The organism is Burkholderia sp. F1 (assembly GCF_050813845.1).
In the GTDB taxonomy this organism is placed as follows: domain Bacteria; phylum Pseudomonadota; class Gammaproteobacteria; order Burkholderiales; family Burkholderiaceae; genus Burkholderia; species Burkholderia ubonensis.
In genome coordinates, this window is record NZ_CP172421.1 from 3324991 (window position 1) to 3435819 (window position 110829).

Sequence of the window (110829 nt, forward strand, 5' to 3'; positions counted from 1 at the left end):
CGCCGCTTCCGTCACCCGCTTCCGTTCCGTCCGATGACCCACCCGCAGCCCTTCATCGCCGTCATTCCCGCCCGGCTCGCGTCGACCCGGCTTCCGAACAAGCCGCTCGCCGACCTCGGCGGCAAGCCGATGGTCGTGCGCGTCGCCGAACGGGCGCGCGAAGCGGGCGCGCAGCAGGTGCTCGTCGCGTCCGACGCGCAGAGCGTGCTCGACGCCGCGCGCGAGCACGGCTTCGAAGCGGTGCTCACGCGCGCCGACCATCCGTCCGGCACCGACCGCCTCGCCGAAGTCGCGGCCGCGTTCGGATGGAGCGACGACACGGTCGTCGTCAACGTGCAGGGCGACGAGCCGCTGATCGATCCGGCGCTGGTCCGCGACGTAGCGTCGCACCTGGCCGCGCATCCGGCCTGCGCGATCGCGACCGCCGCGCACCCGATCCACGCGGCGGCCGACGTGTTCAACCCGAACATCGTGAAGGTCGCGCTCGACGCACAAAGCGTCGCGCTCTACTTCTCGCGCGCGCCGATCCCGTGGAGCCGCGATGCGTACCAGCCGCACTGGCCCGACGTCGCGGCGATGCCGGCGCCGGCGTTTCCGGTGTACCGGCACATCGGCCTCTACGCGTACCGCGCGCGTTTCCTGCGCACGTATCCGTCGCTCGCGCAGGCGCCGATCGAGCAGGCAGAACAGCTCGAACAGCTGCGCGCGATGTGGCATGGCGAGCGGATCGCCGTGATGATCACCGCGCACGCGCCCGAAGCCGGCATCGATACGCCGGCCGATCTCGAACGCGTGCAGGCCCTTTTTCGGCCGGATTCAAAATAACCCGTGGCATAATCGGACGGTTGTGCGAGCCGTCCGTGACCTGCGCGTCCTCGCTTGACCCCGCCCGCGGCCCTGCCGGCAGCCGCGCGTCGCCGAGCCGACGCGCCGCGTCAGACCGGTCCCGCCGCGCGCCAGGCAAGCCCCGCGCACGCTGTCGCCGACGCCTTTGAGCCTCGCCATACGAATCTACATACTTGGAGATATCACCATGCGTTTGATCCTGTTGGGCGCGCCCGGCGCGGGAAAGGGCACCCAGGCAAACTTCATCAAGGAAAAATTCGGCATCCCGCAGATCTCGACGGGCGACATGCTGCGCGCGGCCGTGAAGGCCGGCACCCCGCTCGGCATCGAAGCGAAGCGCTTCATGGATGAAGGCAAGCTCGTGACGGACGATCTGATCATCGGCCTCGTGAAGGAGCGCCTGAAGGAAGCGGACTGCGCGAACGGCTACCTGTTCGACGGTTTCCCGCGCACGATCGCGCAGGCCGACGCGATGAAGGAAGCCGGCGTCGCGATCGACTACGTGCTGGAAATCGACGTGCCGTTCTCGGAAATCGTCGAGCGCATGAGCGGGCGCCGCACGCACCCGGCGTCGGGCCGCACCTATCACGTCAAGTTCAACCCGCCGAAGGTCGAAGGGATCGACGACGTCACCGGCGAGCCGCTGATCCAGCGCGACGACGACAAGGAAGAGACGGTCAAGAAGCGTCTCGAAGTATACGAAGCGCAGACCAAGCCGCTCATCACCTACTACGGCGACTGGGCGACGCGCGGCGAGGAGAACGGCCTGAAGGCGCCGCAGTACCGGAAGATCTCCGGTCTCGGCACCGTCGACGAGATCCGCGACCGTGCGTTCGACGCGCTGAAGTAAGCACCGCGTCCCGCATCGCGAAGCCGCCTGACCCAGGCGGCTTTTTTTTCGCGCCGGCATGACCCGCACGATCGTTCGCTTTTATCCGGTCGACGGCGGCGCCCCGTACAATCGGCCGGATCGATCGTATCCGGCCGCCCGCAAGCACACGGGCCGGCCGGCGCTTACACCAGCAAGGAGACAGCCATGGAGATTCGCGGGAACGTCTTTCTGATCACGGGCGGCGCATCGGGCCTCGGCGCGGGCACCGCCCGGATGCTCGCGCACGAAGGCGGCAAGGTCGTGCTCGCCGACCTCAACCAGGACGCGGGCGAGGCGCTCGCGCAGGAACTGGGCGGCGTGTTCGTTCGGTGCGACGTGTCGCGCGAGGAAGACGCGCAGGCCGCGGTCGACGCCGCGACGCGCGCCGGCACGCTGCGCGGCCTCGTGAACTGCGCGGGCATCGCCCCCGCCGCGAAGACCGTCGGCAAGGACGGCGCGCACCCGCTCGACGTGTTCGCGAAGACGATCAACGTGAACCTCGTCGGCACGTTCAACATGATCCGCCTCGCCGCCGTCGCGATGTCGGCGAACGAGCCGAACGCGCTCGGCGAGCGCGGCGTGATCGTCAGCACCGCGTCGGTCGCCGCGTTCGACGGCCAGATCGGCCAGGCCGCGTATGCGGCGTCGAAGGCGGGCGTCGCCGGCATGACGCTGCCGATCGCGCGCGACCTGTCGCGCAACGCGATCCGCGTGATGACGATCGCGCCCGGCCTCTTCGAGACGCCGATGCTGCTCGGCATGCCGAAGGAGGTGCAGGATGCGCTCGGCGCGATGGTGCCGTTCCCGCCGCGGCTCGGCAAGCCGGCCGAATACGCGATGCTGGTCCGGCAGATCGTCGAGAATCCGATGCTCAACGGCGAGGTGATCCGCCTCGACGGCGCGATCCGGATGCAGCCGAAATAACGCGACACGCGGCCCACGCGCCAGAAAAAACGCCCGCCGCGCGCAATGCGCGTGGCGGGCGTTTCGCATCCGGCGCGGCGCGCGCTCAGTCTTCGTCGCCGCGCTGCATCCGCTGCCGCAGCTCGGTCAGCTGCGACTCGACGACGGTCGCGTCGTCGGCGTCGGGCCGCTCGTCGAGATAATGCTCGAGATCTTCGAGCGCCGGCCGCAGGTAGTCGAGGCGCGCATACGCGAAGCCGCGGTCGCGCACTTCGTCGGGCTGCCCCGGCAGCAGGATCACGAGCCGCTGCTGCACCGCGAGCAGCCGCTGCCAGCGTTCCGTCTGCAGATAGATCGTCTTCAGGTTGCGCAGCATCCGCGCGATGATCTCGCGGCTCGTCGCCGGCTGCAGCAGCGCGCGCAACGCGCTGTCGACCGCGCCCGCCGCGCGCGCGACGTACGGCTCCAGCATCTCGACCATCTCGGCCTCCGACAGCGAATGGCCGTTGGTCGGATCGATGATCAGGTCGCCGTCCGACAGCGTCACGCGCAGCAGGAAGTGACCCGGGAACGACACGCCCCGCGCCGGCACGCCGAGCTGCTCCGCGAGTTCGAGGTACAGCACCGACAGCGAGATCGGGATGCCGCGCCGCCGCTTCAGCACGATGTTCAGGTGGCTGTTGTCAGGGTCGTAGTAGTCGTTGTGATTGCACGCGAAGCCCAGTTCGCCGAAGAAGAACGCGTTCAGCGCAACGATGCGGTCCTTCAGGCCCGCGTCGTCGGGCAGCCGCCGACGCAGGCGCGCCGCGAGCGCGTCGAGCTCGGCAAGCGTGCCCTGCAGGTCGAGGTCGGGGTACGCGTCCTGCGCGAGCGACAGCGCCGCCTCGGTGACGGGCAGACTTTCGTCCTCCGCCACGAGCGTGCTGAAGTAATCGAGGACGCGGGTCATTGCGGTCGTCACTTGGCGCGCCTTCTGAAGTATGCGTATTTGAAGCCCATCACCCACAACATACCGAAATATAGTGCAGCGAACAGCACGAGGCACGCGGCCATCAGCGCGATGCGCTCGAGCGGCTGCGCGCGCAGCCCTGTCCAGTCGAAGCTGATCGCGAACCAGTGCATCGTGCCCGCGAGCACGAGCGACGCGCCGACGAGCTGCGCGAAGAAGCGCAGCCATCCCGCCGACGGCTGGTAGATGCCGCGCCGCCGCAGGCCGATGAACAGCAGCAGCGAGTTCAGGCACGCGCCGACGCCGATGCTCAGCGTAAGGCCCGCGTGGCCGATCAGCGGCACGAACACGTAGTTCGACAACTGCGTGACCACCAGCACGCCGACCGCGATCTTCACCGGCGTCTTGATGTCCTGCTTCGCGTAGAAGCCCGGCGCGAGGATCTTGATCAGGATGATGCCGACGAGACCGATCCCGTAGGTCGCGAGCGCGCGTGAGACCATCGTCACGGTGAACGCGTCGAACTTGCCGTAGTTGAACAGCGTCGCGGTGAGCGGCGCCGCGAAGAAGAACAGCGCGAGCGCGCTCGGCGCGGCGAGCAGGAACGTGACGCGCAGCCCCCAGTCGAGCAGCGCCGAATACTCGGTCGCGTCCGCGTCGACGTGCGCCTTCGACAGGCTCGGCAGCAGGATCGTGCCGAGCGCGACGCCGAGCAGCGCGGTCGGGAACTCCATCAGGCGGTCCGCATAGTTGATCCACGACACCGCGCCCTGCCCGAGCCGCGACGCGATGTTGGTGTTGATGATGAGGGACAGCTGCGCGACCGACACCGCGAAGGTGGCCGGCACCATCTTCGCGAGCACGCGCTTCACGCCGCGATGCCGCAGCGCGCGCAGCGGGTTGAGGCCGACCAGCGGCACCATGTCGATCTTCTTCAGGCCGGGCAGCTGGACCAGGAACTGCAGCACGCCGCCGGCGATGACCGCCCACGCGAGCGCGTAGACCGGCACCTTCAGGTGCGGCGCGACAAACACCGCCGCGACGATGAACGCGACGTTGAGCAGCACCGGCGCGAACGCGGGCAGCGAGAAGCTCTTGTACGTGTTCAGCACGCCGGACGCGAGCGTCGTCAGCGAGATGAACACGATGTACGGGAACATGATGCGCGTCATCGTGACGGCAAGCGGGAACGCCTGCCCGTCGGTGCGCAGCCCGGACGCGACCGCGTACACGACCCACGATGCGCCGACGATGCCGGCCACCGACAGCACGGCGAGCGCCCACGCGAGCACGGTGGACATCGCGTCGACGAGCGCCTTCGTCGCATCGTGCCCCTGCTGGTTCTTGAACTCGGCAAGAATCGGCACGAACGCCTGCGAGAACGCGCCTTCCGCGGACAGGCGGCGCAGCAGGTTCGGGATGCGGAACGCGACGTAGAACGCGTCGGTATATTGACTGGCGCCGAACGCACGGGCGATCAGCGTCTCACGGGCCAGTCCGGTCACGCGCGACAGCAGCGTGAAGCCGCTGACCGTCAGCAGGGCTCGGAATAGATTCATGGGGCGCTTATTATACGGACGTTGCGCGGCCCGGCGACGGCGCAGGCCGAAAAGGACGTCCGTTGCGCCCCTGCCCCGCGACAACCAACGCCAAACTTGCCACGCGCTTGATTTTGTTGCTATAATCGCCGGTTTCTGAGCCTGTTACATGCGCGGCACCTGCCGTTTTCGTGTCTCGGCCTCGGATAAAACCAACGTTTTTTATGCGCCCCTGGGCAATCGCTCTCAGGGGACGGATCGAAAAGCAGCGCTTGGCCGTCAGGCTCCAAGCTCTGGAAACAGGACAGGATAAGGAACCGTCATGGCTAACTCCGCACAAGCACGCAAGCGCGCCCGCCAGGCAGCGAAGGCAAACTCGCACAACTCGGCGCTGCGCTCGAAATTCCGTACCGCGATCAAGGCTGTTCGCAAGGCTGTCGACGCCGGCGACCAGGCAAAGGCTGCCGAGCTGTTCAAGGCTGCCGTGAAGACGATCGACACGATCGCCGACAAGAAGATCGTTCACAAGAACAAGGCCGCTCGCAGCAAGAGCCGCCTCGCCGCAGCCGTCAAGGGCCTGCAGGCAGCAGCGTAATCCGGCGCGCCCGCCTCGCGCGGGCGTTCCTGTTTCCTGCGATCGACAAAAAAGCCCGCATGCGCGGGCTTTTTTGTTGGGTTCGGTGTCCGCCGATGCGCGACGCGCGCGGAGGGACGCACCACCGGCCGGGCGCAGCATGCGCCCGCGCGCGGCACTTACTTCTTCTCGCTGTAGTCAGGCAGCTCGCACGCCTCGGTGACGACGAGGTGGTTGTCCTTCGCGAAGTTCAGCACGAAATCGAAGGCCATCGGCTCGACGTCGCGCAGACGGGAATCGAGAATCACGCATTTCGTGCCTCCCAGCATCGTCGGGCGCACGTACAGCGAATACTTCAGGCGCGCATTCGGACCGCTTGCACCTGGCCCGAAACATGCCATCACGCCAGCGAGGCGCTCCGACCAATCGCTCGGGCGAAACGTTTTCCCATCTTTCGTGATGCCCTGAATGAAGTACTCGGTCGGAGGGGTTTCAGCCATGTTGTTACCCAGGTGACGGCCCGGCGATGCGCAGGCGACGGCCTGGACACGCAAACACGAAGCAGGAAAAAGCCGGGATGCCCGCGCCGCATGCCCGAAGACAGGCCGTCGACACGATCCGCCCGGCACGCCGCACCGGATTTGTGCAGCGCACGGCTTGTGTCCGGCAGAGCGGGGGAATGCTTGCCTGCCGGGCTTGAGAAAACTTTTGAATTATACCGCAGCGCGCCATCGCGCGTCGTTTTGTGCCCCTTCTGCGGCGCCCGGACACGGCGTGCAACCATCGCGCCCCGGTTTTCGGCGCGGCTCGTCAAAGCACAGAAAATCCTTTATGCTGCTTTGAAGTTATCCACATCCGACGGCGGCGCCGTCCGGCCCAGGCGGCCGGGTAGAACCCGCCGCATTTCGTTTCATGACCGCCAAGACCATTCGTCACTACCTGCAGTTCAAGGATTTCTCGCTGGAAGACTACGAGTACGTGCTCGAACGCACGGGAATCCTGAAGCGCAAGTTCAAGAACTACGAGACCTATCACCCGCTGCACGACCGCACGCTCGCGATGATCTTCGAGAAGAGCTCGACGCGCACGCGCCTGTCGTTCGAGGCCGGCATCTTCCAGCTCGGCGGCCATGCCGTCTTCATGAGCACCCGCGACACGCAGCTCGGCCGCGGCGAGCCGGTCGAGGATTCCGCGCAGGTGATCTCGCGAATGGTCGACATCATCATGATCCGCACGTTCGAGCAGGAGATCATCCAGCGCTTCGCCGAAAATTCGCGCGTGCCGGTGATCAACGGCCTGACCAACGAATTCCATCCGTGCCAGGTGCTCGCCGATATCTTCACGTACTACGAGCACCGCGGGCCGATCGCCGGCAAGACGGTCGCGTGGGTCGGCGACGCGAACAACATGCTGTACACGTGGATCCAGGCCGCGCAGATCCTCGGCTTCAAGCTGCGCCTGTCGACGCCGCCGGGCTACACGCTCGACATGAAGCTGGTTGCGCCGGAAAGCGCGCCGTTCTACGAAGTCTTCGACGATCCGAACGAAGCCTGCAAGGGCGCCGATCTCGTGACGACCGACGTGTGGACGAGCATGGGCTTCGAGGCCGAGAACGAGGCGCGCAAGCAGGCGTTCGCCGACTGGTGCGTCGACGAGGAAATGATGGGGCACGCGAACCCCGACGCCCTCTTCATGCACTGCCTGCCCGCGCACCGCGGCGAGGAAGTGACGGCCGGCGTGATCGACGGCCCGCAGAGCGTGGTCTGGGACGAGGCGGAGAACCGCCTGCACGTGCAGAAAGCGCTGATGGAATTCCTGTTGCTCGGCCAGCTCAAGCACTGACGCGCGCGGCAGTGCCGCAACGGAAAAGCGAGAAAAGCGCCGGTCGCCCGCCCGGCGCTTTTTATTTGCCTGCCGCCGGCGCGTACGTGCGCCGCAGGTAATCGCGCAGACGCTCCATCGCGCGAACGGTCTGCGTCGGAAGCGACCGGCGGATCATCGGCGAGAACAGCCGCGCGAACCACGTCTTCGGCGCGATGTCGACCGTGTGCGTCAGCCGCGCGCCGCCTTCGCGGGCCTCGATGCGGAAGTCGACGTTCACGCGCATCGTCCGGTCTTCGTAGACGCAAGCCAGCCGCTCTCCCGGCTTGCGAACGATGATGCGTCCGTCCATCACGCCGGACCGGCCGCCGTCGCGGTACGCATAGCGCAATGCCTGCCCCTCGGCATTGGGGCCCGGCACCGACTTCTCGATACCGGTGCAACGCTCGAGCCACTGCGGCGTGACGGAAAAATCGTCGAGTGTCGCAAACACCTCGTCAGGCGTTTGCGGCACGACGATCGTATGCGCGAAATGCACGCTCATGCCGATCCCCCCATCAGCCCGGTGCCGGCTGCGTCGCGGCGAAGCTTGGCCGCTCGCGCATCACCGCCTGCGCACGCGTGACGTTCGGGTACTTCCGCAGCAATTCCGCCCCTTCGGGGAACATGCCGACGTAAGCCAGGATCGGCGCCAGAAACAGATCCGCCATCGACGGCACGCCGCCGACCAGGTAATCGCGACCGCCGTACGCCGCGTCGAACACCTGCAGATGCTGGTCGATTTCAGGCAGCGCCGCGTCGATCACCGCGCGATCGGGCTGACCGTTCTCGCCCTTCGGGAAGACGTACTGCAGCACATAGCGGCGCACCATCGCGTCGTACGCGTGGCAGTTGATCAGGCTGATCCACTGCTCGCCGCGTGCGTGCGCGGTCACGCCCCATTGCGGCAGCAGGCTCGGGCCGTCGAACGCTTCGTCGATATAGCCGAGGATCGCCCGGGTTTCGTAGAACTCGATCGGACCGTCGCTGAATGCCGGGATGCGTCCGAACGGGTTGTGCGCGAGCACTTCCGGCGAATGCGGCGGCAGCGATTCGAGCGTGTACGCAACGCCCTTCTCCGCGAGCGCCATCCGCACCGTGCGGACATACGTGCTGCGCGGATCGCCGAACACGCTCACCGTTCCCGCGCTGCCCTCCGGGTCCAGCAGGTCGCTGAGCCGGTTGAACACCGATTGCCACCCGCCCATGTGCGAATCGCGCTCCTGCGCGCTCGGAAAGCCGCTGTGAAGCATGTGCAGATGCGTGCCGCCGTCCTGGTCGGTGAACGTGACCTCGATCAGCGTCTTCAGGTCGGCCGGCATCGACCCGGCCTCCCACGCCCATGTGTACGCCAGAAAGTCGACGCGATCGACCTTCTGGTATTCGCCGCCCGCGATGTGCCGCGAACCGTCGCGCCCGCCCATCACGATGCGGTACTTGCCGCCGACCCGCGCGTCGGCGCTCGCTTCGATCACGCTCATCCCGCGCGGACAATGCCAGGACGCCAGCGCGGTTTCGTTCGTGAACGCATCGAAGACACGCTCGCGCGGCGCGCGGATGAACCGGCTCAGTTCGAGATGAAACGTTGCTGCCTGACTCATGACTTCTCCCGCCGAGGTGGAGCGGCATCGCCGGCCGTGCACGATTGTTCGACGAACGCCGTCAGTCGATCGAGGCTCTCTTCCCAATATTGCCGATAGGCTTCGAGCCACCCGTATGCATCGCGCATCCCGTCCGCGCGCAACCGGCAGATTCGCCAGCGCGCATTGACTTCCCTCTCGATCAGCCCCGCCTCCGACAGCACGCGAAGATGCTTCGAAATCGCCGGCGCCGACATGTCGAAGGGCCGGGCGAGCTCGCCGACCGGCGCCGCGCCGTCGGCCAGCCGGAGCAGGATCGCCCGCCGGGTCGGATCGGCCAGCGCAGCGAAGACCACGGAGAGAGGATCAGATGTCGATCGCATGATCTCATTTAACTTTATGGTTAAGTGTAAATCAAGGGGATTGCGTTGATCGATGGTCAAGCATTGTCAAGCGAAAGGGGGCGCATCACCGGCCGGCAGCCTTCGCGTCGTGCGGCGGAGCGGCCCGCCGGGCAAGCCGGCGAATCATCGGGGGTCGGAAAATCGACGCTTCAGGGTGCCGGATCACGACGAATCGGGGGTTGCCGAAACGCCGCGTCGACGCCGGGCCCCGCTTACAGGCACACCGGCTCCGCCTCCAGCTCGACGCCGAATTGCGCGCACACGTCGTGCTGAATCGCCCGCGCCAGCGCGAGCACCTCGGCGCCCGTCGCGCCGCCGCGATTGACGAGCACGAGCGCCTGCCGGTCGTGCACGGCCGCCGCGCCGAGCGCGCGCCCCTTCCAGCCGCAGCGGTCGATCAGCCAGCCGGCCGCGAGCTTCACCTGCCCGTCCGGCTGCGGATACGACACGATATCGGGCGCCTGCGCGCGCAGCGCGTCGAACTGCGCCGCGCCGATCACCGGATTCTTGAAGAAGCTGCCCGCATTGCCGAGCGCGAGCGGATCGGGCAGCTTCGCGCGACGGATCGCGACCACCGCGTCGAACACGTCGCGCGCCGTCGCCGCGTCCGGCGCGACGCCGCGCGCGTCGAGTTCGCGCGACACGTCCGCGTAGCCGAGCCGCGGCGTCCAGCGCTTCGGCAGCCGGAACGTCACCGACACGATCGCGAAGCGAGCGCGGCCTTCCCGCTTGAAGAAGCTGTCGCGATAGCCGAACGCACAGCGCGCGGCGTCGAAGCGCTCGCTGCGGCCGGTCGCGAGCTCGACGGCGACGAGCGAATCGAAATACGTCTTCATCTCGAGCCCGTACGCGCCGATGTTCTGGATCGGCGCGGCGCCCACCGTGCCGGGAATCAGCGCCAGGTTCTCGAGGCCGGCCATGCCCTGCTCGAGGGTCCACGCGACGAACCCGTGCCAGTTCTCGCCGCCGCCCGCCTCGACGACCCACGCGTCGTCGTCCTCGCGCACGACGCGGCGGCCGGCGATCTCGTCCAGCAGCACGAGGCCGTCGAAGTCGCGCGTGAACACGACGTTGCTGCCGCCGCCCAGCACCAGCAGCGGCAGGTTCGCGACGCGCGCGTCGCGATGCAGCGCCGCGAACTGGGCGGCGTGCGTCACGCGCGCGGCCAGCCGCGCGGTCACGTCGAACCCGAACGTGTTGTGCGCGGCGAGCGGATGGTCGGGAAGCAGCGACAGGGTGGAATCGGCTGGAAGCATCGGCAATCGCGGTCGGACGGCCCGGACTTGCCCGGACGGCGAGCGGCCGGCCTTGGGCAAACGAAGGGGCATCGGTAGAATGGCAAACAGTCCGCAATTATAGCGAGTGCCCGCGCGCAAGCCGGGCCCGCGCGTTTTACAGGGAGAATGCCATGCCATCGTTCGACGTCGTTAGCGAAGCGAACATGATCGAAGTGAAGAACGCCATCGAGCAGTCGAACAAGGAAATTTCGACGCGCTTCGATTTCAAGGGCTCCGACGCACGCGTCGAGCAGAAGGAACGCGAGCTGACGCTGTTCGCCGACGACGATTTCAAGCTCGGCCAGGTCAAGGACGTGCTGATCGGCAAGCTGGCCAAGCGCAACGTCGACGTGCGCTTCCTCGACTACGGCAAGATCGAGAAGATCGGCGGCGACAAGGTCAAGCAGATCGTGACGGTCAAGAAAGGCGTGACGGGCGATCTCGCGAAGAAGATCGTGCGGCTCGTCAAGGACAGCAAGATCAAGGTGCAGGCAAGCATCCAGGGCGACGCGGTGCGCGTGTCGGGCACGAAGCGCGACGACCTGCAGAGCGTGATCGCGATGCTGCGCAAGGACGTGACCGACACCCCGCTCGACTTCAACAACTTCCGCGACTGACCGGTCGCATCATGCCGCCGGGCAGCGCAATGCGCCCGGCGCGCTCCTCCGGCCTGCCTTCTCAGGCCTTCCCGCCGTCCTGCGCGTTGCCGTTCCCGGCCGCCTTCTTCTTGTCGCCGATCCGGCTTTCCTGCCCCGCCAGCAGCTTCGAGATGTTGCTGCGGTGACGCCACACGAGCAGCACGCTCATCGCGAGCACGGCCCACGCGACCGGGTTGTGGCGCGTGCCGAACAGGAACACGTCGAACACCGGCGCGAACACCGCCGCGACGAGCGCCGCGAGCGACGAGTAGCGGAAGAAGAACGCGACGATGAGCCAGGTCAGCGCGGTCGCGAGCCCGAGCACCGGGTGCACGGCGAGCAGCACGCCGGCCGCGGTCGCGACGCCCTTGCCGCCCTGGAAGCGGAAGAAAATCGGGTACAGGTGGCCGATGAACACGGCGATCGCCACCCACGCGATCGCGACATCGGGCAGGCCGAAGCGCCGCGCGAGCCAGACGGCGACCCAGCCCTTGAACGCATCGCCGACGAGCGTCAGGATTGCGGCCTTCTTGTTGCCGCTGCGCAGCACGTTGGTGGCGCCGGGGTTCTTTGAACCGTACGAACGGGGATCGGCCAGGCCCATCGTGGCGCTGACGACGACGGCGAACGACACCGAGCCGATCAGGTAGGCAACGACGGCGGCGAGCAGGATCTGCATGCGGATGACTCTTCTTTCAACGTATCGATGGACGGACGGCCGCGACGGCGGGCCGCAGCGGCGCTCATTCTACCGAAGCGGCGCAAGCTGCCATGAAGGTGAAACCCTCAGTCGACGCTCGCGCACTGCACGGGCTTCGCGTCGAGCAGCGTCGTCAGCACGGACGGCGCGACGCTGACCAGATAGCCGCGGCGGCCGCCGTTCAGGTAGATCGCCGGCAATTCGAGGATCGTCGACTCCACGTAGACCGGCATCGCCTTGCGGGTGCCGAACGGCGACGTGCCGCCGACCAGATAGCCCGAATGGCGGTTCGCGATTTCGGGCTTGCACGGCTCGACGCGCTTCGCGCCGATCTGCCGCGCCAGATTCTTGGTCGACACCGTGCGGTCGCCGTGCATCAGCACGATCAGCGGCTTCGCGTGCTCGTCTTCCATCACGAGCGTCTTCACGACGACGTGCTCGTCGACGCCGAGCTGGCGCGCGGATTCGCCGGTGCCGCCATGCTCGACGTAATCGTAGGGATGCTCGCCGAACGCGACGCCGTGGCGGCGCAGCAGCTGGGTCGCGGGCGTTTCGGACACGTGTCTGGATTTGCTCATGGCGGCATTTTAATGGGGAACGGCGGCCGGGGCGCGCCGCGCTTCTCGTCGACGGTATACTCGCGGCCCGCTTTTCCGTCACCCGGGCGGCAGCGGCGAACTCGACGCGACACCGTCCATCATCATTGCGCGCATCGCGAAGCGCTATTGACCGAATGGCCGATTGTGGCGCGCCCGCCGACATGGCACGATCGCTCGCACACCTCGCCTGCCACGCCCGCCCCCTCTTCAGGAGACGCCATGACCTCGCCCATCCCCCCGTCCGCGCCGCTCGACGTCGACGCGCTGCTGGCCGCCCTGCCCGGCCGCATCGCCGACGTCCCCGCGCACTGGGCCGCCCATGCGCCCGATCGCCCGGCGCTGATCGAGGACGCGCGCCGCCTGTCGTACCGCGAGCTGTCGCAGGCAATCGATGCGGCGGCCGCGCAGCTCGCCGCCCGCGGCGTGCGCGGCGGCGACCGCGTGATGATCGTCGCGGAGAACTGCGTCGCGCAGATCGTGCTGCTGTTCGCGGCGGCCCGCCTCGACGCGTGGGCGCTCATGTCGAACGCACGGCTGTCGGCCGTCGAGCTCGACGCGATCGCCGCGCATGCGCGCCCGAAGCTGATCGCGTTCGCCGAAGCCGCGTCGCCGGACGCGCGCGCGCATGCCGCGCGGCATCACGCGACACCCGCCTCCGCGCTCGCGAGCGACATCGGCGCATGGTCGTACCGCGTCGACGCGGACGCGCCCGGCGAGCCGGTGGCCGCGGACGGCGCCGCGCAATGCGCGGCGCTGATCTACACGACCGGCACCACCGGCACGCCGAAGGGCGTGATGCTGTCGCACCGCAACCTGCTGTACGTCGCGGCGACGTCGAGCGCGCTGCGGCGCGTGTCGCCCGAGGACATCGTCTATACGGTGCTGCCCGTGTCGCACGTGTACGGCCTCGCGTCGGTCTGCCTCGGCAGCCTGTACGCGGGCGCGACGCTGCGGCTCGCGCCGCGCTTTTCGCCCGAGGCCGTGCGCGTCGCGCTGGCCGACGAAGGGGTCACGATCTTCCAGGGCGTGCCCGCAATGCATGCGAAGCTGCTCGAGCATCTGCACACGCACGGCCATGCGTGGCACGCGCCGCGCCTGCGTTTCGCGTATTCGGGCGGCTCGCCGCTCGACACCGGCCTGAAGGCGCGCGTCGAGCGCGTGTACGGCGTGCCGCTGCACAACGGCTACGGGATGACCGAGAGCAGTCCCACGATCGCGCAGACGCCGCTCGATGCGCCGCGCGCCGACGGCTCGGTCGGCGTGCCGATTCCGGGCGTCGAGATGCGCATCGTCGCGCCGGACGGCCGCGACGTGCCGCAGGGCGAGGTCGGCGAGATCCACGTGCGCGGGCCGAACGTGATGCTCGGCTATTACCGCAATCCGGACGCGACGCGCGCAGCGGTCACGCCGGACGGCTGGCTGAAGACCGGCGATCTCGCGCGGCAGGACGCCGACGGCGCGGTGACGATCGCCGGGCGCAGCAAGGAACTGATCATCCGCTCGGGCTTCAACGTGTATCCGGTCGAGGTCGAGCAGGTGCTGAACGCGCACCCGGACGTCGTGCAGGCGGCCGTGGTCGGTCGCCCGGTCGAGGGCAACGAGGAAGTGCTCGCGTTCGTCGAGCTCGCGCCGGGCGCCACGGCGACCGAGGCCGCGCTGCACGACTGGTGCGCGGCGCGGCTCGCGCCGTACAAGCGGCCCGCGCACATCCGCGTGCTCGACGCGCTGCCGGCCGCGTCGACCGGCAAGGTGCTGAAGCACAAGCTGCGCGACATGATCTGATGCATGCGGCACGCGCCGCCCCGCGCTATCCGCGCGGGTGGTGCTGCGCGTGCAGCGTCCTCAGGCGCTCGCGCGCGACGTGCGTATAGATCTGCGTCGTCGAGATGTCGCTGTGGCCGAGCAGCATCTGCACGACGCGCAGGTCCGCGCCGTGATTCAGCAGGTGCGTCGCGAACGCGTGCCGCAGCGTGTGCGGCGACAGGTGCGCGCGCACGTCCGCCTGCCGCGCATGGCGCTTGATGATGTTCCAGAACTGCTGGCGCGTCATGCCGTCGCCGCGCGCGGTCACGAACAGCGCATCGGCCGCGCGCGCGCCGAGCAGCGCCGGCCGCGCGTGGCGCAGGTAACGCTCGATCCAGCCGTGCGCGACTTCGCCGAACGGCACGAGCCGCTCCTTCGAGCCCTTGCCCATCACGCGCACGACGCCTTCGTTGAGCCCGACCTCGACGGTCTTCAGCGTCACGAGCTCGCTCACGCGCAGCCCGCTCGCATACATCAGCTCGAGCATCGTGCGGTCGCGCAGGCCGAGCGGCGTGTCGACATCGGGCGCGCCGAGCAGCGCCTCGACCTGCGCTTCGGACAGCGTCGACGGAAACCGTGCGGCCTGCTTCGCGGACGTGATCCGCAGCGTCGGGTCCGCGCTCGCGCGATGCTCGCGCACGGCCCAGCCGTAATAGCGACGGAACACCGACAGGCGCCGGTTCGACGACGTCGCCTTGCCGTCGCTGCGCGCGGCGATATAGCCCGTCACCATCGTCTCGTCGGCGACGTCGAGCGACGCGTCGTGCGTCGCCGCGAGCCACTGCGCAAACAGCGCCAGATCGCGACGGTATGCGTCGAGCGTATTGCGCGCGAGGCCGTGCTCGAGCCACAGCGCGTCGCAGAACACGTCGATCGACGCGCGGCTCGCGAGCAGCGCGGGCGACGCGGCCGCGTCGTCGGCGGCCTCCAGGGAAAGCAGCGGTTCGCTCATCGGTACGGCACGCCCTCATGCGCGAGCAGCCAGCGCTTCACCCGGAGGTAGTAGCCGTCGTCGTCGTGATTCGCGAAGCCGCCGATGCCGCCCGACGCGACGACGCGATGGCACGGGATCACGAGCGGGAAATAGTTCGCGCCGCACGCCTGGCCGACCGCGCGCGGCGCGCTGCCGATCTGTTTCGCAACCTGTCCGTAAGTGAGCACGACGCCCGGCGGGATCTCGCGGATCGCGTCCCACACGCGGTGCTGGAACGCGGTGCCGACGTCGGCGAGCGGCAGGTCGAAGGTCGCCGACGCGCGCTCGAAATAGCGTTCGATCTGCTCGACCGCGCGCTTCGCGAGCGGTGTATCCGGATCGACCGATTTCACCGATTCGGGCAGATAGACGATCTCGCGCACCACGCCCGCATCCGTGCGGATGCCGACCTTGCCGAACGGTGCGTCGATTACTGCGTTGAACATTGCTGTCTCCGGTCCCATGCTTCGCACGCCCATCCCGTGCCAAGCCGAAAGAATTGCAGGCGGCGTACCGCCGGTCCCGCCGGCGCGCTCCGCCGGCATGCGCGGCCGCGGCCTGACACATATCGAACCGCCACTGTACGCCGCCTTCACGCCGCCCGCAGCGCCCACTCGACATGCTCGCGCACGAGCGGCGACGGATCGTCGGCACGCGCGCGCAGCGCGGCGACGATCGCATCGCGCGCGGCCGGCGCGAGCCGCTCCGGCGGCGCGCGCAACGCATTGCCGAGCCCGACCGCGAGATTGCGCAGCCAGCATTCGTGGCCGATGCGCCGGATCGCGCTGCCCTGCATCCGTGCGTCGAATTCGTCGGCACTCCAGCCGAACAGCTCGACGAGCGTCGCGCGGTCGAGCCCGTGACGCACGTCGAAATCGGCGACCGGCGCGGCCTGCGCGAACTTGTTCCACGGGCACACGAGCTGGCAGTCGTCGCAGCCGTACACGCGATTGCCGATCAGCGGCCGCAGCTGCTCGGGGATGCTGCCTTTCAGTTCGATCGTCAGGTACGAGATGCAGCGCCGCGCGTCGACGCGGTACGGCTCGACGATCGCGCCGGTCGGGCACGCGTCGATGCAGCGCGTGCAGCTGCCGCAATGCGCGCCCGGCGTCTCGGGCGCCGCGTCGGGCGCGGTCTGCGCATCGGTCGGCAGCGGGATGTCGACGTAGATCTCGCCGAGGAAGAACAGCGAGCCCGCGTCGCGCTGCAGCAGCAGCGTATGCTTGCCGCGCCAGCCGACGCCCGCCTTCTGCGCGAGCTCGACCTCGAGCACCGGCGCGGAATCGGTGAACACGCGGTAGCCGAACGCGCCGATCTCGCGCTCGATGCGCTCGGCGAGCGTCTGCAGGCGGTTGCGCAATACCTTGTGATAGTCGCGGCCGCGCGCGTAGATCGACACGACCGCGGCCTGCGGATCGTCGAGCCGGGCCTGCTCGCGCGCGCGCCAGTCGCGCGGCGCGGGCGCGCCGTGTGCGTCGTCCGCCGTGTCGCCCGCGAGCGTCTGCGCCGGCAGATAGGCGAGCCGGGCCGAGATCACGCGTCGCGTACCGGCCACAAGTTCGGCCGGCCGCGCGCGTTTCATCCCATGTTTCGCCATATAATCCATCTCGCCGTGGCAACCGGCTTCCAGCCAGGCGGCGAGCCCCGCTTCGGCATCCGAGAGATCGGTATCGCTGATGCCGATCGCCCCGAAACCCAATTCGCGCCCCCACGCCCTGATGCGCGCGGCGAGCGCAGTCAACGCCGCATCGTCGAGGACGCACGGCGCCGCGCGCTCGGCCTGGGTCGAGCGCGAATCGGATGCGGCGAGTTCCGGTAATCGGTTCATCGCACTATTTTACGAGAATGCCAGCCACGCACAGCCATACGCCCCACGCCTCCACGCTGCCCGCCCCGCTCGCAGAGCGCGTGTTCGCGCTCGCCGACGAGGCGGCGACCGAGGCCTTCGGCGCACGCTTCGCGCAGGTGCTCGACGCGGCGCGCGCCGAACTGACGCGCACGCACGCGTTCGACGGCCTGCAGATCCAGCTGGTCGGCGATCTCGGCGCAGGCAAGACCTCCCTCGTGCGCGCGATCCTGCGCGGCCTCGGCCATCGCGGCCGCGTGCGCAGCCCGACCTACACGCTCGTCGAGCCGTACGCGCTCGAACGCGACGATGGGGAACTCGAGGTCTATCACTTCGATCTGTACCGTTTCAACGACCCGGCCGAATGGTCCGACGCCGGCTTTCGCGAATATTTCAATTCCAGCGCGATCTGCCTCGTCGAATGGCCGCAACAGGCGGGCACGCTGCTCGGCGTGCCCGATCTGGTCTTCTCGCTCGACGTGGACGGCGACGGCCGCGCCCTCACCGTCCGGGCGTACAGCGCTTCAGGAAACGCATGTCTCGAAAGATGTTGATCAAACCGTTCCGCTCGATCGAATCGGCGGCCACCGCGACGCATAACTGGCGGCGCCGCCAGATCCTGTGCGCGGGCGCGTCGACGCTGGTGCTCGGCCTCGCGGTGCCGCGGCTCGCGCATGCCACATCGGTGCTCGGCGTGCGAGTGTGGCCCGCGCGCGATTACACGCGCGTGACGATCGAATCCGACCAGCCGCTGCAGAATACCCAACAGCTGCTGCAGGGGCCCGACCGCCTCGTCGTCGACCTGAACGGGCTCGATCTCGACCAGGCGCTGCGCGACCTCGTGTCGAAGATCGCGCCGAACGATCCGCAGATCCACTCGGTGCGCGTCGGCCAGTATCAGCCGCACGTCGTGCGGATGGTGTTCGACCTGAAGGGCTCGGTGAAGCCGCAGGTGTTCACGCTGCCGCCCGTCGGCACCTACAAGTACCGCCTGGTGTTCGACCTGTATCCGGCCGTCGCGCCCGATCCGCTGACCGACCTGATCGCGCAGACGGAGCGCAAGGAACAGCAGCTCAACGAAGCCACGCGTGCGCAGCAGGTGCAGCCGCCGACCACGCTGAGCGGCCCGACGCAGCCGCCCGCCGCAGGCAACGACAACAGCGATGCGTTCTTCCAGCGCTTCGCGCAGAACACGCCCGCCACGCCGCATGCGCCGCCGGCCGCGGCAGGCAGCGCGCCCGCGAAGCCCGCGGTCAAGCCGCCGCCCGTCATCGCGCGCAAGGACGACGAGGACGAAGGCGACGACACCTACAAGTTCATCGCGCCGAAATCCGGCAAGGGCGGCACCGTGCGCCTCCTGACGGTCGCGATCGACCCGGGCCACGGCGGCGAGGACCCGGGCGCGATCGGCGGCGGCGGCACCTACGAGAAGCACGTCGCGCTCGACATCGCGAAGAAGCTGCGCGCGAAGATCGACGCGGCGCCGAACATGCGCGCGATGATGACCCGCGACGCCGACTTCTTCGTGCCGCTCAACGTGCGCGTGCAGAAGGCGCGCCGCGTCGGCGCGGACCTGTTCGTGTCGATCCACGCGGACGCGTTCACGACGCCGTCCGCGCGCGGCTCGTCGGTGTTCGCGCTGTCGGACCACGGCGCGTCGAGCGCGGCGGCCCGCTGGCTCGCGAACAAGGAAAACGCGTCGGACCTGATCGGCGGGATCAACATCAAGACCCAGGACGCCGCGGTGAGCCGCGCGCTGTTCGACATGTCGACGACCGCGCAGATCCGCGATTCGCTGCGCTACGGCAACTACGTGCTGAAGGAAGTCGGCGGCATCAACAAGCTGCACAAGGGCTCGGTCGAGCAGGCCGGGTTCGCGGTGCTGAAGGCGCCCGACATCCCGTCGATCCTCGTCGAGACCGCGTTCATCAGCAACCCGGACGAGGAGCGCAGGCTCAACGACGACAGCTATCGCGACGAGATGGCCGACGCGATCTTCCGCGGCATCAAGCGCTATTTCGCGGCGAACCCGCCGCTCGCGAAGAACCGGATGGCCTGACGGCCCCCTCCCCGCTCTTCCCCCGCGCCGCCGGCCGCACGCGCTGCGTGCCGGCGCGCGCTTCGAGACGTCACGACACCGCGAACCGTCGCACCAGCTTCCCGCCGAACACGTTGACCGCGAGGCCGCCCATCACGAGCGCCGCGCCCGCGAGCTGCGCGCGCGTCAGGTGCTCGTCGAGCAACAGCGCCGCCGACGCGAGGCCGATGACCGGCACCAGCAGCGAGAACTGCGCGACCTGCGCGACCGGATAGCGCGACAGCAGCCGGCTCCACAATCCGTAGCCGAGCAGCGTCGCGACGAACGCGAGATAGACGACCGCGAAGATCGACGCCCCCGTCAGCGCACCGAGCGCGGCCGCGATCCGCTGCGGCCCTTCGAACCACAGCGACAGCAGGAAGAACGGCACCGGCGGCACGAGGCTCGCCCACACGACGAGCGACACGAGGTTGGCCTGCCCGACCTTCTTCGTCACGATGTTGCCGAACGCCCACATCGCGGCCGAACAGAGCGTCAGCAGGAAGCCGGCCAGCGTCATCGCGCGCCCGCCCTGCGCGGCGATCACGACGAGGCCCGTGGCGGCGATCGCGAGGCCGATCAGGTTCTGCACGCGCAGCCGCTCGCCGAGGAAGGCCATCGCGAACACCAGCGTGAAGAACGCCTGCGACTGCAGCACGAGCGAAGCGAGCCCGGCGGGCATCCCGACGTACATCGCGGTAAACAGGAACACGAACTGGCCGAGCTGGATTGTCGCGCCATACAGCACGAGCAGCCGCCACGAGATTTGCGGACGGCGCACGAAGAACACCGCCGGCACCGCCGCGAGCGTGAAGCGCAGCGCGCCGAGCAGCATCGGCGGCATCCCGTTCAGCCCGACCCGGATCACGACGAAGTTCACCCCCCACGCGAGGATCACGACCAGCGCCAGCAACAGATCCTTCGGGGTCATCATCCGGGTCTCCTTGATTTGTCGTATTGAAGACCGCCAGTTTAGCGGCGATCGGGAGCCCGCCGGAATCCCGCACGCGCGATGGGGATACAGCGCCAGCGCCGGTGCGGCGCGCACGCTGTCCGCGAGCAAGAACCGTACCTCGCCGCCCGGCCCGCGATGCGTCACGCGCACGCTGCCGGGCGCCAGTACAATGACCCGCATCCCCGCAGCGTCGACAGGATCCGCCATGACCGATTCCATCAAAGCCCTGCTGAAGCCGCACGTGCGCGACATCGGCAACCTGCAGGTACGCCGCACGCTGCCCGCGCTCGCCGCGCGCCTCGTCGGCCCGTTCATCTTCTTCGATCACATGGGACCCGCGACGCTGCCGCCCGGCACGGGTCTCGACGTGCGCCCGCATCCGCACATCGGGCTCGCGACCGTCACCTACCTGTTCGAGGGCGCGATCCTGCACCGCGACAGCCTCGGCTCGCTGCAGGAGATCGTGCCCGGCGACGTCAACTGGATGACCGCGGGACGCGGGATCGTCCATTCCGAGCGCACGCCCGACGCGCTGCGCGAGCGGGGCCACACCGTGCACGGGATCCAGACCTGGGTCGCGCTGCCGCTCGCGCACGAGACCGACGAACCGTCGTTCGAGCACCACGAGGCCGCGGCGCTGCCGAAGCTGAACGACGACGGCGTGTCGCTGACGGTGATTGCCGGCGACGCGTTCGGGCTGCGCTCGCCCGTCACGACGTTCTCGCGCACGCTGTACGTCGCCGCGGAATTCGCGGACGGCGGCCGCCTCGCGCTCGACGCGTCGCACGAGGAGCGCGCGATCTATCTCGTCGAAGGCGACCTCGCGATCGACGGCACGCCGCTCGAACCCGCACGGATGGCCGTGCTCGTGCCCGGCGCGACCGTCACGCTGACAAGCGGCGCCGGCGCGCGCGCGATGCTGCTCGGCGGCGACCGGCTCGACGGCGAGCGCTTCATCGACTGGAATTTCGTCGCGAGCAGCCGCGACGCGATCGAGCGCGCGAAGGAAGCCTGGACGCGGCAGGAAATGGGCAAGGTGCCCGGCGAAACCGAGTGGATCCCGCTGCCCGAGCGCAAGCCGCGTTGAAAAACGCGCGTGCCGCCCCCACCCTGACGACATCCGAACTCAAGAGGACGACATGGACACCACGCTTGCCACTTTCGAAAAAGACGTCATCGAGGCGTCGCTGGACACGCCCGTGCTGGTCGACTTCTGGGCGCCGTGGTGCGGCCCCTGCAAGACGCTCGGCCCGCTGCTGGAAAAGCTCGAAAGCGACTACGAGGGCCGCTGGAAGCTCGTGAAGGTCAACGTCGACGAAAACCAGGAACTCGCCGCGCACTTCCAGACGCGCAGCATTCCGCACGTGATCGCGTTCGCCGACGGGCGCCCGGTCGACCAGTTCGTCGGCGTGCTGCCCGAAGGGCAGCTGCGCGCGTTCCTCGACCGGCTGCTGCCGGCGCCCGAGGAAGCCGAGCGCCGCGCCGCGCAGTTCGCGGCGACGGAAGCGCGCTTCGACGATGCGCGCGCCCACCTCGAGGCCGCGCTCGCGCTGAACCCCGGCTTCGACGACGCGCGGCTCGACCTGATCGAGCTGCTGCTCGCAACCAACCACGTCGATGCGGCGCGCGCGGAAACCGAGCGCCTGTCGCCGCAGACCGTGCAGAACGGCGATCCGCGCCTGCAGGCGATCCAGACCCGTTTCGATGCACTCGCCGCGACCGCCGACCTGCCGCCGACCGACGCGCTCGAGGCGCGCATCGCCGAGAATCCGGCCGACCTCGACGCGCGTTTCGATCTCGCGCAGAGCCTGATCGCGCGACGCGCATACGAAGGCGCGCTGGAACAGCTGCTGGAAATCGTCGTGCGCGACCGCGCGTACGGCGACGACCTCGGCCGCAAGACGATGATCTCGGTGTTCGAGCTGGCGGGCGACCGCCCGGACCTCGTCGCCGCGTGGCGGCGCAAGCTGAGCATGGCGCTCCACTGAGCCGGGCCGACGGGCGGCCAGCGAGCGCCGCCCCGCCTCATCCATTCAAGCCGCGACCGCCCGCGCCGCGATCGCCCGCAGCGCATGCGCGGCCGCCGCGAAGCCGAAGCTCGCGGTCACGCACACGCTCGAGCCGAAGCCCGCGCAGTTGAGCCCCGCGACGTGCGCGGCCGTGGACGGCTCCGCGCCGTCCTCGAGGTCGCAGGCGGCGGCTTCCGGATAGATCAGCGGCTCGTCCGAATACACGGCGCTGACCTTGAAGCGCGCCTTCGGCCCGCGCGGGAAGCCGTGCTGCTTGCGCAGCTGCGCGCGCACCTTCGACAGCAGCGGATCCTGGATCGTCAGCGCGAGATCGTCGATGCGGATGCGGGTCGGGTCGAGCTGCCCGCCCGCGCCGCCGACCGTGACGAGCGGCTGCCCTTTCGCGACGCACCACGCGATCAGCGCGACCTTCGTGCGCACGCTGTCGATCGCGTCGATCACGTAGTCGAAGCCGCCGCCGAGCAGCGCGTCGAAATTGTCCGGCTCGGCGAAATCCTCGATCCGGTGCACGCGGCACGCGGGATCGATCAGCGCGATCCGCTCGGCCATCGCGTCGACCTTCGGCTTGCCGTAATTGCCGTCGAGCGCGTGGATCTGCCGGTTCGTGTTGCTTTCGGCGACGTTATCGAGATCAACGAGCGTCAGCGTGCCGACCGCGCTGCGCGCAAGCGCCTCGGCCGTCCACGAGCCGACCCCGCCGATGCCGATCACCGCGACGTGCGCGCGCTCGAACGCGGCGAGCGCGGGTGCGCCGTACAGCCGCGCAATGCCGCCGAAGCGCCGTGCGCGATCCACGTCAAACTGACTTGACGGGCTCGGGTTAAGATCAGAGGTTATCGGGGCGGCGTCGTGGGATGACATGGCGGCAAGGAAAACGTAAATCGTGCAGCCCCGTATTTTGCCTGAACCGCTCGCCGACACGCGCCACTGTGCACGCACGTTTCTTCCGCCTTCGCTATACTGGCCCCAGATTGAAGCGTTTGCATAACATGACGACACTCGCCGATCTCCGCATCAATTACTCGCGTGCTTCGCTCGACGAAGCCGACGCCGCCCCGAACCCCTTCGCGCAGTTCGATCGCTGGTTCAAGGAGGCGCTCGACGCCAAGCTCCCCGAGCCGAACACCATGACGCTCGCCACCGTCGGCGATAACGGCCGGCCATCCGCCCGGATCGTGCTGATCAAGGGCGTAGACGAACGCGGGTTCGTCTTCTTCACCAATTACGAAAGCCGCAAGGGCCGCGATCTCGCCGCGCACCCGTATGCCGCGCTGCTGTTCTACTGGATCGAGCTCGAGCGCCAGGTGCGCGTCGAAGGCCGCATCGAGAAGACCAGCGCCGAGGACAGCGACCGCTATTTCGCGTCGCGCCCGCTCGGTTCGCGCATCGGCGCGTGGGCGTCCGACCAGAGCGCCGTGATCGACAGCCGCGCGACGCTCGAAGCGCGCGAAAAGGCCGTCAGCGAGCGCTACGGCGACGACCCGCCGCGGCCGCCGCACTGGGGCGGCTACCGCCTCGTGCCCGAGTCGCTCGAATTCTGGCAGGGCCGCCCATCGCGGCTGCACGACCGGCTGCTGTATACGCGCGACGACGCCGCGCCGCACGGCTGGACGATTTCGCGCCTGTCGCCGTAAGCCGGCGCGGCGCGCACCGCCGATCGCATTTCGTATTTTTCGTATTGCATGCGGGCGCCCGCCTGGTCGGCGGGCGCCCGTCAAGAAACTTGGCTGTATTCGATTCAACGAACAACGGAGATTCCAAATGTTCTGGGAAAAGAAGCTGGCACAGTGGGCGGACGAAGTACGGGCGAAGGCGAACATTCCGGCGCGCCTCGTTTTGTGGAACGGCGATCAGCTCGATTTCGGCACGTTCGCCGCGCCGCAGGTCACGCTGAAGGTCAACAGCGCATCGGCGCTGCCGCTCTTGCTCGACCCGAGCCTCGACAACCTCGGCGAGGCGTACGTGAAGGGCAAGATCGACATCGAGGGCAAGCTCTCCGACATCATCAACATCAGCTACTCGCTCGCGCGCAGCACCGTGACGAATGCGAGCAAGCTCGCGCGCGTGAAGCGCTACTTCAGTCACACGAAGAACACCGACAAGAAGGCGATCCAGTATCACTACGACGTCTCGAACGAGTTCTACCGGCTGTGGCTCGACGAGAACATGGTCTACTCGTGCGCGTACTTCGAGAACGGCGACGAGGATCTCGCCACCGCGCAGATCAAGAAGATCGACCACATCCTCACGAAGATCCGGCTGCAGCCGGGCCAGCGCCTGCTCGACATCGGCTGCGGCTGGGGCGCGCTGGTGCTGCGGGCCGCGAGCAAGTTCGGCGCGCAGTGTCTCGGCGTGACGCTGTCGCAGAACCAGTTCGACCTCGCGACCGCGCGCGTGAAGGCCGCGGGGCTGCAGGACAGGATCGAGATCCGCCTGCAGGACTACCGCGAGGTCGACGGCCAGTTCGACCGCATCACGAGCGTCGGGATGTTCGAGCACGTCGGCCGCAAGAACCTGCCGCTCTACTTCACGCGGATCCGCGAGCTGCTCGCCGACGACGGCATCGCAATGAACCACGGCATCACGTCGACCGACGCGGAAAGCGGCGAGACGGCGCTCGGCGGCGGCGAGTTCATCGACCGCTACGTGTTCCCGGACGGCGAGCTGCCGCACATCAGCCTCGCGCTCGAAGCGGCGCAGCGCGGCGGGCTCGAGGCGATTGACGTCGAAAGCCTGCGGCGGCACTATGCGCGCACGCTCGACATCTGGACCGAGAACTTCGAGGCGAAGGCCGAGGAAGCCAGGAAGCTCGTCGACGACGAAAAATTCCGCATCTGGCGCGTGTATCTCGCCGGCTGCGCGTATGCGTTCGAGCACGACGACGTGTCGATCTTTCAAATCGTGTGCCGCAAGGCCGGGCAGAGCGCGAAGACGCTGCCGTGGTCGCGGCGCTACATGTACGAACACGCGCTGCCGCGCTAGGCGGCGCTTCACGCACGGCATGCATGGGTGACGGCAGCACGCGGCGCAACGCGCCGCCGGGACGGCGGCAACACGACGATTCGGACGGGACGCCCGCCGACGGACAGTTCGACCTGTTCGGCGCGGCGCCCGATGACGCGCGCGCCGTTCCCGCCGCGGACGACGACACCCGTGCGAACGCCGGCGATGACGTCAATGTGACGCCGGACGACAGCGGCAACGCGCCGCCGACGCCATCGCCTGCGCGCCGCCGCGCACCCGACGAAGCCCCCCCGCCCTCCACTGGCCTGCTGTGGGACGAACCCGCGCCGCCGCCCGCGCAGAAGAAAGGCAAGCGCCGGCGCGGCGTGCCGCCCGCGCCGATCGCGCCCGACGTGGCGGACGCCGCGGCCGGCCTGCCGCCGAACGTGCGGCTCGGCACGTCGTCGTGGTTTTTCCCCGGCTGGAACGGCATCGTCTACGACGGCGACTTCGCGCAGACCAGGCTGTCGCGCGAAGGGCTCGAAGCGTACGGCGCGCATCCGCTGCTCAGGAGCGTGAGCCTCGACCGGTCGTTCTACGGGCCGCTGTCCGTCGCCGACTACCTGCGCTACGCGCAGCAGGTGCCGGACGACTTCCGCTTCGTCGTCAAGGCGCCCGCATCGGTCACCGACGCGGTCGTGCGCGGCCGGCGCGGCGAGCCGTCCGGACCGAATCCGACCTTCCTCGACGCGACGCTCGCGACGAACGAATTCGTGCGGCCGTGCCTCGACGGGCTCGGCAGGAAGGCTGGCGTGCTGGTGTTCCAGTTCTCGCCGCTGCCGGATCGCCTGCTCGCCGACCCCGCCGCGCTGATCGACCGGCTGAGCGCATTCTTCGCGGCGCTGCCGCCGCTGCCGCCCGAGCCGGACGGCCCGCGCTACGCGATCGAGATCCGCGACGCGAGCCTGCTCACGCCGCGCTTCATCCGCGCGCTCGCGGCGCTCGGCGTGCGCTACTGCGTCGGCCTGCACGCGCGGATGCCCGACCCGCTGCGGCAGGCGGCCGCGCTCGCGCTGCTCGACGGCGACGCGCCAGGCCCGCTGATCGTGCGCTGGAGCCTGCACGGCGGGTTCAAGTACGAGCAGGCGAAAGCGAAATACGAGCCGTTCGACCGGCTCGTCGACGAGGACCCGCACACGCGCTCGGCGCTCGCCGAGCTGGCCGCGCGCTATGCGCTGGCCGGGCAACCCGTGATCATCACGATCAACAACAAGGCCGAAGGCTCCGCGCCGCTGTCGTGCATCGCGCTCGCGCGCGAGATCGCCGCCGCGTGCGCGCACTTGCGCAGCGAGGCGGCCTAGCTATGGAAGGACCTGTTCACGCACCGCGCGACGACTTCAGCCGGTGCGCGAACTTCTGGCGAAACTTCGCGAGCTTCGGCCCGATCACGACCGCGCAATAGCCCTGGCCGGGATTCTGCGCATAGTAGTTCTGGTGATAGTCCTCGGCCGGCCAGTAATTGCCGTCGAGCGGCACGACCTGCGTGACGATCGGCTGCGCGAACACCTGCTCGCGCTCGAGCTCGCGGATCACGTCGAGCGCGGTGTCGCGCTGCGCGTCCGAATGCGTGAACACTGCCGACCGGTATTGCGTGCCGGCGTCGTTGCCCTGCCGGTTGAGCTGGGTCGGATCGTGCGTCGCGAAGAAGATCTCGAGGATCTCGCGATAGCCGATGCGCGCCGGGTCGAACGTCACGTTGACGACCTCCGCGTGCCCGGTGTCGCCGTCGCACACGTCACGGTAGCCCGGATTGCGGGTATGGCCGCCCGCGTAGCCGGACTCGACCGCCGTCACGCCGTCGACGTCGAGAAACACCGCTTCCGTGCACCAGAAGCATCCACCGCCCAGCGTTGCCACTTCACTCATATCATTCACCGTAAAATCAAGTAGTTGCAGGAATTCCGGCGACCGAACATTCCCCCGCGACAGGCGAATTCGGGTAGAACTTGCCCATCAATTCGCCCATAGGATGACTGCCTTTCATGGCAACCCGCAAGGTAGGCCTGTCAGCCATTCCGTGCTCAACGCATATGATGCTCCCACAAGGAGAATGCATGCGTCGCAAGCCGAAAGCCAAGCGGGTCCTGACCGAGGACGGTCCGATCCGTATCGAGGTGCCTCGCGACCGCGACGGCAGCGCCGAACCGCTGCCGATTCCCAAACACATGAGGTCATGGCCGAAGCGACCACCTGGCAGGCCCGGCCACTCGAGCCCATGTATGCGCTGATGTTCTTTGACGCGCGGCGGGTCAAGATTCGCGAAGACGCCGTGGCGCGCAACCATGCGATCTACCTCGCGGTGGGCGTTCTGCCCGACGGTACGCGCGATATCCTGGGCTTGTCGATCGAAAGCGCCGAAGGCGCCAAGTTCCGGATGAAGGTGTTCGACGATCTCAGGACGCGTGGCGTCAACGACACCCTGATCGGCCTCAAGGGCATGCCCGAAGCACTGGCGGTCGTGTTTCCGGCAACCGCGCTGCAGACCTGCGTCCCGCAACGGCCTCGATTACGCGAGCCGGAAAGACCGCAGGGGGCTGGCTTCAGCGATTCGCCCGATTTACATCGCGCCCGACGCGGAAGCGGCTCAGGCAGAACTCGATGCATTTGACGACGGACCGTGGAGGCAGGAATTCCCGACGGTCAGCTCCGTGTCGCGCAACATCACTGCCGATTGGGGCCGTGCTGCGCACGATTGGAAGGCGGCTATGAACCCGTTCGCGATCCTCTACGAGGATCGCTTCGTTCGACCGTCCGTGTAATTTTCAACCCGCGTTGAATACGGAAATTCCGCCCCCAATAGAATCGAATTTAACTGCGACGTTTAATTATTGAGCAATAGCCCACTTGCCTTGATCTTTAACCATGCGAATGCTTTGAACATTACCCATGCCACCGCTCATATCGCATTGATAACCGCCAAGGTCAGACTTCTTGCAGTCGACAAGATGCAGCTTGTCAAGATTCTTCAACACCATTTCCGCCATAGGTGCAGTAAAGGGATTCGACTGCAATTGAGAGGCTTGAGCCTTCATGGCACCCCTCAAATCATCATCCCCAGGAGCACCACTACAGGCCGTGAGAACGAATGGCACCAGGGCCAGTAGATACTTGGACTGCTTGAACTTCATGCTTACCCCGTAGTTCATCGTGTTGGTGTGGTCAGTCGGCCCTAGGGCCTGCGGCCCATATTACCCTAATTTTGCGATGATTATGCTGCAGGCAGTGCATATGACAATCTCAAATGAGAATCGAGAATCGGTTTGGATGCCAATCGTCTTGTTAGCAAGGCTGGCTGTTGTGCCGTTCATCAATCGTTGATGCTCTAATTGCCGTCTGAAAGAGTTGCCGGCGACCTCACCATCGACACCCTGAACTTGTCCCGGACACATCGGACACCCCAGAAACAACCACCCTCGGGAATCGCGGTTTCAAGCATTTCGTTCCCCCCTCAAATCAAATAGCCGTTGAGTACGGGCGCCCGCGCATCGCGGCGAACCCGTCGCCGTCGATTCTCGACTACACTAGCCCACACTCGGCCAGGAAGAACGATCATCCCTTCCGCCGTGATCGCTCCATGCTCCACCCTGATGCATCATCGTTCGCCGCGGCAGCGTTCCGGATGCCTCAGCGAACACCCCTCGCATCACCGGCTCGATCGAGCCCTGGCCGGCCGGCGGCAACGTCGCGCCGCAACCGGCCAAGCGTCGACGCTTCACCCGGTACACGTCATCGTTTTCGCTTCTGGATGGAAGGCGCCGCCCGTCTCGCACGCGAGCGTCGCGGCTGCCGGCAGCTCCGTTCGGTCGCGGCGGCAACCCCGTCCGGCCGTTTCGCATGACAACCGCGCCCGTCGTCGGCAATCCCGCGTCGGGCGCTCCAATACCATAACGAGGGCACTACCATGACCATGCGGCCTGACCCGACGTTTCACGCGTCGCCGGAACTCGCGATGCGCGCGCCGGCTGAATCCTTCGCGTACACGCTGCTGCTGAGCCCCGACTTTTCGCAGCCGGACGCGCTCGCCGTGATCGACGTGAAGCCCGGCTCGGAGACCTACGGCCAGATCGTGCATACGGTGACGATGCCGACCAGCGGCGACGAATTCCATCACTTCGGCTGGAATGCGTGCTCGTCGGCGCTGTCGCCGCTCACCGGCCACGCGTTTCTCCAGCGCCGCTTCCTGATCATTCCGGGCCTGCGCTCGTCGCGCATCTACGTCGTGGACACGCATCCGCACCCGACCCAGGCGCGCATCCACAAGATCATCGAGCCCGACGAAGTGTTCAGCAAGACCGGCTACTCGCGGCCGCACACGGTCCATTGCGGCCCCGAGGGGATCTACGTCAGCACGCTTGGCGGCGCCGGCAAGGACGGCATGGACGGACAGCCGGGCATCTTCATCATGGACTGCGAGACCTTCGACGTCGTCGGCCGCTGGGAAATCGACCGGGGCACGCAGGACAAGCATTACGACTTCTGGTGGAACCTGCCGCGCGACTACATGGTGTCGAGCGAATGGGCGCTGCCGCCGCAATTCGAGAACGGCATCGTCCCCGAGGAACTGCTGGCGAATCGCTACGGGCACCGGCTGCATTTCTGGGACCTGCGCGCGCGGCGCAACGTGCAGACCATCGACCTCGGCGCGCAGCACCAGATGGCGCTGGAAGTACGGCCCGCGCACGACCCCGCGCGCGAATACGGCTTCCTCGGCGTCGTGATCGACACGACGAACCTCGAAGGCTCGATCTGGACCTGGTGGCGCGAAGACGGCCGGTTCCACATCGAGAAGACCGCGACGATCCCGGCCGAGCCCGCGCCCGCGGACCAGCTGCCGCCGCTGCTGAAACCGTTCGGCGCGGTGCCGCCGCTCGTGACCGACATCGACCTGTCGCTCGACGACCGCTTCCTCTACGTGTCCTGCTGGGGCACCGGCGAAATGCGCCAGTACGACGTCACCGACCCGCGCAAGCCGAAGCTCGCGGGATCGGTGCATATCGGCGGCATCGTGCGGCGCACGCCGCATCCGAACGGCAAGACGTTCGCGGGCGGCCCGCAGATGGTCGAGATCAGCCGCGACGGCAAGCGGGTCTACTGGACCAACTCGCTCTATTCGACGTGGGACGACCAGTTCTACCCCGACGGCGTGCCCGGCGCGCAGGTGATGGCGCACGCCGGGCCCGACGGCGGCCTGAAGCTCGTCGACGACTACTGGGTGGCGTTTCCGGACGGCTACCGCGCGCACCAGATCCGGCTCGAAGGCGGCGACTGCTCGACCGATTCGTTTTGCTATCCGTCGGTCAGATCTTGAGCGGCCACGTCACGGCCCAGGTCGGTCTCTGGTCCGCGGTGCTGGCAAGCGGCCTCTATCACGGGTTCAATCCCGCGATGGGATGGCCGCTGGCCGTGTCGAACGGACTGATGGCGCGCAACGGCCGCGCGCTGCTCGCGGCGCTCGGCTATCTCGCGCTCGGGCACGCGCTGTCGGTGTTCACGATGATGCTGCCGTTCGCGGCGCTCGCCGCGCTCGTCGCGTGGCAGGCGCCGATCCGGATCGGCGCGAGCGTGCTCGTGATCGCCTGCGGCGCCTTCCTGCTGCTCCGGCCACGCCACCCGCGGATCCTCGCGCGCATCCCGCCGTCGCGGCTCGGGCTCTGGTCGTTCGCGGTGGCGATCGCGCACGGCGCGGGGCTGATGCTGGTGCCGATCTATCTCGGGCTCTGCGGGATCGACATCGACCCGGGGCACCGGGCGGCGACGGCGCTCGTCAACGCGAACCTCGGGATGGCGCTCGTCGTCGCAACCGCGCACGCCGCCGCGATGCTCGCCGCCGGCGGGCTGCTCGCGTGGCTCGTCTACCGCTACCTCGGGCTGAAGTTCGTATCGCGGAGCTGGTTCAACCTCGATGCGCTCTGGGCATCGAGCCTGATCCTGATCGGCGCGCTGTCGCTCGGGCTCGGCGCGGCGGGCTAGGGTTCGTCCACGCGGATGACGGGATTGCGGCGGCAGCAATGCGCGCTGCGTCCCGCCGCGGGCGATTCCGCTAAAATCGCGCCATGCGCTCCATTTCCAGACTGACCGCCTTGTCGCCCTTCGCCCCGCCCTTCGCCCGTATCACCCGCCGCGCGCCACGCTCGCGCGCCCCGTTCCGGATGGCCGCCCGATGAGCCGCGCAACGCCGCCGAATTTCGACGCTGCCGCGTTCAGGCAGGCGCTCGGCCAGTTTGCGACCGGCGTGACCGTGATCACGACGCGCGCGCCGTCCGGGCAACTGATCGGCATCACCGCGAGCTCGTTCAACTCGGTGTCGCTCGACCCGCCGCTCGTGCTGTGGAGCCTCGCGCACAAGTCGGCGTCGATGCCGGTGTTCCGCAGCAACAGCCACTACGTCGTCAACGTGCTCGCGGCGTCGCAGCTCGACCTGTGCAAGCGCTTCTCGACCTACAAGGGCGACCGCTTCGAGGGCATCGCGCACGCGGCCGGCAACTCGGGGATGCCGGTGCTCGACGGCGCGATCGCGTGGTTCGAGTGCCACAACCGCAGCCGCTACGACGAAGGCGACCACGTGATCTTCGTCGGCGAGGTCGAGCGCTGCGGCGTGCATCCGGATGCCGCCGAAACCGCGCCGCTCGTGTTCCACGGCGGCGGCTTCCACGGCCTCACACGGCTTTGATCGCGCCGGTGCGCGCCAGCACGACCGGCGCGCCCGCCTCGTCCTTCAGCGTCTGCAGCACGATGTTCGAACGGATGTCCATCACGCCCGGCGCCTTGTACAGCCGGTTCAGCACGAAATCCGAATAGTGCTTGAGGTTGTGCGCGAGCACCCGCAGCAGGTAATGGCTCTCGCCCGTCACGACGAACGCGCCGACGACCTCCGGCCATTCACGCAGCTCCTCGGCGAACCGTTCGTGCCACTGCGTCTGCTCGTTGCGCATCGACACCTGCACGAACGCCTCCAGCTCGAAGCCGAGCTTCTCCCGGCTCAGGCAGGCGCGGTAATGCTCGATCACGCCCTGGTCCTCCAGCAGGCGCATGCGCCGCAGGCAGGCCGATGGCGACAATGAAATCCGTTCGGCAAGATCCAGGTTGCTGATTCTGCCTTCCTCCTGCAGGACCGCGAGAATCCGGCAGTCGGTGGCGTCGAGCGTGATCGCGTGCATTTTTGGTCTCCGTTTTCTCTCTGATTCGAATTATCTGCCAATCTGGCGGTTTGTCCATGCCTATTTCGCAAGCACTTTTTGCGAGCGTCCGCCTATCATGCGAAGCATCATTTCGCTGCTTCGTCATGCCATGGACACCCTCTGGGACATCTCGCCGCCGGTCGACCCCGCCACCCCCGTGTGGCCGGGCGACACGCCGGTCACCGTCGAACGCGTCTGGCGGATGGAGGCGGGCTCGCCCGTCAACGTCGCGCGCCTGACGCTGTCGCCGCATACCGGCGCGCACACGGACGCGCCGCTCCACTACGACGCCGACGGCGCGCCGATCGGCGCGGTGCCGCTCGACGCCTACCTCGGCCCGTGCCGCGTGATCCACTGCGTCGGCGCATCCCCCGTCGTCACGCCGGCCGACGTCGCGGCCGCGCTCGACGCCGTGCCGCCGCGCGTGCTGCTGCGCACCTATGCGCATGCGCCCGTCGCGCAATGGGATGCGGATTTCTGCGCGGTCGCGCCCGACACCATCGACCTGCTCGCCGAACACGGCGTGAAGCTGATCGGCATCGATACGCCGTCGCTCGATCCGCAGGAATCGAAGACGATGGATGCGCATCGCCGTATCCGCGCGCACCGGATGGCGATCCTGGAAGGCATCGTGCTCGACGCCGTGCCGGCCGGCGACTATGAACTGATCGCGCTGCCGCTCAAGCTCGCGACGCTCGACGCGAGCCCCGTGCGCGCCGTGCTGCGCGCGCTGCCCGGCCGCACCGACTGAACCCTCGACCACCACCCCGACCATCATGATCAAGACCCGTGAAGATGCGCTCGCGCTCGACCGCGACGACCCGCTCGCCCCGCTGCGCGACCAGTTCGCGCTGCCCGACGGCGTGATCTACCTCGACGGCAACTCGCTCGGCGCGCAGCCCCGCGCGTCGGCCGCCCGCGCGCAGCAGGTGATCGGCGCCGAATGGGGCGACGGCCTGATCCGCAGCTGGAACACCGCCGGCTGGTTCGCGCTGCCGCGCCGCCTCGGCGACAAGCTCGCGACGCTGATCGGCGGCGCGCCGGACGAGACCGTCGTCACCGACACGATCTCGATCAACCTGTTCAAGCTGCTGTCCGCGATGCTGCGCTACCAGGCCGAACGCACGCCCGGGCGCCGCGTGATCGTATCGGAGCGCTCGAACTTCCCGACCGACCTGTACATCGCGCAGGGGCTGATCGCGCAGCTCGGCGGCGACTACGAACTGCGCCTGATCGACGATCCGGCCGACCTGCCCGACGCGCTCGGCGAGGACACCGCGGTCGCGATGATCACGCACGTGAACTACCGCACCGGCTATATGCACGACATGCCGGCCGTCACGCAGCTCGTGCACGATGCGGGCGCGCTGATGCTGTGGGATCTCGCGCATTCGGCGGGCGCGGTGCCGGTCGACCTGAACGGCGCGCGCGCGGACGGCGCGGTCGGCTGCACGTACAAGTACCTGAACGGCGGCCCCGGCTCGCCCGCGTTCGTGTGGGTGCCGAAGCGCCATCACGCGCATTTCTCGCAGCCGCTGTCCGGCTGGTGGGGCCACCGCGCGCCGTTCGCGATGCAGCCCGAGTTCGCGCCCGATCCCGGCATCGCGCGCTTCCTGTGCGGCACGCAGCCGATCGTGTCGATGTCGATGGTCGAATGCGGGCTCGACGTGTTCCTGCAGACCGACATGCACGCGATCCGCCGCAAGTCGCTCGCGCTGACCGACGCGTTCGTCGCGCTCGTCGAGGCGCGCTGCGAGGGGCATTCGCTGAAGCTCGTCACGCCGCGCAGCCATCACCAGCGCGGCTCGCAGGCGAGCTTCGAGCATCCGCACGGCTACGAGGTGATGCAGGCGCTGATCGCGCGCGGCGTGATCGGCGACTACCGCGAGCCGCACGTGCTGCGCTTCGGCTTCACGCCGCTCTATACGCGCTTCGCCGACGTGTGGGACGCCGTCGAGACGCTGCGCGACATCCTCGACACCGGCGCATGGAAAGCGCCCGAGTTCGCCACGCGCGGCGCGGTGACCTGATCCTGATCGGCCGGCCGGCGCGTGCGCTGCGCACGCGCCGAGCCGCGCAGCACGGGCCGAGCGCCCTGCCCCCATTCAATCCTGGAGAAAGTCGTGAATTCTGGTCATATGCAGGCGCCCGGCAGCGACGCGCCGGCGGGCTGCCCGTTCTCGGGCGCGCGTACCGCAGACCCCGCACACCCTGCGCACGAAGCGCCGCACGTGCCGGGCGGAGCCGGCGAGCAAGCCGGCTGGCACAACGCGCAGCTCGATTTCTCGAAGTCGATGAGCTACGGCGACTACCTGTCGCTGAACCAGATCCTCGAGGCGCAGCACCCGCTGTCGCCGGATCACAACGAGATGCTGTTCATCATCCAGCATCAGACGAGCGAGCTGTGGATGAAGCTCGCGCTGTTCGAGCTGCGCGCGGCGCTCGACGCGGTCCATCGCGACGCGCTGCCGCCCGCGTTCAAGATGCTCGCGCGCGTGTCGCGCATTTTCGAGCAGCTCGTGCAGGCGTGGAACGTGCTCGCGACGATGACGCCGTCCGAGTATTCGGCGATGCGGCCGTATCTCGGCCAGTCGTCGGGCTTCCAGTCGTACCAGTACCGCCAGCTCGAATTCCTGCTCGGCAACAAGAACCCGCAGATGCTGCAGCCGCATGCGCATCGGCCGGACATCCTCGGACAGGTGCGCGCGACGCTCGAGGCGCCGTCGTTCTACGACGAGGTCGTGCGCCTGCTCGCGCGGCGCGGCTTCCCCATCGCGCCATCGCGGCTCGAGCGCGACTGGACCCAGCCGACGCAGCACGACGACACCGTCGAGGCCGCGTGGCTCGAGGTGTACCGGAATCCCCAGCAGCACTGGGAGCTGTACGAGATGGCCGAAGAGCTGGTCGATCTCGAGGACGCGTTCCGCCAGTGGCGCTTCCGGCACGTGACGACCGTCGAGCGCATCATCGGCTTCAAGCAGGGCACGGGCGGCACGAGCGGCGCGCCGTATCTGCGCAAGATGCTCGACGTCGTGCTGTTCCCCGAGCTCTGGCACGTGCGCACGACGCTGTAACTCCCCCCGCTCGCCCGCGCGCCGTCATGACCGTCGTGACGGCGTGCGGGCCGGCTCACCCGCCGCCACGGCATCCTGCCCGGCCCCGCCGTCAAGCTGCTCGAACAGCTCGTCGCGCTGACCCGCGAAGCCGCCTGAGCGCGCGCCGCCGCAGCGCACCATCGAAAAGCCGCGAACTCGCCTTGACTTTCGCTCGCCCGAATACGATCATTCGCTCACACAACGAGCAAATGATCCGGCATCGCCATGCGCGGCCGCCGGAAGGAGACTACGGATGAGCGAGTCGTCGCCCGCCCGCGCGCCCGTGCTGCTGCACATCGGCGCCGGATCGTTCCACCGCGCGCACCAGGCGTGGTACCTGCATCGCGTCAACGCGGCCGTGCCGGCCGCCGAGCGCTGGTCGCTGGTCGTCGGCAACATCCGCAACGACATGCGCGCGACCATGGACGCGCTGGCCGTACAGCACGGCGCGTACACGCTCGAGACGGTCACGCCGCAAGGCGAGCGCGCCTACGAGACGATCCGCGCGATCACGCGCGTGCTGCCGTGGTCGATCGATCTCGCCGCGCTGATCGACGCCGGCGCGGCCCCCGCGTGCCGGATCGTGTCGTTCACCGTCACCGAAGGCGGCTACTACCTCGACGAGCACAACCGGCTCGACCTCGCGAACCCCGATCTCGCGGCCGACCTGCAGGGCGCGCGCACGACGCTGTACGGCGCGCTCGCCGCGCTGCTCGCCGAGCGGATGAAGCGCGGCGCGGGCCCGCTCACGCTGCAGAGCTGCGACAACCTGCGCAGCAACGGCGCGCGCTTTCGCGCGGGAATGCGCGAATTCCTCGAACGGCGCGGCGCGCGCGACCTGCTCGACTGGTTCGACGCGCACGTCGCTTGTCCGAGCGCGATGGTCGACCGGATCACGCCGCGCCCGACCGCCGACGTGCGCGAGCGCGTGCGCGCGGCGACCGGCGTCGACGACGCGTGCGCGGTGATGGGCGAATCGTTCATCCAGTGGGTGATCGAGGACCGCTTCGCGGCCGGCCGGCCGCAATGGGAGCTGGCGGGCGCCGAGCTCGTCGACGACGTGCATCCGTACGAGGAAGCGAAGATCCGCCTGCTCAACGCGACACACAGCTGCATCGCCTGGGCTGGCACGCTGGCGGGCCATACGTACATCCACGAAGGCACGCACGACGCGGCGATCCGCCGCTTCGCGCACGACTACGCGACGCACGACGTGATCCCGTGCCTCACTCCGAGCCCGCTCGATCTCGCGCGCTATCGCGACGTCGTGCTCGAGCGCTTCGGCAACCCGTACGTGCTCGACACCAACCAGCGGGTCGCCGCGGACGGCTTCTCGAAGCTGCCCGGCTTCATCGCGCCGACGCTCGCCGAATGCGTCGCGCGCGGCGCGGCGCCGGTCGCGACCGCGGTGCTGCCCGCGCTGTTCCTGCGCTTCCTCGACCGCTGGGCGCGCGGCGCGCTGCCGTATGCATACCAGGACGGCGTGATGGACGAAGGCGCCGCGCGCGCGATCGTATCGGCTGACGACCCGGTCGCCGCACTGTGCGCGCAGCGCCAGCTGTGGGGGGCGCTCGCCGGCAACGCCGCGCTCGTCGACGCGGTGCGCGCCGGCCTCGCGCGCGTCGACTCGTGGCTCGCGCAGCGCTGAGCGCGCCGGCGTCCGGCCGCGCGTCGGGTCTGCCGGCATTGGCACGCCCGCACCCGCGCGGCTAAAGTAGCGGCTCCTCCCTGACGGAACGGATCGCACATGTATCTCGGCATCGACCTCGGCACCTCGGAAGTGAAGGTGCTGCTGCTCGCCCCGGACGGCACGGTCGTCGGCACCGCGGGCGCGCCGTTCAGCGTGTCGCGGCCGCGCCCGCGCTGGGCCGAACAGCATCCGGACGACTGGTGGCGCGGCACGCGCGCCGCGCTCGCCGCGTTGCGCGAGCGTCATCCGCACGCGTTCGCGCAGGTGCGCGGCATCGGGCTGTCGGGCCAGATGCACGGCGCGGTGCTGCTCGACCGCGCCGATCGCGTGCTGCGTCCCGCGATCCTGTGGAACGACATGCGCAGCGCCGACGAATGCGCGCTGCTCACCGAACGCGCGCCGGACCTGCATGCGCTCACCGGCAATCTCGCGATGCCCGGCTTCACCGCGCCGAAGCTGCTGTGGGTCGCGAAGCACGAACCCGACCTGTTCGCGGCGACGGCCTGCGTGCTGATGCCGAAGGACTACCTGCGGTTCCAGCTGACGGGTGCGAAGGTGTCCGATCCGTCCGACGCCGCAGGCACGCTGTGGCTCGACGTCGCGCGCCGCGACTGGTCCGACGCGCTGCTCGCCGCGTGCGGGATGACGCGCGCGCAGATGCCGCGGATCGTCGAAGGCAACGCGCCGTCGGGCACCTTGCGCGCCGACGTCGCACGCGAGCTGGGGCTGTCGGAAGCCGTCGTGGTCGCGGGCGGCGGCGGCGACAACGCGACGAGCGCGCTCGGCATCGGCGCGATCCACGCGGGCGACGGCTTCGTGTCGCTCGGCACGTCCGGCGTGCTGAGCGTCGTCGGCGACCGCTTCATGCCGAACCCGGCGTCCGCGGTGCACGCGTTCTGCCACGCGATTCCGGACCGCTGGCAGCTGATGAGCGTCGTGCTGTCGGCGGCGAGCTGCCTGCGCTGGGTCTGCAAGCTGACCGGCACCGACGAGCCGACGCTGCTCGCGGAAGTCGAGGCGCTCGACGCCGGCACGGTGGCCACCGCGCCGCTGTTCCTGCCCTACCTGTCCGGCGAGCGCACGCCGCACAACGATCCGTACGCGCAGGGCGTGTTCTTCGGGATGACCCATGCGACCGAACGCGCGCATCTCGGCTACGCGGTGCTCGAAGGCGTGACGCTCGGCCTTGCCGACGGCTTCGACGCGCTGCATGCGGCCGGCGTCGAGACCGGCGCGCTGTCGCTGATCGGCGGCGGCGCACGCAGCGCGTTCTGGGCGCAGTTGATCGCCGACGCGCTGAACGTGCGCACCCGCCAGCACGGCGGCGGCGAGACGGGTGCTGCGCTCGGCGCGGCGCGACTCGGCTGGCTCGCGGTCGGCGGCGATCCGCACGCGGTGCTGGGCAAGCCGCCGGTGCGCGCCGAATACGCGCCCGACGCCGCGCGCCATGCGGCGCTGCGCGAGCGCCTTGCCGCGTTCCGCGCGCTGTACCGGCACGTGCGCCCGCTCTACGAGCCGTCGCGCGCGCGGCTCGCCTGACTGACCGACGCGCGGGCCGGCCGCGGCGGCGAGTGCGGTACAGTGCGTACCCATGCGCCGCCGGTCGGCCCGCCAGGATCCGAATTCAATCGCTATCGTGCCCAAGTCCTCAGAAAAACTCGATCTCGCCACCCGCGCCGCGTGGCTCTACTACGTCGCGGGCGACACGCAGAACGAAATCGCCGAGAAGCTCCAGGTGTCGCGCCCGGTCGCGCAGCGCCTCGTCGCGTTCGCGGTCGAGAAGAACCTGATCCGCGTGCGCGTCGATCACCAGCTCGCCGACTGTCTCGAGCTCGGCACGCAATTGTCGAAACGCTACGGCCTGTCGATGTGCGAAGTCGTGCCGGTCGACGACGACGCGCCCGAGGCGATCGACCGCAAGCTCGCGGTCGCCGGCGCGCAGGTGATGGAGCGCTACCTGAACGAGACGCGGCCGATGGTGATCGCGGTCAGCAGCGGCCGCACGCTGAAGGCCGCGGTCGCGCAGATCGCGCAGATCGACCGGCCGCAGCACCGGCTCGTGTCGATGGTCGGCGCGATCGCCGCCGACGGCTCGTCGAACCGCTATGACGTCGCGCAGGACATCTCCGAGAAGACGGGCGGCAAGCACTTCCTGCTGCCCGCGCCGCTGTTCGCGGACAGCGGCGCCGAACGCGCGCAGTGGTGCAATCACCGGCTGTACCGGATCGTCGAGGCGCTGTCGGGCGAAGCCGACGTCGCGCTGGTCGGCATCGGCAACATCGGCACGCACTGCCCGCTTTACGAGGACGGCTTCATCACCGAACAGGAGCGCGACGAGATGATCGCGCTCGGCGCAGTCGCCGAACTGCTCGGCGTGCCGATCGACGCGCAGGGCCGCCGGATCGCCGCGTCGACGAGCGCGCGCGTGACGAGCGTGTCGCTCGACACGCCGCCGAAGCGCCCGACGATCGCGTTCGCGGGCGGACCGAAGAAGCGCGACGCGGTGATCGCCGCGCTGCGCGGCGGCTGGCTGTCGGGGCTCGTCACCGACGAGACCTGCGCGCGGGCAGCGCTGGAAGCCCTGGCGTCCTGACACTGCGGCGCAGACTCGCGCCGAACCTGCCGCCCCGCTTGCGCCGGCCTCCCCGCCGGAAAACCGTAGCGATTCAGGCCGCCTCAGGTCGTCACGCGGCCTTCGCGTGCGGGCTCAGGCGCCGGAATGCACGCCCTTCGCCGTCGAACAGATGGCAGTGGTCGGCTTCCGCCCGCACGCGCAGCGCCTCGCCCGTGCGATACGTGTCGAGCGGCGGAATTCGCGCGATCAGCCCGTCCGGCGCGACCGCCGATTCCGCGTACAGGTACGCGGCATCGCCAAGCGACTCGACGGCCATCGTCCGTGCGGCGACGCCGTCGGCCCCCGCCCCGACCTTCAGGTGCTCGGGCCGGACGCCGACCGTCACCGCCGCGCCGCGCTGCAGCCCGGCCGCATCGACCGACACGCGCTGCGTCTCGCCGCTGTCGAAGCGCACCAGCACGCCGAGCGCATCGACCGCTTCGACCGTGCCGCGCAGGAAGTTCATCTTCGGCGAGCCGATGAAGCCCGCGACGAACTGGTTCGCCGGCGCGTGGTAGAGCGCGTTCGGCGTGCCGACCTGCTGCACGCTGCCGGCCGACAGCACGACGATCTTGTCCGCGAGCGTCATCGCCTCGACCTGGTCGTGCGTCACATAGATCATCGTCGTCTTCAGCTCGTCGTGCAGCCGCGCGAACTCGAGCCGCATCTTCACGCGCAGCGCCGCGTCGAGGTTCGACAGCGGCTCGTCGAACAGGAACACCTTGGGCTTCCTCGTGATCGCGCGGCCGATCGCGACGCGCTGCCGCTGGCCGCCCGACAGCTGCTTCGGCTTGCGGTCGAGCAGATGGTCGATGTGCAGGATCTTCGCGGCCTGCCTCACCGCCTGGTCGATCTCGGGCTTCTTCGCGCCGGCGAGCTTCAGGCCGAACGCCATGTTGTCGTACAGCGTCATGTGCGGATACAGCGCATACGACTGGAACACCATCGCGATGCCGCGCTTCGCGCTCGGCACGTCGTTGACCTTCGCGCCGTCGATCAGCAGGTCGCCGCTCGAGATGTCCTCGAGCCCCGCGATCATCCGCATCAACGTGGATTTGCCGCAGCCGCTCGGCCCGACGAATACGACGAACTCGCCGTCGGCGATGTCGAGGTTCACGTTGCGCAGCACTTCGTTGTCCTCGTAGCGCTTCGCGATGTTGCGCAGGAGCACGCTTGCCATGATATGTCTCCGTTCGATGTTCGATTCGTGATGCGCCGCCCGCGGGCGGCGCGTTGCTCAATGCGGCAGCACCGCGCCCGTCGCCTGCCAGCGCGCGACGTAGCCGGGCAGCTCGTGCATGTCGTCGAATACGTGGCGCGCGCCGATGCCGCGCAGCGCATCGACCTGCGCGGGCGACGCATGCCCCGCGCCGACGAAGCCGAGCACGGTCATGCCGGCCGCGGCCGCCGCGGTGATGCCGGTCGCGCTGTCCTCGACGACGAGGCATTGCGCGGGCGCGACGCCAAGCGCATGCGCGGCCGCGAGATACACGTCGGGCGCGGGCTTCGGGCGCGCGACGGCGTCCGCGCAGAACAGCCGCTCGCCGAAGAAGCGCTTGAGGCCCGTGCGCGCGAGCGCGGCCTCGACGTACGCGCGGTAGCTGTTGCTCGCGCACGCGATCGGCAGCGTGATCGCGTCGAGGGCTGCTGCGATGCCGTCGACGGCCGGCGCGTTCACCGCCGCGGCTTCGACCGCGCGCCGGATCGCGCCGACGTCCGCGTCGCCCAGCGTGCGGCCGAGCGCGTCGCCCGCGCCGGCGAGCACGCGCTCGATCCGCAGCCCGAGCAGCGGCATCACCGCGGGCCGCGCGTCGACGCCGGGCCAGCGCGCTTCGAGCTCGCGCACCAGCATGTCGGCGGCCACCGCTTCGCTGTCGATCAGCACGCCGTCGCAATCGCAGATCAGCACGCCTTCGTTGCGCGTTCCGTTCATTTGACCGCCCCGAACGTGAGCCCGCGCACGAGCTGCTTCTGCGACAGCCAGCCGACGATCAGGATCGGCGCGACCGCGAGCAGCGACGCGGCGGACAGCTTCGCCCAGAACAGCCCTTCCGGGCTCGAATACGACGCGATGAACACCGTCAGCGGCGCCGCGTTCGAGCTCGACAGGTTGATGCTCCAGAACGCCTCGTTCCACGACAGGATCACGAGCAGGAGCGCGGTCGACGCGAGCCCCGGCAGCGCCATCGGCAGCAGCAGGTAGACGATCTCCTGCCACGTCGACGCGCCGTCGATGCGCCCCGCCTCGAGGATGTCCTTCGGGATCTCGTTGAAGTAGGTGAACGTCATCCATACCGCGATCGGCAGGTTGATCAGCGTGTAGACGATCACGAGCCCCGACACGCTGTCGAGCAGGCCCGCGTTCTTCCACAGCAGGTAGATCGGCACGAGCACGCCGACCGACGGCATCATCTTCGTCGACAGCATCCACAGCAGCACCTTCTGCGTGCGGCGGTTCGGGAAGAACGCCATCGCGTACGCGGCCGGCACCGCGAACAGCAGGCAGATCGCCGTCACGCCGGCCGAGATCAGCACCGAATTCCACGCGAACGAAAAGTAGTCGCTGCGCGCGAACACCTCGCGGAAGCTGTCGAGCGTCGGGATGAAGAACAGCGTCGACGCGTACGCCTGCTGCTCGGTCTTGAACGCCGTGAGCGCCATCCAGAAGATCGGGAAGAACAGCGCGAGCGCGATCAGCCATGCCAGCAGGCCCGGCACCGCGCGGCGCACGCGGCCGAACGCGGCGGATACAGTGGACACGCGGCGGCCGGCATCGAGAGTCAGGTCGCTCATTGTTCGTACTCCCCTTTCAGGTTGCGTGCGAGCATCCGCACGAGGAAGAACGACACGACGTTCGCGACCACGACGGCGATGATCCCGCCCGCGGACGCGAGGCCGACGTCGAACTGCTGCAGGCCGAGCGCATAGATCAGGTACGACAGGTTGGTCGTCGCGTTGCCGGGGCCGCCGCCCGTCGTCGTGTAGATCTCCGCGAAGATCGACAGCAGGAAGATCGTCTCCATCATCACGACGACCGCGATCGCCCGCTTCAGGTGCGGCAGCGTGATGTAGAAGAACATCGCGACCGGGCCGGCGCCGTCGATGCGCGCCGCTTCCTTCTGCTCCTGGTCGAGCGACTGGATCGCGGTGAACAGGATCAGGAACGCGAACGGCAGCCACTGCCACGCGACGATGATGATCACCGCGGTCAGCGGGTAGTCGGCGAACCAGTCGACCGGCGTCATGCCGAGCGCGCGCATCGCGTTCGCGACGAGCCCGTAGACCGGATGCAGGATCATGTTCTTCCAGATCAGCGCGGACACGGTCGGCATCACGAAGAACGGCGCGATCGCGAAGAGGCGCGCGATGCCCTGCCCGTAGAACTTGCGGTCGAACAGCACCGCCATCAGCACGCCGCCGGCCACGGTGATCGCGAGCACCGCGCCGATCAGCACGAGCGTGTGCCAGATCGCCGGCAGGAACGCCGGATCGGTCGCGAGGAAGCGGTAGTTGTCGAATCCGGCGAAGCCCTTCACGTCCGGATTGAGCAGGTTGTAGCGCGAGAACGAGTACCACACCGTCATCGCGAGCGGGATCGACATCCACAGCACCAGCACCGCGACGGACGGCGACACGAGCCAGCTCGCGCCGCGCCGCGGCCGGTCCGGTGCGGGCGGACGCGGCGCGGCGTCGAGCGGGTGCGCGTGGGTCAGGGGAAGACGTAAGTGACGCATGATCGGGACCACCTCCGATTGAAACGCGGGCGCGCAGCGCTCGCCCGCCTTGCCGCTTCACGACGGCAGTGCGTCCGCAGACGCACGGCGCGCCGCGTGACTTCTCCGTGTTACTTCTGGTACCCGGCCTGCCGCACCGCGCGGTCGGCCGCGGCCTGCCCGGCCGCGAGCGCCTGGTCGACCGTCATCTGCCCGGCCACCGCGCCCGCGATGCTCTGCCCGACCACGGTGCCGAACGACTGGAACTCCGGAATGCCGACGTACTGCACGCCCGTGTACGGCACCTTCTGCGCGGACGGATCGTTCGGGTCGGCCGTCTCGATCGCCTTCAGCACGAAGTCGGAGAACGGCGCGGCGGCCTTGTATTCGGCGCGCTGATACGTCGACGTGCGCGTGCCCGGCGGCACCGACGCCCACCCTTCATCCTTCGCGACCAGCTCCACGTACTGCTTCGACGTCGCCCACGCGATGAACTTCTTCGCGGCGTCCTGCTGCTTCGACGTCTTCGGGATCGCGAGCGCCCACGCCCACAGCCAGTGCGAGCCCTTCGGCGTCGCCTCGACCGGCGCTGCCGCATAGCCGATCCGGTCCGAGACCTGCGACTGCTGCTTGTTGTAGAGGATCCCCGCCGCGACGGTCGCGTCGATCCACATCGCGCACTTGCCGGACGCGGTCAGCGTCAGGTTCTCGTTGAAGCCGTTCGAGCTCGCGCCGGGCGGGCCGTTCTTCTTCAGCAGGTTCACGTAGAAATTGACGGCCTTCTTCCATTCCGGCGACGCGAGCTGCGCGTTCCACTTGTCGTCGAACCAGCGGCCGCCGAACGTGTTCACGACCGTCGACAGATACGCCATGTTCTCGCCCCAGCCCGCCTTGCCGCGCAGGCAGATGCCGTAGATGCCCTTCGACTTGTCGGTCAGCTTGTCCGCGAACCCGGCGATCTGGTCGTAGGTCGGCTGGTCGGGCATCTTGAGGCCCTTCGCCGCGAACAGGTCCTTGCGGTAGAACGTCATCGAGCTCTCGACGTAGAACGGCAGCGCGTAGAGCTGGCCGTTGTACGACAGGCTGTCGCGCGCGGTCTTCACGACGTCGTTCAGGTCGTAGTCGGCCGGCAGGCCGGCCACCGGCGCGAGCCAGCCGCGCTTGCCCCACTGCGGCGTCTCGTAGGTGCCGATCATCACCACGTCGAACTGGCCGCTGCCGGTCGTGATGTCGGTCGTCGCGCGCTGGCGCAGCACGTTTTCCTCGAGGATCACCCAGTTCAGCTTGACGTCGGGATTGGCCTTCTCGAACGCCGGCGCAAGCTTCTTCAGCTCGATCATGTCGGGGTTGTTCAGCGTCGCGATCGTCAGCGTTCCCGCAAGCGCGGCGCCGGCGGCCGTCGCGAGCGCCGCGCCGGCGAGCACGCGGGCGGCAAGCGTCTTTCGTTGCATGGCATGTCTCCAGTGTCTTGTGTGTTGTCGATATCGATGAAACGGCGCGCAACCGGCCGGTCAGGCCGCCGCGCGCGGGTCGGACCGCGTCAGCTCATCCAGTTGCCGCCGTCGACGTTCAGCGTCTGGGCGGTGACGTAGTCGGCATCGGCCGACGCAAGGAACAGCGCGGCGCCCGTCAGGTCGGCGGGCAGGCCCATCCGGCCGAGCGGCACCGCTTCGCCGACGAGCCGCTTCTTCTCGCCGAGCGGCCGGTTCTCGTAGCGTGCGAAGAGGGCATCGACCTGCTCCCACATCGGCGTGTCGACGACGCCCGGCGCGATCCCGTTCACGTTGATCCGGTGCGGCGCGAGCGCGAGCGCGGCCGACTGCGTATAGCTGATCACCGCCGCCTTGGTCGCGCAATAGTGCGATACGAGCGCCTCGCCGCGCCGGCCGGCCTGCGACGACATGTTGATGATCCTGCCGCCGCGCCCCTGCTCGACCATCCGCTGCGCGACGGCCTGCATCAGGAAGAACAGCCCCTTCACGTTGACGGCGAACAGGCGGTCGAACACGTCCCACGATTCGTCGAGGAGCGGGCGCATGTCGAACAGCGCCGCGTTGTTGAACAGGATGTCGACGCCGCCGAACCGCTCGACCGCGGTGGCGACGATGCGCGCGATGTCGTCGCGGCGGGTGACGTCGGCGGCCACGGCGACCGCGCGGCCCGGGCTCGCCTCGATGAGCCGCGCGAGCGACCCGCCGGCCGGTTTCACGTCGACGAGCACGCAGCGCGCGCCCTCTTCCAGATAGCGTTGCGCAACCGCTTCGCCGATGCCGCTCGCGGCACCCGTCAGGATCGCGACCTTGTCCTGCAATCTCACTGGCTGTCTCCGTTTCGTTCTGCTTGTGCGATGGGTCGCGAGGTGAGCAAACGCTCGCGACTCGAATAATTGCTCTGATTGCGATCAAATGATCGGATACGGAACCGGGGCTGTCAAGGCGGATCGGGGCGTTTTCGATGATGCGGTGCGGCAGAACGGCGCCGTGCCGATGGCCGCAGTCGCAGGCGGGTCAACGGCGAGCGGGACAGGTTGCGGCGCGGGCGGACGCGCCGCGGGGCGGGCGATGGGGCCGGCTTTGGCGCGGGCGGGAAGAAACGGGACGGATGGCCGCATGCGCGGGATGACGATACGTTATATCATCGCGATATTCCCGTTCCATTGCCCGCATTGCGCCATGGCTACTTCATCGTCAACGGCGTCCATCGCCGACCGGCTGTCCCGCGCCGACGCGTTCGCCGCCGACCACGGGCTCGCGTGGACGCCGCTGCGCCGGCAGGTCTACGAACGCGTGCTCGCCGCGCAGCGCCCGATCGGCGCGTACGACCTGCTCGCCGAGCTCGAGCCGCAGCGCGGCCGGGTGCCGCCCACGACCGTGTATCGCGCGCTGGATTTCCTCGTCGAGCACGGCTTCATCCACCGGATCGAATCGAAGAACGCCTTCTTCGCGTGCTGCGAGATCGGCGTGCCGCACGAGGGCCAGTTCCTGATCTGCGAATCGTGCGGCGAGACCGTCGAGATTCCGGGCGGCGACCTCGCGAAGCAGCTGTCCGCGAGCCCGCCCGCGCACGGTTTCGAGGTGCATCACCAGGTCGTCGAGCTGAGCGGCCTGTGCGGACACTGCAAGACCCGGCCGGCGCAGCGCTGACGCCGAACGCGCGGCCGACGCGCTACCTTTCCGAACGAGGAGTTTCATGTCCATTGCCCTGATGCGCGCCCCGCTGCGCGCCATCTCGCGCCCCGCCCGCTGGCTCGCCGCCGGCCTCGCCGCGCTGTCGCTCGCGGCGCCCGCGCTCGCGCAGGCCGCGGCCGTCAACGTGGTCGCCGCCGAGAATTTCTACGGCGACGTCGCGTCGCAGATCGGCGGCCGCCACGTCGCGGTGACGAGCATCCTCAGCAATCCCGACCAGGATCCGCACCTGTTCGAGGCGAGCCCGAAGACCGCGCGCGCGCTGCAGCAGGCGCAGCTCGTGATCTACAACGGCGCCGACTACGATCCGTGGATGGGCAAGCTGCTCGGCGCATCGAAGCAGGCGAAGCGCGCGACGATCGTCGTCGCCGATCTCGTCGGCAAGAAGGCCGGCGACAACCCGCACCTGTGGTACGACCCGGCGACGATGCCGGCCGCCGCGCGCGCGATCGCGGCCGAGCTCGGCCGCGCGGACCCGGCGAACAAGGCCGACTACGACGCGAACCTGCAGAAGTTCGTCGCGTCGCTGAAGCCCGTGGACGACAAGGTCGCCGCGCTGCGCGCGCAGTACAAGGGCGTGCCCGTGACGGCCACCGAGCCCGTGTTCGGCTACCTGTCCGACGCGATCGGCCTCGACATGCGCAACCAGCGCTTCCAGCTCGCGGCGATGAACAACACCGAGGCGAGCGCGCAGGACGTCGCCGCGTTCGAGCGCGACCTGCGCAAGCAGCAGGTGCGCGTGCTCATCTACAACAGCCAGGCCGAAGCGCCGATGACGAAGCGGCTGCTGAAGATCGCGCGCGACGGCGGCGTGCCGACCGTCAGCGTCACCGAGACGCAGCCGGCCGGCAAGACCTTCCAGCAATGGATGGCCGGCCAGCTCGACGCGCTCGGCAAGGCCCTTTCCACCCGCAAGCCATGACCCGCACTCCCCACGCACTCGAACTCGATCGCGTCACGCTCGAACTGGGCGGACGCACGATCCTGCGCGACGTCAGCCTCTCGATCGAGCCCGGCGAATTCGTCGGCGTGCTCGGGCCGAACGGCGCCGGCAAGACGACGCTGATGCGCGCGGTGCTCGGCCTCGTGCCGGTCGCGGGCGGCTCGCTCCTCGTCGGCGGCGAGCCGGTCGCGCGCGGCAATCCGTCGATCGGCTACATGCCGCAGATCCGCAGCGGCCTCGCGAACCGCCGGATGCGCGGCTACGATTTCGTCGCGATGGCGGCCGACGGGCACCGCTGGGGCCTGCCGCATGCGAGCGCCGCGACGCGGCACGACGTCGACCGCGTGCTCGACCTGGTCGGCGGCCGCACGCTCGCGCGCCGGCCGCTGTCGGAGCTGTCAGGCGGCGAACGGCAGCGCCTGCTGCTCGCGCAGTGCCTGCTCGGCAGCCCGAGGCTGCTGCTGCTCGACGAGCCGCTGATCAGCCTCGACCCGAACCACCAGCGCGGCGTCGTCGAACTCGTGCGCCGCGTGCAGCGCGAGCTCGGCATCACGGTGCTGTTCTCCGCGCACGAACTGAACCCGCTCCTCAACGCGCTCGACCGCGTGCTGTATCTCGGCAACGGCGTCGCGGCGCTCGGCACCGTCGACGAGGTGATCTCGAAACCCGTGCTGTCGCGGCTGTACGGATCGCCGATCGACGTGATGCGCGTGAACGGCAAGATCTTCGTGATGTCCGGCGACGTGGAAGTCGAGAAGCACGACCACGAGCACGAAGGCGACGACGACGGCCACGCGCACGGCGGCCACGGCCATTCCCACCACGGACACGCGCACCCTCACGCGAGCGGGCAATCACACGATGTTTGAATACGACTTCATGATCAACGCCTTCGCGGCGTCGGGAATCGTCGCGGTGCTCGCGGGCATCGTCGGCTACTTCCTGGTGCTGCGCGGGCAGACCTTCGCCGGCCACGCGCTGTCGCACGTCGGCTTCACCGGCGCGACGGGCGCGGTGCTGCTCGGCATCTCGCCGATCTGGGGAATGGTCGGCTTCACGCTCGCGGCCGGCATCGGCATGGGCGCGCTCGGCGAGCGGCTCGCGGGGCGCGACGTCGCGATCGGCGTGATCCTGTCGGGCGCGCTCGGCTTCGGCCTGCTGTTCCTGCATTTCTATACGTCGTTCGCGACGCAGGTGACGGCGCTCTTGTTCGGCAACGTGCTCGCGGTCAGCCACGACACGCTCGCGGTGCTCGCGGGCATCGGCGCGGTGAGCCTCGCCGCGCTCGCGCTGATCGCGCGGCCGCTCTTGTTCGCATCGCTGCAGCCCGAACTCGCCGAGGCGAAGGGCGTGTCGCTGCGCGCGGTGTCGGTGCTGTTCCTCGCGGTGTGCGCGCTCGCGGTCGCCGCGGCGACGCAGATCGTCGGCGTGCTGCTCGTGTTCACGCTGCTGGTCGGCCCGGCCGCCGCCGCGCAGAACGTGTCGACGCGGCTGTCGACGGGCGTCGTGCTCGCCGCGCTGTTCGCACTGTTCGAGGCATGGCTCGGCATCGTGCTCGCGTACTACACCGACTGGCCGACGAGTTTCTGGATCACCGCGCTGTCGGCGCTCGTGTATGGCGCAAGCCTGTTGCGGCGGCACGCGTGACGCACGCGGCGGCGTGACCGCACGCATCATGAAAAACGCCGGCATGCCTTCGAAGGCACGCCGGCGTTTTTTCATTGCGCGACCCGCGCGACGCGGGTCGCATGGTCATCGCCCCAGCACCCGCGCGTGATGCGCAATGTGATCGGCGATGAACGTCGAGATGAAGTAATACCCGTGGTCGTAACCCGCGTGCCGCCGCAGCGTCAGCGGCTGTCCTGCCGCCGCGCACGCCGCTTCGAACACGTCGGGGTTCAGCTGGTTCGCGAGGAACTGGTCGGCGAGCCCCTGATCGACCAGGATGCCGTCCGCGAACTTCCGCGCGTCCGCGCGCGCGACGAGTTCGCTCGCGTCGTAGCGCTTCCACGCTTCGCGGTCGGCGCCCAGATAGCCCGAGAACGCCTTCTCGCCCCACGGGCAGCGCGACGGCGCGGCGATCGGCGCGAACGCCGACACCGAGCGGTACACGTCCGGATTGCGCAGCGCGAGCACGAGCGCGCCGTGCCCGCCCATCGAGTGACCGAAGATGCCGAGCCGCGCGCCGTCGATCGGCAGCTCGGCGCTCACCGTCTCGCGCAGCGCGTCGACGACGTACGAATACATCCGGTAATGCGTCGACCACGGCGCTTCGGTCGCATCGACGTAGAAGCCCGCGCCAACGCCGAAGTCCCACGCGTCGGTCTCGCCCGGCACGCCCGCGCCGCGCGGGCTCGTATCGGGCGCGACGAGCGCGAGGCCGTGTTGCGCCGCGTACTGCTGCGCGCCGGCCTTGATCGCGAACGTCTCCTCGGTGCAGGTCAGCCCCGCGAGGTAGAACACCGCCGGCACGCGCCCGTGCGCGGCCTGCGGCGGCAGGTACACCGAGAACTTCATCGGCAGGCCGATCGCCGTCGATTCATGACGATAGAAGCGCTGCTCGCCGCCGTGGCACGCGTGCGACGAAACGAGTTCGAGCATGTCGTTACCTCGCGATCAGTACAGCACGACCGAGCGGATCGACTCGCCCTTCTTCATCAGGTCGAAGCCGTCGTTGATCTTCTCGAGCGGCAGCGTGTGCGTGATCAGGTCGTCGATGTTGATCTTCCCTTCCATGTACCAGTCGACGATCTTCGGCACATCGGTGCGGCCGCGCGCGCCGCCGAACGCCGAGCCCTTCCACTCGCGGCCCGTCACCAGCTGGAACGGCCGCGTGCTGATTTCCTCGCCGGCCGCAGCTACCCCGATGATGAACGACTGGCCCCAGCCCTTGTGCGTGCATTCCAGCGCCTGGCGCATCAGCTTCACGTTGCCCACGCATTCGAACGAGTAGTCCGCGCCGCCGTCGGTCAGCTGCACGATGTGGTCGACGACGTTCTCGACCTCGTTCGGGTTGATGAAGTGCGTCATCCCGAACTTCTTCGCGAGCTCGACGCGCTTCGGGTTGATGTCGACGCCGATGATCTTGTCCGCGCCGACCATCTTCGCGCCCTGGATCACGTTCAGGCCGATCCCGCCGAGACCGAACACGACCACGTTCGCGCCCGCCTCGACCTTCGCCGAGTACACCACCGCGCCGACGCCCGTCGTCACGCCGCAGCCGATGTAGCAGATCTTGTCGAACGGCGCGTCCTCGCGCACCTTCGCGACCGCGATCTCCGGCACCACGATGTAGTTCGAGAACGTCGACGTGCCCATGTAGTGGAACAGCGGCTTGCCGTCGAGCGAGAAGCGCGATGTCGCGTCCGGCATCAGGCCCTTGCCCTGCGTCGCGCGGATCTTCTGGCACAGGTTGGTCTTGCGCGACAGGCAGAACTTGCACTCGCGGCATTCCGGCGTGTAGAGCGGAATCACGTGGTCGCCCTTCCTCACCGTGCCGACGCCGGGGCCGACGTCGACCACCACGCCCGCGCCTTCGTGACCGAGAATCGCCGGGAAGAGCCCTTCCGGATCCGCACCCGACAGCGTGTAGTAGTCGGTGTGACAGATCCCCGTCGCCTTCACCTCGATCAGCACCTCGCCCGCGCGCGGCCCTTCCAGGTCGACTTCCTCGATCGTCAGCGGCGCACCCGCCTTCCACGCAATCGCGGCTTTCGTCTTCATCGTGTGACTCCTGTCAGTAAACATGGCCGTGCCGCGTCGCGCGCGGCACGGCAAGTGAAATCGTGCTCGCCATGATGGCCGATCGACGCACGCGCCGCGTGCGGGAAACAGCCGTCGTATTGCCCGAATGCGTCATCGTTGACGCAAAACGACAAGTGCCCGAGTTTAAACGTCCATCGTGAACCATGCAGCGGTCCGCGCATACAGGTCGACGAAGCGCGCGTGCCGCGTCGCGAGCGCGCGGTCGCCGCACGGCGCCGCCACCGGCGACGCGGCGGGCGCGAGCGCGCGCAACGCGTCCTCGCGCCAGTGGCCGATCGCCACGCCGGCCAGCAGCGCGGCGCCGCGCGTCGCGGCGTTCGGGCAGTCGACCGCGTCGAGCGACGCGCCGAGCGCGTCGGCCAGCAGCTGGCGCCAGCGCGGATCGACCGAGCCGCCGCCGGCCAGGCGCAGCGATGCGACCGCACGGTACTCCGCACCTTCCGCACCTTCCGCACGAATCGCATCGAGCCCCACGCGCAGCGCGAACGCGACGCCTTCGAACGCCGCCCTCATCATCGCGCCGCGCGTATCGCCGAGCCCGAGGCCGAGCCAGCCGCCGCGCGCGTCCGGATTCATCCACGGCGAGCGCTCGCCGGTCAGGTACGGCAGGAAGGAGAGCCGCTCGGACGCCGGCTGCGCGAACGCATCGTCGTAGGCGGCCGGCCAGCTCGCGTAGCCGAGCCAGCCGCGCACGGCTTCGAGCGCGAGCCCGACGTTCTGCATCGCCGCCATCGTGTAGTACCCGCCGCCCGTGGCCGCGCGATAGCGGTGCAGCCCGCGTCGCGCGGCGGGCAGCCGGTCCGCGAGCACGACGATCTGCCCGCCGCTGCCGGTCGTCAGCAGCGCGTCGCCGTCGGCGACGAGGCCGCTGCCCAGCGCCGCGCACGCGGTGTCGGCCGCGCCGGTCGCGAGCGGCACGCCGGCCGGCAAGCCGAGCGCCGCGGCCGCCTGCGCGGCGAGCACGCCGCACGGCGCCGTCGACGCACGCACCGGCGCAAACAGCGCGCGCGGCAGGCCGAGCGCGTCGAGCCGCGCGGCATCCCATGCGCCGTCGGGCGTCGCGAGCGCAGTCGCGCACGCATCGCTCGGATCGGCCGCGACGTCGCCGCCGAGCGCGATGCGCAGCCAGTCCTTCGGCTGCACGGCCCAGCGCGCGGCGCGCAGCGCCGCCGGCTCGCCGGCAGCCATCCAGCGCAGCAGCGGGCCCGCCATCCCCGGCGCGACCGGGTTCGGCGCGTCCGGCCAGTCCGCCGCGCCGGCGAGCCGCGCGGCGCGCGTATCGGGCCACAGCAGCGCGGGCCGCACCGCGCGGCCGGCCGCGTCGATCAGCACGACGCCGTGCATCTGCCCCGAAAAACCGATCGCGGCGACCTGCGCCCGTTCATCGGCTGGCAGCCGCGCGGCCGCGCGCACGAGCGCATCCCACCACGCATCCGGCGCGATTTCCGCCCAGCCGGGCTGCGGCGACGACAGTGCATAAGGTTCGCTCGCGACCGCGCGTTCGACGCCGTCCGGGTCGAGCGTGACGAGTTTCACCGAGCCGGTGCCGAGATCGATTCCGAGCAAGCGCATGACGAAGCGACGATTTGAATGGACAGGACTCGATGATAGCGGGATCGCAATATCCGCCCTATTTTTCCGCGATCGTAAATTGCCAATCCGATCGATCTCGCCGCGTGCATTAAAACGCCCGTTCGCGGGTTAACCCGGTTCATTTTTTCACACCCCGAAATGACCACTATTCCCGAATCGCGATACACACCATAAAGCACCCCATATTTGACATGGGGGTTCGCATTATTTTGGAGGGCTATAAAACCGGGAAACCTCACTCCTGCGGCAGATTCCCGATGCGCGACGCCCCGCTTCATGCCGAATCGGCATATCGAACCAGCAAAGAACGGAATAGAACCCAGTGCTCTTGTTGCGGCGATCCGTTCCGCATAACTTCGTACCACCCCGAATACAAGATCATGGAGTGAGACAGATGCAATCGAACACGGTCCATCCGTGCGATGAAGTGTTGCCGACCGGCAAGCTCGTAACGCTCGGACTGCAGCACGTTCTCGTCATGTACGCCGGCGCGGTCGCCGTGCCGCTAATCGTCGGCGGCGCGCTCAAGCTGCCGAAAGACCAGATCGCGTTCCTGATCAGCGCCGATCTGTTTTCGTGCGGTATCGCGACGCTGATCCAGACGCTGGGCCTGTGGATCTTCGGCATCCGCCTGCCCGTGATCATGGGGTGCACGTTCGCGGCGGTCGGCCCGATGATCGCGATCGGCACGAACCCCGGCCTCGGCATCCTCGACATCTTCGGCTCGACGATCGCGGCCGGCGTCATCGGCATCGTGCTCGCGCCGACGATCGGCAAGCTGCTGCGGTTCTTTCCGCCCGTCGTCGTCGGCACGGTGATCTCGGTGATCGGCCTGTCGCTGATGGAAGTCGGCATCAACTGGGCCGCGGGCGGCGTCGGCAATCCGGAATACGGCAGCCCCGTCTACCTCGGCCTGTCGCTGCTCGTGCTCACGCTGATCCTGCTGATCAACAAGTTCGGCCGCGGCTTCATCGCGAACATCTCGGTGCTGCTCGGCATCGTCGCGGGCTTCGCGATCGCGTTCGCGCTCGGCCGCGTGAACACCGAAGGCGTGTCGATCGCGCCGTGGGTCGGCATCGTGATGCCGTTCCATTTCGGCTGGCCGCACTTCGACCCACTGTCGATCGCGACGATGGTCACGGTGATGTTCGTCACGTTCATCGAATCGACCGGGATGTTCCTCGCGGTCGGCGACATGGTCGATCGTCCGGTCGACCAGGAGCGCCTCGTGCGCGGCCTGCGCGTCGACGGCCTCGGCACGCTGATCGGCGGCATCTTCAACTCGTTCCCGCATACGTCGTTCTCGCAGAACGTCGGCCTGATCGGCGTGACGGGCGTGAAGAGCCGCTACGTCTGCGCGACGGGCGGCGTGATCCTGGTGATGCTCGGCCTGTTCCCGAAGATGGCTCAGGTCGTTGCGTCGGTGCCGCCGTTCGTGCTCGGCGGCGCGGGGATCGTGATGTTCGGGATGGTCGCGGCGAACGGCGTGAAGGTGCTGTCGAAGGTCGATTTCGTGAACAACCACCACAACCTGTTCATCGTCGCGGTGAGCATCGGCATGGGGCTCGTGCCGGTCGTGTCGCCGCACTTCTTCTCGAAGCTGCCGGCAGCGCTCGCGCCGATCCTGCACAGCGGCATCCTGCTCGCGTCGGTGACGGCCGTGATCCTGAACATCGTGTTCAACGGCGTGAAGGGCGAGAAGGAAGCGAAGTGCGACATCCGCCGCGCCGGTCACGATTTCGACGGGCGGCCGGTCGACCTGCACTGACCGCCCGATCGCGCCGCGACGCGGCGCTGCTTCCGGACCGGAAAACGCCACGGCATTGTCGTGGCGTTTTTTGTTTGCGTCATCCGCTTGCGGGCGGCGGCGCAGCGATCGCATTGAACGCCGGGTGCGTGCCGGCGCGACAGCACGCGCACCACTTTGCACGTGCAAAGCCCCCGCCCAAAAAGAAACGCCACGGACTTTCGTCCGTGGCGTTGTCGCTTGCGGGGCCTTGCGCGCGTGTCGTGTGTCGCGTCACGCACGCAACGCCCGCCGGCTCGACGTTGGCGGTTGCCCGCCATGCATTGCGATGACCGGCAGTGCTCAGCCGTTCTTCGCAGCCGCCGACGCCGGCGCAGGCACGGCTGCCTTGTCGTAGTCGACCGGCTGGTCGGCCGGACGCGGCGTCTCGCCGGCCCGCTGGATCCAGCCGCCGCCCAGCGCGCGGTACAGGTCGACGAGGCTGGTCCAGCGCGCGAGCCGTGCGCTGATCAGCGTCTGCTGCGCGTTGTACAGGTCGGTCTGCGCGGTCAGCACCGACAGGTAGCTGTCCACGCCGTTCTTGTAGCGCAGGTCCGACAGGTCGTAGCGACGCTGCTGCGCATGCTCGTTGCGCTGCAACGCGGCGATCTGCTGGTCGTACGTGCCGCGCGCGGCCAGGCCATCCGACACATCCCGGAATGCCGACTGGATCGCCTTCTCGTAGTTCGCGATCTCGATGCGCTTCTGCACGTGCGCGAGATCGAGATTGGCGAGATTCGCGCCGCCCTCGAAGATCGGCATCGTGATCTGCGGCGCGAACGACCACGCCGCGGTGCCCGCCTTGAACAGCCCGCCGAGCGTCGGGCTCGCGGTGCCGAACGCGCCCGTCAGCGAGATCTTCGGGAAGAACGCCGCGCGCGCCGCGCCGATGTTCGCGTTCGCCGCGAGCAGGTTCTGCTCCGCTTCCATGATGTCCGGACGGCGCGTCAGCAGGTCCGACGGCAGCCCGGCCGGGATGTCGGTCAGGAAGTTCTGCGCGTCGAGCGGCATGCCCGGCGGCAGGTCGTCCGGCAACGGCTGGCCGATCAGCAGCACCAGCGCGTTCACCGCCTGCGCGCGTGCACGCGCCTGCGCCTGCTGGTTCGCGAGCGCCGTCTCGACCACGGTCTGCGCCTGGCGCAGGTCGAGCTCCGAGCCGGTGCCGTTGTCGAACTTCAGCTTCGTCAGGTCGTACGACGCCTGCGCGGATTTCAGCGTGTTTTCCGTAACCTTCAGCAGGTCGTCGGTCGACAGTACCGTCAGGTACTGGTCCGCGACCTGCGCGACGAGGGTGATCTCCGTCGCCTTGCGCGCCTGCGCGGTCGCGAAGTACTTCGCGAGCGCCTGGTCCTTCAGGCTCTGGATCCGGCCGAACAGGTCGAGCTCCCATGACGCCTGCAGCCCGACGTTGTAGGTCGTCGAGATGTTGCGTCCCGGGATCGCCGTCAGCGCGTTCGGCGTACGCGTGCGGTTGCCGGTGCCGACCGCATCGAGCGACGGCATCAGGTCCGCACGCGTGATCTGGTACTGCGCGCGCGCGGCCGCGACGTTCAGCACCGCGACCCGCAGGTCGCGGTTGTTCGTCAACGCGATCTCGATCAGCCGCTGCAGGCGCGGATCGACGAAGAACTCGCGCCAGCCGATGTCGGTCGCCGCCTGGCCGTTCGCGCTGCGCGCGCCGGCCTTCACGGCCGGCTGCGTCGCATAGACGCCGCTCGACGGGAACGCCTGCGCGACGGGCGCATCGGGCCGCTTGTAGTGCGGCGCCATCGTGCAGCCCGTGGCGAAGAGCGCGACCGCGATTGCAGTCAAAGCATGTTTTTGCATCATCACTGCCCCTTCTTCTCGTCGTCGCCGTGGTCGCCCTTCTCCGCCTGGTGCATGTGATCCTGCGCAAGACGCAGCGCCTCGTCGACGTCTTCCTTCTCGCCGCTGAAGATCGCGCGGATCTTCACGAAGAACATCGGGATCATGAAGATCGCGAGGAACGTCGCGGTGATCATCCCGCCGATCACGCCCGTGCCGATCGCGTGCTGGCTCGCCGAGCCCGCGCCGTTGCTGATCGCGAGCGGCATCACGCCGAGAATGAACGCGAGCGACGTCATCAGGATCGGACGCAGCCGCAGGCGCGCCGCTTCCAGCGCGGCCTCGATCGGCCCCATCTTCTCCGTCACCTGCAGTTCGCGCGCGAACTCGACGATCAGGATCGCGTTCTTCGCGGACAGGCCCACCGTGGTCAGCAGGCCGACCTGGAAGAACACGTCGTTCTCGAGGCCGCGCAGCGTCGCCGCGAGCAGCGCGCCGATCACGCCGAGCGGCACGACCATGATCACCGAGAACGGGATCGACCAGCTTTCATACAGCGCCGCGAGACACAGGAACACGACGAGGATCGAGATCGCGTACAGGATCGGCGCCTGGGAACCCGACTGGATTTCCTGGTACGACAGCCCCGTCCACGAGTAGCCGACGCCTTCCGGCAGCTTCTTCGCGAGCGCTTCCATCGCCGCCATCGCCTGGCCGGTCGACTTGCCCGGTGCGGCCTGGCCCTGGATTTCCATGGCCGAGATGCCGTTGTAGCGCTCGAGCTTCGGCGAACCGTAGGTCCAGTGACCGGTCGCGAACGCGCTGAACGGCACCATCCCGCCCGAGCCGTTGCGCACGTACCAGATGTTCAGGTCTTCCGGCGTCATCCGGAACGGCGCATCGGACTGCACGTAGACCTTCTTGATCCGGCCGTCGGTGTCGAGGAAGTTGTTCACGTACTGCGACGCCCACGCGATCGAGAACGTCTGGTCGATCGCCTGCGCAGTGACGCCGAGCGCGTTCGCCTTCTCGCGGTCGATGTTCACCTTGTACTGCGGCGTATCGTTCAGGCCGTTCGGTCGCACGCCCTGCAGCGTCGGATCCTTCGAAGCCATCATCAGCAGCTGGTTGCGCGCCGCCATCAGCGCGTCGTGGCCCACGCCCGCGTTGTCCGTCAGCTCGAAGTCGAAGCCGGCGGCGGTGCCGAGTTCCGGAATCGACGGCGGGTTGAACGGAATCACCAGCGCATCCTTGTACTTCGCGTAGCGCCCGAACATCCGGCCGATCAGCGCCTGGACCTTCTGGTTCGCGTGCTGACGCTGCGCGTAGTCCTTCAGCCTGACGAACACGAGACCCGAGTTCTGGCCGCGGCCCGCGAAGCTGAAGCCGTTGACCGTGAACGCGGACTCGACGATTTCCTTCTCGTCGTTCAGCAGGTAGTCGGAAATGTTCGCAAGCGTCTTCGCGGTCGTTTCCTGCGTCGAGCCGGACGGCGTCTGCACGATCACGAACATCAGGCCCTGGTCTTCGTCCGGCAGGAACGACTTCGGCAGGCGCACGAACAGCAGGCCGACCGCGACGATCACGACCAGATAGATGATGAGCCAGCGGCCCGAGCGCTTGATCACGTGGTGCACGCCGACGTGGTACTTGTCGCGGCTCTGGTTGAACGTGCGGTTGAACCAGCCGAAGAAGCCCTTCTTCTCTTCGTGGTGACCCTGCGGGATCGGCTTGAGGATCGTCGCGCACAGCGCCGGCGTCAGGATCAGCGCGACGAGCACCGACAGCACCATCGCCGACACGATCGTCAGCGAGAACTGACGATAGATCGCGCCGACCGAGCCGCCCGAGAACGCCACCGGCACGAACACCGCCGACAGCACGAGCGCGACGCCCACCAGCGCGCCGGTGATCTGGCCCATCGCCTTGCGGGTCGCCTCCTTCGGCGACAGCCCCTCTTCCGCCATCACCCGCTCGACGTTCTCCACCACCACGATCGCATCGTCGACCAGCAGGCCGATCGCGAGCACGAGGCCGAACATCGACAGCGTGTTGATCGAGAAGCCCACCAGCGACATGATCGCGAACGTGCCGAGCAGCACCACCGGCACCGCGATCGTCGGGATGATCGTCGCCCGCAGGTTCTGCAGGAACAGGTACATCACGAGGAACACCAGCACGATGCCTTCGAGCAGCGTCTTGACCACTTCCTCGATCGACAGCTTCACGAACGGCGTCGTGTCATACGGATACGCCACCGACAGGCCGTGCGGGAAGTACTTCGACAGCGTTTCCACCTGCTGGCGCACCGCCTTCGCGGTCGCGAGCGCGTTCGCGTTGGTCGCGAGCTGGATGCCCAGCGCCGCGCTCGGCTTGCCGTTGAACTTGGTGTCGAAGTTGTAGTTTTCCGCGCCGAGCGCGACGTGCCCGACATCCTTCAGGCGAACCTGCGAACCGTCCTGGTTGACCTTCAGCAGGATGTTGCCGAACTCCTCCGGCGTGCGCAGCAGCGTCGCCTCGGTGATCGTCGCCTGCAGCACGGTGCCCGGCTTCGCCGGCGTGCCGCCGAGCTGGCCGCCCGCGACCTGCACGTTCTGCGCGCTGATCGCGCTGGTCACGTCGACCGGCGTGAGGCCGTAGTTGGTCAGGCGGGTCGGATCGAGCCAGATCCGCATCGCGTACTGCGAGCCGAACAGCGTGACGGTGCCGACGCCGTTGAGCCGGCTGATCGGGTCCTTCACGTGCGACGCGACGTAGTTCGCGAGGTCGTAGCGGTTCATGCTGCCGTCTTCGGACGTGAAGGCGAGCACCAGCAGGAAGCTGCTGCTCGACTTCGTCACCGACAGGCCGAGCTGCTGCACGACCTGCGGCAGGATCGGCGTCGCGAGCGACAGCTTGTTCTGCACCTGGACCTGCGCGATGTCGGCGTTGGTGCCCGGCGCGAACGTCAGCGTGATCGTCGCCGTGCCCGAGTCGTCACTCGTCGACGACATGTACAGGAAGTTGTCGAGACCGCTCATCTGCTGCTCGATCACCTGCGTCACCGTGTCTTCCACCGTCTTCGCGGAAGCGCCCGGGTAGTTCGCGCTGATCTGGATCGATGGCGGCGCGATCGTCGGATACTGCGCGATCGGCAGCGTGAAGATCGCCGCGACGCCGGCCAGCATCAGGATGATGGCGATCACCCATGCAAAGATCGGGCGATCGATAAAAAACTTTGCCATGAAACAGGCTCCCTGTTAATGAGCACTCGACGCGGCGGCGGCGCTCGCCGGGGCAGCGCCCGACGCTGCGGCAGCCGACGCTGCGGCAGGCGACGAACCCGACGACGGCGCGGCGGCCGGCGCTGCAGCCCCTGCAGCGGCGCCCGATGCGCCGTCCTGCGCCTGCGCGAGCTGGGCCGCGACGGTCTTCACGGTCGCGCCCGGACGCACCTTGTCGATGCCCTGCACGATCACGCGGTCGCCCCCCTGCAGGCCGCCTTCGACGATCCAGTTCTGGCCCCGCATGCCGGTCGTCGTCAGCGGACGCGGCGCGACCTTGTTGTCCGCGCCGACCACCAGCGCGACCGCCTGACCCTTCTGGTCATGCGTGACGCCGATCTGCGGCACCAGGAACGCGTTCTCGTTCACCCCTTCCTCGATGCGCGCGCGCACGAACATCCCCGGCAGCAGCACCTTGTTCGGGTTCGGGAAGATCGCGCGGATCGTCACCGAGCCCGTCGCCTGATCCACCGTCACGTCCGAGAACTGCAGCCTGCCCGGCTCCGAGTACGTCTTGCCGTCCTCCAGGATCAGCGACACCTTCGCCGCGCCCGGGCCGCTCGTCTTGATCCGGCCGCTCTGCACGTCCTGGCGCAGCTTCAGCCCTTCCAGGCTCGACTGCGTCAGGTCCACGTACACCGGATCGAGCTGCTGCACGGTCGACATCAGCGTCGCCTGGCTCGCCTGCACGTACGCGCCCGGCGTGACCTGCGAGATGCCGACGCGGCCGGTGATCGGCGACACCACGTCCGTATAGCCGAGGTTGATCTGCGCGGTGTCCACCGCCGCCTTGCCGGCCGCCACGTCCGCCGCCGCCTGCCCTTGCGCGGCGACCGCGTTGTCGTAGTCCTGCTTGCTGATCGCGTTCGCGCCGACCAGCACCTTGTAGCGCGCGACCAGTGCGTTCTGCGTCGCGAGGTTCGCCTGCGCCTTCGCGAGCGATGCCTTCGCGCTGTTCAGCTGTGCGATATACGGTGCGGGGTCGATCTTGTAGAGGCGCTGGCCGGCCTTGACGTCGGTGCCTTCGGTGAATTCACGGCGCAGCACGATGCCGTCGACCCGCGCGCGCACTTGCGCGACGAGGAACGCGTTGGTGCGGCCCGGCAGTTCGGTGAAGACCGGTACGGTTTCCGGCTGGACGGTGACGACGCCGACTTCCGGCGTTTGCGGCGGCGGTGCCGATTCTTTTTTCCCGCACGCGGCCAGGAAAACGGCGGCCGTCGCGACAGTGATTAAGCGGTATGGAACCCGTTCGACGCGCATGGAGCGACCTCTGTGTGTAACCAATGGAATGAGTGCCGCGCCCGGCCCGGACGCAACACGGATGCGCCTTGCGGCGCGGATCGAACACCTGAATTACTGGACTGCTGGATACAGCAAGCGGCACGGAACCACGGTGCCGACGAAGACGCCCCGAACTGCGGGCAGGTAGTGCTTTGGCGGGGATCAGCAGTGTGGGATATTAACTGATTGCCCCTTTGGCCATTCGATCGTAGGGTGGTATTGTATATACATTCACGAATGTATGTAAAAAGGCCCTGCGCCGCCGCGACCGCCGGTATTACAAACCGTTACGAGCCGCTAGGATAGCCCGTTTGCACGGGTACGGCGAGGGATGCGAACCTTATTGTTTCGCCCACCGATCGATCCTCTCAGGCCTGAATATGGTCAGACGCACCAAGGAGGAAGCCCTTGCCACCCGCAACGGCATCCTCGACGCCGCCGAACACGTGTTCTTCGAGAAAGGCGTGTCGCACACGTCGCTCGCGGACATCGCGCAACACGCCGGCGTGACCCGCGGCGCCATCTACTGGCATTTCGCGAACAAGAGCGAGCTGTTCGACGCGATGTTCGATCGCGTGCTGCTGCCGATCGACGAACTGAAGAAGATGCCGGCCGACGCGCCCGGCAGCAATCCGCTCGAGAAGGTCCGCAAGATCCTGATCTGGTGCCTGCTCGGCGTCCAGCGCGATTCGCAGCTGCGCCGGGTGTTCAGCATCCTGTTCATGAAGTGCGAGTACGTGGCGGACCTGGAGCCGCTGCTGCAGCGCAATCGCGCCGGCATGAGCGACGCGCTGCACGCGATCGACGCCGATCTCGCGATGGCCGTGCGGCTGAAGATGCTGCCCGAACGGCTCGACACGTGGCGCGCGACGCTGATGCTGCATACGCTCGTCAGCGGCTTCGTGCGCGACATGCTGATGCTGCCCGACGAGATCGACGCGGAGCAGCACGCGGAAAAGCTCGTCGACGGCTGCTTCGACATGCTGCGCTACAGCCCGGCGATGCTGAAGGACGATTGACGCGCCGTGCCCGCCGGCGCACGCGGCGGCAGGGTCAGGCGGCCTGCGTGCGGCGCGCGCGGGCCCGCCGGTTCGACGCGGACACCGACTCGCGCGCCGGCATCGCGCCGCCCGCCAGCCCGGCGATCCATGCGTCGGTCGACATCACCGCCGCGAAGTTCGACTGGAACACCACCGTATACGCGCGGTGGATCTCCTCGGCGCTCGCCGCGCCGGCCGCGTTCTCGTACGGCACCGCGCCCGTCGCATCCTCCAGATACTCGACGTTCAGCCCCGCATGCGCCGCGTGATACACGGTCGACGCATTGCAATTGTGCGTCATGTAGCCGGCCACCGCGAGCGTGTCGATGCCGTGCGCGTCGAGCCACGCGGCGAGATCGGTGCCCGCGAACGCGCTCGCGAGCGACTTCTCGATCCGGTGCGCGTACGGCCGCGACGCAACCACCGGATGCAGTTCGACGCCGTCGCTGCCGGGCGCGAAGATCGGCGCGCCGGCCGGCGCGACGTGCTGGACGACGATCACCGGCACGCCGGCCGCGTGCGCGGCATCGATCGCGCGGCCAAGGTTCGCGAGCGATGTGTCGACGGGCGGGTATTCGATCGGCAGGTCGCCCGTCACGTATTCGTTCTGGACGTCGATCACGATGAGGGCGCGGCGACTGGCGGGCTTTGAAGCGGGCTTCGACATGACTTTCTCCTGGTTCGGACGCGCCGCCCGCCCCGCAACGGGAGCAGTCGGCAGCGCGATGCGACGCATTGTCGAACCGCGGCGCCGGCCCCGACAGCGGCCCGATTGACATTCTTCGATAGAATCGGGCCATCCGCATTCCGGAGCCCGCCATGCCCGCCGTCCCCGCCGTCCCTTCTCCCACCGTCGTCGCCGCGATCGCGTTCGACGGCATCAGTCCGTTCCACCTGTCGGTCCCGTCCGTCGTGTTCGGCAAGGAGCGCGACGCGGCCGACACGCCCGCGTTCGACTTCCGCGTGTGCTCGGCGGACCGGGGCCCGCTCGCGACGACGGGCGGCTTCACGATCTCGGCCCCGCTCGGGCTCGACGCGCTCGGCGACGCGCAGATCGTCATCGTGCCGAGCTGGCGTGACCCGGCCGAAACGCCGCCGGCGGTGCTGCTCGATGCGGTGCGCGCCGCCGCCGACCGCGGCGCGCTGCTGGTCGGGCTGTGCCTCGGCGCGTACGTGCTCGCGGCAGCCGGCCTGCTCGACGATCGCCCGGCGACCACGCACTGGGCCTGGGCGGACGACTTCGCACGGCGCTTCCCGCGCGTGCGGCTCGACCCCGACGTGCTGTACGTCGACGACGGCAACCTGATGACGTCGGCCGGCACCGCCGCGGGGCTCGACTGCTGCCTGCACGTGGTGCGCCGCCGCTTCGGCGCCGACGCGGCGAACCGGATCGCGCGACGCCTCGTGATTCCGCCGCACCGCCAGGGCGGGCAGGCGCAATACGTGCCGCAGCCCGTCGCCGCGCACCCGCGCGACGCGCGGCTCGCGGGCCTGCTCGACTGGGTGCGCGCGCAACTCGACGCGCCGCACAGCGTCGATTCGCTCGCGGCGCGCGTGCTGATGAGCCGCCGCACGTTCACCCGGCACTTCCGCCAGGCGACCGGCACGACCGTGATCGCATGGCTGCAGGCCGAACGGCTCGCGCGCGCGCAGCATCTGCTGGAAACCACCGGACAATCGATCGACGCGATCGCGCAGGCGGCCGGCTACGGGTCGAGCGTGTCGCTGCGCCAGCATTTCGCGAGCGCGCTCGGCACGTCGCCGTCGGCCTATCGGCGGGAATTTCGGGGGACGGCGGCGGACGCGCCAAGGTGACGGCCGCCGCATGCGCGGCGGCCAGCGGGATGCGGCCTGCGCAGGGTTGCGCTCAGCCGTTGAACCAGCGCGCCGCGTAGAGCAGCAGCGCGACGAACACGATCATCGCCGCCCACGCCCAGGCCGGCACCGGAGAGGATTCGCGATGATGGACCGCGCTGGCCGCCCGGCCGGTCAGCGCGCCGCCGAGGTGCTGCAGCGGCGGACGTTTCGCCGTCCCCGCCAGCGACGCGGGCCGCAGGAACACATGCTGGCGCCGATGCGGGGTGGTACGCGCGCGGTTCGGCGCAAGCCCGTGCTTCGCCTGCACGACCGCGCAGAACTCGCTGAAGAAGTCGTCGGCCCATTCGTGCAGCGCGTTCTCGATCTGCCGCGTCGGCAGCTCGGCGAGCGGCCCGGTCGCGGTCGCCCACAGCACGTATTCGACGCGGGTCGCGTTCGCGTCATCCGCCTCCGGCAACAGCACGATTTCGATCTGGCCGCGCAGCGCGCCGATGCCGTCGGCGCGCGCCTTGAAGTTCAGGGTCCGGCGCGGCTGCCCCTCCGCATCGCCCTGCTCGCTCGCGACATGCGCGCGCACGCCGTAGCGCGCGCGTAGCGGGCCAAGCGGCACGGTAAGCGTCAGCGCATACTCGCCGCGCGTCAGCTCGACGAACGATTCACAATGGTCAAAACTCGCGCGCAGCAGCGCGATGTCCTCCAGTGCGTCCCGGACGACCGACGGCGCAAGCGGAACACGTAATGCGTCGTTCAGTTCCATGATGTCTCCCCGATGAACACTTGCCGCTCAGGACGTCTCGACGAGACTGCCGACCCGCGCGACATCGAAGGCGACATAGCGCGCTAGCGCCAACGCCGCCGACTTCGGTTCCTCGTAACTCCATGCGGCGTTTTCGATCACGCCGTCTTCCGTCTGCAAATCGAAATAGCTCGCGTGCCCCTTCAGCCCGCAGACGGTCGTCAGGCGCGACCGCACGAGCCGGCTCATGTTGACGTCGGCGCGGGGCAGGTAATAAACGTCCGGCAGCCCCGACTCGCGCACGGTCAGCGCGCCGAGCGTATCCGCGTACGTAATCCCCTGATGAATCACGCGCACGCGATGGCGGTTCGGCACGATTTCGAGACGAGGGTCGGCTGCAGTGGTCATCGATCTCCTCCTACTGACGACCCGGCAGGCGGGCCGGGGGCGCACCAAGAAGCACAAAAGCCACGGCGCGAAGGCCGTGGCTTTCATTATCGGCGAAAGTCGCACGAATTGCGCGACTGTCGCCCAAACCGGACGTTGCCGGCTATTTCGCGGACCAGGTGAACGCCTGCTTCGCGCCGCCCTTCGCGGTCACCGTGACGCTGTGCGTCTCGTCCTTGCCCTGGTACGACGCCTGCACCGTGTAGCGGCCCGGCGGCAGCTTGACGAGCATGTACGGCCCGCGCGCATCGGTCTTCAGCACCTCGGCGCCTTTCGCGTCGGCAATCCGCACCTGGACGTCGGCAACGAACTCGCCGCCCGCGCCCGTGAAGCGCAGCGCGAGCGGCCACGCGGCTTCGTTGTGCTGGAACGCCGTCGATTCGTCCTGCCCGACGCCGCCGGACACGAAGGTGACGTCGCCCTGGTGACGCGCGGCGGGCAAGCCGTCCGACTGCGCGTACGCGCCGGTTGCGCCGGCCGCGACGCCGACGGCCAGCGCCGCGGCGATCGCGAATCGGGACACGCTGCGTGGATGTTGCATGGCACTCTCCTCTGGATCGGAACGGAGGCCTGCTCGCGCCGTTCAGCTCAGGTCGACCGGCACGAAGATCTGCGCATTGTCGCGCTGGATCAGCAGTGCGAGGCTGTTGCCGGCGCCCTTGACCGCGTCGCGCAGCTGTTCGGGGCTCGTCACCGGCCGGCCGTTCACCGCGAGGATCACGTCGCCCGGCTGGATGCCCGCGCTCGCGGCGGGGCCGCCCGCCTGCTGGACGAGCAGCCCGTGCGACAGCTGCGTCGCGCTGCGCTCCTGCGGCGACAGCGGCCGCACCGCGACGCCGAGCCGGCCCTGTTCGACCGGACCGCCGTCGTTCGACGCGACCTTGGCGTCGGCCATCGAGCCGAGCGTCACGCTGACCGTCTTCTTCGCCTTGTCGCGCCAGATCTGCAGGTCGGCCCTGGAACCGGGCTTGAAGCTCGCGATCTGCGCGGGCAGCGTCGTCGAATCGGCCACCGGCATGCCGTTGACCGACAGGATCACGTCGCCCGGCTGCAGGCCCGCCTTCGCGGCCGGGCCGCTCGGGTCGACCGAGCTGACGAGCGCGCCGTCCGGCTTCGGCAGTCCGAACGAGCTGGCCAGCGTCTGGTTCAGCCCCTGCACCGCGACGCCGAGGCGGCCGCGGCTCACGTGGCCCGTCTTCACGAGCTCGTCCTTCACCTTGATCGCCTCGTTGATCGGAATCGCGAACGACAGGCCCTGGAAGCCGCCCGTCTGCGAATAGATCATCGAGTTGATGCCGATCACCTCGCCCTTCAGGTTGAACAGCGGGCCGCCCGAGTTGCCGGGGTTGACCGGCACGTCGGTCTGGATGAACGGCGTGTAGTTCTCGTCGGGCAGCGCGCGCGACTTCGCGCTGATGATGCCGGAGGTCACGGTGTTGTCGAAGCCGTACGGCGAGCCGATCGCGACCACCCACTGGCCGACCTTGCTCTGCGCCGGATCGCCGATCTTCACGATCGGCAGCCCGCTCGCGTCGATCTTCAGCACCGCGACGTCGGACTGCTTGTCCGCGCCGACGACCTTCGCCTTGTACTCGCGCTTGTCGGTCAGCTTCACGGTGACGACGTTCGCGCCGTCGATCACGTGCGCATTCGTCAGGATATAGCCGTCCGGGCTGATGATGAACCCGGAGCCGAGGCTCGCGCTCGGCTGGTCGTCCGGCTGCGCGTCGCCGCCCATGCCGGGCATCTGGCCGTAGAAGTGCTTGAAGAACTGGTAGAACGGGTCGCTCGGGTCGATCGGCAGCTGCGGCTGCTGCATGCGCCGCGCGGCCTGCTTCACGACGTGCTTCGCGCTGATGTTCACGACCGCCGGGCCGTAGGTCTCCACGAGCCCGGAGAAATCGGGAATGCCGGTCTTCGCGGCCGCTTCGGCCGGCATCAGCGCGGCCGCCTGCGCGGGCGTGATGATCTGCGGATCGGCACGCCGGGTGCCCGCGACGTAGCCGGCGGACAGCGCGGCCGCCACCGCGACGGCGACAGCGCCGCGCGCAAGGAATCGGGTGTTCATCGTAGGACCTCCTCTTTTGTTACAACGCAGCGTAACGACCCTGACTTAAAGGAGGCTTAATCAGCCTTGAGCGGGGCTTAACCCGGCCCGGCTCCCCCTCACACCGGCTCGGACTGGCGCGGCGCCTCGGCCGGCATCTCGGCGTTGCGAAACACGACGCTGACGAGCAGGCCGCCCGCCGCCGCGTCGCCGAGCGTCACCGTCGCGCCCTGCTGCGCCGCGACGCGCTTGACGATCGCGAGGCCGAGCCCGCTGCCCGACACGTCGGTGCGGGCCCGCGCGGAGCTGTCGCGGTAGAAGCGGTCGAACACGCGCTCGCGCTCGTCGGCCGGGATGCCCGGGCCGCTGTCGCCGATCTGCACGCACGCGCGGCCGGCCGCGTCGCGCATCAGCGACACGTCGATGCGGCCGCCGTCGGGCGTGTACTTGACCGCGTTGTCGAGCAGGTTGCCGAACATCACGCGCAGCGCGGCGACGTCGGCGACGACCCGCGCGGGCTGCGACTCCTCGAAACCCAGGTCGATGCCGCGCCGCTGCGCGAGCGGCGCGTGCGCGGCCGCGCATTCGGCGAGCAGCGCCTGCAGGTCGACCGCCTCGCGCACCGTCCCGCCGTCCGGTTCCGCGCGGGCGAGCGCGAGCAGCTGCTCGGCAAGGCGCGTCGCGCGCGTGACGCCGTCCTGCAGGTCGGCGAGCGCCTCGCGGCGCGACGCGTCGTCCTTCGCACGCCCGACGAGCTGGGCCTGGATCTGCACGGCCGCGAGCGGCGTGCGCAGCTCGTGCGCGGCGTCGGCCACGAACGCCTTCTGCGTGTCGAGCGCCGCCGACAGCCGCGCGAGCAGCCCGTTCAGCGCGTGCACGAGCGGCTGCACCTCGAGCGGCAGCGGCGCATCGGGCAGCGGATCGAGCGCCTCGGGCCGGCGCGCCTCGACCGCGCGCGTCACGCGGCGCAGCGGCGCGAGCCCGCGCCCGACGATCATCCACACGGCCGCGCCGAGGAACGGCAGCAGCACGATCAGCGGCCACAGCGTGCGCAGCGCGACGTTCGCCGCGAGCCGGTTGCGCACCGACACCGGCTGCGCGAGCTGCACGACGTTGTCGCCGACGATCGCGCCGTACACCCGCCATTCGCCGCGGTCGGTGCGCTCGGTCGAGAAGCCGAGCTCGGCGCGCGGCGCGATCGGCGCGCGCGGATGCGAGAAGTACATCAGCACGCCGTTGCGGTTCCAGATCTGGATCACGATGCCTTCGTCGCCGTTGGTGCGCGAGCCGAACACCTGCGAGAACGGCTCCGACGGCAGCGCCGCGGCGATCTCCTGCAGCTGGTAGTCGAACAGCTCGTTCGCCTCCGCGAGCGCCTGCCGATAGATCAGCCAGCCGGCGAGGCCCACGCCGGCGACGACGATCGCCAGCAGCCAGATCAGCAATTGATGACGGATCGACCTCACGCGTCAGCTTTCCTTGACGACCATGTAGCCGAGCCCGCGCACGTTGCGGATCAGGTCCGAGCCGAGCTTCTTGCGCAGCGCGTGGATATAGACCTCGACGGTGTTGCTGCCGATCTCCTCGCCCCAGCCGTACATCTTCTCTTCGAGCTGGCTCTTCGACAGCACCGCGCCCGGCCGCGCGAGCAGCGCCTCGAGCAGCGCGAACTCGCGCGCCGACAGCGCGACGGGCGCGCCGTCGAGCGTCACCTGGTGCGAAGCGGGATCGAGCGTCAGCGCGCCGTGGCGGATCAGCGACTCGCTGCGCCCCGCCTGGCGGCGGATCAGCGCGCGCATCCGCGCGCCCAGCTCGTCGAGATCGAACGGCTTGACCAGGTAGTCGTCGGCGCCCGCGTCGAGCCCCTTCACGCGATCGGCGACCGCGTCGCGCGCGGTGACGATCAGCACCGGCAGCGCCAGCCCGCGCGCGCGCAGCGTGCGCAGCACGTCGATGCCGTCGCGCTTTGGCAGGCCCAGATCGAGCAGCAGCAGGTCGTACGTCTCGCCGCCGAGCGCGGTGAGCGCCGCGTCGCCGTCCTGCACCCAGTCGACCGCGAAGCCGTCCGAGCGCAGCGCCTTGCGCACGCCCTCGGCGATCATCCGGTCGTCTTCGACAAGCAATATCCGCATCTGGGTCGGCATCCGTGGGACGAGTGAATCATGCCGACCATTGTAGCGCCGCGGATTGCGCGCGCGGCATCGCGCACCACACCGCGGCGGTTTCATCGGATCCGACCCAACTTGTCTCTACAATGGGCGCTTTGGCGCCGCGCGCGCCGCGCTCACGCACCCGCTTTCCCGTATTCGTCCATGCCGATTTCCGTCCTCGCCGCCCGGTTCGCGCCCCGCGCCCGCCTCTGCCTGCGCGCCGCCGCCGTCCTCGCCGCCTGCACCGCCCTGTCCTTCGCGCCGCCCGCGCAAGCCCGCAAGAAGCCGCACAAGCCGCCCGTCGTGTCCGCCGCCGCGCGCGCGGCCGGCCTGCCGCCGTCCGTGCTGGTCGCGCTGCAGCGCGCGAAGGTGCCCGCGTCGGCAATCAGCGTCGTCGTCGAGCGGGTCGGCGATCCGGAGCCGCTCGTCGCGTGGAACGCGAGCCGCCCGATGCTGCCGGCATCGACGATGAAGCTCGTCACGACCTTCTCGGGCCTGTCGATCCTCGGCCCCGACTTCCGCTGGCGCACGTCCGCCTATGCGGACGGCCCGCTCGACCTGGACGGCACGCTGCAGGGCAACCTGTACATCAAGGGCACCGGCGATCCGAAGCTCGTGCCGGAGGAGCTGATCGACCTCGTCGACAAGATCCGCAAGGCCGGCATCAAGCGCGTGAGCGGCGGCCTCGTGCTCGACAAGACCTATTTCGCGGCGTCGACGCGCGACCTGCCGGCGTTCGACGAGGACGCGAGCGCGCCGTACAACGTCGGCCCCGATCCGCTGCTGTACGCGTTCAAGGCCGTCTCGTTCACGCTGACGCCGGGCGACGACGGCAAGGTCGCGATCGACGTGCTGCCGCCGCTCGCGAACCTGTCGATCGACAACCAGCTCTACGAAGGCAACGGCTCGTGCGGCGCGGCAGCGGCCGCGGCGCGCCCGACGCTGACGGCGGGCGACGGCATGCTGACCGCGTCGTTCGCGGGCGACTATCCGCTGCGCTGCGGCGCGCGCACGACCAACCTCGCGATCCTCGACCACTCGACGTTCTTCGCGCGCGGCTTCCTCGCGCTGTGGCAGCAGGACGGCGGCACCATCGCGGGCCCCGTGAGCGAGGGCAAGGTGCCGTCGACCGCGCGGCCCGTCGCCGTGCACCACGGCCCGGTGCTCGGCAGCGTCGTCTACGACATCAACAAGTTCAGCAACAACGTGATGGCGCGCAACCTGTTCCTGACGATCGGCGCGGAAAGCGGCAAGCCGCCCGCGACGCCCGAGCAGTCGAGCCGCGTGATCCACGCGTTCCTGCAGAAAAGCGGCATCGCGATGCCGGAGCTCGTGCTCGACAACGGCTCGGGCCTGTCGCGCGACGAGCACGTGAGCGCGCAGTCGCTCGCCGCGCTGCTGCAGGCCGCGAACGCGAGCCCGGTCGCGCAGGCGTTCATCGATTCGCTGCCGATCGCCGGCATCGACGGCACGATGAAGAACCGGCTCACGAACGCGGGCGTGCTCGGCAACGCGCACATCAAGACCGGCACGCTGCGCGACGTGCGCGCGATCGCCGGCTACGTCGCGGGCGCGGACGGCCAGAGCTACGTCGTCGTCAGCTTCATCAACGACGATCACGCGGAAGCCGCGCGCGCCGCGCACGACAGCCTGCTCGAATGGATCTACGCGGGCGCGCACTGACGGCCGTGCCGGCGGCGGCCGGCACGCGGCCGCCCGGGCTACCCGCGCCGACAAAACGGGGCCGCACCGCGCAGCCCCGCACGGCGCGGCTTCGGTAGAAACCCTGCCCTCTGAGGGAACCCTCTACGCTGCCCTCTCGCCTAGCGCGACCCGATTGCGTAGGCTGTCGCCTGACCAATATTCACAATCGGGCGACTGCCCGGCCACGAGACTTGCAGGGGAAAGAAGGAGGAGACACGCCCATGCGATTCGACGTCGAATTGCTTCTGCTCGCGCTGGCGCCCGTCTTCCTGCTCTGCATCGGCTGGGAAGCCTGGCACTTCGCCCGCACCCGTCCGCAGGCCGCCATCTACGGCTGGCGCGACACGCTGTGCAACGCCGCGCTCGCGCTGATGCACCAGGGCGCGGACAAGGTCGCATGGCTGTTCGTGATTCCCGTGTACGCGTACTGCTACCAGCACTACCGCCTGTTCACGTGGCAGGACGGCTGGCTGTCGTTCGCCGTGCTGTTCGTCGCTCAGGACCTCCTCTACTACGTGTTCCATCGCGCGAGCCACCGCGTGCGCTGGCTGTGGGCCGCGCACGTCGTGCACCACTCGTCCGAGCGGATGAATTTCTCGACCGCGATGCGCCAGAGCCTGATGTATCCGGTCGCCGGCATGTGGGCGTTCTGGCTGCCGCTCGCGCTGCTCGGCTTTCCGCCGCAGCAGATCGTCGGCATCGTGCTGATCAACCTCGCGTTCCAGTTCTTCGTGCATACGCAGGCGTTCGGCAAGCTCGGCTGGATCGAATACGTATTCAACACGCCGTCGATCCATCGCGCGCACCATGCGCGCAACCCGCGCTACATCGACCGCAACTATGCGGGCGTGCTCGTGATCTGGGATCGGCTGTTCGGCAGCTTCGTCGAGGAGACGCCGGCCGACCCGCCCCAATACGGAATCGTCGAGCGGCTCGGCTCGAACAATCCGCTCGTCGCGACGTTCCACGAGTGGAGCTCGATGGCCGCCGATGCGTGGCGCGTGCCCGGATGGCGCAACAAGCTGCGCGCGGTTTTCGGGCCGCCCGAATGGGCGAGCGCTTATCATGCGCGGATGGCCGGCGCCGCCGCCGACGATCCGCGCACGGCGCCGCCTGCGGGCGCGAATCGCTAGAGAACAACTTTCAGCCAACGGCCGCCGCGCCCCGGACCTGAGCGGGCATGCGGCAGATGCGAAACATCAGGCCATATCTACGAGGAGATCGATCGATGCAACCACAACGAACCGCACCGTCCCGCGCACGGCACCGCCTGCTGCGCACCGCCCAGGTTGCGATCGCAGGCGCCGCGTTCGCGCTGCTCGCCGCATGCGGTGGCGGCGACGACAATAACAACGCGTCCGCCACGCCGCCGTCCGGCGTGAAGATGCAGATCGTGTCGTTCGGCGACAGCCTGTCCGACGCCGGCACCTATTCGCAGATCCTGCTCGGCTTCGGCGGCGGGCGCTTCACGACCAACCCGGGGCAGGTCTGGCCGCAGCTCGTCGCGACCTACTACGGCGACACGCTGCAGCCCGCCAACCAGGGCGGCTTCGGCATCCCGCTGCAGGCGACGGGCGGCCTCGGCTACGCGCAGGGCGGCGCGCGCGTCACGCAGCAGCCGGGCGTTGGCCACGCGGACGCGAGCGTGCCGAACTCCGACTACGCGCAGGCGACGACGATGCCGATCGCCGACCAGGTCAAGCAGTACCTGTCGCAGCACGGCAGCTTCAACGCGGGCCAGATCGTGCTGCTCAACGGCGGCGCGAACGACATCTTCTATCAGGCACAGGTCGCGCAGGCGCAGGGCAACACGCCGGCCGCGCAGCTCGCGGCGGCACGGGCGGTCGGGCTCGCCGCGCTGCAGTACGCAGGCATCGTCCAGCAGATCGTCGCGGCGGGCGGCACGCACGTGTTCGTGTCGAACATGCCGGACATCGGCGGCACGCCAATGGCAGTGGCGGGCGGCACGCAGGCGGCGTTCACGCAGCTGTCGGGGGTGTTCAACCAGACGCTCGTCGCGGAGCTGCAGAGGCTCAAGGTCGACACGACCAAGTACGTGCTGCTCGACATTTTCACGTGGCAGAACGGCATCACGGCCAATTTCCAGGCGAACGGCTTCACGGTGTCGAACACCGGCACCGCGTGCAACCTGCAGGCGATGATCAACGCGGCGAAGGCGTTCGGCGCGCCGATGCCGACCGCATTCGGCTCGTCGCTGTTCTGCTCGCCGCAGACCTACACGACCGCGAACGCGGACCAGACCTATATGTTCGCCGACACGGTCCACCCGTCGACGCACATGGGTCAGCTGATCGCACAGTTCGTCGAGAAGCAGATCGCGGCGACCGGCGTCGGCAAGTAAGCACCGCGTCCGGTCCGCGCAGCTGCTGCGGACCGGACGGCGGATGCTTCGCGCCTGCGAACGCGAACACAAGCGAAAACGCCCGACCGGGTTCACCGGTCGGGCGTTTGTTTTTCCGATCCCGACGCGTCGCACAATGCGTGCTCGTCGGCAAGCGACCTACGGCGTCGGCACGTGCCTCGCTGCCGCGATCACCCCTGCGCTTCGAACGCGGCCGCCGCGCGGCCGAGCCGGTCGTTGACCGCGATCCATTCGACGGTGTCGGGCAGCTTCTCGACGAGGATCCGCGCGACGTCCGCCCGGTCGAGCGCGCGCAGCATTCCGTAGAGCGCGTGCGCATACGCCTGCGGATCTTCCGGCGCGGCGATGAAATGCACGTCGGCGGCCTGCGCCCAGCGGCCCGCGCGCGATGCGCGAGCGACCAGCGCGACCCGTTCGCCGGCCGCGTGCGCGGCGGCGAGCAGCGGCTCCAGTTGATCGAACGGCAGCAGCGCGAGCGGCGTGCGCGGCGCGTAATGCGCCTTCAGCGTGCCGGACGCGCGCGGCGCGGTCGCGTCGCTGCCGTCCGGCAGCCGCGGCGCGCGGCCGAGCACGTCGGCGATCTGCTGCGGCGTCACGTGGCCCGGGCGCAGCAGCGCCGGGAAGCCGCGCGACAGGTCGAGGATCGTCGATTCGATGCCGACTTCCGACGGCCCGCCGTCGAGCACGTGCACCGTGTCGCCGAACTCGTCGCGCACATGCTGCGCGGTTGTCGGGCTCACGTGCCCGAAGCGGTTCGCTGACGGCGCAGCCACCCCGCCGTGCCCGCCGCGCAGCGCGCTGAACACATCCAGCAACGCCTGCGCGACCGGGTGCGACGGGCAACGCAGGCCGACCGAGTCCTGCCCGCCGCTCACGGCGTCCGGAATGCGCGGATGGCGCTTCAGGATCAGCGTCAGCGGGCCGGGCCAGAACGCGTCGATCAGCTTCTGCGCATCGTCGGGCAGGTCTTCGACCCAGTAGCCCGGATCGCCGCCCGGCGGCAGGTGCACGATCACCGGATGATTCGCCGGCCGGCCCTTCGCCGCGTAGATGCGCGCGACGGCCTCGGGATTGGCCGCGTCGCCGCCGAGCCCGTAAACGGTTTCGGTCGGAAACGCGACGAGCTGGCCCGCATCGAGCAGCGCGGCGGCCGCGTCGATCTGCGCGCGCGTCACGGACTTCGGAAGATCGCTGGACATCGGCACGGCGCTCAGTCGAGCGGCACGCGCAGCAGCTGCGCGCACGCGGTGGCCGCGCCGAGCGCTTCGTCGCGCGTAGCGGCCGTGAAGTTCACGTGGCCCATCTTGCGGCCGACGCGCGCCTCTTCCTTGCCGTACAGGTGCAGATGCGCGGCCGGCATCGCGGCGACCTGGTCCCACGGCGGCGTGACGGACGCGCCCGCGGCGCCGTCCGGGAACCACACGTCGCCGAGGATGTTCAGCATCGCGGCCGGCGAATGCTGGCGCGGATTGCCGAGCGGCATGCGCGTCATCGCGCGCACCTGCTGCTCGAACTGGCTCGTCGCACATGCATCGACCGTGTAGTGGCCGGAATTGTGCGGACGCGGCGCCATCTCGTTCGCGACGAACGAGCCGTCTTCGAGCACGAAGAATTCGACGCACAGCACGCCGACGTAGCCGAGCGTGTCGGCGATCCGCACTGCAGCCTGCTGCGCCTTCTCGACGAGTGCGGCATCGGCGGCCGGCGCCGGCACGACCGTCAGCGACAGGATGCCGGCGTGGTGCGTGTTCTGCGCGAGCGGGAACGCGGCCGAGCGGCCGTCGGCGCCGCGCGCGATCAGCGCCGACACCTCGTACTTCAGCGGCAGGCGCTTCTCCAGCACGCACGGCACGCCGCCGAGCGCCGCGTGCGCGTCACGCGCTTCCTGCGCGCTGCTCACCCGCACCTGCCCCTTGCCGTCGTAGCCGAGCCGCGCGGTCTTCAGGATGCCCGGCAGCACCGCGTCGAGCGCCGCATCGTCGAGCGCGGCGAGCGCCGCGGCCGATTCGATCACGACATGCGCCGCGACCGGCACGCCGGACGCCTCGATGAACCGCTTCTCCGCGATCCGGTCCTGCGCGACCGCGACGCAGCGGCCGGCCGGCGCGACGAACGTCGTGCGCGCGAGGAAATCGAGGCTCGCGGCCGGGACGTTCTCGAACTCGGTCGACACCGCGTCGCACAGCGCCGCCAGTTCGGCGAGCGCGGCTTCGTCGTCGTACGCCGCGCGCAGGTGGCGGTCGGCGACCGCGCCGGCGGGGCTCGTCGGATCGGGATCGAGCACGGCGACCCGGTAGCCCATCGCTTGTGCGGCGAAGCAGAACATGCGGCCGAGCTGGCCGCCGCCGACCATGCCCAGCCAGGCGCCGGGCAGGATCGGGGAAGTGGATTGAGGAGTGGTCATGTCAGTGGTCGGTCACGGCGGGCAGCGCGCCCGCCGCAGTGAGGACAATCCGGGTTCGACTGCCCGGTTGCCGGGCAGCCCTGGTCCGGGCGGCCCGTTGCATTCATTCCAGCGGCGGCAGCACCATCGCGTGCGCGGCCTCGTTCTGGCGCACGCGGAACGCGGCGAGCCGGTTCGCGTAGTCGACCGACGTGCCGGACAGGATCGACACCGCGAACAGCGCCGCGTTCGCCGCGCCGGCCTCGCCGATCGCGAACGTCGCGACCGGCACGCCCTTCGGCATCTGCACGATCGAGTGCAGCGAATCGACGCCCTTCAGGTACTTGCTCGCGACCGGCACGCCGAGCACCGGCACCGTCGTCTTCGCGGCGAGCATGCCCGGCAGGTGCGCCGCGCCGCCCGCGCCGGCGATGATCGCGCGCAGGCCGCGCTCGCGCGCCTTCTCCGCATAATCGAACATCTCGTCGGGCATCCGGTGCGCGGACACGACCTTCGCCTCGTACGGCACGCCGAACTCCTGCAGGATGGCCACCGCATGCTTCATCACGTCCCAGTCGGAACTCGAACCCATCAGCACGCCGACGAGCGGCGCGCTGTGCGTGTGGGCAGTCTGGACTTCACTCATCGCGCGTTCCTTTCGTCGAAGCTCAGGCGAGCCGCTCGCCGGTGATGCGCTCGAGCGCTTCCTGGTACTTCGCGGCCGTCTTCTCGACGACGTCGGCCGGCAGCGCCGGTGCGGGCGCCGTCTTGCCCCACGGCTGCGCCTCGAGCCAGTCGCGCACGAACTGCTTGTCGAACGACGGCGGGTTCGTGCCGACCTGGTACTGGTCGGCCGGCCAGAAGCGCGACGAATCGGCCGTCAGCACTTCATCCATCAGGTACAGCTTGCCGTGGTTGTCGAGGCCGAATTCGAACTTCGTGTCGGCGATGATGATGCCGCGCGTCGCCGCGTAGTCAGCCGCTTCCTTGTACAGCTTGATCGAGATGTCGCGGATCGTCGCGGCCAGCTCGGTGCCGATGCGGCGCTCGGTTTCCTCGAACGTGATGTTCTCGTCATGCTCGCCCATCTCGGCCTTCGCGGCCGGCGTGAAGATCGGCTCGGGCAGCTTCTGCGCGTTCTGCAGGCCTTCCGGCAGCTTGACGCCGCACACGGCGCCGCTCTCCTGGTATTCCTTCCAGCCGCTGCCGGCCAGGTAGCCGCGCACGACGGCCTCGATGAGGATCGGCTCGAGGCGCTTGACGACCACGCCGCGGCCCTTGACCTGCTCGACCTCGTCGGCCGCGACGACCGCTTCCGGCGCGTCGCCCGTCAGGTGGTTCGGGACGATGTGCGCGAGCTTGTCGAACCAGAAGTTCGCCATCTGGTTCAGCACGCGGCCCTTGTTCGGAATCGGCTCGCCCATGATCACGTCGAATGCCGACAGGCGGTCGGTCGTGACGATCAGGAGCTTGTCGTTGCCTACCGCGTAGTTGTCGCGGACCTTGCCGCGACCGAGGAGCGGCAGCGAGCGGAGCGTGGATTCGTAGAGGGTAGACATCGTCTTTTCGCAGATAAGGAGCCAAACAAAAAGGGAAACGCCGTTCCCCGCGGCTGGCGGGAACGGCGGCCTTGCGATTCTTCGGCGCGCCCGGGCACGCGGCCCGGACGGCGCCGGCCGGCCCGGGTTCGGCCGGCGGGACGGTCACGGCCGGCGGACATCCGCCGGCCGGCAGCCCCGGATCGTACTACAGTCTCAGCGCACGACCTGCGCGAGCTCGCCCGCCTTGTACTTCTCGGCGATCTTGTCGAGCGACACCGGCTTGATCTTCGCGGCCTGGCCTTCGCAGCCGAACGCGAGGTAGCGGTCGACGCAGACCTTCTTCGCCGCTTCGCGCGCCGGCTTCAGGTAGTCGCGCGGATCGAACTTGCCCGGGTTCTCGAACAGGTAGCGGCGGATCGCGCCGGTGATCGCGAGACGCAGGTCGGTGTCGATGTTGATCTTGCGCACGCCGTGCTTGATGCCTTCCTGGATTTCCTCGACCGGCACGCCGTAGGTTTCCTTCATGTCGCCGCCGAACTGGCGGATCTCTTCCAGCAGCTCCTGCGGCACCGACGACGAACCGTGCATCACGAGGTGCGTGTTCGGGATGCGCGCGTGGATTTCCTTGATGCGCTGGATCGACAGGATGTCGCCCGTCGGCTTCTTCGAGAACTTGTACGCGCCGTGCGACGTGCCGATCGCGATCGCGAGCGCGTCACACTGCGTGAGCTTCACGAAGTCGGCAGCCTGCTCCGGATCGGTCAGCAGCTGCTCGCGCGTCATCGTGCCCTCGGCGCCGTGGCCGTCTTCCTTGTCGCCCTTCATCGTCTCGAGCGAGCCGAGCACGCCGAGTTCCGCCTCGACCGTCACGCCGATCGAGTGCGCCATCTCGACGACCTTGCGCGACACGTCGACGTTGTACTCGTACGATGCGACCGTCTTGCCGTCCCCCTCGAGCGAACCGTCCATCATCACGCTGGTGAAGCCGCTGCGGATCGCCGCCATGCAGACCGCCGGCGACTGGCCGTGGTCCTGGTGCATCACGACCGGGATGTGCGGATACGACTCGACCGCCGCTTCGATCAGGTGGCGCAGGAACGGCTCGCCCGCATACTTACGCGCGCCGGCCGATGCCTGCATGATCACGGGTGCGCCCACCTGGTCCGCCGCCGCCATGATCGCCTGCACCTGCTCCAGGTTGTTCACGTTGAAGGCCGGCAGGCCGTAGCCGTGCTCTGCCGCGTGGTCCAGCAATTGACGCATTGATACGAGAGGCATTGTGGAACTCCTTGAATGAAAACCGGTGCGCCCTGAGCGCCGGCGCGGCCTGGCCAGGGTTACCCCGGGCGGACGGGCGCGGCTGAGCGTCGAATAGCCGCATTTTATCGCGAAGCGCCTCCGAATCCGACCGGTTGGCGGCCTTCGCTCGCAATTTGTTACCTTCGCACGGCACAATGCGGGCAAAAATCAGAAAAAAAGCCGCGCGGGGCATCAGACCCCGCGCGGCTTTTCGCAATAAAACAGTGTCGGATCGAGTCCGGCGGTCAGTAGTGCTCGCCGACCCGGACGATCTTCAGCGTGTTGGTGCCGCCCGCCTGCCCCATCGGCTCGCCGACGGTCAGCACGACCATGTCGCCGCGCGCGACGAGCCCGCGCTGGACGATCAGCTCGATCGCCTGCTGGAGCGCCGCGTCGCGATCGCTGTTGAAGTCGACGTGCAGCGGCGTGACGTTGCGGTACAGCGCCATCGTGCGCTCGCTGCCGACCCGCGGCGTCAGCGCGAAGATCGGCACGTGCGTGTAGTGGCGCGACATCCACAGCGCGGTCGCGCCCGATTCCGTCAGCGCGACGATCGCCTTCGCGCCCAGGTGGTATGCGGTGAACAGCGCGCCCATCGCGATCGACTGGTCGATCCGCGTGAACGTGCGGTCGAGGAAATCCTTGTCCAGCTCGACGTGCTCGGACTTCTCGGCCTCGACGCAGACGGCCGCCATCGTCTCGATCGTCACGACCGGGAACTTGCCCGCGGCCGTCTCGGCCGACAGCATCACGGCGTCGGTGCCGTCGAGCACCGCGTTCGCGACGTCCGACACCTCGGCGCGGGTCGGCACCGGCGCGTGGATCATCGATTCCATCATCTGCGTCGCGGTGATCACGAGCTTGTTCGACTCGCGCGCCATCCGGATCATGCGCTTCTGCAGCGCCGGCACGGCCGCGTTGCCGACTTCGACGGCCAGGTCGCCGCGCGCGACCATGATGCCGTCGGACGCGTCGAGGATGCTCTGCAGCGCCGGAATCGCTTCCGCGCGCTCGATCTTCGCGATCATCTTCGGCTTGATGCCGTACGGCGCGCCCGCGATGTTCGCGAGCTGGCGCGCCATTTCCATGTCGGTCGCGTTCTTCGGGAACGACACCGCGACGAGGTCCGCGCCGAGCGACATCGCGGTGCGGATGTCCTCCATGTCCTTCGCGGTCAGCGCCGGCGCCGACAGCCCGCCGCCCTGCCGGTTGATCCCCTTGTTGTTCGACAGCTCGCCGCCCACCTTGACGATCGTGTGGATCTCGTCGCCGAGCACGCGCTCGACGGTCAGCACGATCAGGCCGTCGTTCAGCAGCAGCACGTCGCCGGGCTTCAGGTCGCGCGGCAGCTCCTTGTAGTCGAGGCCGACCCGGCCGTCGTTGCCCAGCTCGCAGCCCGCATCGAGGACGAACGGCTGGCCCGGCTCGAGCGTCGTCTTGCCGTTCTCGAACTTGCCGACGCGGATCTTCGGCCCCTGGAGGTCCGCCATGATCGCGATCTCGCGGCCGACCTTGCGGGCGGCCTCGCGCACCATCTCGGCGCGCTGGCGGTGATCATCGGCGGTGCCGTGCGAAAAATTGAGCCGCACGACGTCGAGGCCCGCCTGCATCATCTGCAGCAGAATCTCCGGCGAACTGGAAGCCGGGCCGATCGTGGCGACTATCTTGGTGGCGCGCTGCATGAAACTCCTCATCTGGATCAAGGTGGATGCGCTGGGTGAAACGCTGCGAGAGCCGGACGCGGCAGGCCCAGCGGCCGCCGCTCCGGAGGGCGCGCCGGTGCTTGCGCCCGGCGTCGCTTTATTCTGAATCTCGTGTTGCAGCACGGCTGCGTCGCCGGCAGCCGCCGGTGCGCGCGGGGCGGTGTTCGCCCGCGCGGGCGCGCGTTTGCGCTTGCCCGCGCCGGCCGTCGGCTCCGCCTTCGCGGAGCGCGCGGCCTTCGTCCCCCCTGCGCGCGCCGCCACGCTCAGGCCGCCCGCGTTTCGAGCACTTCCACCGCCGGCAGCTTCTTCCCCTCGAGGAACTCGAGGAAAGCGCCGCCGCCCGTCGAGATGTAGCTGACCTGGTCGTGGATGCCGTACTTCGCAATGGCCGCGAGCGTGTCGCCGCCGCCCGCGATCGAGAACGCGGACGATTTGGCGATGGCGTCGGCAAGCGTCTTCGTGCCGTTGCCGAACTGATCGAATTCGAACACGCCGACCGGACCGTTCCAGACGATCGTGCCGGCCTTCTCGAGCTGGCTCGCGAGCGCCTTCGCCGTTTCCGGCCCGATGTCGAGGATCATGTCGTCGGCTTCGATGTCGGCGACCTTCTTCACGGTCGCGGCGGCCGTCGGCGAGAATTCCTTCGCGGTCACGACGTCGGTCGGGATCGGCACCGACGCGCCGCGCTTGCGCGCTTCGTCGATGATCGCCTTCGCCTCGTCGAGAAGGTCGGCTTCCGCGAGCGACTTGCCGATCGACAGGCCGGCCGCGAGCATGAACGTGTTCGCGATGCCGCCGCCGACGATCAGCTGGTCGACCTTCTCCGCGAGCGACTTGAGGATCGTCAGCTTGGTCGACACCTTCGAGCCGGCGACGATCGCCACCAGCGGGCGCGCCGGGTTGCCGAGCGCCTTGCCGAGCGCGTCGAGTTCAGCGGCGAGCAGCGGGCCCGCGCACGCGACCGGCGCGTACTTCGCGATGCCGTGCGTCGTCGCTTCCGCGCGGTGCGCGGTGCCGAACGCGTCGTTCACGTACACGTCGCAGAGCTTCGCCATCTTCTGCGCGAGCTCGTCGGAGTTCTTCTTCTCGCCCTTGTTCACGCGGCAATTCTCGAGCAGCACGACCTGGCCCGGCGCGACGTTCACGCCGTTCTCGACCCAGTTCGCGACGAGCGGCACGTCGCGGCCGAGCAGCTCGGCGAGACGCTTCGCGACCGGCGCGAGCGAATCTTCCGGCTTGAACTCGCCTTCGGTCGGGCGGCCGAGGTGGGACGTGACCATCACCGCCGCGCCCGCGTCGAGCGCAGCCTGGATGGCCGGCACGGACGCGCGCACGCGGGTGTCTTCGGTGATGTTGCCGTGGTCGTCCTGCGGGACGTTCAGGTCGGCGCGGATGAACACGCGTTTGCCGGCGAGCTGGCCGGCGGCGATCAGGTCGGTAAGACGCTTGACTTGGCTCATGTTGGACAAATTGAAGTAGTGGATGGGGAAAGGGGGTCGTACGCAACACGTGCGCGGGCTGCCGCTGGGGGCGCCGGATGCGGCCGTGGCTGGCGGATCCGCATGACGCGCACGGGTAAAGAATCTGGAACGGGCATTCTAGCCGATCCGTTCGGACGGCTGCCCGCATGGCGGCGAATTCCGCCTATTTGGGACAAACCGGAATGTTGCGATGCAGCAAAACCCATGCCGGCGCATCAGGCGACCAGGCGCAGGCCGGTAAACACGAGCATCCCGACGACGATCGTGCCGAGCATGCTGCGCCGCCACAGGTACCAGCCGAAGCCGGCGAGCGCCGCATAGAACTGATGATTGGCGAGTGCGAACGACAGCCCGGCCGGGGTTTCGAGCACGTCGGGCAGCACGACGGCCGCGAGCGCCGCCGCGGGCGCGTAGCGCAGCGCGCGCTGCGCGCGCTCGGGCAGCACGGTGCGCTCGCCGCCGATCAGGAACAGCGCGCGGGTAACGGCCGTGACGAGCGTCATGCCGATGATGACGAGCCAGATGTGCACGGCGCTCATTCGACCTCCTTCTGCTGCACGGTTTCAGTGCGGATGCGGCGCCAGTCGGCCCGCTCGACGAAGAAGTCGGCGGTGCAGCCGGCCGCGAGCGCGGCCAGCACCGCGAGCGGCAGCGCGAGCCGGTACGGCAGGTCGAACGCAACCAGCGACACGACGCCGGCGACCGCGACGGCGGCCAGCGTCGAGCGGTTCGCGACCGCCGACACCATGATCGGGATCAGCGCGAGCGTGCCCGCGAGCTCGAGCCCCCAGCTCGCGGGAAAGAAGCTCGCGAGCAGGATCCCGGCGATCGACGACACCTGCCACGACAGCCAGCTCGACAGCGCCATCCCCCAGAAATACGCCTCCTTGCCCGGTACGTGGCCGGTCGCGAAGCCCTGTTTCTGGAACAGCAGGTAGATCACGTCGCCGTTGAAATAGCCGATCGCGAGGCGCCGCCACAACGGCAGGTAGGAAAAATGGGGGGCAAGCCCGGCGCTGAAGATCACGAAGCGCGTGTTGACCATCGCGGCGGTGAGCAGCACGGTCCAGAGCGGCAGCTTCGCGAGGAGGAGCGGCAGCACCGCGAGCTGCGACGAGCCCGCGTAGACGAGCAACGACATCGCGGTCGCCTGCCCGAGCGTCATCACCGACTTGCTCATCGCGATGCCCGTGACGAGCCCCCAGGACAGGATGGCCATCAGCGTGGGCGAATAGTCGCGCGCGCCCTGGATCAGCGCGAAGCGGTCGGTGGCGGACAATCGAGCAAGCATGGGGAGGCGCCGCGGCGGGCGGTTTGCGAGAGGCGTCGGCGTCTCCTGCCGGCGCAGCCCGTCGTCGTTGGAATCGGTACCGGACGATTATAGCCTCGCCCCTTCGCCAACCGACCGGGCCGACGCCAAATGACGCTAAAATGTGCGTCTTTCCCGCTCAACGCAGCACACAACCGCTTCCGACAGGAGAATCCTATGTCAATGGCCGACCGCGACGGCAAGATCTGGATGGACGGCAAGCTGATCGACTGGCGCGATGCCAAGATCCACGTCCTGACCCACACGCTGCACTACGGCATGGGCGTCTTCGAAGGCGTGCGCGCGTACAAGACGGCCGACGGCAGCACCGCGATCTTCCGCCTGCACGAGCACACGAAGCGCCTGCTGAACTCCGCGAAGATCTTCCAGATGGACGTGCCGTTCGACCAGGAAACCCTCGAAGGCGCGCAGCGCGAGGTCGTGCGCGAGAACAAGCTGGAGTCGTGCTACCTGCGCCCGATCATCTGGGTCGGCTCGGAAAAGCTCGGCGTGTCCGCGAAGGGCAACACGATCCACGTCGCGATCGCCGCGTGGCCGTGGGGCGCGTACCTCGGCGAGGAAGGCCTCGCGAAGGGCATCCGCGTGAAGACGTCGTCGTTCACCCGCCACCACGTCAACGTGTCGATGGTGCGCGCGAAGGCGTCGGGCTGGTACGTGAACTCGATCCTCGCGAACCAGGAAGCGACCGCCGACGGCTACGACGAGGCGCTGCTGCTCGACGTCGACGGCTACGTGTCGGAAGGCTCGGGCGAGAACTTCTTCCTCGTGAACCGCGGCAAGCTGTTCACGCCGGACCTGTCGTCGTGCCTCGACGGCATCACGCGCGACACGATCATCACGCTCGCGAAGGACGCCGGCATCGAGGTGATCGAGAAGCGCATCACGCGCGACGAGGTCTACACGGCCGACGAGGCGTTCTTCACCGGCACCGCCGCCGAAGTCACGCCGATCCGCGAGCTGGACAACCGCACGATCGGCAGCGGCGCGCGCGGCCCGATCACGGAAAAGCTGCAATCGGCATTTTTCGATATCGTGTCGGGCAAGGACGCGAAGTACGCGCACTGGCTGACGAAGGTCTGAGCGCGCGCCGCACGCGAATGCCCCACAAAAGAGTGAACAAGAGAAAGACTCATGAGTGAAATCAAGGAAATGCCGCTGGTCGAGCTGACGGCCAAGGATCTTCCCGCCTACTGCCCGAACCCGGCGATGGCCCGCTGGAGCGCGCACCCGCGCGTCTTCATCGACGTGTCGCACGGCGAGGCGCGCTGCCCGTACTGCGGCACGCGCTACAAGCTGCGCGACGGCGAGGTCGTCAAGGGCCACTGAGCCCGGACTGATGCGCTGCACGGCGGCGCGACCGGATGACCGGCGCGCCGCCCTTTCCCATTCTGGCAACCCGAACACGGCGCCCAGGCGCCGTGTTTCATTACGACATCGGAAATCGACCTGATGCGTCGAGCGCTGGTTATCGCACCGAACTGGATCGGTGACGCATTGATGGCGCAGCCGCTCTTTGCGCTGCTGAAGAAACTCCATCCCCGCATCGCGATCGATGCCGTCGCACCCTCATGGGTCGCGCCGGTGCTGGAGCGCATGCCGGAGATCCACGATGTCTACGCGACCGATCTCGCGCACGGCAAGCTGCAGCTGCTGCGCCGCTGGCAGCTCGCGAGCGACCTGCGCGACAACGGCTACGACGCGGCCTACGTGCTGCCGAACTCGCTGAAATCCGCGGTGATCCCGTGGCTCGCGAACATCCCGCTGCGGATCGGCTATACGGGCGAGCACCGCTACGGCCTCTTGAACGTGCGGCACGCGAACCCGAACAAGGCGCACGGCGAGCGGCCGCCGATGACGGGCCACTACGCGGCGCTCGCGTACGCGCCGGGCGCGAAGCTGCCCGAGTCGATGAAAACCCTGCCCCCGCCGCGCCTCGAAGCCGACCTGAATGAAACGGCGCGCGTGTCCGCACGTTTCAATCTCGATACACGGATGCCGCTCGTCGTGTTCTGCCCCGGTGCGGAATACGGCCCGGCCAAGCGCTGGCCGCCCGAGCACTTCGCATCGCTCGCGAAGATCGTCCACCAGTCGTTCCCGTACACGCAGATCATCGCGCTCGGCTCGCAGAAGGACGCCGCGGCCGCGCAGGCGATCGCCGAGCACGCGCCGCACGTGCGCAACCTGTGCGGGCAGACGTCGCTGTCCGAGGCGTGCGCGCTGATCGCCCGCGCGAACGCGGTCGTCACCAACGATTCCGGGCTGATGCACGTCGCCGCGGCGCTGCGCCGGCCGCTCGTCGCGCTGTACGGCTCGACGGATCCGCGTCATACCCCTCCGCTGTCCGAGCTGGCGAAGGTACAATGGTTGCATCTCGAATGCAGTCCCTGCTTCGAGCGCGAGTGCCCGCTCGGCCACCTGAAGTGCCTGCGTGAACTCGGCCCGGAACAGGTATTCGGCGATCTGCGCGGCATGCTCGTCGGGCAACGCTGACCTACACCGGCAGCGTCGCGAGGCGCGCGCCGGGCAATCCGATTCACCGGTGCGCGGCGGCCTCCTGGCCGCCGTGCTGAATACGGCGCGCGATGCGCGCGAGAGAACAACCCGATGCCACGTTTTGCCCGCCTCTTCGAAGCCGCCGCCGATACGCTCAACGCCTACTACCAAGCCATCGCCGATGCCAACCTCGACGCGCTGATGGCCCTGTGGATCGACGAGGATTTCGCCAGCTGCATCTGGGCGGACGGCGCGCATCTGCACGGCCTCGACCAGATCCGCAGCGGGCTCGGCGCCCGGCTGTCCACGCAGCCGGTGACGATCGAGCCGCTCGACATCCGCGTGTACGACAGCCTCGGCACCGTCGTCTACACGATCGCCGAAGCGCATCAGCAGGCCGACCTCACTGCCGAGCCCGACATGGTGTTCGCCACCTACGTGATGATTCACGAGCGTGGCGAATGGCGCATCGCGCACATCCATGCGAGCCCGATTCCCGAACAGGCGGCCGGGCAGTTCGCCGCCAAGATCCGCCACGGGCAAGGCCCGCTGCATTGACGAATTGACCAAGACGCGGGGCGATCATGAGTACGGCTTCTCCGCCCACATCGCTTGACGGGGGCAACACCCCGGACGACGACACACTGCGCTATCGCGCGCCACGCTGGCTGCCGAACAGCCATGCGCAAACCATCGTGCCGGCGCTGTTCGCGCGACGACCGGTCGTTGCCTACCGGCGGGAGCGATGGGAAACGCCCGATCACGACTTCATCGATCTTGACTGGATCGCCCATCTCGACAGCGCGGCGCCGGCGCCCGACGCGCCGCTGTTCGTGCTGTTCCACGGCCTCGAAGGCAGCTCCGGCTCGCACTACGCGCTCGCGCTGATGGCCGCCGCGCGCGCGAAGGGCTGGCACGGCGTCGTTCCGCACTTTCGCAGCTGCAGCGGCGAGATGAACCGCCGGCCGCGCTTCTACCACCTCGCGGACAGCGCCGAGGTCGACTGGATCCTCAGGCGCCTCGCCGCGCAGCATCGCGGGCCGATCGTCGCCGCCGGCGTGTCGCTCGGCGGCAACGTGCTGCTGCGCTGGCTCGGCGAGCACCGCAGCGACACGTCGATCGTGCGGGCCGCCGCCGCGATCTCGACGCCGCTCGACGTGCATGCGGGCGGCCGTGCGCTGTCGCAGGGTTTCGCGATGCTCTACACGCGCAGCTTCCTGAAGACGCTGAAGCGCAAGGCGCTCGTCAAGCTCGAGCAGTTTCCGGGCCTGTTCGACCGCGAAGCGATGCTGAACGCCGTGACGATGCACGACTTCGACGACGTCGTCACCGCGCCGCTGCACGGCTTCGCCGACGCGAACGACTACTGGACGCAGGCGACCACCCGCCCGCTGCTGCCCGCGATCGACGTGCCGACGCTGATCCTCAACGCCCGCAACGACCCGTTCCTGCCCGCGTCGGCGCTGCCCGGCCCGGCGGACGTGTCGCGCGCCGTCGAGCTCGACCAGCCCGAAGCCGGCGGCCACGCGGGTTTCATGACCGGGCCGTTCCCCGGCCGGCTCGACTGGCTGTCGGTGCGGGTGTTCGGCTATTGCGCCAGGTTCGTCGACCATGGATGACATCGTCAAACAGGCGCTCGCCAAGTGGCCGGACGTGCCGCACTGCACCGGCTGGCTGCTGCTCGACAGGCGCGGCGACTGGCGCCTGCGCGACGACGCCGCGCAGGCGGCCGGCGAGCCCGGCGCGCCGCTGCGCCATGCGGCGCTGGTCGCGTTCATCGCCCGCAACTACGAAGCCGACGAGCACGGCCAGTGGTTCTTCCAGAACGGGCCGCAGCGCGTGTACGTCGAGCTCGCGTATACCCCGTGGATCGTGCGGCTCGCCGAACAGGACGGCCAGCTCACGCTCGCCGACCAGGCCGGCCGGCCGTTCGAGCCGCAGGAAGCATGGCTCGACGACGCGGGCGGCGTGCTGTTTCGCGCCGCCGGCGCGCCGCCGCGCGTCGCCGCGCTGCACGACCACGATCTCGGGCTGTTCGCCGATCACGCGGATCTCGACGCGACGCCGCCCGTGCTGCGCTGGCGCGACGACCGCGCGCTGCCGCTCGGCGAGATTGCGCGCGCCGACGTGCCGGCGCGCTTCGGCTTCGTCGCGAGCCCGGCCGAACGGGCGCGCGCCGCGCCGACCGCCGAACACTGACGCCGCCGCGACAGGCTAGCTCCTGCCGTTCTTTTCGTCCTCGCGCTCTTCCTTGTAGCGCGCCTCGAATTCGAGCAGGCGCGCGTTGAGCATCGACTGGTCGTAGAACGACACATCCTTTGCATCGCGGGCGTCCTTCAGCTGGCGGATCGCCGCCGGCCACGCGCCGTCGAGCGCGAGCTTCTCCGCCAGCGCGCGGCGTCGCGCGAGCATGTCGCCCTTGCCGTCGCTCGCCTTTGCGAGATAGTCCCACCAGTCCGGCTGCTGCGGATCGGCCTGCGCCTGCGTGCGGGCAAGCGTCTGCGCCTCTCCGAAGCGGCGCGCGGCCAGGAGTGCCTGCAGATGTCCTACGATCGCCGCGTGCGACGCCGGCCAGCGCCGCTGCGCGAGCGCCGCGAGCCGCACCGCGTCGTCGGTGCGCCCCGCGCGGCGCGCCAGGTCCGCGGCGAGCACGTCGAGGCTCGGCGAGCTCGCCGCGGGAGCGTCGTCGCGCCGCGCGCGCGCATCGAACGCGGCACGCGACGCCGCCAGCGCCTGGCCCGCCGCGTCGTACTGGCCGAGCAGCGTATTCGCGAGCGCGACGCCGTACCAGTTCGCAGCGACGTTCGACGCGGTATGGTCTTCGATCTCGAGCTGCATCCGGCGCGCCTCGGCCGCGATGTCGGTCGGTGCGCGGTTCTGCAGGATGCGCAGCCGGGCGCGCACGAACCCGTATTCGGCCGACTGGTGCGGCTGGCGGTACGGCGCGCGCCGCGCGCGATCCTCCATGTCGGCGATCCGCTCGCCCGTCAGCGGGTGGGTGCGCGCGTAGGCCGGCACGCCCGCATCGCCCATCGACGCGCGATCGAGCCGTTCGAAGAACCCCGGCATCCCGTACGGGTCGTAGCCCGCGCCCGCGAGCAGCTGGAAGCCGACGCGGTCCGCCTCGCGCTCCGCCGAGCGCGAAAAGCGCAGCTGGTTGTCGACCGCGTACGCCTGCCCGCCCAACGCGATCGCGCTGCCGAGATCGCCGCTGCGCGCGAGCACGCCCGCCAGCACGCCGAGCAGCATCGTCGCGAGCGCCGTATAGCCGGTCTTCTCGCTCGCGCCGATCATCCGCGCGATATGCCGCTGCAGCACGTGGCCCATCTCGTGGCCGACGACCGACGCAAGCTCGGATTCCGTCTGCGTCGTGATGAAGAGCCCGGTGTTGATGCCGATGAAGCCGCCCGGCATCGAGAATGCATTGATCTGCGCGTCGCGCACCGGGAACAGCTCGAAGTCGGGCGCATAGCCGCCGATGAAGCGCGCGGCGGCCGCGGCCGCGAGCCGCGCCGCCACTGCGTTCAGGTAGTCGCGCGCGAGCCAGTCGTCGAGATAGTCGGGGTCGCGCCGCACCTCGCGCATCACCCGTTCGCCGAGCTTGCGCTCGGCCTGCGGCGTCAGCGCGCCGCCGGAGCCGTCGCCGAGGTCGGGCAGCTGCAGCGCCCGCAGCGGCGCGCGCAGGCCCGCGGCGGAATTCGACACGCCGGTGGCGCCGGAAAACCGGCTCTCGGCGCCGCCGTAGGTGCCGAATACGTCGGGCGCAATGCCGGACGGCACGGTCGAGATCGACGGGAGACCGGCGGGCGCAGCCTCGAGCGGCAACGCGCCCGTGCGTTGCGCGAAGCCGTCGGGCGGCAGCGCCAGGGCCGCCGACAGCAACGCGACAAGCAACTGTTTGACACGCATGGCAGGATGATCGCGACGCCGTCCCGCGCGCGGCGCGCGCCTCGCGGCGTTTGATATGAATATTGTGGCCATTGTACCGGCGCCGGTCCGGCTGTCCCGCACGGACCGTCCGCCGGTTGTGCCCCGGCGGCGCGAGCGCCCGCTGCTATGATAGGCGCCCTTCAAGCTATGCACAGGATCGAACCGGGCGCCCGTGCGGCGGATTCGATCGACAGGAGCACGACATGTCTGGACTCACCCATTTCGACGCCGCCGGCCACGCGCACATGGTCGACGTCGGCGGCAAGCAGGAAACGCAGCGTATCGCCGTCGCGCGCGGCACGATCCGGATGCTGCCGGCGACGTTCGAGCTGATCCGCGACGGCAAGGCGAAAAAAGGCGACGTGCTCGGCGTCGCGCGCATCGCGGCGATCCAGGGCGCGAAGCGCACCGCCGACCTGATTCCGCTGTGCCATCCGCTCGCGCTGACCCGCGTCGCGGTCGATTTCGAGCTCGACGACGCGCTGCCGGGCGTGCGCTGCGTCGCGCAGGTCGAGACGTTCGGGCGGACCGGCGTCGAGATGGAGGCGCTCACCGCGGTGCAGGTCGGGCTGCTGACCGTGTACGACATGTGCAAGGCCGTCGATCGCGGGATGGTGATCACCGATGTGAGCGTGCTGGAGAAGCGCGGCGGGAAGTCGGGGGACTGGAAGGCGGAAGCGTAACGCCCTGATTCGGCGCTGAGGGGCCCCGCAACGGGTAGGCGTTCGCCGTATGGCCATGCTACGGTAGCCCGATCAGGGTCGGGCAACCATGCGGCAATCGGTTTTCCGTCGTGCTCAAACGCGAACCCACAAGAAGGGCTCGCTGCCGATCTCCGAACCGGGAAGCCGGTCCTTTCCGTTCTGGTTAATCGGCACTTGTCACGCTGGGCGGAAGCGTGACAGCCGACAACTTCCACGACCATAACCCGTTGCGTTTGAATATGAACTCGATCGGCTCGTTACGATCGCGTTGAGCCGTCACGGCAACCGTAGACCAGTTTCGATACCTGACCGAGTAATCGACGCGACTCGATTCCGACGCAGACGCCGCAGTGGACGCCGGCGCATCGACAGATCGGGCGGGAGGCTTGGAACTGGCATCGGCCATCATGTGCATCACGCCGGCGGGTGTCACCATCGTATCGATAATCTGGTTAGCGACACTCATGCCGAGCATCATCCCGATATCGGCGAATGGATTTTGCTTGAGTTGCGGATCGCTGGACAGCTTGTTTTGCATCATCGTCTTGAGCTGTGCGCGCAAACTTTCACGAAATGCCGGAAAATCGACGTTGGAAGAAAATCCGTCTGCATCTTTATCGATAATATCCGAGCGCATCGAGTGAAGCGTCATGTATGGGCTGGCGTAGCTCGTCACCGCGCCCAGAACGACAATAGCCCCCGCAACCACCATCAGCGATTTATTCTTCATGGTCTTTCGCATCTTGATTTGAGGTTTCGCAGTTTATCGAAAGCCACCCGGTGACATAAGGCGCCCGGACACAGTGAGCCGGTTGTCGATCGCTATTGTTCCGATACACTCGATCCCGCCTTGAAATCCGACTCATGGAAGCGTCTCGCCACGTTACAAACCGCGACCAGACATGTGCATGGCCGCTGGATACGCCACCGCCAAAAGAACAAATCATGCGAAATCTGCGCTCACGCCCCGAGCCACGGCGCCCGCTGCCGGCCACGCCGCTGACATTCCTGCTGACCGCAACCCTGCTATGCACGCCGGCAGCCGTGCACGCGCAAGACACCACCATCGCCGCGTCCGGGCTCCGCGCATTGCTGAATTGCTCGACGACCGCGCGCTGGCCGCTGCCGAAGGAACGCGCGGCGCTCAGAAAGGCCGGCGTGTCGATTTCGGGCTTCGCCGGGGATGGCGACGCGATCGTCGATGCGCGGCACGATGATCCGGACGATCGCTGGTCCGAAATGCGTTTCCGGTTTCCGCAACCGTTGACGATCGACGGCTACCCGGTGAACGTCATTCACCTCTATCGACGGCCGTCCGGCGACACCCCTGCCGACGAAGACCTGAAGGTGTATGCGCAGACGAGCGGCGACGTTGCCGCGTATGCGCGGGACCGCCAGCTGGCTCCGGTGCCGAAACCCGTGCCGTGGGCCATGAATATCGGCGAGAACGCCGAGGACGACGCGGCACCGGCATTCAAGGCGACGTACGCCGCGTGGACGAAACCGCTGACGAAGGTTCAGGCGCGTGCGCTGTCCGGCCCCGCAGGCACCTACGTCCTGCCCGGCCGCCACCGCCTGCCGGCACTGCGCTTCGCCGGGCCCCTCGCCGGCGCGCCGGGCGGGTTTGCATTCGGTTGCCAGATCTTCGGTTCGGAAACGAGTCCCGTGGAAGGCCTGTAAAGCTGTCGCGGGTGCTGCCCGCCCTCTTTCAATCGCATTGCCCGGCCGAGGCCGCAACGGCGGCCGGTCGGCAGACAACCTCCGAGGTCCGGATGAAAACAATCCAGAAAATCGCCGCCCTGGCGCTGTGCATCGCATCCGCCGGCCTGTCCGTCGCGCATGCCGCAAGCACCTGCCCCGCCGCCGACGCCGCCGCGCGCGCCGCGCTCGACGCGCGGCATCGGCTGCAGCAGATCCCGAGCCAGCAAAGCGGCGACGTCAGCGAAACCGTCCTGCCCGCTCAGCGGGACGCGATCCGCGCGTACAAGCAGGCGCTCGTCGGCGCGATCGACGCGCGGCTCGCGTGCAGCGACGAACGCGTCGAGCCGGCCGCGCTGCAACGCATGCTCGCCACGACGCTCGGCGTGTCGGCGAAACCGGGCGGGTCCGACCGCGATTCGTCGTTCGGGGACGATCCGACGGTCCACGTGGAGCGCGCGGCCGCGCCCCGGCCGCTCATCCTCGTGAGCAGCGGATTCGACGTCACCTGCGGCGATGACAACCTGCTCGCCGGCTATGCGTGGGACAACGGTGCCTGGCGGCGCGTGCTGCGCTGGCAGAGCGACGACTACAAGGATGTCTCCGGCGCGTACGGCCGGGGCTTCGAATTCGCGGCGCTGCCGGGAGGACAGGTGGTGGTCGTGCACGGCACGCCCTGGTGCACGTCGACGTGGACTCACTTCGTCGCCGACGTGATCGTCCCGGCGAACGGCGCGGCGCCGCAGCGCGCAGTGTTCCGGATGGGCAAGGACTATTGGTTCGACGAAGACAACTTCAGGCTGAAGACACGCCCCGACGGTTTCGAGCTGCGCGCGGCGGTCCACTCGATCGACTTCGACCTGCTGGTGCGGCCGGGCATCTACCGCTATCGCCTGGACGGCGACACCGTGCACCGCGTGCAGCCCGCCGCCGCAAACGGCCGGGACTTCGTCGACGAATGGCTGAGCGTCGACGATCCGCTCGCGCGCGAATGGAGCGACCCCGCGTCGGCCGCTGCCGCGTTGAAAGCGCGGCAGGCACTCAACGAACGGCGCAAGGCGCCCGACACGTCGTTCGGGTACGGCGCGGTGCGCGGCTGCTCCACCGCGAAGGACCGCTTCCAGGTCGAGATTGCGCTGACCGGCAAGTCAGGGCAACCCGTCGCGAAGCGCTACGGCCTGATCCGCCAGGAAGCCAACGGTTTCACGATGCTCGGATTGCAGGACACACCGGAGCCCACGTGCCGCGGCGCAAACCTGATGCCGCGGCACTGATCCACGCAGGCAGCCGCGCCGCGACGGTCAGCCGCCGCGCCGTGGCTCGAACACGAACGGCTGCGTCAGCGTGAACGGATTCGCCGCAGGCCCCGTCTGCGTGCAGGTCGCGCGCGACATCGCTTCGGCCGCGGCGCGGTCCGCGGCGGCATTGCGGCTGCTGGTCGTGATCGTCACGTTTTCCGCCACCCCGGAGGTCGTCATCAGTGCCCGCACCAACACCGTCGCGGGACGCGTGAGCGGCTTTGCCGTCTCAGGATAGACGGCGCGCGGGATGCGGCACGTCAGCTTGCTGTCTTGCTGCGAGGACACCGCGCAGCCGGCGAGCAGCACGGCGACAAGGGGCAGCATCAGATAGGTCGGGCAGGTAGCCATATTCGATTGGAATTCTGCAGCGTTGCTTCAGGATGGATTCGCCGCATCCCGGTTGCCGGTCGTGGTGCGGTGCCTGCCCGGCCGACCGTGCCCGGCCGTCGGCGGCGCGCCCGCGACGGCAGGCCGGCCCGTGCGGGCCGCCCGACCGTCTTCCCCGAGGCTTCGATGACCCGATACCGCGCGCCGCGATACCCGCATGGATCGGCTGGCATCCCGGCGCTTCGGCGCATTGTGCGCGCCCTTCCCGCCCAATAGCGGCGATTTGACAATACTTGACGTGAATCCCGCCAATGCCCGCGGAATCCATGCGATCCGCGACGCAATCGACGTCAACCGATGCGCGCGGAGCGCATCGCGCAATCGTCGTTCCGGACGATTGCGCGACGGGGTCACTCGCTGTCTTCGTCGTCCGACTCGTCGAGCGCGTCGGCCGGCACATCCCCGTACTTCGCGACCAGGGCCGCCTTGAAGGACTTCAGCGAAGGCTGTTCGTCGCACAGCTTGTACAGCGCCGCGAGCTGCTGCGGCCAGTCCTTCAGTTCCTTCGCGAAAACATGCAGGCGCGCGACCGTATCCAGCGCGTCGGCATCGCGGCCGTCCAGCGCCTGCAGCACCGCATAGCGGCGCAGCACCGTCTCGCCGGGCAGCAGCGCGATCGCGCGTTCGTGTGCCGCCAGCTTGGCCGGCAGGGCGTCGCGCGAAAGCGTGAGCAGCGTCGCCGCGCCGTAGTCGCCCCACGCGCCGAACAGCAGCGACGGCGCGTCGCGATACTGCGCGGCCGGGTCGGTGCCGTAATACAGCACTTCCGCGCGCTGGTAGTCGCGCAGCACCGGCAGCGCCGCGAGCAGGCCGCCGAACGTCAGCAGCGCGAACAGCGCGAACGCCGCGCGGCCCGGCACGATGCGCAGCGGCTTTGCCTCGAGCAGGCCGATCACGAACATCACCGGCAGCAGGAAGAACATGTACTGCTGCGGATACTCGACCAGCGCGTGCATCAGCAGCACGCCGACCAGCGCGAAACCGAACACGCGCGTGCTCGTCTGCGGCGCGCGCAGCGCGCGCACGAACCACAGCACGAGCGTGACGACGAGCACGCCGAGGCCGAGCAGGCCGGTTTTCGCGAGCAGGTCGATGAAGATGTCGTGCGAGTTGTTCGCGATCTCGACGCCGCCGAGCGCACGCGCGAGCGCGAACTGGTGCGACGGGAACTCGCCCCAGCCGACGCCGAGCAGCGGATGCTCGCGGAACATCGCGAGGCCGTACTTCCAGAGCGCGAGGCGCGGCGCAATCTGGCCCGCGTCGCGCATCCGTTCGGCCGCCGACACCGCGAGATTCAGGTGATAGTGCAGGTTCGCCCAGCGCACCGCGCCATTCACCGCGACGAACACGGCGGCGAGCAGGACGGGCATCAGCCACGCGCGCGCGCGCACGTTGACCGGCGTGCCCGGCTTGCCGCGCGATTCGGCCCACGCCATCCAGAAGCCGGCGACCACCATCACCGCGACCTGCAGCCACGGCCCGCGCGACACGGTGAGCGCGAGCCCGCCCGACAGCACGACCGACAGCATCAGCCACGCCCACACGGCGAGCCGGCGCGTCTGCACCAGATACAACGCGCCTGCGAGCGCGAACGCGATGTAGGTCGCGAGGTGGTTCGCCTGCGCCATGTTGCCGTACGGCCGGCGGTCGGCCGCAATGTTGTACACGACGACGAACGGCGACAGCGCCGACTCGAGCCGGAACAGCTGCACGACCTGGCAGAACACGGCGAACACGCCGCCGATGAGCAAGGCGCCCGCCATGATCCGCGCCGCCGCTTCCGCGAGCTGCTCGCGCGCGAGCACGTAGCCCGCCTGCATCGCGACCAGCGCCGCGCCGAGGTAGCCGACGGCCAGCCAGTTCATCGACGGCACCCGCAGCGGCATCAGCGCGGCCTGCGCGACGAGCACGGCCGCGAAGCCGAGCGGCGCGGCGAACGCGGCCGGCGCCGCGAACGGCGCGGCCGGCCGGCTCGTCCGCACGAGCAGGATCACGGACGCGCCCAGCAACAGATACAGCGCCAGCGCGGAAAACTCGGAATAGAAGGTCGGAATCGGATACGTGTGATTCGTGATCGCGTACGGCACGATCAGGGCGACCGCCAGCGCGACGAGCGGCAACGAGCGGGAAAAGGAAGAGGGCATGAGCAAACCGGATATCAGCAACCGGCGCACTATACAAAACTTTCCCCGCTCTGTGCTGAGCCGTCACGCCGGATGCATGGCCGGCGCAAGCGACTCGCCGCCCCCGGCGGGCCGGCGCGACGGCCCGCTTGCCGCGCAAACCGCCCCGCCCTGCCCGCCGCCCGCTACGCACGGCACTCGGCCGGCGCATACTTCGCCGGCAGCGTCGCGGCCTCGGCCGGCAGCGGCCCCGCCCCCGGCGCGGGCAGCGACGACGCCTGCTTGCCCGCGGCGAAGCACTCCCACGCGATCGCGCCCGCCTGCATCGCGCCTTTCCTGAGCGCCACGCGCGCGGTCGGCACCTCCGCCTTGTCGGGCGCGGACGGCACCAGCACCAGCGTGTTCGCGTCGCCGGCCGCGACGCGGGCGGTAAAGACGACCGAGATCTGGCCCGTCTCGTCGTCGACCCGGACCGACTCGACGTTGCGGGTCGCGGCCGGCGGGCTGTAGCCGCCGGCGAGGCCGGCGCCGCTCGCCGCGTTGTCGGCGACCGCAAGCCGCGCGGACGACGCGAGCGCGAGCCCCTCGCCGACCCGCGAACGCGCGAGGTAATCCTGGTAGGCTGGAATCGCATAGGCGGCGACGACGCCGACGATCGCCAGCACGATCATCAGCTCGATCAGCGTGAAACCGCCGCGGCGCCAGCGCAGCGCGGGCCGGCGCACCCGTCGCAGATCGACGGCGAAACGGCGGAACAGGGAAACGGAAAAGGCTTCGAACATGACAGGCTCCGGAAACGAGAAACGCCTGCCGAACGGACGCGCGGACAGGCGTTTCGATCGTAGCCAGCGGGCCACGCGGCCGGCAGTCGGCCGGACGGCCAACGCGTCAGGGCGATCCGGACGCGCCCGACGTGCCACGCCGCTTCCTCAGCGCGTAGCCGGCCGCGACGACGAACAGCGCGCCGGCCACGCTCGCGCCGTAGATCGCGGCCGGCGTGTCGAGCAGCGGCCAGCGGTCGCCGGCCGGGTCGTTCACCATCAGCCCGCCGGCGATCCAGCCGAGCAGCCCCGCGCCGAGCGTGACGACTACGGGGAAGCGGTCGAGCATCTTCAGCACCAGCGTGCTGCCCCACACGATGATCGGCACGCTGACGACGAGCCCGAAGATCACGAGCGCGAGCCGGTGCGACGGGTCGGCCCGCTCCGCCGCGCCGGCGATCGCGATCACGTTGTCGAGGCTCATCACCGCGTCGGCGATCACGATCGTCTTCACGGCCGCCCACAGCTTGTCGGCCGGCTTGATGTCGTCGTGCGCGTCGGCGGCAGGCGCCATCAGCTTGATGCCGATCCACAGCAGCAGCACGCCGCCCGCAAACTTCAGGAACGGCACGTCGAGCAGCGCGACCGCAAACGCGATCAGCACGATCCGCAGCAGGATCGCGCCGACAGTGCCCCAGACGACGCCGCGCAGACGCTGGTTCGCCGACAGGTTGCGACATGCGAGCGCGATCACGACCGCGTTGTCGCCGCCGAGCAGAATGTCGATGACGACGATCTGGAACACGGCGCCCCAATGGAGCGTGGACAGGAATTCGAGCATGGGCGGACGCAGGGTGGAAGGTCTGCCGGGCGCAGGCGCACACGGGTTCGCCGCCAGCCGCGCGATGCGCGCGCAGCCTTACGGGAATATTTTGCGAGAGTAACAAAAAACGCCGGCTGGGCCGGCGTTTTCTGCAGGACGTTGCGTCGCGGAAATTACAGCGCAGCCTTCAGCAGGCGGCCCATTTCCGACGGGTTGCGCGTGACCGTGATGCCGCACGCTTCCATGATTTCCAGCTTCGCTTCGGCCGTATCCGCACCGCCCGAGATCAGCGCGCCGGCGTGGCCCATGCGCTTGCCCGGAGGCGCCGTGACGCCCGCGATGAAGCCGACGACCGGCTTCTTCATGTTGTCCTTGATCCACTGCGCGGCGTTCGCTTCGTCCGGACCGCCGATCTCGCCGATCATCACGACCGCATCCGTATCCGGATCGTCGTTGAACATCTTCATCACGTCGATGTGCTTCAGACCGTTGATCGGGTCGCCGCCGATGCCGACTGCCGACGACTGGCCGAGGCCCAGTGCCGACAGCTGCGCGACTGCTTCATACGTCAGCGTGCCCGAACGCGACACGACGCCGATGCGGCCCTTGCGGTGGATGTGGCCCGGCATGATGCCGATCTTCAGCTCGTCCGGCGTGATCGTGCCCGGGCAGTTCGGCCCGAGCAGCAGCGTCTTGCGGCCTTCGCGGCGCATGCGGTCCTTCACTTCGATCATGTCGCGGACGGGGATGCCTTCCGTGATGCAGATCGCGAGATCCAGATCGGCTTCGACCGCTTCCCAGATCGCAGCCGCTGCGCCTGCCGGCGGAACGTAGATGACCGACACGGTCGCGCCGGTTTCTTCCTTCGCTTCCTTGACGCTTGCGTAGATCGGAATGCCTTCGAAATCTTCGCCGGCCTTCTTCGGGTTCACGCCCGCGACGAATGCTTCGCGGCCGTTTGCATATTCACGGCAGGCGCGCGTGTGGAACTGACCGGTCTTGCCGGTAATGCCCTGCGTGATGACCTTCGTGTCCTTGTTGATCAGAATCGACATGTATTTTGACCTCTGTTCGATTGGCGTCGCGTGCAAGCCGCGCCGCCATGCGTGTTCAATAGCGCGCTTACTTGCCTTCGGCAGCCGCGACGACCTTCTGCGCAGCTTCTTCCATGCTGTCCGCCGAGATGATCGGCAGGCCCGAATCGGCCAGCATCTTCTTGCCGAGGTCCTCGTTCGTGCCCTTCATGCGCACGACGAGCGGCACGTTCAGGTTCACGGCCTTCGAACCGGCGATCACGCCTTCCGCGATCACGTCGCAGCGCATGATGCCGCCGAAGATGTTCACGAGGATCGCCTTCAGGTCCGGGTTCTTCAGCATCAGCTTGAACGCTTCGGTGACCTTCTCGGTCGTCGCGCCACCGCCGACGTCCAGGAAGTTCGCCGGCTCGCCGCCGAACAGCTTGATCGTGTCCATCGTCGCCATCGCGAGGCCTGCGCCGTTCACGAGACAGCCGATGTTGCCGTCGAGCGAGATGTATGCGAGGTCGAACTTCGACGCTTCGATTTCAGCCGGATCTTCTTCGTCCAGGTCGCGGTACGCGACGATTTCCGGGTGGCGGAACAGCGCGTTCGAGTCGAAGTTGAACTTCGCGTCGAGTGCGATGACCTTGCCGTCGCCGGAGACGTTCAGCGGGTTGATTTCAGCCAGCGACGCGTCGGTTTCCCAGAATGCCTTGTACAGGCCTTGCAGGATCGCACGCGCTTGCGGAATCGAACCAGCCGGCACGCCGATCTTCGCGGCGAGGTCGTCGGCCTGGGCGTCGAGCAGGCCGGTCGACGGCTCGACGATGACCTTGTGGATCAGTTCCGGGTGCTTTTCGGCAACTTCTTCGATGTCCATGCCGCCTTCGCTCGAACCCATCAGAACGATCTTTTGCGACACGCGATCAACGACGAGGCTGACATACAGTTCCTGCTTGATGTCGGCGCCTTCTTCGATCATCAGACGGTTGACTTTCTGGCCTTCCGGACCGGTCTGGTGCGTGACGAGCTGCATGCCGAGGATCTGGTTCGCGTATTCGCGAACCTGCTCGATCGACTTCGCCACCTTCACGCCGCCGCCCTTGCCACGGCCACCCGCGTGAATCTGAGCCTTCACGACCCAAACCGGGCCGCCGAGCTCTTCCGCCACCTTGACGGCTTCGTCAACCGAGAACGCCGGCTTGCCGCGCGGTACCGCGACTCCGAATTTCCGCAGGATTTCCTTACCCTGGTACTCGTGAATCTTCATGCGTGATTCCCTTCAGTCTGAGAGTTGGATGAAAAGTCGTTCAGGACGCTTCTTCGAATGATTTCCGTTCATTCCTTCGTGCTACCCGAGTCCGGCCGACTCGCGCCATACCAGCGCGGGTAGTACTGCTGCACCACCTCGCCGTCGAACCGGAGCGCGCGGCAGCGGCCCAACTGGAACGGCGGTTCGGCGGGCGCGCCGTCATGCTCCGGCCCCTCGCCGCCCTCCTCCCGCACGTTCCACACGTCGCCGGCGAACGCCTGGATCGCCGCCGTCGGCAGCACGGCGCACAGCTCGGTGAGATGGGAACAGCCCGCGACGCCGGACAGAAGTCGGGTCGCATCGCGGCGGAAGTGGCGGAAGAGATTGAGCCCGATGAGGGCCCGGTAGGCGGGGTTGGCGGATTGGCAGTGTCCGGGATACGGCACCCATTCCGACGACGCTTCGGCGTCGACGACATTGAGGTCACGATCGATGGTCACGCGCAGCCAGAGTTCATGAATCGGCAGGCCGTCCGGCCGGATGCCCGACGCAAGCGCGACGTCGCGCGGCTTGTGATCGGTCAGGCAGGCTTCGATGTCCCACAAGCCGTCGCCGCGCTCGTAGGCTTCCGCTCGGATTGCGCGTCGATGTCGCAACTGACGGGGCACGGGCTCGGATAGCGGCATGCTGGAGGTTGAGGCCGAAGAGGAAAACCTGTGGATTTTACCATATCGGGTATTTGAGACAGGCTGACGTGACGGCGGGTATTCCCGCCTGTCAGGAAGTGGTTGCAATGCAGCAAAATCGCGTGCCGCGCGCGGCTTCGGCGGTCAGTCGTCGCCGAACATTTCGTCGCCGCACTTCAGCAACTTCACGATGGTCGCGCTCGAGAAGCCACGCGCCGCCAGGAAGCGCGCCTGCTTCGCGCGCTCGGCAGGCGTTTGCGGCAGTGCACCGAATTTCTTGCGCCAGACCGCCTGCGCGCGTGCCCATTCCGTCTCCCGAAGCTGCGCGCTCACCTCCTCGACGAGGGTGTCGCCGACCGCATGACGCTTCAGCTCGTTGACGATCCGCGCCGCGCCGACCCGCGACGCGCGGCGATGCACGAGGCTCTCGGCGAAACGCGCGTCGGACAGCCAGCCTTCCTGCTCCAGCGCATCCAGCACCGGCTCGACGGATTCGTCGTCGCCCACATAAGGCGCGAGCTTGCGCGCCAGTTCGGCGCGGCTGTACTCACGCCGGGACAGGTAGCCGAGCGCGCGGCCCTTCAGCGACCGAACGGGTTTCGACGACGAAGACTTGCGTGCCGACGCGCCGCCCTCCGCCTCGGCCGCGGCGCCGGCCGACCGGCGCGTGCGGCGCGGGTTCTGGCTCGTGCGGGTATAGACGTCTTCCGAGGCCGCGGCGGATGCGCCGGACGCGCTCTCGCGCGGGAAGCCGACGCCGGACACGCGGCGGCGCGCCCGGTCATGCGCATCGAACGATTCGTCGTGTTCGAACGGATCGTCCGGCGCGGTCACCTCAAATGCAACGAGGGCATCGTCGGATGCCCTCGTCGCGGTGCGGTTCGCGGCATGGCTGGCTGAAGCGCCCGCGGACCGCCGGCTGGCGCCCGGGGACGCGGCGCGCCGCTCGGAGTCGCCCGGCGCGCCGCGCGCGTCGTACTCCTCCGGCTCGCCCGTTCCGCCCCGGCGCCTGACCATCACTCTTCTTCGTCCATCGCCTCGGCTTCGTTGCCTGCGCCATCGGGCATCGCAGCGACGCCGAGCGATTCGCGAATGCGGTTCTCGATCTCGCGCGCGATTTCCGGATTCTCGCGCAGGAATTCACGCGCGTTGTCCTTGCCCTGACCGATCTTCTCGCCGTTGTAGCTGTACCAGGCACCCGCCTTGTCGACGATCTTCGCCTGCACGCCGAGGTCGATGATCTCGCCCTGACGCGAGATGCCCTCGCCATACAGGATGTCGAAAATCGCTTCGCGGAACGGCGGCGACACCTTGTTCTTCACGACCTTCACGCGGGTTTCGTTGCCGATCACCTCGTCGTTCTTCTTGATCGAGCCGATCCGGCGGATGTCGAGACGCACCGACGCATAGAACTTGAGCGCGTTGCCGCCCGTCGTGGTTTCCGGGTTGCCGAACATCACGCCGATCTTCATCCGGATCTGGTTGATGAAGATCACGAGGCAGTTCGTGCGCTTGATCGTGCCCGTCAGCTTGCGCAGCGCCTGCGACATCAGGCGGGCTTGCAGGCCCGGCAGCGAATCGCCCATCTCGCCTTCGATTTCGGCCTTCGGCACGAGCGCCGCGACCGAGTCGATGACGATCATGTCGATCGAGCCCGAGCGCACCAGCGCGTCGGTGATTTCGAGCGCCTGCTCGCCGGTGTCCGGCTGCGAGATCAGCAGTTCGGGCACGTTGACGCCGAGCTTCGACGCGTACTGGACGTCGAGCGCGTGCTCGGCGTCGATGAACGCCGCGGTGCCGCCGAGCTTCTGCAACTCCGCGATCACCTGCAGCGTGAGCGTGGTCTTGCCGGACGATTCCGGACCATAGATTTCGACCACCCGGCCGCGCGGCAGGCCGCCGACGCCGAGCGCGATGTCGAGGCCCAGCGAGCCCGTGGACACGACCTGGATGTCCTCGGTGGCTTCGCCGTCGCCCATGCGCATGATCGACCCTTTGCCGAACTGCTTCTCGATCTGCGCGAGCGCGGCGGCCAGCGCCTTGCTCTTCTCGGCAGTCAGCCCGGAGCCTTTCTTGCTATCTTCCATGAATCGTCCTTTGCTATGATGAGCAGCGTCTGATTGAGGTGCGCCGGACGAGCCGCTGCGCACGAATGCAGACACTGTATAAAAAAACAGTGTTTTATGCAAGCCCGCAATTGGGCCGCGCAACACACGAACCACTTCGGAGACAGCCGCGCCGGCATGATCGCCCTGCCGGCCACCGGTCACGCACATGCGAATTCTCATCGCCGAAGATGACAGCATACTCGCGGACGGCCTCACCCGGTCACTCCGCCAATCGGGCTATGCCGTCGACCATGTGAAGAACGGCGTCGAGGCCGACACGGCCCTGTCGATGCAGACGTTCGACCTGCTGATCCTCGATCTCGGCCTGCCGAAGCTGTCCGGGCTCGACGTCCTGAAGCGCCTGCGCGCACGCAATTCCAACCTCCCCGTGCTGATCCTGACCGCCGCCGACAGCGTCGACGAGCGCGTGAAGGGCCTCGACCTCGGCGCCGACGACTACATGGCCAAGCCGTTCGCGCTCAACGAGCTCGAGGCGCGCGTGCGCGCGCTCACCCGGCGCGGCGCGGGCGGCGGCCCGACCGTCGTGCGGCACGGCTCGCTCGCGTTCGACCAGGTCGGCCGCATCGCGTACGCGAACGACCGCGTGCTCGACCTGTCCGCGCGCGAGCTCGGCCTGCTCGAAGTGCTGCTGCAGCGGATCGGCCGCCTCGTGTCGAAGGAGCAGCTCGTCGACCATCTGTGCGAATGGGGCGAGGAAGTCAGCAACAACGCGATCGAGGTCTACGTGCACCGGCTGCGCAAGAAGATCGAGCCGAGCGGCGTGCGAATCGCCACCGTGCGCGGGCTCGGCTACTGCCTCGAGAAAGTCGCCGCCCCCCCTCCGTCCGACGCGGCGGAGCCCCGCCCCGCGTCAGCCGGCACGCCGCTGCGCTGACGGTCGGCCGTCGCCGCGATGGCCACGCCGGCCCGCTTCCGCCCCCCGACCGGCGAGCCCGCTTCCGCCGCCGACGCCGCGCGCGACGCACGCTACGAGAACCCGTTCGCGCCGCCCGACGAAACCGACGCGCCCGAAGCCGCGCGGCCGCGCTCGCTGTTCGGCGAGATCCTCGACTGGATGCTCGCGCCGCTGCTGCTGCTGTGGCCGATGAGCATCGCCGTCACGTACCTCGTCGCGAAGACGATCGCGAACGGGCCGTTCGACCGCGCGCTCGAGACCAACGCGTACGTGCTCGCGCGGCAGATCCACCCCGTCAACGGCGTCGCCGAGCTGACGCTGCCGCAGGCGACCCGCGACTTCCTGCGCGCGGACAACGTCGACAGCGTCTATTTCCAGGTGCTCGGCACGCGCGGCGAGCTGGTCGCGGGCGAAGCGGACCTGCCGCTGCCGCGCGACGAGGACCGCCCGCCGCCGGGCGTCGTCGCGTTCCGCGACGACCTGCTGCGCGGCAACGACGTCCGCGTCGCGTATACGACAGTCGCGCTGCCGCAGCCGAGCGGCCCGCAGCCGGTGCTCGTGCAGGTCGGCGAGACGCTCGACAAGCGCAACGCGCTCGCGAACGACATCATCAAGGGCGTGATCCTGCCGCAGTTCGTGATCCTGCCGCTCGCGATCCTGCTCGTCTGGTTCGGGCTGTCGCGCGGGCTCGCGCCGCTCACCGCGCTGCAGGCCCACATCCGCGCGCGGCGTCCGGACGACCTGTCGCCCGTCGAGGCGCAGCGCGCGCCGCCCGAGATCGAGCCGCTCGTCACGTCGTTCAACGACCTGCTCGCGCGCCTCGAACAGAGCATGGCGCTGCAGAAGCGCTTCATCGCCGACGCCGCGCACCAGATGAAGACGCCGCTCGCCGGGCTGCGCACGCAGGCCGAATTCGCGCTGCGCCACGAGGTGTCCGCGGACGTGCAGCGCTCGCTCGAGCAGATCGCGACGAGTTCCGAGCAGGCCGCGCGGCTCGTCACGCAGCTGCTCGCGCTCGCGCGTGCCGAGAACCGCGCGAGCGGGCTGATGTTCGAGCCCGTCGAGATCGCAACGCTCGCGCGGCGCGCGGTGCGCGACTGGGTGCAGGCTGCGCTCGCGAAGCGGATGGACCTCGGCTACGAAGGCCCGGACGACGACGTGCCGCTCGACGTCGACGGCAATCCGCTGATGCTGCGCGAGATGCTCGGCAACCTGATCGACAACGCGATCCGCTATACGCCGGAAGGCGGCCGCATCACCGTGCGGGTGCGCGAGGATCGCGCCGCGCGGCTCGCGCACCTGGAAGTCGAGGACACGGGCCCCGGCATCCCGGCCGCCGAACGCGAGCGCGTGCTCGAGCGCTTCTACCGGATCCTCGGCCGCGAAGGCGACGGCAGCGGCCTCGGGCTCGCGATCGTGCGCGAGATCGTCGCGCAGCACGGCGGCACGCTGACGCTCGACGATCACGTCTACCAGGCGATGCCGCGTCTCGCGGGCACGCTCGTGCGCGTGACGCTCCCCTTGCACGACCCGGCCCCGGAATAACCCTGACGTGCGCCGCAGCATCCTGCCGCAACGCCGCTGATTGCGCGAATTTGCGCGCCGTTTTCGAAACGAACGCTGCACGAAGACCGTCGTTCGCCGCGGGTTAACGTGGAATCGTTTTGCGCCGGCGAGTCAGTGCGCCGTAAGTTTGCCTGCCAATAATCGTCGACAGGCTCGCCTTCCAGGGCGACCCAACACCTATATCAAGAGACTTGGAGACGATTCATGGCAACGTTAGGCGGGCAAATTGCGCACGCGCCGATGACGGGCGAAGAGCGGAAGGTGATCTTCGCGTCGTCGCTCGGCACCGTGTTCGAGTGGTACGACTTCTATCTGGCCGGCTCGCTCGCGGCCTTCATCAGCAAGAGCTTCTTCTCCGGCGTCAACCCGACCGCCGCCTTCATCTTCACGCTGCTCGGCTTCGCCGCAGGCTTCGCGGTACGCCCGTTCGGCGCGATCGTGTTCGGACGGCTCGGCGACCTCGTCGGCCGCAAGCACACGTTCCTCGTGACGATCGTGATCATGGGCATCTCGACGTTCGTGGTCGGCTTCCTGCCCGGCTACGCGTCGATCGGCATCGCCGCGCCGGTGATCTTCATCGCGATGCGGCTGCTGCAGGGCCTCGCGCTCGGCGGCGAGTACGGCGGCGCCGCGACCTATGTCGCGGAGCATGCGCCCTCGCACCGGCGCGGCTTCTACACCGCGTGGATCCAGACGACCGCGACGCTCGGCCTGTTCCTGTCGCTGCTCGTGATCCTCGGCGTGCGCACGATGATCGGCGAGGAAGCGTTCGGCGCGTGGGGCTGGCGCGTGCCGTTCGTCGCGTCGATCCTGCTGCTCGGCGTGTCGGTGTGGATCCGGCTGCAGCTGAACGAGTCGCCGGTGTTCCTGCGCATCAAGGCCGAGGGCAAGACGTCGAAGGCGCCGCTGACCGAAGCGTTCGGGCAGTGGAAGAACCTGAAGATCGTGATCCTCGCGCTCGTCGGCCTGACGGCCGGCCAGGCCGTCGTGTGGTACACGGGCCAGTTCTACGCGCTGTTCTTCCTCACGCAGACGCTGAAGGTCGACGGCTCGAGCGCGAACATCCTGATCGCGATCGCGCTCCTGATCGGCACGCCGTTCTTCGTGTTCTTCGGCTCGCTGTCGGACCGGATCGGCCGCAAGCCGATCATCCTCGCCGGCTGCCTGATCGCGGCGCTGACCTACTTCCCGCTGTTCAAGGCGCTCACGCACTACGCGAACCCGCAGCTCGAGCTCGCGACGATGAAGGCGCCGATCACCGTCGTCGCCGATCCCGCCACCTGCTCGTTCCAGTTCAACCCGGTCGGCACGTCGAAGTTCACGAACTCGTGCGACATCGCGAAGAGCGCGCTCGCGAAGGCGGGCCTGAACTACGAGAACGTCGCGGCGCCGGCCGGCACGACCGCGCAGATCAAGGTCGGCGACACCGTGATCGACGCCTACGACGGCAAGGCGGCCGACGCGAAGGCGAAGGGCGCGGCGTTCGACAAGACGCTCGCCGCATCGCTGAAATCCGCCGGCTATCCGGCGAAGGCCGATCCGGCGCAGATCAACTGGCCGATGACGATCGTGATCCTGACGATCCTCGTGATCTACGTGACGGCGGTCTACGGGCCGATCGCCGCGATGCTGGTCGAGATGTTCCCGACGCGGATCCGCTACACGTCGATGTCGCTGCCGTATCACATCGGCAACGGCTGGTTCGGCGGCTTCCTGCCGGCGACCGCGTTCGCGATCGTCGCGGCGCAGGGCAACATCTATTCGGGGCTGTGGTATCCGATCGTGATCGCGCTGGTGACGTTCGTGATCGGGCTGCTGTTCGTCAAGGAGACGAAGGATTCGAATATCTATGCGCAGGATTGAGGGTTGAGGCGCCTGCTTCGGCCCGTGCGGCGGGCCGGAGCGCGGCGCCGGCACCTTTTTTCGAGAAATATGAAAAAAGGTGTTGACACCCCGATTGGGCATCAGCATAATTCAAGTCTTCGGCGAATTAGCTCAGTCGGTTAGAGCGACGGAATCATAATCCGCAGGTCCGGGGTTCGAGTCCCTGATTCGCCACCAAATGCGAAAGCCCGGTAGATCTTTGATCTACCGGGCTTTTTCAGTTAAGGCTCTGCGGTTATCCGCGAACCCTATTCCATTCTTTTCCGGCCTCTGGCAGCGCAAGCGCAGCAAGCTCGTCAGGCGTCGCCCCCTGCATCAACGCCTCGCTCACCAGCCGGCCGACTGCCGCCGCCAGCGTAACACCCGAGTGCATTGCCGCCACGTACAGCCCCCGCACACCCGAGCACCGGCCAATGAGCGGCACGCCATCCTCAGGCATCGGCCGCCAGCCGACCGCGACCTCCGTCAGCATCGCGTCCCCGGCGCCGCGCAGCGCGCGCCGGATCGTGCCGAGCGTACGTTCGGCGATTGCATCCGGACCATTCGGGCCGGACGCGTCGACATAGTCCTCGGCCGCGACGAGCGAACCGTCCGCCGCCTCGCGCACTTCCATCTCGGCATTGGACACGAGCGTCCTCACGAGCCCCCGGCGCGCAGCCATACGCAGCCGGATCGCCGGTGACGCCCGTAGCGGCAGCACGATGCCCGCCGTCGCGGCAAGCGCCGCCGTCTGCGCGCCCGCTGCGAGAACCACGGTGTCCGCGCGCAGTTCATCAGTTTCGGTCCGCACGCCGACGATCCGCGCACCGTCGACGCATAGCGAACGCACGTCGGTGTCACCCCGATAGAGCGCACGATGCGCACAAGCGTGCTCGACGAGCACGCGGGTCGCCTCCGCCGGCTCGAGCGTTCCTTCGTCCCGCGCGTAACGGGCGCGGGACGGTGGGTCCAGCAGATTCGGCTCGAGGCGTCCGACCTGTTCGCGATCGAGCCAGTCCACGCGCGCATCCTGATGCGGCGCAGCGCCCTCGCCGGCGCCATAGGTCAACGCACCCGACCAGTTGACGAGCGGCCGGCCGAGCTCGCGTTCGAGCCGCCGGTACTCGGCGACCGCGAGTGCGCGCAGCGCGGCGACGGCCGGCGCTCCGTCCGCCGTCGGATTGATCCAGCCGAACGCACTTCCGGTTGCGCCTGACGCCGGTTCGCGCCGTTCAACGAGCGTCACGCGCGCGCCCCGACTTGCCAGGTGATAAGCGATCGATGCCCCGACGATGCCCGCCCCCACCACCACGATTTGATCCGCCGCACCCGTCACACAAGCTCCTCTTGTTCGTCGCTACGCCGCCACCGACCCGCGACTCACATCGCTCGCATGCGCCTGCAACTTGCGGCGCCAGTCCTCCCCGCCCTCCATCGACGGCGTCGACTCGAACAATTCCTGGATCCAGTCGGCGAACACGCGCACCTTCGTGGACAAGTGCCGGTTGTGCGGATAGACGATCGAAATCGGCTTCGGCTTCGGGTTGAAGCCCGGCAGCACCTCCAGCAGCGAACCGTCGAGCAGATGCGGCAGCACCATGAACAGCGTCGGCTGGATCATCCCGAAACCTTCGAGTCCGCAGGTCACGTAGGCATCCGAATCGTTGACCGTGACGGTCGACTTCAGCCGGATCTCGACCGGCTTGCCGTCGATCACGAACACCCACGGTATCGGCCGCGCACCGTGGCTCGTGCGGAAATTCACCGCGAGGTGCTCGGCGAGATCGGCGATCTCGTGCGGATCGCCGTGACGCTTCAGGTAATCGGGCGATGCGCAGGTCACGCGCTTGAGCATCCCGATCCGCCGCGCGACCATCGACGAATCCTCGAGCGGCCCGACGCGGATCATGCAGTCGATGCCCTCCTCGATCGGATCGACCGGCCGGTCGGAGAGCCCGAGATCGAGCGTGATGTCCGGATAGCGCTGGCGGAACGCCGGCAGCGCGGGAATCACGAGGCGCCGCCCGAGCGCGTTCGGCATGTGGACGCGCAGCAAGCCACTCGGCTTGCGATTGCCGTTCTGGAAGCTCGCGTCGGCTTCCGCGATCTCCGCGATGATCTTCACGCAATGCTCGTAGTACGCGGCGCCTTCCGGCGTCAGCGACAGCCGGCGCGTCGTCCGGTGCAGGAGGCGCACGCCGAGCAGCGCCTCGAGATTCTGGATGATCGTCGTCACCGACGCGCGCGGCATCGTGAGCGTATCCGCCGCGCGCGTGAAGCTGTTCGCATCGACCACGCGGGTGAAAACTTCCATTGCCTGGATACGGTCCATGCTATCCCCCATCGAATCACCAACAGGACAGGATAGAGCGCGTGGAAGCCCCGACACAAGCCCCGCTCCATTATTCGCACCTGCCGAATAGTCGAGCGTTTCGCAGTGGAAAACGACGCGAGTTCATCCGGCCGGATCCGCTGCGCGCGCCGACTCGCTGGCCGCACGCACCGATTTGATGCACACAAGCGCCACGCGGCGCTCAACCGGCAAACCGTTCCCGATACCCCTGCGGCGTGACGCCCAGCACGCGCACGAAGCTGCGCCGCAACGTTTCCTCCGAACCGAATCCGCACCGCACGGCAATCCGCTTGACCGGCCACGACGTGTCGCCGAGCAGGCGCTGCGCGGTCTCGATCCGGATCTGCTCGACCGCGCGGGCGGGCGTGCGCCCGGTCTCGGCGCGGTAGTGCCGCACGAAGCTGCGCTCGCTCATCCGCGCGCGCTCGGCGAGCGCCGGCACGGACAGATCCGCGGCAAGGTGCTCCGCGATCCATGCATGCAGTTCGCCGAACCGGTCAGCGGACTGCTGCATCGACAGCGTCGCGCTGAATTGCGCCTGCCCGCCCGGACGCTTCAGGAACACGACCAGCTCGCGCGCGACGTCGAGCGCGATCGAGCGCCCGAGATCCTCCTCGACGAGCGCAAGCGCGAGATCGATGCCGGCCGTCACGCCGGCCGACGTCCACAGCGCGCCCTCGCGGATGAAGATCGGATCGGCTTCGACACGGATGCGCGGATAGCGCGCCGCGAGCTCGTCGCAGCGCGTCCAGTGGGTGACCGCGCGGCGTCCGTCGAGCAGGCCGGCTTCGGCCAGCAGGAACGCCCCCGTGCAGACCGACGCGACCCGACGCGACCGTTCGGCTTGCCGCCGGACCCAGCGGATCAGCCGCGCGTCCCGCGACGCCGCATGCACGCCCATGCCGCCCGCGACGATCACCGTGTCGGGATGCCCTCCGGCCGATCGCAGCGAATCGGCGATCACGACGAGGCCCGACGACGTCGCGACCGGCCCCGCGTCGGCAGCCACGACGCGCGGCGCGTACGGCGCGGCCTGTCCGCGCTCGAGCGCGAGCTCGTTGACGGACGCGAACACCTGCAGTGGCCCGGTTACGTCGAGCAGTTGCGCGCCGGGGAACGCCAGCACGAGGATCGAGCGCGGAACGGTAGACATGTCGATTGGCGGAAAACGTGGGGGCGATGGCAATTTCGCCAAACACTACCCGCCTAGAATCGATCTGTCCATCACGCGTCGACAACGACGCTCCACTCGATCCCACGGGGCATCCACATGACTCTGCATATCGGCTTTCTCGTGTTTCCGGGCGTTCAGCAGCTCGACCTCACCGGCCCGCACGACGTACTCGCGTCGCTGCCGGACGCGGCCGTGCACCTGGTATGGAAGACGCGCGAGCCGGTCGCATCGAGCAGCGGGCTCGCGCTGACGCCGGGCCATACGTTCGC

General features: G+C 68.6%; 106 protein-coding genes, 1 tRNA gene and 1 pseudogene (1 of these 108 only partly in view). 49 read left to right on the top strand and 59 right to left on the bottom strand.

Annotated features, from left to right (window positions below; translation table 11 throughout):
* Nucleotides 1–33 precede the first annotated feature (33 nt).
* The 3 genes from kdsB (at nucleotide 34) to ACFIMZ_RS15675 (ending at nucleotide 2641) form a co-directional block, all read left to right on the top strand.
* The gene (gene kdsB, locus ACFIMZ_RS15665; protein ID WP_373374491.1) at nucleotides 34–825 is read left to right on the top strand and encodes a 3-deoxy-manno-octulosonate cytidylyltransferase; all 792 of its coding nucleotides are present in this window, start codon (nucleotides 34–36) and stop codon (nucleotides 823–825) included.
* 208 nt (nucleotides 826–1033) lie between these two features.
* The gene (gene adk, locus ACFIMZ_RS15670; RefSeq protein WP_431820297.1) at nucleotides 1034–1696 is read left to right on the top strand and encodes an adenylate kinase; all 663 of its coding nucleotides are present in this window, start codon (nucleotides 1034–1036) and stop codon (nucleotides 1694–1696) included.
* Between the two features lie 186 nt (nucleotides 1697–1882).
* Entirely contained in the window at nucleotides 1883–2641 is a 759-nt protein-coding gene (locus tag ACFIMZ_RS15675; protein WP_431820298.1) for a 3-hydroxyacyl-CoA dehydrogenase, read from the top strand.
* 85 nt (nucleotides 2642–2726) lie between these two features.
* On the opposite strand, the gene ACFIMZ_RS15680 is transcribed toward ACFIMZ_RS15675, so the two are convergent.
* Nucleotides 2727–3569 (bottom strand): SirB1 family protein, encoded by an 843-nt coding sequence (locus tag ACFIMZ_RS15680; RefSeq protein WP_431820299.1) that lies wholly within the window; start codon nucleotides 3567–3569, stop codon nucleotides 2727–2729.
* A gap of 8 nt (nucleotides 3570–3577) precedes the next feature.
* On the bottom strand, nucleotides 3578–5128 hold the full coding sequence (gene murJ / locus ACFIMZ_RS15685; protein ID WP_431820300.1) for a murein biosynthesis integral membrane protein MurJ: 1551 nt from the start codon (nucleotides 5126–5128) through the stop codon (nucleotides 3578–3580).
* 301 nt (nucleotides 5129–5429) lie between these two features.
* Here murJ and rpsT point away from each other — a divergent pair, with 301 nt between their 5' ends.
* Entirely contained in the window at nucleotides 5430–5702 is a 273-nt protein-coding gene (gene rpsT / locus ACFIMZ_RS15690; protein ID WP_006398494.1) for a 30S ribosomal protein S20, read from the top strand.
* Between the two features lie 158 nt (nucleotides 5703–5860).
* Here rpsT and ACFIMZ_RS15695 read toward each other — a convergent pair whose 3' ends face one another.
* On the bottom strand, nucleotides 5861–6181 hold the full coding sequence (locus ACFIMZ_RS15695; protein ID WP_431820301.1) for a DUF3579 domain-containing protein: 321 nt from the start codon (nucleotides 6179–6181) through the stop codon (nucleotides 5861–5863).
* A gap of 412 nt (nucleotides 6182–6593) precedes the next feature.
* Here ACFIMZ_RS15695 and argF point away from each other — a divergent pair, with 412 nt between their 5' ends.
* Nucleotides 6594–7523 (top strand): ornithine carbamoyltransferase, encoded by a 930-nt coding sequence (gene argF, locus ACFIMZ_RS15700; protein ID WP_010090891.1) that lies wholly within the window; start codon nucleotides 6594–6596, stop codon nucleotides 7521–7523.
* Nucleotides 7524–7584: 61 nt separating this feature from the next.
* Here the strand turns inward: argF and ACFIMZ_RS15705 are convergent, their stop codons facing one another.
* The 4 genes from ACFIMZ_RS15705 to murB all read right to left on the bottom strand — a co-directional run bounded on the left by ACFIMZ_RS15705 (nucleotide 7585) and on the right by murB (nucleotide 10781).
* Nucleotides 7585–8046, bottom strand: coding sequence for an SRPBCC family protein (locus tag ACFIMZ_RS15705; RefSeq protein ID WP_431820302.1), 462 nt, complete (start codon nucleotides 8044–8046; stop codon nucleotides 7585–7587).
* A gap of 13 nt (nucleotides 8047–8059) precedes the next feature.
* Nucleotides 8060–9142: an SRPBCC domain-containing protein gene (locus ACFIMZ_RS15710; protein WP_431820303.1), complete on the bottom strand. Its 1083-nt coding sequence runs from the start codon at nucleotides 9140–9142 to the stop codon at nucleotides 8060–8062.
* The gene (locus ACFIMZ_RS15715) at nucleotides 9139–9504 is read right to left on the bottom strand and encodes an ArsR/SmtB family transcription factor (RefSeq protein ID WP_431822513.1); all 366 of its coding nucleotides are present in this window, start codon (nucleotides 9502–9504) and stop codon (nucleotides 9139–9141) included. The genes ACFIMZ_RS15710 and ACFIMZ_RS15715 overlap by 4 nt, the downstream gene beginning before the upstream one ends.
* A gap of 233 nt (nucleotides 9505–9737) precedes the next feature.
* The gene (murB, locus tag ACFIMZ_RS15720; protein WP_431820304.1) at nucleotides 9738–10781 is read right to left on the bottom strand and encodes a UDP-N-acetylmuramate dehydrogenase; all 1044 of its coding nucleotides are present in this window, start codon (nucleotides 10779–10781) and stop codon (nucleotides 9738–9740) included.
* Nucleotides 10782–10933: 152 nt separating this feature from the next.
* On the opposite strand from murB, the gene ACFIMZ_RS15725 reads away from it, so the two are divergent.
* Nucleotides 10934–11419 (top strand): YajQ family cyclic di-GMP-binding protein, encoded by a 486-nt coding sequence (locus tag ACFIMZ_RS15725; RefSeq protein ID WP_084905131.1) that lies wholly within the window; start codon nucleotides 10934–10936, stop codon nucleotides 11417–11419.
* Nucleotides 11420–11480: 61 nt separating this feature from the next.
* Here the strand turns inward: ACFIMZ_RS15725 and plsY are convergent, their stop codons facing one another.
* Together plsY and ybaK are read right to left on the bottom strand one after the other, a co-directional pair.
* Nucleotides 11481–12119 (bottom strand): glycerol-3-phosphate 1-O-acyltransferase PlsY, encoded by a 639-nt coding sequence (gene plsY / locus ACFIMZ_RS15730; RefSeq protein WP_431820305.1) that lies wholly within the window; start codon nucleotides 12117–12119, stop codon nucleotides 11481–11483.
* Between the two features lie 107 nt (nucleotides 12120–12226).
* A complete protein-coding gene (gene ybaK, locus ACFIMZ_RS15735; protein WP_431820306.1) occupies nucleotides 12227–12718 on the bottom strand; it encodes a Cys-tRNA(Pro) deacylase in 492 nt (163 codons plus the stop codon).
* Between the two features lie 240 nt (nucleotides 12719–12958).
* On the opposite strand from ybaK, the gene ACFIMZ_RS15740 reads away from it, so the two are divergent.
* Nucleotides 12959–14521, top strand: coding sequence for a class I adenylate-forming enzyme family protein (locus ACFIMZ_RS15740; protein WP_431820307.1), 1563 nt, complete (start codon nucleotides 12959–12961; stop codon nucleotides 14519–14521).
* Nucleotides 14522–14546: 25 nt separating this feature from the next.
* On the opposite strand, the gene xerD is transcribed toward ACFIMZ_RS15740, so the two are convergent.
* The 3 genes from xerD to queG form a co-directional block, all read right to left on the bottom strand.
* A complete protein-coding gene (gene xerD, locus ACFIMZ_RS15745; protein WP_431820308.1) occupies nucleotides 14547–15494 on the bottom strand; it encodes a site-specific tyrosine recombinase XerD in 948 nt (315 codons plus the stop codon).
* On the bottom strand, nucleotides 15491–15961 hold the full coding sequence (locus ACFIMZ_RS15750) for a methylated-DNA--[protein]-cysteine S-methyltransferase (protein WP_060237859.1): 471 nt from the start codon (nucleotides 15959–15961) through the stop codon (nucleotides 15491–15493). Before ACFIMZ_RS15750 ends, xerD begins: the two co-directional genes overlap by 4 nt.
* Before the next feature lie 146 nt (nucleotides 15962–16107).
* The gene (gene queG / locus ACFIMZ_RS15755; RefSeq protein ID WP_431820309.1) at nucleotides 16108–17343 is read right to left on the bottom strand and encodes a tRNA epoxyqueuosine(34) reductase QueG; all 1236 of its coding nucleotides are present in this window, start codon (nucleotides 17341–17343) and stop codon (nucleotides 16108–16110) included.
* A 17-nt stretch (nucleotides 17344–17360) separates the two neighbouring features.
* Here queG and tsaE point away from each other — a divergent pair, with 17 nt between their 5' ends.
* Together tsaE and ACFIMZ_RS15765 are read left to right on the top strand one after the other, a co-directional pair.
* The gene (gene tsaE / locus ACFIMZ_RS15760) at nucleotides 17361–17915 is read left to right on the top strand and encodes a tRNA (adenosine(37)-N6)-threonylcarbamoyltransferase complex ATPase subunit type 1 TsaE (protein WP_431820310.1); all 555 of its coding nucleotides are present in this window, start codon (nucleotides 17361–17363) and stop codon (nucleotides 17913–17915) included.
* Nucleotides 17897–19420 carry an N-acetylmuramoyl-L-alanine amidase gene (locus ACFIMZ_RS15765; protein ID WP_431820311.1) on the top strand — a complete coding sequence of 508 codons (1524 nt, stop codon included), beginning with the start codon at nucleotides 17897–17899 and terminating at the stop codon, nucleotides 19418–19420. The genes tsaE and ACFIMZ_RS15765 overlap by 19 nt, the downstream gene beginning before the upstream one ends.
* 70 nt (nucleotides 19421–19490) lie before the next feature.
* Here the strand turns inward: ACFIMZ_RS15765 and ACFIMZ_RS15770 are convergent, their stop codons facing one another.
* On the bottom strand, nucleotides 19491–20369 hold the full coding sequence (locus tag ACFIMZ_RS15770; protein ID WP_431822514.1) for an EamA family transporter: 879 nt from the start codon (nucleotides 20367–20369) through the stop codon (nucleotides 19491–19493).
* A gap of 229 nt (nucleotides 20370–20598) precedes the next feature.
* Between ACFIMZ_RS15770 and ACFIMZ_RS15775 the strand changes: the two genes are divergently transcribed.
* Together ACFIMZ_RS15775 and trxA are read left to right on the top strand one after the other, a co-directional pair.
* Nucleotides 20599–21480, top strand: a complete 882-nt coding sequence (locus ACFIMZ_RS15775; RefSeq protein WP_431820312.1) for a pirin family protein — start codon at nucleotides 20599–20601, stop codon at nucleotides 21478–21480.
* Nucleotides 21481–21532: 52 nt separating this feature from the next.
* A complete protein-coding gene (gene trxA, locus ACFIMZ_RS15780) occupies nucleotides 21533–22381 on the top strand; it encodes a thioredoxin (RefSeq protein ID WP_431820313.1) in 849 nt (282 codons plus the stop codon).
* Between the two features lie 45 nt (nucleotides 22382–22426).
* On the opposite strand, the gene tcdA is transcribed toward trxA, so the two are convergent.
* Nucleotides 22427–23284, bottom strand: a complete 858-nt coding sequence (gene tcdA / locus ACFIMZ_RS15785) for a tRNA cyclic N6-threonylcarbamoyladenosine(37) synthase TcdA (protein ID WP_431820314.1) — start codon at nucleotides 23282–23284, stop codon at nucleotides 22427–22429.
* A gap of 128 nt (nucleotides 23285–23412) precedes the next feature.
* Here tcdA and pdxH point away from each other — a divergent pair, with 128 nt between their 5' ends.
* From pdxH to ACFIMZ_RS15800, 3 genes are all read left to right on the top strand, one after another.
* The gene (gene pdxH / locus ACFIMZ_RS15790) at nucleotides 23413–24057 is read left to right on the top strand and encodes a pyridoxamine 5'-phosphate oxidase (RefSeq protein ID WP_431820315.1); all 645 of its coding nucleotides are present in this window, start codon (nucleotides 23413–23415) and stop codon (nucleotides 24055–24057) included.
* Between the two features lie 127 nt (nucleotides 24058–24184).
* Complete coding sequence (locus ACFIMZ_RS15795) at nucleotides 24185–25405, top strand: class I SAM-dependent methyltransferase (protein WP_431820316.1); 1221 nt, start codon at nucleotides 24185–24187, stop codon at nucleotides 25403–25405.
* Nucleotides 25406–25428: 23 nt separating this feature from the next.
* Entirely contained in the window at nucleotides 25429–26727 is a 1299-nt protein-coding gene (locus ACFIMZ_RS15800; RefSeq protein WP_431820317.1) for a DUF72 domain-containing protein, read from the top strand.
* A gap of 16 nt (nucleotides 26728–26743) precedes the next feature.
* On the opposite strand, the gene msrA is transcribed toward ACFIMZ_RS15800, so the two are convergent.
* Complete coding sequence (gene msrA, locus ACFIMZ_RS15805) at nucleotides 26744–27292, bottom strand: peptide-methionine (S)-S-oxide reductase MsrA (RefSeq protein ID WP_431820318.1); 549 nt, start codon at nucleotides 27290–27292, stop codon at nucleotides 26744–26746.
* A 191-nt stretch (nucleotides 27293–27483) separates the two neighbouring features.
* On the opposite strand from msrA, the pseudogene ACFIMZ_RS15810 reads away from it, so the two are divergent.
* Nucleotides 27484–28185 (top strand): annotated as a pseudogene (locus ACFIMZ_RS15810) (transposase); the annotation flags it as partial.
* 66 nt (nucleotides 28186–28251) lie between these two features.
* Here ACFIMZ_RS15810 and ACFIMZ_RS15815 read toward each other — a convergent pair.
* The gene (locus tag ACFIMZ_RS15815) at nucleotides 28252–28554 is read right to left on the bottom strand and encodes a hypothetical protein (protein WP_431820319.1); all 303 of its coding nucleotides are present in this window, start codon (nucleotides 28552–28554) and stop codon (nucleotides 28252–28254) included.
* Nucleotides 28555–29327: 773 nt separating this feature from the next.
* On the opposite strand from ACFIMZ_RS15815, the gene ACFIMZ_RS15820 reads away from it, so the two are divergent.
* The 3 genes from ACFIMZ_RS15820 (at nucleotide 29328) to ACFIMZ_RS15830 (ending at nucleotide 32096) form a co-directional block, all read left to right on the top strand.
* Nucleotides 29328–30734 carry a selenium-binding protein SBP56-related protein gene (locus ACFIMZ_RS15820; RefSeq protein ID WP_431820320.1) on the top strand — a complete coding sequence of 469 codons (1407 nt, stop codon included), beginning with the start codon at nucleotides 29328–29330 and terminating at the stop codon, nucleotides 30732–30734.
* A complete protein-coding gene (locus ACFIMZ_RS15825) occupies nucleotides 30731–31396 on the top strand; it encodes a hypothetical protein (RefSeq protein WP_431820321.1) in 666 nt (221 codons plus the stop codon). Before ACFIMZ_RS15820 ends, ACFIMZ_RS15825 begins: the two co-directional genes overlap by 4 nt.
* Nucleotides 31397–31586: 190 nt before the next feature.
* Nucleotides 31587–32096 carry a flavin reductase family protein gene (locus ACFIMZ_RS15830; RefSeq protein ID WP_431820322.1) on the top strand — a complete coding sequence of 170 codons (510 nt, stop codon included), beginning with the start codon at nucleotides 31587–31589 and terminating at the stop codon, nucleotides 32094–32096.
* Here ACFIMZ_RS15830 and ACFIMZ_RS15835 read toward each other — a convergent pair.
* The gene (locus ACFIMZ_RS15835) at nucleotides 32083–32583 is read right to left on the bottom strand and encodes an Lrp/AsnC family transcriptional regulator (RefSeq protein WP_010090865.1); all 501 of its coding nucleotides are present in this window, start codon (nucleotides 32581–32583) and stop codon (nucleotides 32083–32085) included. The genes ACFIMZ_RS15830 and ACFIMZ_RS15835 overlap by 14 nt on opposite strands.
* A gap of 130 nt (nucleotides 32584–32713) precedes the next feature.
* Here ACFIMZ_RS15835 and kynB point away from each other — a divergent pair, with 130 nt between their 5' ends.
* The 6 genes from kynB to ACFIMZ_RS15865 all read left to right on the top strand — a co-directional run bounded on the left by kynB (nucleotide 32714) and on the right by ACFIMZ_RS15865 (nucleotide 39982).
* A complete protein-coding gene (gene kynB / locus ACFIMZ_RS15840; RefSeq protein ID WP_431820323.1) occupies nucleotides 32714–33355 on the top strand; it encodes an arylformamidase in 642 nt (213 codons plus the stop codon).
* 25 nt (nucleotides 33356–33380) lie between these two features.
* Nucleotides 33381–34634: a kynureninase gene (gene kynU, locus ACFIMZ_RS15845; RefSeq protein ID WP_431820324.1), complete on the top strand. Its 1254-nt coding sequence runs from the start codon at nucleotides 33381–33383 to the stop codon at nucleotides 34632–34634.
* A 108-nt stretch (nucleotides 34635–34742) separates the two neighbouring features.
* Nucleotides 34743–35678 (top strand): tryptophan 2,3-dioxygenase, encoded by a 936-nt coding sequence (gene kynA, locus ACFIMZ_RS15850; RefSeq protein WP_431822515.1) that lies wholly within the window; start codon nucleotides 34743–34745, stop codon nucleotides 35676–35678.
* A 274-nt stretch (nucleotides 35679–35952) separates the two neighbouring features.
* Nucleotides 35953–37347 (top strand): D-arabinitol 4-dehydrogenase, encoded by a 1395-nt coding sequence (dalD, locus tag ACFIMZ_RS15855; RefSeq protein ID WP_431820325.1) that lies wholly within the window; start codon nucleotides 35953–35955, stop codon nucleotides 37345–37347.
* A gap of 99 nt (nucleotides 37348–37446) precedes the next feature.
* Complete coding sequence (xylB, locus tag ACFIMZ_RS15860; RefSeq protein WP_431820326.1) at nucleotides 37447–38928, top strand: xylulokinase; 1482 nt, start codon at nucleotides 37447–37449, stop codon at nucleotides 38926–38928.
* Between the two features lie 52 nt (nucleotides 38929–38980).
* On the top strand, nucleotides 38981–39982 hold the full coding sequence (locus tag ACFIMZ_RS15865) for a sugar-binding transcriptional regulator (protein ID WP_431820327.1): 1002 nt from the start codon (nucleotides 38981–38983) through the stop codon (nucleotides 39980–39982).
* Nucleotides 39983–40073: 91 nt separating this feature from the next.
* Here ACFIMZ_RS15865 and ACFIMZ_RS15870 read toward each other — a convergent pair whose 3' ends face one another.
* The 6 genes from ACFIMZ_RS15870 to ACFIMZ_RS15895 all read right to left on the bottom strand — a co-directional run bounded on the left by ACFIMZ_RS15870 (nucleotide 40074) and on the right by ACFIMZ_RS15895 (nucleotide 46033).
* Nucleotides 40074–41183 (bottom strand): ABC transporter ATP-binding protein, encoded by a 1110-nt coding sequence (locus tag ACFIMZ_RS15870; RefSeq protein WP_431820328.1) that lies wholly within the window; start codon nucleotides 41181–41183, stop codon nucleotides 40074–40076.
* 57 nt (nucleotides 41184–41240) lie between these two features.
* Entirely contained in the window at nucleotides 41241–41936 is a 696-nt protein-coding gene (locus tag ACFIMZ_RS15875; RefSeq protein ID WP_431820329.1) for an HAD family hydrolase, read from the bottom strand.
* Complete coding sequence (locus ACFIMZ_RS15880) at nucleotides 41933–42796, bottom strand: carbohydrate ABC transporter permease (protein WP_431820330.1); 864 nt, start codon at nucleotides 42794–42796, stop codon at nucleotides 41933–41935. The genes ACFIMZ_RS15875 and ACFIMZ_RS15880 overlap by 4 nt, the downstream gene beginning before the upstream one ends.
* A complete protein-coding gene (locus tag ACFIMZ_RS15885) occupies nucleotides 42793–43737 on the bottom strand; it encodes a carbohydrate ABC transporter permease (RefSeq protein WP_431820331.1) in 945 nt (314 codons plus the stop codon). The genes ACFIMZ_RS15880 and ACFIMZ_RS15885 overlap by 4 nt, the downstream gene beginning before the upstream one ends.
* 110 nt (nucleotides 43738–43847) lie before the next feature.
* Nucleotides 43848–45167 carry an ABC transporter substrate-binding protein gene (locus ACFIMZ_RS15890; protein WP_431820332.1) on the bottom strand — a complete coding sequence of 440 codons (1320 nt, stop codon included), beginning with the start codon at nucleotides 45165–45167 and terminating at the stop codon, nucleotides 43848–43850.
* An 89-nt stretch (nucleotides 45168–45256) separates the two neighbouring features.
* Nucleotides 45257–46033 (bottom strand): L-iditol 2-dehydrogenase, encoded by a 777-nt coding sequence (locus tag ACFIMZ_RS15895; protein ID WP_431820333.1) that lies wholly within the window; start codon nucleotides 46031–46033, stop codon nucleotides 45257–45259.
* 355 nt (nucleotides 46034–46388) lie between these two features.
* Here ACFIMZ_RS15895 and ACFIMZ_RS15900 point away from each other — a divergent pair, with 355 nt between their 5' ends.
* From ACFIMZ_RS15900 to ACFIMZ_RS15915, 4 genes are read left to right on the top strand one after another with little or no spacing between them, the layout of a single operon-like run.
* On the top strand, nucleotides 46389–46859 hold the full coding sequence (locus tag ACFIMZ_RS15900; RefSeq protein ID WP_431820334.1) for a Fur family transcriptional regulator: 471 nt from the start codon (nucleotides 46389–46391) through the stop codon (nucleotides 46857–46859).
* Between the two features lie 46 nt (nucleotides 46860–46905).
* Nucleotides 46906–47823, top strand: a complete 918-nt coding sequence (locus ACFIMZ_RS15905) for a metal ABC transporter solute-binding protein, Zn/Mn family (protein WP_431820335.1) — start codon at nucleotides 46906–46908, stop codon at nucleotides 47821–47823.
* On the top strand, nucleotides 47820–48713 hold the full coding sequence (locus ACFIMZ_RS15910) for an ABC transporter ATP-binding protein (protein ID WP_431820336.1): 894 nt from the start codon (nucleotides 47820–47822) through the stop codon (nucleotides 48711–48713). Before ACFIMZ_RS15905 ends, ACFIMZ_RS15910 begins: the two co-directional genes overlap by 4 nt.
* A complete protein-coding gene (locus ACFIMZ_RS15915; RefSeq protein WP_321874092.1) occupies nucleotides 48706–49491 on the top strand; it encodes a metal ABC transporter permease in 786 nt (261 codons plus the stop codon). The genes ACFIMZ_RS15910 and ACFIMZ_RS15915 overlap by 8 nt, the downstream gene beginning before the upstream one ends.
* 105 nt (nucleotides 49492–49596) lie before the next feature.
* Here ACFIMZ_RS15915 and fghA read toward each other — a convergent pair whose 3' ends face one another.
* From fghA to ACFIMZ_RS15930, 3 genes are all read right to left on the bottom strand, one after another.
* Complete coding sequence (gene fghA, locus ACFIMZ_RS15920) at nucleotides 49597–50445, bottom strand: S-formylglutathione hydrolase (RefSeq protein ID WP_431820337.1); 849 nt, start codon at nucleotides 50443–50445, stop codon at nucleotides 49597–49599.
* A 15-nt stretch (nucleotides 50446–50460) separates the two neighbouring features.
* Nucleotides 50461–51567 carry an S-(hydroxymethyl)glutathione dehydrogenase/class III alcohol dehydrogenase gene (locus ACFIMZ_RS15925; protein WP_042586193.1) on the bottom strand — a complete coding sequence of 369 codons (1107 nt, stop codon included), beginning with the start codon at nucleotides 51565–51567 and terminating at the stop codon, nucleotides 50461–50463.
* 165 nt (nucleotides 51568–51732) lie between these two features.
* On the bottom strand, nucleotides 51733–53181 hold the full coding sequence (locus ACFIMZ_RS15930) for a xylulokinase (protein WP_431820338.1): 1449 nt from the start codon (nucleotides 53179–53181) through the stop codon (nucleotides 51733–51735).
* Between the two features lie 415 nt (nucleotides 53182–53596).
* Between ACFIMZ_RS15930 and ACFIMZ_RS15935 the strand changes: the two genes are divergently transcribed.
* Nucleotides 53597–54970: a nucleobase:cation symporter-2 family protein gene (locus ACFIMZ_RS15935; RefSeq protein WP_431820339.1), complete on the top strand. Its 1374-nt coding sequence runs from the start codon at nucleotides 53597–53599 to the stop codon at nucleotides 54968–54970.
* A gap of 321 nt (nucleotides 54971–55291) precedes the next feature.
* Here ACFIMZ_RS15935 and ACFIMZ_RS15940 read toward each other — a convergent pair whose 3' ends face one another.
* Genes ACFIMZ_RS15940 through ACFIMZ_RS15950 form a run of 3 tightly spaced genes read right to left on the bottom strand, consistent with a single transcriptional unit; the run spans nucleotide 55292 to nucleotide 61320 of the window.
* Nucleotides 55292–56818, bottom strand: coding sequence for an efflux transporter outer membrane subunit (locus ACFIMZ_RS15940; RefSeq protein ID WP_431820340.1), 1527 nt, complete (start codon nucleotides 56816–56818; stop codon nucleotides 55292–55294).
* Nucleotides 56818–60018, bottom strand: a complete 3201-nt coding sequence (locus ACFIMZ_RS15945) for an efflux RND transporter permease subunit (RefSeq protein WP_431820341.1) — start codon at nucleotides 60016–60018, stop codon at nucleotides 56818–56820. Before ACFIMZ_RS15945 ends, ACFIMZ_RS15940 begins: the two co-directional genes overlap by 1 nt.
* 15 nt (nucleotides 60019–60033) lie before the next feature.
* Nucleotides 60034–61320, bottom strand: coding sequence for an efflux RND transporter periplasmic adaptor subunit (locus tag ACFIMZ_RS15950; protein ID WP_431820342.1), 1287 nt, complete (start codon nucleotides 61318–61320; stop codon nucleotides 60034–60036).
* 401 nt (nucleotides 61321–61721) lie between these two features.
* Between ACFIMZ_RS15950 and ACFIMZ_RS15955 the strand changes: the two genes are divergently transcribed.
* Complete coding sequence (locus tag ACFIMZ_RS15955; RefSeq protein WP_431820343.1) at nucleotides 61722–62360, top strand: TetR family transcriptional regulator; 639 nt, start codon at nucleotides 61722–61724, stop codon at nucleotides 62358–62360.
* Between the two features lie 34 nt (nucleotides 62361–62394).
* Here ACFIMZ_RS15955 and ACFIMZ_RS15960 read toward each other — a convergent pair whose 3' ends face one another.
* Nucleotides 62395–63048 (bottom strand): cysteine hydrolase family protein, encoded by a 654-nt coding sequence (locus ACFIMZ_RS15960; protein ID WP_431820344.1) that lies wholly within the window; start codon nucleotides 63046–63048, stop codon nucleotides 62395–62397.
* Between the two features lie 152 nt (nucleotides 63049–63200).
* On the opposite strand from ACFIMZ_RS15960, the gene ACFIMZ_RS15965 reads away from it, so the two are divergent.
* Nucleotides 63201–64196 carry a helix-turn-helix domain-containing protein gene (locus ACFIMZ_RS15965; protein WP_431820345.1) on the top strand — a complete coding sequence of 332 codons (996 nt, stop codon included), beginning with the start codon at nucleotides 63201–63203 and terminating at the stop codon, nucleotides 64194–64196.
* A 52-nt stretch (nucleotides 64197–64248) separates the two neighbouring features.
* Here ACFIMZ_RS15965 and ACFIMZ_RS15970 read toward each other — a convergent pair whose 3' ends face one another.
* The 6 genes from ACFIMZ_RS15970 to ACFIMZ_RS15995 form a co-directional block, all read right to left on the bottom strand.
* Nucleotides 64249–64956 carry a CoxG family protein gene (locus ACFIMZ_RS15970; RefSeq protein ID WP_431820346.1) on the bottom strand — a complete coding sequence of 236 codons (708 nt, stop codon included), beginning with the start codon at nucleotides 64954–64956 and terminating at the stop codon, nucleotides 64249–64251.
* 27 nt (nucleotides 64957–64983) lie between these two features.
* Nucleotides 64984–65343: a DUF427 domain-containing protein gene (locus tag ACFIMZ_RS15975; RefSeq protein ID WP_431820347.1), complete on the bottom strand. Its 360-nt coding sequence runs from the start codon at nucleotides 65341–65343 to the stop codon at nucleotides 64984–64986.
* Nucleotides 65344–65485: 142 nt separating this feature from the next.
* Entirely contained in the window at nucleotides 65486–65923 is a 438-nt protein-coding gene (locus ACFIMZ_RS15980) for a carboxypeptidase-like regulatory domain-containing protein (RefSeq protein WP_431820348.1), read from the bottom strand.
* A 42-nt stretch (nucleotides 65924–65965) separates the two neighbouring features.
* Nucleotides 65966–67450: a DegQ family serine endoprotease gene (locus ACFIMZ_RS15985; RefSeq protein ID WP_431820349.1), complete on the bottom strand. Its 1485-nt coding sequence runs from the start codon at nucleotides 67448–67450 to the stop codon at nucleotides 65966–65968.
* A 98-nt stretch (nucleotides 67451–67548) separates the two neighbouring features.
* Nucleotides 67549–68895: an ATP-binding protein gene (locus tag ACFIMZ_RS15990; protein WP_431820350.1), complete on the bottom strand. Its 1347-nt coding sequence runs from the start codon at nucleotides 68893–68895 to the stop codon at nucleotides 67549–67551.
* Nucleotides 68896–68898: 3 nt separating this feature from the next.
* Nucleotides 68899–69561, bottom strand: coding sequence for a response regulator (locus ACFIMZ_RS15995; protein ID WP_021164091.1), 663 nt, complete (start codon nucleotides 69559–69561; stop codon nucleotides 68899–68901).
* A gap of 180 nt (nucleotides 69562–69741) precedes the next feature.
* Here ACFIMZ_RS15995 and dacB point away from each other — a divergent pair, with 180 nt between their 5' ends.
* From dacB to ACFIMZ_RS16010, 3 genes are all read left to right on the top strand, one after another.
* Nucleotides 69742–71262: a D-alanyl-D-alanine carboxypeptidase/D-alanyl-D-alanine endopeptidase gene (dacB, locus tag ACFIMZ_RS16000; RefSeq protein ID WP_431820351.1), complete on the top strand. Its 1521-nt coding sequence runs from the start codon at nucleotides 69742–69744 to the stop codon at nucleotides 71260–71262.
* 242 nt (nucleotides 71263–71504) lie between these two features.
* Entirely contained in the window at nucleotides 71505–72416 is a 912-nt protein-coding gene (locus tag ACFIMZ_RS16005) for a sterol desaturase family protein (protein ID WP_431820352.1), read from the top strand.
* Between the two features lie 95 nt (nucleotides 72417–72511).
* Nucleotides 72512–73645, top strand: coding sequence for an SGNH/GDSL hydrolase family protein (locus ACFIMZ_RS16010; RefSeq protein ID WP_431820353.1), 1134 nt, complete (start codon nucleotides 72512–72514; stop codon nucleotides 73643–73645).
* Nucleotides 73646–73836: 191 nt separating this feature from the next.
* Here ACFIMZ_RS16010 and ACFIMZ_RS16015 read toward each other — a convergent pair whose 3' ends face one another.
* From ACFIMZ_RS16015 to pyk, 6 genes are all read right to left on the bottom strand, one after another.
* Nucleotides 73837–74865 (bottom strand): L-threonylcarbamoyladenylate synthase, encoded by a 1029-nt coding sequence (locus ACFIMZ_RS16015; protein WP_431820354.1) that lies wholly within the window; start codon nucleotides 74863–74865, stop codon nucleotides 73837–73839.
* Nucleotides 74866–74876: 11 nt separating this feature from the next.
* Nucleotides 74877–76070: a 5-(carboxyamino)imidazole ribonucleotide synthase gene (locus tag ACFIMZ_RS16020; RefSeq protein WP_431820355.1), complete on the bottom strand. Its 1194-nt coding sequence runs from the start codon at nucleotides 76068–76070 to the stop codon at nucleotides 74877–74879.
* 103 nt (nucleotides 76071–76173) lie between these two features.
* The gene (gene purE, locus ACFIMZ_RS16025) at nucleotides 76174–76695 is read right to left on the bottom strand and encodes a 5-(carboxyamino)imidazole ribonucleotide mutase (RefSeq protein WP_006413303.1); all 522 of its coding nucleotides are present in this window, start codon (nucleotides 76693–76695) and stop codon (nucleotides 76174–76176) included.
* 22 nt (nucleotides 76696–76717) lie between these two features.
* Nucleotides 76718–77608: a phosphoribosylaminoimidazolesuccinocarboxamide synthase gene (locus ACFIMZ_RS16030; RefSeq protein WP_431820356.1), complete on the bottom strand. Its 891-nt coding sequence runs from the start codon at nucleotides 77606–77608 to the stop codon at nucleotides 76718–76720.
* A gap of 195 nt (nucleotides 77609–77803) precedes the next feature.
* Nucleotides 77804–78868, bottom strand: a complete 1065-nt coding sequence (fba, locus tag ACFIMZ_RS16035; protein ID WP_431820357.1) for a class II fructose-bisphosphate aldolase — start codon at nucleotides 78866–78868, stop codon at nucleotides 77804–77806.
* 266 nt (nucleotides 78869–79134) lie between these two features.
* Nucleotides 79135–80571 carry a pyruvate kinase gene (gene pyk / locus ACFIMZ_RS16040; RefSeq protein ID WP_431820358.1) on the bottom strand — a complete coding sequence of 479 codons (1437 nt, stop codon included), beginning with the start codon at nucleotides 80569–80571 and terminating at the stop codon, nucleotides 79135–79137.
* Here pyk and ACFIMZ_RS16045 point away from each other — a divergent pair.
* Entirely contained in the window at nucleotides 80570–80698 is a 129-nt protein-coding gene (locus tag ACFIMZ_RS16045; RefSeq protein ID WP_010090807.1) for a hypothetical protein, read from the top strand. The genes pyk and ACFIMZ_RS16045 overlap by 2 nt on opposite strands.
* Before the next feature lie 157 nt (nucleotides 80699–80855).
* Here ACFIMZ_RS16045 and ACFIMZ_RS16050 read toward each other — a convergent pair whose 3' ends face one another.
* From ACFIMZ_RS16050 to ACFIMZ_RS16060, 3 genes are all read right to left on the bottom strand, one after another.
* The gene (locus tag ACFIMZ_RS16050; protein WP_431820359.1) at nucleotides 80856–82052 is read right to left on the bottom strand and encodes a phosphoglycerate kinase; all 1197 of its coding nucleotides are present in this window, start codon (nucleotides 82050–82052) and stop codon (nucleotides 80856–80858) included.
* A 236-nt stretch (nucleotides 82053–82288) separates the two neighbouring features.
* On the bottom strand, nucleotides 82289–82612 hold the full coding sequence (locus tag ACFIMZ_RS16055) for an AzlD domain-containing protein (RefSeq protein ID WP_060168316.1): 324 nt from the start codon (nucleotides 82610–82612) through the stop codon (nucleotides 82289–82291).
* Complete coding sequence (locus ACFIMZ_RS16060) at nucleotides 82609–83364, bottom strand: AzlC family ABC transporter permease (RefSeq protein ID WP_431820360.1); 756 nt, start codon at nucleotides 83362–83364, stop codon at nucleotides 82609–82611. The genes ACFIMZ_RS16055 and ACFIMZ_RS16060 overlap by 4 nt, the downstream gene beginning before the upstream one ends.
* A gap of 195 nt (nucleotides 83365–83559) precedes the next feature.
* Between ACFIMZ_RS16060 and ACFIMZ_RS16065 the strand changes: the two genes are divergently transcribed.
* The 6 genes from ACFIMZ_RS16065 (at nucleotide 83560) to ACFIMZ_RS16090 (ending at nucleotide 88095) form a co-directional block, all read left to right on the top strand.
* On the top strand, nucleotides 83560–84483 hold the full coding sequence (locus ACFIMZ_RS16065) for a branched-chain amino acid transaminase (RefSeq protein ID WP_431820361.1): 924 nt from the start codon (nucleotides 83560–83562) through the stop codon (nucleotides 84481–84483).
* Nucleotides 84484–84534: 51 nt separating this feature from the next.
* The gene (locus tag ACFIMZ_RS16070; protein ID WP_006749970.1) at nucleotides 84535–84729 is read left to right on the top strand and encodes a zinc-finger domain-containing protein; all 195 of its coding nucleotides are present in this window, start codon (nucleotides 84535–84537) and stop codon (nucleotides 84727–84729) included.
* Between the two features lie 123 nt (nucleotides 84730–84852).
* Nucleotides 84853–85893, top strand: a complete 1041-nt coding sequence (gene waaF / locus ACFIMZ_RS16075; protein ID WP_431820362.1) for a lipopolysaccharide heptosyltransferase II — start codon at nucleotides 84853–84855, stop codon at nucleotides 85891–85893.
* A gap of 114 nt (nucleotides 85894–86007) precedes the next feature.
* Nucleotides 86008–86454 carry a nuclear transport factor 2 family protein gene (locus ACFIMZ_RS16080; RefSeq protein WP_124598201.1) on the top strand — a complete coding sequence of 149 codons (447 nt, stop codon included), beginning with the start codon at nucleotides 86008–86010 and terminating at the stop codon, nucleotides 86452–86454.
* A gap of 26 nt (nucleotides 86455–86480) precedes the next feature.
* Nucleotides 86481–87515 carry a hydrolase gene (locus ACFIMZ_RS16085; RefSeq protein ID WP_431820363.1) on the top strand — a complete coding sequence of 345 codons (1035 nt, stop codon included), beginning with the start codon at nucleotides 86481–86483 and terminating at the stop codon, nucleotides 87513–87515.
* Nucleotides 87508–88095: a DUF2946 family protein gene (locus ACFIMZ_RS16090; protein WP_431820364.1), complete on the top strand. Its 588-nt coding sequence runs from the start codon at nucleotides 87508–87510 to the stop codon at nucleotides 88093–88095. Before ACFIMZ_RS16085 ends, ACFIMZ_RS16090 begins: the two co-directional genes overlap by 8 nt.
* A gap of 15 nt (nucleotides 88096–88110) precedes the next feature.
* Here the strand turns inward: ACFIMZ_RS16090 and ACFIMZ_RS16095 are convergent, their stop codons facing one another.
* A complete protein-coding gene (locus tag ACFIMZ_RS16095; protein WP_431820365.1) occupies nucleotides 88111–89805 on the bottom strand; it encodes a M48 family metalloprotease in 1695 nt (564 codons plus the stop codon).
* 224 nt (nucleotides 89806–90029) lie between these two features.
* On the opposite strand from ACFIMZ_RS16095, the gene moaC reads away from it, so the two are divergent.
* Nucleotides 90030–90509 (top strand): cyclic pyranopterin monophosphate synthase MoaC, encoded by a 480-nt coding sequence (gene moaC, locus ACFIMZ_RS16100; RefSeq protein WP_431820366.1) that lies wholly within the window; start codon nucleotides 90030–90032, stop codon nucleotides 90507–90509.
* Between the two features lie 184 nt (nucleotides 90510–90693).
* Here moaC and ACFIMZ_RS16105 read toward each other — a convergent pair whose 3' ends face one another.
* Entirely contained in the window at nucleotides 90694–91260 is a 567-nt protein-coding gene (locus ACFIMZ_RS16105) for a DUF2939 domain-containing protein (protein WP_431820367.1), read from the bottom strand.
* A 95-nt stretch (nucleotides 91261–91355) separates the two neighbouring features.
* Here ACFIMZ_RS16105 and ACFIMZ_RS16110 point away from each other — a divergent pair, with 95 nt between their 5' ends.
* Complete coding sequence (locus ACFIMZ_RS16110; RefSeq protein ID WP_431820368.1) at nucleotides 91356–92210, top strand: hypothetical protein; 855 nt, start codon at nucleotides 91356–91358, stop codon at nucleotides 92208–92210.
* Between the two features lie 92 nt (nucleotides 92211–92302).
* Nucleotides 92303–93502 (top strand): hypothetical protein, encoded by a 1200-nt coding sequence (locus ACFIMZ_RS16115; protein ID WP_431820369.1) that lies wholly within the window; start codon nucleotides 92303–92305, stop codon nucleotides 93500–93502.
* A 27-nt stretch (nucleotides 93503–93529) separates the two neighbouring features.
* Here the strand turns inward: ACFIMZ_RS16115 and ACFIMZ_RS16120 are convergent, their stop codons facing one another.
* From ACFIMZ_RS16120 to recA, 9 genes are all read right to left on the bottom strand, one after another.
* Nucleotides 93530–93877, bottom strand: coding sequence for a TonB family protein (locus ACFIMZ_RS16120; protein ID WP_431820370.1), 348 nt, complete (start codon nucleotides 93875–93877; stop codon nucleotides 93530–93532).
* A 389-nt stretch (nucleotides 93878–94266) separates the two neighbouring features.
* The gene (locus tag ACFIMZ_RS16125; protein ID WP_431820371.1) at nucleotides 94267–96060 is read right to left on the bottom strand and encodes a PglL family O-oligosaccharyltransferase; all 1794 of its coding nucleotides are present in this window, start codon (nucleotides 96058–96060) and stop codon (nucleotides 94267–94269) included.
* 164 nt (nucleotides 96061–96224) lie between these two features.
* Complete coding sequence (locus ACFIMZ_RS16130) at nucleotides 96225–96821, bottom strand: pilin (RefSeq protein ID WP_431820372.1); 597 nt, start codon at nucleotides 96819–96821, stop codon at nucleotides 96225–96227.
* A 106-nt stretch (nucleotides 96822–96927) separates the two neighbouring features.
* A complete protein-coding gene (locus tag ACFIMZ_RS16135) occupies nucleotides 96928–97641 on the bottom strand; it encodes a TerC family protein (protein WP_431820373.1) in 714 nt (237 codons plus the stop codon).
* A gap of 155 nt (nucleotides 97642–97796) precedes the next feature.
* A complete protein-coding gene (gene sucD, locus ACFIMZ_RS16140; RefSeq protein ID WP_431820374.1) occupies nucleotides 97797–98678 on the bottom strand; it encodes a succinate--CoA ligase subunit alpha in 882 nt (293 codons plus the stop codon).
* 67 nt (nucleotides 98679–98745) lie between these two features.
* The gene (gene sucC, locus ACFIMZ_RS16145) at nucleotides 98746–99912 is read right to left on the bottom strand and encodes an ADP-forming succinate--CoA ligase subunit beta (RefSeq protein WP_431820375.1); all 1167 of its coding nucleotides are present in this window, start codon (nucleotides 99910–99912) and stop codon (nucleotides 98746–98748) included.
* A 68-nt stretch (nucleotides 99913–99980) separates the two neighbouring features.
* Entirely contained in the window at nucleotides 99981–100580 is a 600-nt protein-coding gene (locus tag ACFIMZ_RS16150; protein ID WP_431820376.1) for a DUF2889 domain-containing protein, read from the bottom strand.
* Between the two features lie 144 nt (nucleotides 100581–100724).
* Nucleotides 100725–101597 (bottom strand): recombination regulator RecX, encoded by an 873-nt coding sequence (recX, locus tag ACFIMZ_RS16155; RefSeq protein WP_431820377.1) that lies wholly within the window; start codon nucleotides 101595–101597, stop codon nucleotides 100725–100727.
* Nucleotides 101597–102667 (bottom strand): recombinase RecA, encoded by a 1071-nt coding sequence (gene recA / locus ACFIMZ_RS16160; RefSeq protein ID WP_124507858.1) that lies wholly within the window; start codon nucleotides 102665–102667, stop codon nucleotides 101597–101599. Before recA ends, recX begins: the two co-directional genes overlap by 1 nt.
* A 187-nt stretch (nucleotides 102668–102854) precedes the next feature.
* Here recA and ACFIMZ_RS16165 point away from each other — a divergent pair, with 187 nt between their 5' ends.
* The 4 genes from ACFIMZ_RS16165 (at nucleotide 102855) to ACFIMZ_RS16180 (ending at nucleotide 107231) form a co-directional block, all read left to right on the top strand.
* Nucleotides 102855–103583, top strand: a complete 729-nt coding sequence (locus ACFIMZ_RS16165) for a response regulator (RefSeq protein WP_431820378.1) — start codon at nucleotides 102855–102857, stop codon at nucleotides 103581–103583.
* Between the two features lie 18 nt (nucleotides 103584–103601).
* The gene (locus tag ACFIMZ_RS16170) at nucleotides 103602–105149 is read left to right on the top strand and encodes a sensor histidine kinase N-terminal domain-containing protein (RefSeq protein WP_431820379.1); all 1548 of its coding nucleotides are present in this window, start codon (nucleotides 103602–103604) and stop codon (nucleotides 105147–105149) included.
* A gap of 225 nt (nucleotides 105150–105374) precedes the next feature.
* The gene (locus ACFIMZ_RS16175) at nucleotides 105375–107033 is read left to right on the top strand and encodes an MFS transporter (RefSeq protein ID WP_431820380.1); all 1659 of its coding nucleotides are present in this window, start codon (nucleotides 105375–105377) and stop codon (nucleotides 107031–107033) included.
* 121 nt (nucleotides 107034–107154) lie between these two features.
* Nucleotides 107155–107231: transfer RNA gene (locus ACFIMZ_RS16180), tRNA-Met, on the top strand.
* Between the two features lie 58 nt (nucleotides 107232–107289).
* Here the strand turns inward: ACFIMZ_RS16180 and ACFIMZ_RS16185 are convergent.
* The 3 genes from ACFIMZ_RS16185 to ACFIMZ_RS16195 all read right to left on the bottom strand — a co-directional run bounded on the left by ACFIMZ_RS16185 (nucleotide 107290) and on the right by ACFIMZ_RS16195 (nucleotide 110539).
* On the bottom strand, nucleotides 107290–108369 hold the full coding sequence (locus tag ACFIMZ_RS16185; RefSeq protein WP_431820381.1) for an NAD(P)/FAD-dependent oxidoreductase: 1080 nt from the start codon (nucleotides 108367–108369) through the stop codon (nucleotides 107290–107292).
* 21 nt (nucleotides 108370–108390) lie between these two features.
* The gene (locus ACFIMZ_RS16190; RefSeq protein ID WP_431820382.1) at nucleotides 108391–109365 is read right to left on the bottom strand and encodes a LysR family transcriptional regulator; all 975 of its coding nucleotides are present in this window, start codon (nucleotides 109363–109365) and stop codon (nucleotides 108391–108393) included.
* Between the two features lie 202 nt (nucleotides 109366–109567).
* A complete protein-coding gene (locus tag ACFIMZ_RS16195) occupies nucleotides 109568–110539 on the bottom strand; it encodes a GlxA family transcriptional regulator (RefSeq protein ID WP_431820383.1) in 972 nt (323 codons plus the stop codon).
* A gap of 117 nt (nucleotides 110540–110656) precedes the next feature.
* Between ACFIMZ_RS16195 and ACFIMZ_RS16200 the strand changes: the two genes are divergently transcribed.
* Nucleotides 110657–110829 carry the beginning of a DJ-1/PfpI family protein gene (locus tag ACFIMZ_RS16200; RefSeq protein ID WP_431820384.1) on the top strand. The gene runs 511 nt beyond the window's last position, so the window shows 173 of its 684 coding nt (coding positions 1–173); it begins with the start codon at nucleotides 110657–110659; the stop codon falls past the right edge of the window.

Coding starts and splice junctions, on each gene's coding strand:
- ACFIMZ_RS16045 (WP_010090807.1), top strand. CDS start 80,570: ATGAAACTCCTCATCTGGATCAAGGTGGATGCGCTGGGTGAAACGCTG.
- ACFIMZ_RS16165 (WP_431820378.1), top strand. CDS start 102,855: ATGCGAATTCTCATCGCCGAAGATGACAGCATACTCGCGGACGGCCTC.
- xylB (WP_431820326.1), top strand. CDS start 37,447: ATGTATCTCGGCATCGACCTCGGCACCTCGGAAGTGAAGGTGCTGCTG.
- waaF (WP_431820362.1), top strand. CDS start 84,853: ATGCGTCGAGCGCTGGTTATCGCACCGAACTGGATCGGTGACGCATTG.
- ACFIMZ_RS16190 (WP_431820382.1), bottom strand. CDS start 109,365: ATGGACCGTATCCAGGCAATGGAAGTTTTCACCCGCGTGGTCGATGCG.
- ACFIMZ_RS15770 (WP_431822514.1), bottom strand. CDS start 20,369: ATGACCCCGAAGGATCTGTTGCTGGCGCTGGTCGTGATCCTCGCGTGG.
- ACFIMZ_RS15930 (WP_431820338.1), bottom strand. CDS start 53,181: ATGCGCTTGCTCGGAATCGATCTCGGCACCGGCTCGGTGAAACTCGTC.
- ACFIMZ_RS15890 (WP_431820332.1), bottom strand. CDS start 45,167: ATGCAACGAAAGACGCTTGCCGCCCGCGTGCTCGCCGGCGCGGCGCTC.
- ACFIMZ_RS15945 (WP_431820341.1), bottom strand. CDS start 60,018: ATGGCAAAGTTTTTTATCGATCGCCCGATCTTTGCATGGGTGATCGCC.
- ybaK (WP_431820306.1), bottom strand. CDS start 12,718: ATGAGCAAATCCAGACACGTGTCCGAAACGCCCGCGACCCAGCTGCTG.
- ACFIMZ_RS15880 (WP_431820330.1), bottom strand. CDS start 42,796: ATGAGCGACCTGACTCTCGATGCCGGCCGCCGCGTGTCCACTGTATCC.
- ACFIMZ_RS15960 (WP_431820344.1), bottom strand. CDS start 63,048: ATGTCGAAGCCCGCTTCAAAGCCCGCCAGTCGCCGCGCCCTCATCGTG.
- ACFIMZ_RS16050 (WP_431820359.1), bottom strand. CDS start 82,052: ATGAGCCAAGTCAAGCGTCTTACCGACCTGATCGCCGCCGGCCAGCTC.
- ACFIMZ_RS15870 (WP_431820328.1), bottom strand. CDS start 41,183: ATGGCAAGCGTGCTCCTGCGCAACATCGCGAAGCGCTACGAGGACAAC.
- ACFIMZ_RS15815 (WP_431820319.1), bottom strand. CDS start 28,554: ATGAAGTTCAAGCAGTCCAAGTATCTACTGGCCCTGGTGCCATTCGTT.
- ACFIMZ_RS15875 (WP_431820329.1), bottom strand. CDS start 41,936: ATGAACGGAACGCGCAACGAAGGCGTGCTGATCTGCGATTGCGACGGC.
- ACFIMZ_RS15950 (WP_431820342.1), bottom strand. CDS start 61,320: ATGCGCGTCGAACGGGTTCCATACCGCTTAATCACTGTCGCGACGGCC.
- ACFIMZ_RS15910 (WP_431820336.1), top strand. CDS start 47,820: ATGACCCGCACTCCCCACGCACTCGAACTCGATCGCGTCACGCTCGAA.
- xerD (WP_431820308.1), bottom strand. CDS start 15,494: ATGAGCGAACCGCTGCTTTCCCTGGAGGCCGCCGACGACGCGGCCGCG.
- kynB (WP_431820323.1), top strand. CDS start 32,714: ATGGACACCCTCTGGGACATCTCGCCGCCGGTCGACCCCGCCACCCCC.
- plsY (WP_431820305.1), bottom strand. CDS start 12,119: ATGCAGATCCTGCTCGCCGCCGTCGTTGCCTACCTGATCGGCTCGGTG.
- trxA (WP_431820313.1), top strand. CDS start 21,533: ATGGACACCACGCTTGCCACTTTCGAAAAAGACGTCATCGAGGCGTCG.
- ACFIMZ_RS16085 (WP_431820363.1), top strand. CDS start 86,481: ATGAGTACGGCTTCTCCGCCCACATCGCTTGACGGGGGCAACACCCCG.
- ACFIMZ_RS15710 (WP_431820303.1), bottom strand. CDS start 9,142: ATGAGTCAGGCAGCAACGTTTCATCTCGAACTGAGCCGGTTCATCCGC.
- pyk (WP_431820358.1), bottom strand. CDS start 80,571: ATGCAGCGCGCCACCAAGATAGTCGCCACGATCGGCCCGGCTTCCAGT.
- moaC (WP_431820366.1), top strand. CDS start 90,030: ATGTCTGGACTCACCCATTTCGACGCCGCCGGCCACGCGCACATGGTC.
- ACFIMZ_RS16010 (WP_431820353.1), top strand. CDS start 72,512: ATGCAACCACAACGAACCGCACCGTCCCGCGCACGGCACCGCCTGCTG.
- ACFIMZ_RS16090 (WP_431820364.1), top strand. CDS start 87,508: ATGGATGACATCGTCAAACAGGCGCTCGCCAAGTGGCCGGACGTGCCG.
- ACFIMZ_RS15830 (WP_431820322.1), top strand. CDS start 31,587: ATGAGCCGCGCAACGCCGCCGAATTTCGACGCTGCCGCGTTCAGGCAG.
- ACFIMZ_RS15680 (WP_431820299.1), bottom strand. CDS start 3,569: ATGACCCGCGTCCTCGATTACTTCAGCACGCTCGTGGCGGAGGACGAA.
- ACFIMZ_RS15705 (WP_431820302.1), bottom strand. CDS start 8,046: ATGAGCGTGCATTTCGCGCATACGATCGTCGTGCCGCAAACGCCTGAC.
- ACFIMZ_RS15750 (WP_060237859.1), bottom strand. CDS start 15,961: ATGTTCAACGCAGTAATCGACGCACCGTTCGGCAAGGTCGGCATCCGC.
- sucD (WP_431820374.1), bottom strand. CDS start 98,678: ATGTCGATTCTGATCAACAAGGACACGAAGGTCATCACGCAGGGCATT.
- ACFIMZ_RS16055 (WP_060168316.1), bottom strand. CDS start 82,612: ATGAGCGCCGTGCACATCTGGCTCGTCATCATCGGCATGACGCTCGTC.
- ACFIMZ_RS15995 (WP_021164091.1), bottom strand. CDS start 69,561: ATGCGGATATTGCTTGTCGAAGACGACCGGATGATCGCCGAGGGCGTG.
- ACFIMZ_RS16015 (WP_431820354.1), bottom strand. CDS start 74,865: ATGTCCAGCGATCTTCCGAAGTCCGTGACGCGCGCGCAGATCGACGCG.
- ACFIMZ_RS16170 (WP_431820379.1), top strand. CDS start 103,602: ATGGCCACGCCGGCCCGCTTCCGCCCCCCGACCGGCGAGCCCGCTTCC.
- ACFIMZ_RS15935 (WP_431820339.1), top strand. CDS start 53,597: ATGCAATCGAACACGGTCCATCCGTGCGATGAAGTGTTGCCGACCGGC.
- ACFIMZ_RS15975 (WP_431820347.1), bottom strand. CDS start 65,343: ATGACCACTGCAGCCGACCCTCGTCTCGAAATCGTGCCGAACCGCCAT.
- ACFIMZ_RS15715 (WP_431822513.1), bottom strand. CDS start 9,504: ATGCGATCGACATCTGATCCTCTCTCCGTGGTCTTCGCTGCGCTGGCC.
- ACFIMZ_RS15980 (WP_431820348.1), bottom strand. CDS start 65,923: ATGCAACATCCACGCAGCGTGTCCCGATTCGCGATCGCCGCGGCGCTG.
- fba (WP_431820357.1), bottom strand. CDS start 78,868: ATGCCTCTCGTATCAATGCGTCAATTGCTGGACCACGCGGCAGAGCAC.
- ACFIMZ_RS15955 (WP_431820343.1), top strand. CDS start 61,722: ATGGTCAGACGCACCAAGGAGGAAGCCCTTGCCACCCGCAACGGCATC.
- ACFIMZ_RS16150 (WP_431820376.1), bottom strand. CDS start 100,580: ATGCCGCTATCCGAGCCCGTGCCCCGTCAGTTGCGACATCGACGCGCA.
- ACFIMZ_RS16105 (WP_431820367.1), bottom strand. CDS start 91,260: ATGAAGAATAAATCGCTGATGGTGGTTGCGGGGGCTATTGTCGTTCTG.
- ACFIMZ_RS15925 (WP_042586193.1), bottom strand. CDS start 51,567: ATGAAGACGAAAGCCGCGATTGCGTGGAAGGCGGGTGCGCCGCTGACG.
- ACFIMZ_RS15740 (WP_431820307.1), top strand. CDS start 12,959: ATGACCTCGCCCATCCCCCCGTCCGCGCCGCTCGACGTCGACGCGCTG.
- ACFIMZ_RS15905 (WP_431820335.1), top strand. CDS start 46,906: ATGTCCATTGCCCTGATGCGCGCCCCGCTGCGCGCCATCTCGCGCCCC.
- msrA (WP_431820318.1), bottom strand. CDS start 27,292: ATGAGTGAAGTGGCAACGCTGGGCGGTGGATGCTTCTGGTGCACGGAA.
- ACFIMZ_RS15900 (WP_431820334.1), top strand. CDS start 46,389: ATGGCTACTTCATCGTCAACGGCGTCCATCGCCGACCGGCTGTCCCGC.
- kynA (WP_431822515.1), top strand. CDS start 34,743: ATGCAGGCGCCCGGCAGCGACGCGCCGGCGGGCTGCCCGTTCTCGGGC.
- ACFIMZ_RS15820 (WP_431820320.1), top strand. CDS start 29,328: ATGACCATGCGGCCTGACCCGACGTTTCACGCGTCGCCGGAACTCGCG.
- ACFIMZ_RS16115 (WP_431820369.1), top strand. CDS start 92,303: ATGAAAACAATCCAGAAAATCGCCGCCCTGGCGCTGTGCATCGCATCC.
- tcdA (WP_431820314.1), bottom strand. CDS start 23,284: ATGTCATCCCACGACGCCGCCCCGATAACCTCTGATCTTAACCCGAGC.
- ACFIMZ_RS16135 (WP_431820373.1), bottom strand. CDS start 97,641: ATGCTCGAATTCCTGTCCACGCTCCATTGGGGCGCCGTGTTCCAGATC.
- pdxH (WP_431820315.1), top strand. CDS start 23,413: ATGACGACACTCGCCGATCTCCGCATCAATTACTCGCGTGCTTCGCTC.
- kynU (WP_431820324.1), top strand. CDS start 33,381: ATGATCAAGACCCGTGAAGATGCGCTCGCGCTCGACCGCGACGACCCG.
- argF (WP_010090891.1), top strand. CDS start 6,594: ATGACCGCCAAGACCATTCGTCACTACCTGCAGTTCAAGGATTTCTCG.
- adk (WP_431820297.1), top strand. CDS start 1,034: ATGCGTTTGATCCTGTTGGGCGCGCCCGGCGCGGGAAAGGGCACCCAG.
- ACFIMZ_RS16080 (WP_124598201.1), top strand. CDS start 86,008: ATGCCACGTTTTGCCCGCCTCTTCGAAGCCGCCGCCGATACGCTCAAC.
- ACFIMZ_RS15695 (WP_431820301.1), bottom strand. CDS start 6,181: ATGGCTGAAACCCCTCCGACCGAGTACTTCATTCAGGGCATCACGAAA.
- ACFIMZ_RS15865 (WP_431820327.1), top strand. CDS start 38,981: ATGCGCCGCCGGTCGGCCCGCCAGGATCCGAATTCAATCGCTATCGTG.
- purE (WP_006413303.1), bottom strand. CDS start 76,695: ATGAGTGAAGTCCAGACTGCCCACACGCACAGCGCGCCGCTCGTCGGC.
- recA (WP_124507858.1), bottom strand. CDS start 102,667: ATGGAAGATAGCAAGAAAGGCTCCGGGCTGACTGCCGAGAAGAGCAAG.
- ACFIMZ_RS16065 (WP_431820361.1), top strand. CDS start 83,560: ATGTCAATGGCCGACCGCGACGGCAAGATCTGGATGGACGGCAAGCTG.
- ACFIMZ_RS16195 (WP_431820383.1), bottom strand. CDS start 110,539: ATGTCTACCGTTCCGCGCTCGATCCTCGTGCTGGCGTTCCCCGGCGCG.
- ACFIMZ_RS15965 (WP_431820345.1), top strand. CDS start 63,201: ATGCCCGCCGTCCCCGCCGTCCCTTCTCCCACCGTCGTCGCCGCGATC.
- ACFIMZ_RS16130 (WP_431820372.1), bottom strand. CDS start 96,821: ATGTTCGAAGCCTTTTCCGTTTCCCTGTTCCGCCGTTTCGCCGTCGAT.
- sucC (WP_431820375.1), bottom strand. CDS start 99,912: ATGAAGATTCACGAGTACCAGGGTAAGGAAATCCTGCGGAAATTCGGA.
- murJ (WP_431820300.1), bottom strand. CDS start 5,128: ATGAATCTATTCCGAGCCCTGCTGACGGTCAGCGGCTTCACGCTGCTG.
- ACFIMZ_RS16005 (WP_431820352.1), top strand. CDS start 71,505: ATGCGATTCGACGTCGAATTGCTTCTGCTCGCGCTGGCGCCCGTCTTC.
- ACFIMZ_RS15725 (WP_084905131.1), top strand. CDS start 10,934: ATGCCATCGTTCGACGTCGTTAGCGAAGCGAACATGATCGAAGTGAAG.
- ACFIMZ_RS15885 (WP_431820331.1), bottom strand. CDS start 43,737: ATGCGTCACTTACGTCTTCCCCTGACCCACGCGCACCCGCTCGACGCC.
- ACFIMZ_RS15800 (WP_431820317.1), top strand. CDS start 25,429: ATGGGTGACGGCAGCACGCGGCGCAACGCGCCGCCGGGACGGCGGCAA.
- ACFIMZ_RS15775 (WP_431820312.1), top strand. CDS start 20,599: ATGACCGATTCCATCAAAGCCCTGCTGAAGCCGCACGTGCGCGACATC.
- recX (WP_431820377.1), bottom strand. CDS start 101,597: ATGGTCAGGCGCCGGGGCGGAACGGGCGAGCCGGAGGAGTACGACGCG.
- dalD (WP_431820325.1), top strand. CDS start 35,953: ATGAGCGAGTCGTCGCCCGCCCGCGCGCCCGTGCTGCTGCACATCGGC.
- ACFIMZ_RS16060 (WP_431820360.1), bottom strand. CDS start 83,364: ATGCTTGCTCGATTGTCCGCCACCGACCGCTTCGCGCTGATCCAGGGC.
- ACFIMZ_RS15795 (WP_431820316.1), top strand. CDS start 24,185: ATGTTCTGGGAAAAGAAGCTGGCACAGTGGGCGGACGAAGTACGGGCG.
- tsaE (WP_431820310.1), top strand. CDS start 17,361: ATGCCAGCCACGCACAGCCATACGCCCCACGCCTCCACGCTGCCCGCC.
- ACFIMZ_RS15835 (WP_010090865.1), bottom strand. CDS start 32,583: ATGCACGCGATCACGCTCGACGCCACCGACTGCCGGATTCTCGCGGTC.
- ACFIMZ_RS15985 (WP_431820349.1), bottom strand. CDS start 67,450: ATGAACACCCGATTCCTTGCGCGCGGCGCTGTCGCCGTCGCGGTGGCG.
- ACFIMZ_RS16120 (WP_431820370.1), bottom strand. CDS start 93,877: ATGGCTACCTGCCCGACCTATCTGATGCTGCCCCTTGTCGCCGTGCTG.
- ACFIMZ_RS15940 (WP_431820340.1), bottom strand. CDS start 56,818: ATGATGCAAAAACATGCTTTGACTGCAATCGCGGTCGCGCTCTTCGCC.
- ACFIMZ_RS15675 (WP_431820298.1), top strand. CDS start 1,883: ATGGAGATTCGCGGGAACGTCTTTCTGATCACGGGCGGCGCATCGGGC.
- dacB (WP_431820351.1), top strand. CDS start 69,742: ATGCCGATTTCCGTCCTCGCCGCCCGGTTCGCGCCCCGCGCCCGCCTC.
- ACFIMZ_RS16030 (WP_431820356.1), bottom strand. CDS start 77,608: ATGTCTACCCTCTACGAATCCACGCTCCGCTCGCTGCCGCTCCTCGGT.
- ACFIMZ_RS16095 (WP_431820365.1), bottom strand. CDS start 89,805: ATGCGTGTCAAACAGTTGCTTGTCGCGTTGCTGTCGGCGGCCCTGGCG.
- ACFIMZ_RS15970 (WP_431820346.1), bottom strand. CDS start 64,956: ATGGAACTGAACGACGCATTACGTGTTCCGCTTGCGCCGTCGGTCGTC.
- ACFIMZ_RS15915 (WP_321874092.1), top strand. CDS start 48,706: ATGTTTGAATACGACTTCATGATCAACGCCTTCGCGGCGTCGGGAATC.
- murB (WP_431820304.1), bottom strand. CDS start 10,781: ATGCTTCCAGCCGATTCCACCCTGTCGCTGCTTCCCGACCATCCGCTC.
- ACFIMZ_RS16125 (WP_431820371.1), bottom strand. CDS start 96,060: ATGCCCTCTTCCTTTTCCCGCTCGTTGCCGCTCGTCGCGCTGGCGGTC.
- queG (WP_431820309.1), bottom strand. CDS start 17,343: ATGAACCGATTACCGGAACTCGCCGCATCCGATTCGCGCTCGACCCAG.
- kdsB (WP_373374491.1), top strand. CDS start 34: ATGACCCACCCGCAGCCCTTCATCGCCGTCATTCCCGCCCGGCTCGCG.
- ACFIMZ_RS16175 (WP_431820380.1), top strand. CDS start 105,375: ATGGCAACGTTAGGCGGGCAAATTGCGCACGCGCCGATGACGGGCGAA.
- ACFIMZ_RS15765 (WP_431820311.1), top strand. CDS start 17,897: ATGTCTCGAAAGATGTTGATCAAACCGTTCCGCTCGATCGAATCGGCG.
- fghA (WP_431820337.1), bottom strand. CDS start 50,445: ATGCTCGAACTCGTTTCGTCGCACGCGTGCCACGGCGGCGAGCAGCGC.
- ACFIMZ_RS16020 (WP_431820355.1), bottom strand. CDS start 76,070: ATGACCACTCCTCAATCCACTTCCCCGATCCTGCCCGGCGCCTGGCTG.
- ACFIMZ_RS16070 (WP_006749970.1), top strand. CDS start 84,535: ATGAGTGAAATCAAGGAAATGCCGCTGGTCGAGCTGACGGCCAAGGAT.
- rpsT (WP_006398494.1), top strand. CDS start 5,430: ATGGCTAACTCCGCACAAGCACGCAAGCGCGCCCGCCAGGCAGCGAAG.